Origin of the sequence: Mycobacterium sp. 1274761.0, from assembly GCF_001668615.1 — a bacterium.
GTDB lineage: Bacteria > Actinomycetota > Actinomycetes > Mycobacteriales > Mycobacteriaceae > Mycobacterium.
In genome coordinates this window covers 1-87,656 of the sequence record NZ_LZMC01000076.1, presented here as the reverse complement: position 1 = coordinate 87,656, position 87,656 = coordinate 1, and the positions used below count along the sequence as shown (strand labels likewise).

At 66.4% G+C, this 87,656-nt stretch carries 80 protein-coding genes and 1 riboswitch; of the genes, 31 read left to right on the top strand and 49 right to left on the bottom strand.

Annotated features, from left to right (window positions below; translation table 11 throughout):
* Window positions 1–118: 118 nt before the first annotated feature.
* Complete coding sequence (locus tag A5651_RS16610) at window positions 119–2,371, bottom strand: NADP-dependent isocitrate dehydrogenase (RefSeq protein WP_066983036.1); 2,253 nt, start codon at window positions 2,369–2,371, stop codon at window positions 119–121.
* Window positions 2,372–2,543: 172 nt separating this feature from the next.
* Window positions 2,544–2,661, top strand: a riboswitch (SAM riboswitch).
* A 42-nt stretch (window positions 2,662–2,703) separates the two neighbouring features.
* Between A5651_RS16610 and A5651_RS16605 the strand changes: the two genes are divergently transcribed.
* From A5651_RS16605 to A5651_RS16595, 3 genes are read left to right on the top strand one after another with little or no spacing between them, the layout of a single operon-like run.
* The gene (locus tag A5651_RS16605) at window positions 2,704–4,080 is read left to right on the top strand and encodes a bifunctional o-acetylhomoserine/o-acetylserine sulfhydrylase (RefSeq protein ID WP_066983002.1); all 1,377 of its coding nucleotides are present in this window, start codon (window positions 2,704–2,706) and stop codon (window positions 4,078–4,080) included.
* Window positions 4,081–4,090: 10 nt separating this feature from the next.
* Complete coding sequence (locus A5651_RS16600) at window positions 4,091–5,212, top strand: homoserine O-acetyltransferase (protein ID WP_066982999.1); 1,122 nt, start codon at window positions 4,091–4,093, stop codon at window positions 5,210–5,212.
* Window positions 5,209–5,943 (top strand): class I SAM-dependent methyltransferase, encoded by a 735-nt coding sequence (locus A5651_RS16595; RefSeq protein ID WP_066982996.1) that lies wholly within the window; start codon window positions 5,209–5,211, stop codon window positions 5,941–5,943. Before A5651_RS16600 ends, A5651_RS16595 begins: the two co-directional genes overlap by 4 nt.
* A 6-nt stretch (window positions 5,944–5,949) precedes the next feature.
* On the opposite strand, the gene A5651_RS16590 is transcribed toward A5651_RS16595, so the two are convergent.
* Together A5651_RS16590 and A5651_RS16585 are read right to left on the bottom strand one after the other, a co-directional pair.
* The gene (locus tag A5651_RS16590; protein ID WP_082943811.1) at window positions 5,950–7,476 is read right to left on the bottom strand and encodes an FAD-dependent monooxygenase; all 1,527 of its coding nucleotides are present in this window, start codon (window positions 7,474–7,476) and stop codon (window positions 5,950–5,952) included.
* Window positions 7,457–8,104, bottom strand: a complete 648-nt coding sequence (locus A5651_RS16585; RefSeq protein WP_066982993.1) for a TetR family transcriptional regulator — start codon at window positions 8,102–8,104, stop codon at window positions 7,457–7,459. The genes A5651_RS16590 and A5651_RS16585 overlap by 20 nt, the downstream gene beginning before the upstream one ends.
* Before the next feature lie 112 nt (window positions 8,105–8,216).
* Between A5651_RS16585 and A5651_RS16580 the strand changes: the two genes are divergently transcribed.
* Together A5651_RS16580 and A5651_RS16575 are read left to right on the top strand one after the other, a co-directional pair.
* On the top strand, window positions 8,217–8,570 hold the full coding sequence (locus tag A5651_RS16580; protein WP_066982992.1) for a type II toxin-antitoxin system prevent-host-death family antitoxin: 354 nt from the start codon (window positions 8,217–8,219) through the stop codon (window positions 8,568–8,570).
* Window positions 8,571–8,578: 8 nt separating this feature from the next.
* Entirely contained in the window at window positions 8,579–9,214 is a 636-nt protein-coding gene (locus tag A5651_RS16575; protein WP_066982989.1) for a zeta toxin family protein, read from the top strand.
* 52 nt (window positions 9,215–9,266) lie between these two features.
* On the opposite strand, the gene A5651_RS16570 is transcribed toward A5651_RS16575, so the two are convergent.
* Entirely contained in the window at window positions 9,267–9,560 is a 294-nt protein-coding gene (locus A5651_RS16570) for a DUF3017 domain-containing protein (protein ID WP_066982986.1), read from the bottom strand.
* Window positions 9,557–10,408 carry a bifunctional methylenetetrahydrofolate dehydrogenase/methenyltetrahydrofolate cyclohydrolase gene (locus A5651_RS16565; RefSeq protein ID WP_197496643.1) on the bottom strand — a complete coding sequence of 284 codons (852 nt, stop codon included), beginning with the start codon at window positions 10,406–10,408 and terminating at the stop codon, window positions 9,557–9,559. The genes A5651_RS16570 and A5651_RS16565 overlap by 4 nt, the downstream gene beginning before the upstream one ends.
* Window positions 10,409–10,490: 82 nt before the next feature.
* On the opposite strand from A5651_RS16565, the gene A5651_RS16560 reads away from it, so the two are divergent.
* From A5651_RS16560 to A5651_RS16550, 3 genes are all read left to right on the top strand, one after another.
* On the top strand, window positions 10,491–11,708 hold the full coding sequence (locus A5651_RS16560) for an NADH:flavin oxidoreductase (RefSeq protein ID WP_156662995.1): 1,218 nt from the start codon (window positions 10,491–10,493) through the stop codon (window positions 11,706–11,708).
* 59 nt (window positions 11,709–11,767) lie between these two features.
* Window positions 11,768–14,404: an FHA domain-containing protein gene (locus A5651_RS16555; protein WP_066982978.1), complete on the top strand. Its 2,637-nt coding sequence runs from the start codon at window positions 11,768–11,770 to the stop codon at window positions 14,402–14,404.
* Window positions 14,405–14,505: 101 nt separating this feature from the next.
* Window positions 14,506–14,808: a DUF732 domain-containing protein gene (locus tag A5651_RS16550; RefSeq protein ID WP_066982974.1), complete on the top strand. Its 303-nt coding sequence runs from the start codon at window positions 14,506–14,508 to the stop codon at window positions 14,806–14,808.
* A gap of 13 nt (window positions 14,809–14,821) precedes the next feature.
* On the opposite strand, the gene A5651_RS16545 is transcribed toward A5651_RS16550, so the two are convergent.
* The 6 genes from A5651_RS16545 to A5651_RS16520 all read right to left on the bottom strand — a co-directional run bounded on the left by A5651_RS16545 (window position 14,822) and on the right by A5651_RS16520 (window position 20,409).
* A complete protein-coding gene (locus A5651_RS16545) occupies window positions 14,822–15,385 on the bottom strand; it encodes a pentapeptide repeat-containing protein (RefSeq protein WP_066982971.1) in 564 nt (187 codons plus the stop codon).
* A gap of 4 nt (window positions 15,386–15,389) precedes the next feature.
* Window positions 15,390–15,983: an ATP/GTP-binding protein gene (locus tag A5651_RS16540; RefSeq protein ID WP_066982968.1), complete on the bottom strand. Its 594-nt coding sequence runs from the start codon at window positions 15,981–15,983 to the stop codon at window positions 15,390–15,392.
* On the bottom strand, window positions 15,964–16,338 hold the full coding sequence (locus A5651_RS16535) for a DUF742 domain-containing protein (RefSeq protein WP_066982965.1): 375 nt from the start codon (window positions 16,336–16,338) through the stop codon (window positions 15,964–15,966). Before A5651_RS16535 ends, A5651_RS16540 begins: the two co-directional genes overlap by 20 nt.
* Before the next feature lie 7 nt (window positions 16,339–16,345).
* The gene (locus A5651_RS16530) at window positions 16,346–16,756 is read right to left on the bottom strand and encodes a roadblock/LC7 domain-containing protein (protein ID WP_066983030.1); all 411 of its coding nucleotides are present in this window, start codon (window positions 16,754–16,756) and stop codon (window positions 16,346–16,348) included.
* A gap of 38 nt (window positions 16,757–16,794) precedes the next feature.
* Window positions 16,795–19,578, bottom strand: coding sequence for a sensor histidine kinase (locus A5651_RS16525; RefSeq protein WP_066982963.1), 2,784 nt, complete (start codon window positions 19,576–19,578; stop codon window positions 16,795–16,797).
* A gap of 225 nt (window positions 19,579–19,803) precedes the next feature.
* Complete coding sequence (locus A5651_RS16520) at window positions 19,804–20,409, bottom strand: trans-aconitate 2-methyltransferase (RefSeq protein ID WP_066982960.1); 606 nt, start codon at window positions 20,407–20,409, stop codon at window positions 19,804–19,806.
* A gap of 230 nt (window positions 20,410–20,639) precedes the next feature.
* Here A5651_RS16520 and A5651_RS25485 point away from each other — a divergent pair, with 230 nt between their 5' ends.
* Together A5651_RS25485 and A5651_RS16510 are read left to right on the top strand one after the other, a co-directional pair.
* Window positions 20,640–21,017, top strand: a complete 378-nt coding sequence (locus A5651_RS25485; RefSeq protein ID WP_156662990.1) for a hypothetical protein — start codon at window positions 20,640–20,642, stop codon at window positions 21,015–21,017.
* A 282-nt stretch (window positions 21,018–21,299) separates the two neighbouring features.
* Window positions 21,300–21,542 carry a general stress protein CsbD gene (locus A5651_RS16510; RefSeq protein ID WP_066982954.1) on the top strand — a complete coding sequence of 81 codons (243 nt, stop codon included), beginning with the start codon at window positions 21,300–21,302 and terminating at the stop codon, window positions 21,540–21,542.
* A 458-nt stretch (window positions 21,543–22,000) separates the two neighbouring features.
* Here A5651_RS16510 and A5651_RS25480 read toward each other — a convergent pair whose 3' ends face one another.
* Together A5651_RS25480 and A5651_RS16505 are read right to left on the bottom strand one after the other, a co-directional pair.
* Window positions 22,001–22,261: a hypothetical protein gene (locus A5651_RS25480; protein ID WP_156662988.1), complete on the bottom strand. Its 261-nt coding sequence runs from the start codon at window positions 22,259–22,261 to the stop codon at window positions 22,001–22,003.
* A gap of 28 nt (window positions 22,262–22,289) precedes the next feature.
* Window positions 22,290–22,532 (bottom strand): hypothetical protein, encoded by a 243-nt coding sequence (locus A5651_RS16505; RefSeq protein ID WP_066982951.1) that lies wholly within the window; start codon window positions 22,530–22,532, stop codon window positions 22,290–22,292.
* A gap of 472 nt (window positions 22,533–23,004) precedes the next feature.
* Between A5651_RS16505 and A5651_RS16500 the strand changes: the two genes are divergently transcribed.
* Complete coding sequence (locus A5651_RS16500; protein ID WP_369803962.1) at window positions 23,005–23,457, top strand: tRNA (cytidine(34)-2'-O)-methyltransferase; 453 nt, start codon at window positions 23,005–23,007, stop codon at window positions 23,455–23,457.
* On the opposite strand, the gene A5651_RS16495 is transcribed toward A5651_RS16500, so the two are convergent.
* Window positions 23,458–24,096, bottom strand: coding sequence for a nitroreductase family protein (locus A5651_RS16495; protein WP_066982945.1), 639 nt, complete (start codon window positions 24,094–24,096; stop codon window positions 23,458–23,460). It abuts the gene before it with no gap.
* 24 nt (window positions 24,097–24,120) lie between these two features.
* Here A5651_RS16495 and A5651_RS16490 point away from each other — a divergent pair, with 24 nt between their 5' ends.
* Both A5651_RS16490 and A5651_RS16485 read left to right on the top strand, forming a co-directional pair.
* The gene (locus A5651_RS16490) at window positions 24,121–24,534 is read left to right on the top strand and encodes a TIGR03667 family PPOX class F420-dependent oxidoreductase (protein WP_066982942.1); all 414 of its coding nucleotides are present in this window, start codon (window positions 24,121–24,123) and stop codon (window positions 24,532–24,534) included.
* 1 nt (window position 24,535) lies between these two features.
* Complete coding sequence (locus tag A5651_RS16485; protein ID WP_066982940.1) at window positions 24,536–25,144, top strand: class I SAM-dependent methyltransferase; 609 nt, start codon at window positions 24,536–24,538, stop codon at window positions 25,142–25,144.
* A gap of 12 nt (window positions 25,145–25,156) precedes the next feature.
* Here the strand turns inward: A5651_RS16485 and A5651_RS16480 are convergent, their stop codons facing one another.
* The 4 genes from A5651_RS16480 to A5651_RS16465 all read right to left on the bottom strand — a co-directional run bounded on the left by A5651_RS16480 (window position 25,157) and on the right by A5651_RS16465 (window position 33,707).
* The gene (locus A5651_RS16480) at window positions 25,157–28,177 is read right to left on the bottom strand and encodes an AAA family ATPase (RefSeq protein WP_231988719.1); all 3,021 of its coding nucleotides are present in this window, start codon (window positions 28,175–28,177) and stop codon (window positions 25,157–25,159) included.
* Between the two features lie 229 nt (window positions 28,178–28,406).
* Complete coding sequence (locus A5651_RS16475) at window positions 28,407–29,339, bottom strand: zinc-binding dehydrogenase (RefSeq protein ID WP_066982937.1); 933 nt, start codon at window positions 29,337–29,339, stop codon at window positions 28,407–28,409.
* Between the two features lie 101 nt (window positions 29,340–29,440).
* Window positions 29,441–32,734, bottom strand: coding sequence for an error-prone DNA polymerase (locus tag A5651_RS16470; protein ID WP_066982934.1), 3,294 nt, complete (start codon window positions 32,732–32,734; stop codon window positions 29,441–29,443).
* Window positions 32,735–32,837: 103 nt separating this feature from the next.
* Window positions 32,838–33,707, bottom strand: a complete 870-nt coding sequence (locus tag A5651_RS16465) for a MaoC family dehydratase (protein ID WP_066982931.1) — start codon at window positions 33,705–33,707, stop codon at window positions 32,838–32,840.
* A gap of 110 nt (window positions 33,708–33,817) precedes the next feature.
* Between A5651_RS16465 and A5651_RS16460 the strand changes: the two genes are divergently transcribed.
* Together A5651_RS16460 and A5651_RS16455 are read left to right on the top strand one after the other, a co-directional pair.
* Complete coding sequence (locus tag A5651_RS16460) at window positions 33,818–35,827, top strand: SDR family oxidoreductase (RefSeq protein ID WP_066982928.1); 2,010 nt, start codon at window positions 33,818–33,820, stop codon at window positions 35,825–35,827.
* A gap of 25 nt (window positions 35,828–35,852) precedes the next feature.
* Window positions 35,853–36,890, top strand: coding sequence for a nucleoside hydrolase (locus tag A5651_RS16455; protein WP_156662986.1), 1,038 nt, complete (start codon window positions 35,853–35,855; stop codon window positions 36,888–36,890).
* A gap of 43 nt (window positions 36,891–36,933) precedes the next feature.
* Here the strand turns inward: A5651_RS16455 and A5651_RS16450 are convergent, their stop codons facing one another.
* The 3 genes from A5651_RS16450 to A5651_RS16440 are packed head-to-tail and all read right to left on the bottom strand — an operon-like array spanning window position 36,934 to window position 39,885.
* Complete coding sequence (locus A5651_RS16450) at window positions 36,934–37,599, bottom strand: alpha/beta fold hydrolase (RefSeq protein ID WP_066983021.1); 666 nt, start codon at window positions 37,597–37,599, stop codon at window positions 36,934–36,936.
* A 22-nt stretch (window positions 37,600–37,621) separates the two neighbouring features.
* Entirely contained in the window at window positions 37,622–39,190 is a 1,569-nt protein-coding gene (locus tag A5651_RS16445) for a DNA polymerase Y family protein (protein WP_066982925.1), read from the bottom strand.
* On the bottom strand, window positions 39,187–39,885 hold the full coding sequence (locus A5651_RS16440) for a hypothetical protein (RefSeq protein WP_066983017.1): 699 nt from the start codon (window positions 39,883–39,885) through the stop codon (window positions 39,187–39,189). Before A5651_RS16440 ends, A5651_RS16445 begins: the two co-directional genes overlap by 4 nt.
* A gap of 235 nt (window positions 39,886–40,120) precedes the next feature.
* Here A5651_RS16440 and A5651_RS16435 point away from each other — a divergent pair, with 235 nt between their 5' ends.
* From A5651_RS16435 to A5651_RS16400, 8 genes are read left to right on the top strand one after another with little or no spacing between them, the layout of a single operon-like run.
* A complete protein-coding gene (locus A5651_RS16435) occupies window positions 40,121–40,399 on the top strand; it encodes a hypothetical protein (protein WP_066982922.1) in 279 nt (92 codons plus the stop codon).
* A gap of 9 nt (window positions 40,400–40,408) precedes the next feature.
* The gene (locus A5651_RS16430; protein WP_066982919.1) at window positions 40,409–42,013 is read left to right on the top strand and encodes a protease pro-enzyme activation domain-containing protein; all 1,605 of its coding nucleotides are present in this window, start codon (window positions 40,409–40,411) and stop codon (window positions 42,011–42,013) included.
* Window positions 42,010–43,929, top strand: coding sequence for a zinc ribbon domain-containing protein (locus A5651_RS16425; protein ID WP_369803961.1), 1,920 nt, complete (start codon window positions 42,010–42,012; stop codon window positions 43,927–43,929). The genes A5651_RS16430 and A5651_RS16425 overlap by 4 nt, the downstream gene beginning before the upstream one ends.
* Window positions 43,930–43,982: 53 nt before the next feature.
* On the top strand, window positions 43,983–44,966 hold the full coding sequence (locus A5651_RS16420) for an alpha/beta hydrolase (protein ID WP_082943808.1): 984 nt from the start codon (window positions 43,983–43,985) through the stop codon (window positions 44,964–44,966).
* Window positions 44,967–44,971: 5 nt separating this feature from the next.
* On the top strand, window positions 44,972–45,802 hold the full coding sequence (locus A5651_RS16415; RefSeq protein ID WP_066982916.1) for an SDR family oxidoreductase: 831 nt from the start codon (window positions 44,972–44,974) through the stop codon (window positions 45,800–45,802).
* 10 nt (window positions 45,803–45,812) lie between these two features.
* The gene (locus A5651_RS16410; RefSeq protein ID WP_066982914.1) at window positions 45,813–46,733 is read left to right on the top strand and encodes a reductase; all 921 of its coding nucleotides are present in this window, start codon (window positions 45,813–45,815) and stop codon (window positions 46,731–46,733) included.
* Window positions 46,717–48,204, top strand: a complete 1,488-nt coding sequence (locus tag A5651_RS16405; protein WP_066982911.1) for an NAD(P)/FAD-dependent oxidoreductase — start codon at window positions 46,717–46,719, stop codon at window positions 48,202–48,204. Before A5651_RS16410 ends, A5651_RS16405 begins: the two co-directional genes overlap by 17 nt.
* 1 nt (window position 48,205) lies before the next feature.
* On the top strand, window positions 48,206–49,126 hold the full coding sequence (locus A5651_RS16400) for a MerR family transcriptional regulator (protein ID WP_066982908.1): 921 nt from the start codon (window positions 48,206–48,208) through the stop codon (window positions 49,124–49,126).
* Here the strand turns inward: A5651_RS16400 and guaA are convergent, their stop codons facing one another.
* Complete coding sequence (gene guaA / locus A5651_RS16395) at window positions 49,127–50,686, bottom strand: glutamine-hydrolyzing GMP synthase (protein WP_066982905.1); 1,560 nt, start codon at window positions 50,684–50,686, stop codon at window positions 49,127–49,129. It lies immediately after the preceding gene.
* 135 nt (window positions 50,687–50,821) lie between these two features.
* On the opposite strand from guaA, the gene A5651_RS16390 reads away from it, so the two are divergent.
* The gene (locus A5651_RS16390; protein ID WP_066982868.1) at window positions 50,822–51,739 is read left to right on the top strand and encodes a DMT family transporter; all 918 of its coding nucleotides are present in this window, start codon (window positions 50,822–50,824) and stop codon (window positions 51,737–51,739) included.
* On the opposite strand, the gene phoU is transcribed toward A5651_RS16390, so the two are convergent.
* The 4 genes from phoU to guaB all read right to left on the bottom strand — a co-directional run bounded on the left by phoU (window position 51,736) and on the right by guaB (window position 57,035).
* Complete coding sequence (gene phoU, locus A5651_RS16385) at window positions 51,736–52,395, bottom strand: phosphate signaling complex protein PhoU (protein WP_066982865.1); 660 nt, start codon at window positions 52,393–52,395, stop codon at window positions 51,736–51,738. The genes A5651_RS16390 and phoU overlap by 4 nt on opposite strands.
* Window positions 52,396–52,466: 71 nt before the next feature.
* On the bottom strand, window positions 52,467–54,212 hold the full coding sequence (locus A5651_RS16380; RefSeq protein ID WP_066982862.1) for a GMC oxidoreductase: 1,746 nt from the start codon (window positions 54,210–54,212) through the stop codon (window positions 52,467–52,469).
* 129 nt (window positions 54,213–54,341) lie between these two features.
* On the bottom strand, window positions 54,342–55,469 hold the full coding sequence (locus A5651_RS16375) for a GuaB3 family IMP dehydrogenase-related protein (RefSeq protein ID WP_197496644.1): 1,128 nt from the start codon (window positions 55,467–55,469) through the stop codon (window positions 54,342–54,344).
* 18 nt (window positions 55,470–55,487) lie between these two features.
* Window positions 55,488–57,035, bottom strand: coding sequence for an IMP dehydrogenase (gene guaB / locus A5651_RS16370; RefSeq protein ID WP_066982855.1), 1,548 nt, complete (start codon window positions 57,033–57,035; stop codon window positions 55,488–55,490).
* Window positions 57,036–57,181: 146 nt separating this feature from the next.
* On the opposite strand from guaB, the gene A5651_RS16365 reads away from it, so the two are divergent.
* Window positions 57,182–57,586, top strand: a complete 405-nt coding sequence (locus A5651_RS16365) for a DUF5319 domain-containing protein (RefSeq protein ID WP_066982852.1) — start codon at window positions 57,182–57,184, stop codon at window positions 57,584–57,586.
* A 29-nt stretch (window positions 57,587–57,615) separates the two neighbouring features.
* On the opposite strand, the gene A5651_RS16360 is transcribed toward A5651_RS16365, so the two are convergent.
* From A5651_RS16360 to A5651_RS16350, 3 genes are all read right to left on the bottom strand, one after another.
* A complete protein-coding gene (locus tag A5651_RS16360) occupies window positions 57,616–58,821 on the bottom strand; it encodes an anti-sigma-D factor RsdA (RefSeq protein ID WP_066982850.1) in 1,206 nt (401 codons plus the stop codon).
* Window positions 58,814–59,392 carry a sigma-70 family RNA polymerase sigma factor gene (locus tag A5651_RS16355; RefSeq protein WP_066982847.1) on the bottom strand — a complete coding sequence of 193 codons (579 nt, stop codon included), beginning with the start codon at window positions 59,390–59,392 and terminating at the stop codon, window positions 58,814–58,816. Before A5651_RS16355 ends, A5651_RS16360 begins: the two co-directional genes overlap by 8 nt.
* 89 nt (window positions 59,393–59,481) lie before the next feature.
* On the bottom strand, window positions 59,482–60,252 hold the full coding sequence (locus A5651_RS16350) for a hypothetical protein (protein ID WP_066982844.1): 771 nt from the start codon (window positions 60,250–60,252) through the stop codon (window positions 59,482–59,484).
* A gap of 429 nt (window positions 60,253–60,681) precedes the next feature.
* Here A5651_RS16350 and A5651_RS16345 point away from each other — a divergent pair, with 429 nt between their 5' ends.
* Complete coding sequence (locus A5651_RS16345) at window positions 60,682–60,972, top strand: WhiB family transcriptional regulator (protein WP_066982840.1); 291 nt, start codon at window positions 60,682–60,684, stop codon at window positions 60,970–60,972.
* Here the strand turns inward: A5651_RS16345 and A5651_RS16340 are convergent.
* Window positions 60,969–62,024, bottom strand: a complete 1,056-nt coding sequence (locus A5651_RS16340) for a 3-deoxy-7-phosphoheptulonate synthase (RefSeq protein WP_066982837.1) — start codon at window positions 62,022–62,024, stop codon at window positions 60,969–60,971. The two genes, A5651_RS16345 and A5651_RS16340, sit on opposite strands and share 4 nt — an antisense overlap.
* A gap of 234 nt (window positions 62,025–62,258) precedes the next feature.
* A complete protein-coding gene (locus tag A5651_RS16335) occupies window positions 62,259–62,696 on the bottom strand; it encodes a hypothetical protein (RefSeq protein WP_066982834.1) in 438 nt (145 codons plus the stop codon).
* A 121-nt stretch (window positions 62,697–62,817) separates the two neighbouring features.
* On the opposite strand from A5651_RS16335, the gene A5651_RS16330 reads away from it, so the two are divergent.
* Entirely contained in the window at window positions 62,818–63,030 is a 213-nt protein-coding gene (locus A5651_RS16330) for a hypothetical protein (protein ID WP_066982831.1), read from the top strand.
* Between the two features lie 9 nt (window positions 63,031–63,039).
* Here A5651_RS16330 and A5651_RS16325 read toward each other — a convergent pair whose 3' ends face one another.
* The 4 genes from A5651_RS16325 to A5651_RS16310 form a co-directional block, all read right to left on the bottom strand.
* Window positions 63,040–64,551, bottom strand: coding sequence for an adenylate/guanylate cyclase domain-containing protein (locus A5651_RS16325; protein ID WP_066982829.1), 1,512 nt, complete (start codon window positions 64,549–64,551; stop codon window positions 63,040–63,042).
* A gap of 268 nt (window positions 64,552–64,819) precedes the next feature.
* Entirely contained in the window at window positions 64,820–66,373 is a 1,554-nt protein-coding gene (locus A5651_RS16320) for an adenylate/guanylate cyclase domain-containing protein (protein ID WP_066982826.1), read from the bottom strand.
* A gap of 57 nt (window positions 66,374–66,430) precedes the next feature.
* Window positions 66,431–67,354 (bottom strand): LLM class F420-dependent oxidoreductase, encoded by a 924-nt coding sequence (locus A5651_RS16315; RefSeq protein ID WP_066982823.1) that lies wholly within the window; start codon window positions 67,352–67,354, stop codon window positions 66,431–66,433.
* 367 nt (window positions 67,355–67,721) lie between these two features.
* Complete coding sequence (locus A5651_RS16310) at window positions 67,722–68,267, bottom strand: TetR/AcrR family transcriptional regulator (RefSeq protein ID WP_066982820.1); 546 nt, start codon at window positions 68,265–68,267, stop codon at window positions 67,722–67,724.
* A gap of 112 nt (window positions 68,268–68,379) precedes the next feature.
* Between A5651_RS16310 and A5651_RS16305 the strand changes: the two genes are divergently transcribed.
* Window positions 68,380–68,787: a hypothetical protein gene (locus A5651_RS16305; RefSeq protein WP_066982817.1), complete on the top strand. Its 408-nt coding sequence runs from the start codon at window positions 68,380–68,382 to the stop codon at window positions 68,785–68,787.
* An 18-nt stretch (window positions 68,788–68,805) separates the two neighbouring features.
* On the opposite strand, the gene A5651_RS16300 is transcribed toward A5651_RS16305, so the two are convergent.
* The 11 genes from A5651_RS16300 to A5651_RS16250 form a co-directional block, all read right to left on the bottom strand.
* Window positions 68,806–70,380, bottom strand: coding sequence for an adenylate/guanylate cyclase domain-containing protein (locus tag A5651_RS16300; RefSeq protein ID WP_082943807.1), 1,575 nt, complete (start codon window positions 70,378–70,380; stop codon window positions 68,806–68,808).
* A 49-nt stretch (window positions 70,381–70,429) separates the two neighbouring features.
* Window positions 70,430–72,058 (bottom strand): chaperonin GroEL, encoded by a 1,629-nt coding sequence (groL, locus tag A5651_RS16295; protein WP_066982814.1) that lies wholly within the window; start codon window positions 72,056–72,058, stop codon window positions 70,430–70,432.
* 81 nt (window positions 72,059–72,139) lie between these two features.
* Window positions 72,140–72,442, bottom strand: coding sequence for a co-chaperone GroES (gene groES / locus A5651_RS16290; protein WP_066982812.1), 303 nt, complete (start codon window positions 72,440–72,442; stop codon window positions 72,140–72,142).
* 236 nt (window positions 72,443–72,678) lie between these two features.
* Window positions 72,679–73,701, bottom strand: a complete 1,023-nt coding sequence (tsaD, locus tag A5651_RS16285) for a tRNA (adenosine(37)-N6)-threonylcarbamoyltransferase complex transferase subunit TsaD (RefSeq protein WP_066982809.1) — start codon at window positions 73,699–73,701, stop codon at window positions 72,679–72,681.
* A complete protein-coding gene (gene rimI / locus A5651_RS16280) occupies window positions 73,702–74,163 on the bottom strand; it encodes a ribosomal protein S18-alanine N-acetyltransferase (protein WP_066982806.1) in 462 nt (153 codons plus the stop codon).
* Window positions 74,160–74,795: a tRNA (adenosine(37)-N6)-threonylcarbamoyltransferase complex dimerization subunit type 1 TsaB gene (gene tsaB / locus A5651_RS16275; protein ID WP_066982803.1), complete on the bottom strand. Its 636-nt coding sequence runs from the start codon at window positions 74,793–74,795 to the stop codon at window positions 74,160–74,162. Before tsaB ends, rimI begins: the two co-directional genes overlap by 4 nt.
* Window positions 74,792–75,256 carry a tRNA (adenosine(37)-N6)-threonylcarbamoyltransferase complex ATPase subunit type 1 TsaE gene (gene tsaE / locus A5651_RS16270; protein WP_066982800.1) on the bottom strand — a complete coding sequence of 155 codons (465 nt, stop codon included), beginning with the start codon at window positions 75,254–75,256 and terminating at the stop codon, window positions 74,792–74,794. The genes tsaB and tsaE overlap by 4 nt, the downstream gene beginning before the upstream one ends.
* Window positions 75,249–76,433, bottom strand: a complete 1,185-nt coding sequence (gene alr / locus A5651_RS16265) for an alanine racemase (protein WP_066982797.1) — start codon at window positions 76,431–76,433, stop codon at window positions 75,249–75,251. The genes tsaE and alr overlap by 8 nt, the downstream gene beginning before the upstream one ends.
* A gap of 110 nt (window positions 76,434–76,543) precedes the next feature.
* On the bottom strand, window positions 76,544–78,052 hold the full coding sequence (locus A5651_RS16260; RefSeq protein WP_082943806.1) for an NAD(P)/FAD-dependent oxidoreductase: 1,509 nt from the start codon (window positions 78,050–78,052) through the stop codon (window positions 76,544–76,546).
* Window positions 78,049–79,431: a glutamate decarboxylase gene (locus A5651_RS16255; RefSeq protein ID WP_066982794.1), complete on the bottom strand. Its 1,383-nt coding sequence runs from the start codon at window positions 79,429–79,431 to the stop codon at window positions 78,049–78,051. Before A5651_RS16255 ends, A5651_RS16260 begins: the two co-directional genes overlap by 4 nt.
* Before the next feature lie 18 nt (window positions 79,432–79,449).
* Window positions 79,450–80,871, bottom strand: a complete 1,422-nt coding sequence (locus A5651_RS16250) for a bifunctional ADP-dependent NAD(P)H-hydrate dehydratase/NAD(P)H-hydrate epimerase (RefSeq protein WP_066982791.1) — start codon at window positions 80,869–80,871, stop codon at window positions 79,450–79,452.
* A gap of 136 nt (window positions 80,872–81,007) precedes the next feature.
* Here A5651_RS16250 and A5651_RS16245 point away from each other — a divergent pair, with 136 nt between their 5' ends.
* Entirely contained in the window at window positions 81,008–82,570 is a 1,563-nt protein-coding gene (locus tag A5651_RS16245; protein ID WP_231988717.1) for a Na+/H+ antiporter, read from the top strand.
* A 6-nt stretch (window positions 82,571–82,576) separates the two neighbouring features.
* Here A5651_RS16245 and A5651_RS25475 read toward each other — a convergent pair whose 3' ends face one another.
* Together A5651_RS25475 and glmS are read right to left on the bottom strand one after the other, a co-directional pair.
* The gene (locus tag A5651_RS25475) at window positions 82,577–82,723 is read right to left on the bottom strand and encodes a hypothetical protein (protein WP_156662984.1); all 147 of its coding nucleotides are present in this window, start codon (window positions 82,721–82,723) and stop codon (window positions 82,577–82,579) included.
* An 18-nt stretch (window positions 82,724–82,741) separates the two neighbouring features.
* Window positions 82,742–84,610, bottom strand: a complete 1,869-nt coding sequence (gene glmS, locus A5651_RS16240) for a glutamine--fructose-6-phosphate transaminase (isomerizing) (protein ID WP_066982788.1) — start codon at window positions 84,608–84,610, stop codon at window positions 82,742–82,744.
* Between the two features lie 357 nt (window positions 84,611–84,967).
* Here glmS and A5651_RS16235 point away from each other — a divergent pair, with 357 nt between their 5' ends.
* Both A5651_RS16235 and A5651_RS16230 read left to right on the top strand, forming a co-directional pair.
* Window positions 84,968–85,813, top strand: a complete 846-nt coding sequence (locus A5651_RS16235) for a hypothetical protein (protein WP_066982785.1) — start codon at window positions 84,968–84,970, stop codon at window positions 85,811–85,813.
* Between the two features lie 54 nt (window positions 85,814–85,867).
* Window positions 85,868–86,908, top strand: coding sequence for an LLM class F420-dependent oxidoreductase (locus A5651_RS16230; protein WP_066982782.1), 1,041 nt, complete (start codon window positions 85,868–85,870; stop codon window positions 86,906–86,908).
* Window positions 86,909–86,932: 24 nt separating this feature from the next.
* On the opposite strand, the gene A5651_RS16225 is transcribed toward A5651_RS16230, so the two are convergent.
* The gene (locus A5651_RS16225) at window positions 86,933–87,370 is read right to left on the bottom strand and encodes a hypothetical protein (RefSeq protein WP_066982779.1); all 438 of its coding nucleotides are present in this window, start codon (window positions 87,368–87,370) and stop codon (window positions 86,933–86,935) included.
* Window positions 87,371–87,656: the final 286 nt, after the last annotated feature.

Below are 87,656 nucleotides of genomic sequence, written 5' to 3'. Positions count from 1 at the left end.
AGGTGACCAAGCTCGACGGCGTCGGGCATGTGCCGATGTACGAAGCGCCCCAACGCATCGCCGACGTAATCACCGACTTCGTCGATCAGTACGCCCACCCGCAGGCCGGGTAGATGGGCTAGCTCGTGACGGGCTGACTCGTCACACTCTCCAGCGTCTCGTTGAGGGTCTTGCTCGGCCGCATCACCGCGGTGGTCTTCTCGGGGTCCGGGTAGTAATAACCGCCGATGTCGACCGAATCACCCTGTACCTCAGCGAGTTCCGACACGATCGTCTCTTCGTTGTCAGCAAGCTTCTTGGCCAGATCGGCGAAGTGGTCGGCCAGTTCGGAGTCCTCGCTCTGCTCGGCGAGCTCCTGCGCCCAGTACATCGCGAGATAGAACTGGCTGCCGCGGTTGTCCAGCTCGCCGGTCTTGCGCGACGGGCTCTTGTCGTTCTCCAGCAGCCGTCCGATCGCGGAGTCGAGCGTCTTGCCCAGCAGGGCTGCCCGCTTGTTGTCGGTCTTGCGGCCCACATCCTCGAAACACGCACCGAGAGCAAGGAATTCGCCGAGCGAATCCCAGCGCAGGTGGTTCTCCTCGACCAACTGGTTGACGTGCTTGGGCGCTGATCCGCCCGCACCCGTCTCATACATGCCGCCGCCGGCCATCAAAGGCACGATCGAGAGCATCTTCGCGCTGGTGCCCAACTCCAGGATCGGGAACAGGTCGGTCAGGTAGTCGCGCAGGATGTTGCCCGTGACGGCGATGGTGTCCTGGCCGCGGATCAGCCGTTCGAGCGTGTACCGCATCGCCCACACCTGCGGCATGATCTGAATCTGAAGGCCCTCGGTGTCGTGGTCCTTCAGATACTCCTTGACCTTCTTGCGCAGCTCGACCTCGTGCGGTCGTTCGGTGTCGAGCCAGAACAGCGCCGTCATGCCCGAGGCGCGCGCCCGCGTGACGGCCAGCTTCACCCAGTCGCGGATCGCGGCGTCCTTGACCACGGGCATCCGCCAGATGTCGCCGGTCTCGACGTTCTGAGTCAGCAGCACCTCGCCGGTGTCGACGTCGACGATGTTGGCGGTCCCGTCTTCGGGAATCTCGAACGTCTTGTCGTGGGACCCGTACTCCTCTGCCTTCTGCGCCATCAGGCCGACGTTCGGAACGGTGCCCATCGTCGTCGGATCGAACTGCCCGTGGGTCTTACAGAAGTTGACCATCTCCTGATAGATCCGGGAGAACGTCGACTCCGGGTTCACCGCCTTGGTGTCCTTCGTGCGGCCGTCGGCGCCGTACATCTTGCCGCCGAGACGGATCATCGCCGGCATCGATGCGTCGACGATCACGTCGCTGGGCGAGTGAAAGTTGGTGATGCCGCGCGCCGAGTCGACCATTGCCAGCTCGGGCCGATTCTCGTGAACGGCGTGGATGTCCTGGATGATCTCCTCGCGCTGCGAGGCGGGCAGCGACTCGATCTTGTCGTAGAGGTCGCTCATGCCGTTGTTGACGTTGACGCCTAGCTCGTCCAGCACCTTCTGGTGCTTGGCGAAGGCATCTTTGTAGAACACCTTCACCGCGTGGCCGAAGACAATCGGATGGCTCACCTTCATCATCGTGGCCTTCACGTGCAGCGAGAACATCACGCCGGTCTTGTAGGCGTCCTCGATCTGCTCTTCGAAGAATTCACACAAAGCCTTCTTGCTCATGAACATCGAGTCGATGATGTCGCCCTCGTCGAGCGCGACTTCGGGCTTGAGCACCCGGTTTTCACCGCTCTTCGTCTCGAGCACCATCTTGACCTTGCGCGCCTTGTCGAGCGTCATCGACTTCTCGCCGTGGTAGAAGTCGCCTTTCTTCATGGTGGCCACGTGGGTGCGCGACGCCTGGCTCCACTCACCCATGCTGTGTGGATGCTTGCGTGCGTACTCCTTCACGGCCCTGGGCGCGCGACGGTCCGAATTGCCCTCGCGCAGAACGGGGTTCACCGCGCTACCGAGAACCTTCGCGTAGCGCTCCTTGATTTCGGCTTCTTCGTCGTTCTTCGGCTCACCCGGGTAGTCCGGCAGGTCGTAGCCCTTGGATTTGAGCTCCTTGATGGCCGCCAGCAACTGCGGCACCGAGGCGCTGATGTTGGGCAGCTTGATGATGTTGGTCGCGGGATCCTGCGTCAGCTCACCCAGGCGGCCGAGATTGTTCGGCACCCGCTGCTCTTCACTCAGCCGGTCGGAGAACTCCGCCAGGATGCGCGCCGCCACTGAGATGTCGCTGGTCTCGATGTTGATTCCGGCGGGCTCGGTAAAGGTCCTGATGATCGGCAGAAAGGCGTATGTCGCCAGCAGCGGCGCCTCATCGGTCAGCGTGTAGATGATCGTGGGCTTCTCGTCGCTCATGTCGTCTCTCCCGGCGTCGGTGTCGGCTATCAGTATCGCGTCGGTAATGAACCTACGCGTGCCCAACATGGGGACAGTTGCCCCATGCCCTACCCGGCCAAACGCCAGCGGAATCTCCCGTCGTGATCAACCTGGTGGCAGCCATGACCTGCCGTGCGATACCATTTCGGTCGGTCATGAGCGCCAGCGTCAAGCCCCGGCTTGCTGGCCGGCAACCCTCCAACCGCGGTGGGGTGCCCCGGGTGATGACCAGGTTGAGTAGCCACGCGGCTACACGGCAAGCGCGGGTCCGCCGGCACGGACCCCCAGAGACAGATGGAGGTCCGTTTCGTATGAGCACGCCAGAAGATCCCACGGCTAATTGGTCGTTCGAGACCAAACAGGTCCACGCCGGGCAGACACCCGACTCCGCCACCAACGCGCGGGCGCTGCCGATCTACCAGACGACGTCGTACACGTTCAACAGCACCGAGCACGCGGCCGCGCTGTTCGGTCTGGCCGAGCCCGGCAACATCTACACCCGGATCATGAACCCGACCCAAGACGTCGTCGAGCAGCGTATCGCCGCACTCGAGGGCGGTGTCGCGGCACTCTTCGTCGCGTCGGGTCAGGCCGCCGAGACGTTCGCGATCCTCAACCTCGCCAACACCGGCGACCACATCGTGTCCAGCCCGCGGCTCTACGGCGGCACCTACAACCTGTTCCACTACACGCTGCCCAAGCTGGGCATCGATGTCAGCTTCGTAGAGAATCCCGACGACCTGGACTCGTGGCGTGCGACCGTGCAGCCGAACACCAAGGCGTTCTTCGGCGAGACGATCTCCAACCCCCAGAACGACATCCTCGACATCCCCAACGTCGCCGCGGTTGCGCACGAGGCTGGGGTGCCGCTGATCGTCGACAACACCGTCGCGACCCCGTATCTGATCCAGCCGATCAGCCACGGCGCCGACATCGTCGTGCATTCGGCCACCAAGTACCTCGGCGGGCACGGCGCCGCGATCGCCGGCGTGATCGTCGACGCAGGCACCTTCGACTGGACCGTGGGAGCCGAAGGGTCGGCGCCATCGGGCGGAGCCAAGTTCCCCGGCTTCACCACCCCAGACCCCAGCTACCACGGCGTGGTCTTCGCCGAGCTGGGGCCACCGGCGTACGCCCTCAAGGCGCGCGTGCAGTTGTTGCGCGACATGGGCTCTGCTGCGTCGCCGTTCAACGCCTTCCTCGTCGCGCAGGGTCTGGAGACACTCAGCCTGCGCGTCGAGCGCCATGTCGCCAACGCGCAGCGGGTCGCCGAGTTCCTCGACGGCCACCCCGACGTGATCTCGGTGAACTATGCGGGCCTGCCTACTTCGCCGTGGTACGAGCTGGGCAAAAAGCTCGCCCCCAAGGGCACCGGCGCGGTGCTGGCCTTCGAGCTGGCCGGCGGCATCGATGCGGGCAAGGCGTTCGTCAACGCGCTGCGGCTGCACAGCCATGTGGCCAACATCGGCGACGTACGGTCGCTGGTCATCCACCCGGCGTCGACCACCCACTCGCAGCTCACCCCCGAGGAGCAGCTGGCGACGGGCGTGACGCCGGGCCTGGTGCGGCTGGCAGTCGGCATCGAGGGGATCGACGACATCATCGCCGACCTCGAGCGGGGGTTCGCCGCGGCCAAACCGTTCCATGCGGCCGCTGATACCGATCCGGCGACAGTCTCGGCGTTCTAGAAAGCGACCAGTGACAATCTTTGACGTGCACACTGACACGCTGCCTGCCGAGGGCGAGGTCGCGATCGTCGACATCGGGTCGCTGACGCTGGAGAGCGGCGCCGTCATCGACGATGTGTCGATCGCCGTGCAGCGGTGGGGGGAGCTGTCGCCCAACCGCGACAACGTCGTGGTCGTGCTGCATGCGCTGACCGGCGACTCGCACATCACCGGCCCCGCAGGACCGCGGCATCCGACCCCGGGTTGGTGGGACGGCGTCGCGGGGCCCGGCGCGCCGATCGACACCGACCGGTGGTGCGCGGTGGCCACCAACGTGCTGGGCGGCTGCCGCGGGTCGACCGGGCCCAGTTCGCTTGCCCGCGACGGAAAGCCGTGGGGCTCACGGTTTCCGCGGGTGACCATCCGCGATCAGGTGGAGGCCGACGTCGCCGCGCTCGCGGCGCTGGGCATCACCGAGGTCGCCGCCGTCGTCGGCGGGTCGATGGGCGGCGCGCGGGCGCTGGAGTGGATGATCGCCTACCCAGACAACGTGCGCGCGGCGTTGGTGCTCGCGGTGGGCGCGCGTGCGACCGCTGACCAGATCGGTACTCAATGCAGCCAGGTCGCCGCGATCAAATCGGACCCGAACTGGCAGGGCGGCGACTACTACGACACGGGCCGCGCACCCGATGTCGGAATGGAGATCGCGCGCAGGTTCGCCCACCTGACCTACCGCAGCGAGGTCGAACTCGACGAGCGCTTCGGCAATGCCGGCCAGGGCGATGAGGATCCGGTGACCGGGGGCCGCTACGCGGTGCAGAGCTACCTGGAGTATCAGGGCCACAAGCTGGTGAACCGGTTCGACGCGGGCACCTATGTCGCGCTCACCGAGTCGCTGTCCAGCCATGACGTCGGACGCGGACGCGGCGGCATCCAGGCGGCGCTGAGCAGCTGTCCCGTGCCGGTCATCGTCGGCGGTATCACCTCCGACCGGCTTTACCCGCTTCGGCTGCAGGAGGAATTAGCCGAGCTGCTTCCGGGTTGTGCGGAGTTGAAGGTTGTCGACTCGATCTACGGCCACGACGGGTTCCTCGTCGAGACCGAGGCGGTCGGTGTTCTGATCCGCGAGACATTGGAGCTGGCTTCGAAGTGACCCAACAGGCACACCAGCGGTCGCTCTCCTTCGGTGCGGAGGCCGCGGCATATGAACGTGGCCGACCCTCGTATCCGCCGGAGGCCATCGATTGGCTGTTACCACCGGCCGCCAAGGATGTGCTCGACCTCGGGGCGGGCACGGGAAAGCTGACGACGCGGCTGGTGGAGCGGGGGCTCGATGTCGTCGCAGTGGATCCGATCCCGGAAATGCTTGAGCTGCTGAGCAATTCACTGCCCGACACGCCAGCGCTGCTCGGCACGGCAGAAGAGATCCCGCTGCCCGACGACAGCGTCGACGCGGTGCTCGTCGCGCAGGCATGGCACTGGTTCGATCCGGAGCGCGCGGTCAAAGAAGTCGCACGGGTGCTGCGGCCGGGCGGACGGCTAGGGCTGGTGTGGAACACCCGGGACGAGCGGATGGGCTGGGTCAAGGACCTGGGCCGGATCATCGGCCACGAAGACGACCCGTTCAGCCAGAAGGTGACGCTTCCCGAGCCGTTCACCGATGTGCACCGTCATCAGTTCGAGTGGACGTGCTACCTAACCCCGCAGGCGCTCATCGACCTCGTCGCCTCACGGAGTTACTGCATCACCTCGCCGGCAGACGTCCGCAAGCAGACGCTCGAGCGGGTGCGCGAGCTGTTGGCCACCCACCCCGCACTGGCCAACACCACCGGCCTGGCGCTGCCGTATGTCACGGTCAGCATCCGCGCCACACTTTCCACCTGACGCGCGCTAGGTCGACTGAGCACCGAACCATCGCGCCAACGCGGTACGCAACCGTGCGGCGTCGTCGGCGTCGAATTGCTCTGCGGCCCAGGCGACATAGCCATCGGGCCGAATCAATATCGCCGCGGGAGCGTCGCTGCTGGTGCCCGTCACCGACTCCACGGTGTCGGCCCAGGCCGCGGCGGCTGCCCTGGCCCCACCGCCGCAGAGGTCAAGCAACACGGGCCGCGCGTCGTGGAGCAGGTCGACGACGCGACGGCCGTCGTCGAGGCTGATGTCGGGCACCATCAGCCCGGACCACGGATGGTCGTCCCCTACGTCGTAGCGAACGTCCGAACCGGCCAGCAGGCCCGCAAGGTGATTCGTCACTGCGGGCTGCCGCGTCAACTCCTCGAACAGTTCGCGCAGTGCCTCCACCTCAGGCCCGGGGGCGGCGAGCGCGAGCTGCGCCTGTGAGTGCATCATGACTCGCTTACCGACCGGAAAGCGCTCGGACTCATACGTATCGAGCAGATCGTCGCAAGCCCGGCCAGTCACCACCGCCGCGAGCTTCCAGCCGAGGTTCACCGCGTCCTGCATGCCGAGATTCAACCCTGGCCCGCCCATCGGCGAATGCACATGTGCGGCATCGCCGAGCAGTAATACGCGCCCGACGCGGTACCGTTCGGCCTGCCGAGAGTTGATGCCCTCGAGACGACGCAGGGCGTGCGGACCCTGCTTCTTGGGCGCCTCGAGCGGTACGTCCACTCCGATGATGCGGCGGAGACTCTCACGCAGCTCATCGAGGGTCACCGGCCCTTGGGCGCTGCCGAGGGTCCAGCCGTATTCGATCGTGCCCAGCATCGGCCGGTCCGGCTCGAGCGGGAAGACGACGATGGCGCCGCTGCCAAACCTACTGTGGCCGAACGGCAATAGCCCGAACCCGGGAATGTCGTAACCACGGCCGGGCACCAGAAGGTCGTCGGGCAGATACACGTGCGCGATCCGGCTGACGACCGGCGACGTGTACCCCGGGAAGCCGATGCCGACGCCCTTGCGTACGTGACTGCGGCCGCCGTCGGCCCCGACGAGGTAGCCAGCGTCCAAGCGATAGGACCCATCGGCGGTCGTGACGCTCAACGCCACGCCATCGTCGGACGCGCGTAAGTCCGTCAATTCGTGGCCCCACCGGATGTCCACACCGAGATCGCGGGCCCGCTTTTCCAGCAGCCGGACCAGCCGCGGCTGCGGCAACAAGAGCGCATACATCGGGTTGTCGTCAAGATCGAGAAAACTCAGTCCGATACCGGCGAACATCCAGCCATGGGCAGGCTGGGGCGGGCCCTCGTCCCCGCCGAACGCGTGGTAGAGGCCGCGCATGTCGAGCTGCCGAATCACCTGTCCGACAAGTCCATTGGCCTTGGGTTCGTCGCTGGGAGCGGGCAGCTTATCCACGACGACGGGCCGCACCCCCGCCAGTGCCAGCTCACACGCCAGCATCAGACCGTTGGGGCCTGCTCCGGAGATGACGACGTCAGCGGTTTCGCCGGTCACGGGTTATCCCTCTCGATGTCTCCGGCTCGGGGAGCCCGGCCGCCACCTGGGCGAAACCCGACCGGATCAGCGTCGTGATCGGCACCGGCGGATCCGCCCTGACGTAGGTCTCGGTGGCAGCGTCGCCGACGGCACGCACGACGGCGGTCACCAGTCGCGGATAGAGGTCGTGCTCCGGGTCGGTACCCGTGCGTACAGCGATCACCTCGAGCCATTCGTCGAACAGCTCCTTATTCGCGGCGTCACGGATTTCCGGGCGCATCAAGAGCTTTCGGATCTCACCCAGCTCTGCGCGGCTGGGGATCTTGTTCTCCTCGCTGTCGGCTTCGCTGAAGTCCTCCTCGAGCGGCGCGAGAACCGCGGCGGCGATTGACGTCCACAGCGGTTCGTCGGCCGGGCGCTTCCGCAGCACGTCGATGCTGCGGCGCAACCGTTCGGTCTGGCGGTAGGCCAGGGCTTCGTACTTCCCGGAGAAGTAGTTGTTGAACGTGCGCAGCGAAACGCCCGCGAGCTCGGCGATCGACTCCCGCGTCACGCGTTCGAGCCCGCCCTCGAACGCCAGCTTCAGTGCGGCGTCGCTGAGCGCCCGTCGGGTGTCGAGCTTTTTGCGTTCCCGCAGTCCGGTCATCGAACCACCGTATCAAAACATGCATGGTAGGCAAGTTTGCCTAGCATGCAAGAATATATCGGCCATTATGGCTATATCGTCGAGTTCAGCCGAAACGCCTAGACTGGCTCGTATGGCATCACTGACGTTCCGCAACCGCGACGGCGAACTGGTCGACGTGCCGACCGTGGCTGCCACCAGATTCAAGAACGAGTTCGGCGCGATCTTCGAGCAGGCCGCACTCGGCGGCGCGGTGGCGATCACCAAGCACAACACGCCAAAGGCGGTGCTGTTGTCGTATGCCGAGTTCGAGGCGCTGACCAAGTCCGCCGCGCCGGCGCTCGACGAGCTGACCGACGAGTTCGACCAGCTTCTGGTGGGCATGCAGACCCCCGCCTCGAAGTCGGCGATGGCCTCCGCCTTCGACGCCACGCCGAAGGAGCTGGGCCGCGCCGCGGTTGAGGCCGCGCGCGCCACGCGTCGCTGACCGCCCGGATGGCCCGTAAACCGCCGCGGATCTACGTGCTCGCAGGCGTCAACGGTGCAGGCAAGAGCAGCGTCGGCGGTGCGATGTTACGTGCGGCAGGTGCCACCTACTTCGACCCCGACGAAGCCGCGAAGGCGGTGATCGCCGCCAATCCCGGCCTCGACCAGATCAAGGCCAACGCCGCGGCATGGCGACAGGGAAAGCGGTTGTTGGACAAGGCGATTCGCGAACGCCTCGACTTCGCTTTCGAGACGACGCTGGGCGGGTCAACGATGGCGCGGCTGCTCGGGGACGCGGCCGCCCAGGGCACCGAGGTGCGCATCTGGTACGTCGGGCTGGCCAGCCCCGAGGACCACATCGCTCGCGTCGCGCAGCGGGTAAGGCAAGGTGGACACGACATTCCGGAGGGCACCATCCGCCGTCGCTGGCGGCACAGCAGGCAGAACCTCATCCAGCTGCTGCCGGCGCTGACCGAGTTGCGCGTCTATGACAACTCCGGCCACGCCGATCCCGCCGCGGGCGAAACCCCGGAGCCGACGCTGGTGCTGCACTTCGCCCGCGGCGACATCCTCGGGCCGTCTGACCTGTCTGTGACACCGCAGTGGGCCAAGCCGATCGTCGCCGCCGCCCTGAAAATGAGCTGACTCGCACATTTCCGCCCGTACGTGAGTTTCGGCGCAAAAGAAAGGGCACGGGCTAGCTGGTGCCCAACGGGTCGATGGTCCAGGCGATGTAGAGCACGGTGGCGCTGACCGTGGCCGTGGTGACGAAGTCAATGCCCTTGCTGCGCACCGCAAGTAGACCCGCCCGTTCGTCGGTCAACGCGATCCGCAGCGCCGCCGCGGCCGCGACACCGATGCCGATCACCAGCGCGCCGCGGCGCCAGTAACCGGCGATCACCAGAATGAACGCGGCCACGAAGAAGACACCCACCAGCAGGATGGGCCACTGGCCGCCGAACACCTTGCGGGCCAACTCGCGAGGGGTCATGGGGCGCGTTCGGCCAACTCGACGACGTTGGTCAGTAGAAATGCCCGCGTCAACGGTCCGACACCGCCGGGGTTGGGCGAGACGTGGCCTGCCACCTCCCAGACGTCGGGCGCCACGTCACCGACCAGCTTGCCGTTCTCGTCGCGGCTGACACCGACATCGACGACGGCCGCGCCGGGACGCACCATCTCGGCGGTCACCATGTGCGACACACCAGCGGCGGCGATAATGATGTCGGCCTCGCGGGTCAGCTGCGGAAGGTGCCGAGTGGCGGTGTGGCACAACGTCACCGTGGCGTTCTCCGAGCGACGGGTGAGCAGCAGCCCGAGCGGCCTGCCGACCGTCACTCCCCTGCCGATCACCACGACCTGAACGCCCGCGATCTCCACCTCGTAGCGGCGCAGCAGGTGCACGATGCCGCGCGGGGTGCACGGCAGTGGCGCCGGCTCGTTGAGCACCAACCGTCCCAGGTTCATCGGGTGCAGGCCGTCAGCGTCCTTGCCCGGATCCAGGCGCTCCAGCGCGGCGTTCTCGTTGAGATGTTTGGGCAGCGGCAGCTGCACGATGTAGCCGGTGCACTCCGGGTTGGCGTTCAGCTCATCGATGGTCTCGTCGAGAGTGGCTTGGCTGATGTCAGCGGGTAGGTCACGCCGGATCGAGTTGATGCCGACCTTGGCGCAGTCGGAATGCTTGCCGCGAACGTAGGCCTGCGATCCGGGATCGTCGCCGACCAGCACCGTGCCGAGACCCGGTGTGCGCCCGGCGGCGGTCAACTTGGCTACCCGCTCCTTGAGGTCGACGAAAATCTCGTCGCGCGTGGCCTTGCCGTCCAAAGTGATCGCACCCACGCAAGACTCTCCCGTCGCTTCGCTCGCCCTGTCATCCCAGTCTGGCATGCGCTGTGGCAGGCTCAGGTGTATGGACTCGGCGATGAGCCTCTCGGGTGAAGAGCGACAAGCTCAGCCCAATGTGTTCGCCCCCGCCAAGCTCGGCCCGGTGACGCTGCGCAACCGCATCATCAAGGCAGCCACCTTCGAGGCGTCCACTCCCAACGCCCTCGTCACCGACGATCTGATCACCTACCACCGCCTGCCCGCCGCCGGCGGCGTCGGCATGACCACGGTCGCCTACTGCGCCGTCTCGCCGGGCGGACGCACCGACGGCTGGCAGATCTGGATGCGCCCCGATGCGGTGCCCGGGCTGAAGCGGCTGACCGAAACGATCCACGCCGAGGGCGCGGCGATCAGCGCCCAGATCGGGCACGCCGGACCCGTCGCCAATGCGCGCACCAACAAGGCCAAGGCGCTGGCACCGGTGCGGTTCTTCAACCCGCTGTCCATGCGGTTCGCCAAGAAGGCCACCATCGACGACATCCGAGACGTCACCGCGGCACACGCCGATGCCGCGCGCTACGCCATCGAATCCGGCTTCGACGCCGTCGAAATCCACTTGGGTCACAACTATCTCGCGAGTTCGTTCCTCAGCCCGCTGCTCAACCGGCGCACCGACGAGTTCGGCGGCTCGCTGGAGAACCGCGCCAAAGTCGCGCGGGGTGTAGTGCGGGCGGTGCGCCAGGCGGTGGAAAAAGAAGGCAACCCCATCGCGGTGACCGCGAAGCTCAACATGAGCGACGGTGTGCGCGGCGGCATCTCGCTCGAGGAGTCGCTGCAGACCGCGAAGTGGCTCGAGGAGGACGGCTGCCTGGACGCGATCGAGCTCACCGCGGGCAGCTCGCTGGTCAACCCGATGTACTTGTTCCGCGGCGACGCGCCGGTCAAGGAGTTCGCGGGCGCGTTCAAACCGCCAATCCGGTGGGGTATCCGGATGACCGGCAAGAAGTTCCTGCGTGAATACCCTTACCGCGAGGCGTTCTTGCTGCGCGAGGCCAAGCAGTTCCGTGCCGAGCTCAAGCTGCCGCTGATCTTGCTCGGCGGCATCACCAATCGCGAGACGATGGACCTGGCGATGGCCGAGGGTTTCGACTTCGTCGCCATGGGCCGCGCGCTGCTGGCTGAACCCGATCTGATCAACCGCATCAAGGACGAAGAGAGTCCGGGCTCTGTCCGGTCGGTGTGCACTCATTGCAACCAGTGCATGCCCACGATCTACAGCCACACCCACTGCGTGGTGACCGGATCGCCGGGATGACCGGCAAGCACCCCTAACAGTCGCCGCAGAACAATCCAATACCTATAGAGTTGGTCGCGATGAGCCGACCCGCCACGCCTGCGCTGACCGTTCGGTACGACGGGTCAGCGCGGACCTTCGCCGCCGGAAGCGATGTCGTCATTGGCCGCGATCTGCGTGCCGACGTCCGCATCGCCCACCCCTTGATCTCCCGCGCACATCTGGTGCTGCGTTTTGACCAGGGCCGGTGGATCGCGATCGACAACGGCAGCCTCAACGGCATGTTCGTCAACGGACGCCGGGTGCCGACCGTCGACGTCCGCGACGGCCAGCACGTCAACATCGGCAACCCGGATGGCCCCGAGCTGACGTTCGAGGTGGGCAGGCAGCAAGCCACGGGCCGACCGCCGACGTCGGCGATTCCGATCGCCCGTCCGGGCGGAACACGGTCCGCCCCGCAGGGACCGCCGACGCAGCAGCCGCCGATCTCCCGGCCGCCGGCCTACCCGTCCGGTCCCCAGCAGGGCTACCCCTCGACCCAGCAGCCGCGCTACCCCAGTGCCCCGCAGCCCAACTACGCCGGGCCGCCGTCGCAGCCGACCCGCCCGCCTGCGGCTACCTATGCGTCGCAACAAGCGGCCCAGCCCGCGCTGTCCCAGCCGGCGCTGGAGTCGGTGACGGCCATCGGACCCGCCGCCGCGCCGCGCTCGACCGAGGGCAACCTCGCGACGAGCATGCTGAAGATCCTCCGGCCGAGCCGCCCGGCCGAGGCGCCCCCCGGGTCGATCAAGATCGGCCGCAACACCGACAACGACATCGTCATCCCCGACGTGCTGGCGTCGCGTCACCACGCCACCCTGGTGCCCAACCCCGACGGCAGCGCAGAGATCCGCGACAACCGCAGCATCAACGGCACGTTCGTCAACGGCGCCCGCGTCGACAGCGCCGTCCTGCACGAGGGTGACACCGTCACCATCGGCAACATTGACCTGGTGTTCAGCGGCGGCACTCTGTCCCGTCGCACCGAGACCAGCGCCGCCACCGGCACCGGCGGTCTCGAGGTGCACGGCGTCACCTGGACCATCGAGGGCAACAAGACGCTCCTGAACAACATCTCGATTTCGGCGCGGCCCGGCACCCTGACCGCGGTCATTGGGCCGTCGGGCGCGGGCAAGTCGACCTTCGCGCGGTTGGTCGCGGGCTACACCCATCCCACCAGCGGCACGGTGTCGTTCGAAGGCCACGACATCCATGCCGAGTACGCATCGCTGCGTTCCCGGATCGGCATGGTGCCGCAGGACGACGTCGTGCACGGCCAGCTGACCGTGAACCAGGCACTGATGTACGCCGCCGAACTGCGGCTGCCCCCCGACACCACGAAGGAAGACCGCGCCCGCGTCGTCGCCAACGTGCTCGAGGAACTCGAGATGACGCAGCACCGCGAGACCCGCGTCGACAAGCTGTCCGGCGGCCAGCGCAAGCGCGCGTCGGTCGCCATGGAGCTGTTGACCGGCCCGTCGCTGCTACTGCTCGACGAGCCGACGTCGGGTCTGGATCCCGCGCTGGACCGCCAGGTCATGACGATGTTGCGCCAGCTCGCCGACGCGGGCCGCGTGGTGCTGGTGGTCACCCACTCGCTGTCCTACCTCGACGTGTGCGATCAGGTGCTCCTGCTGGCGCCCGGCGGCAAGACCGCGTTCTACGGTCCACCGAGCCAGATCGGCGCCTCGATGGGGACCACGAACTGGGCCGACATCTTCAGCACCGTCGCCCGCGACCCCGATGCGGCACACCAGCGATACCTCGCCCAGCACGGGCCGCCGCCCCCACCGCCCGCGGCGCAGTCACCCGCCGATCTGGGCAACCCGACCCGCACCAGCTTGCGAAGACAGTTCTCGACGATCGCGCGACGGCAGATGAGGCTGATCGTCTCCGACCGCGGCTACTTCGTCTTCCTGGCATTCCTGCCGTTCATCATGGGCGTGCTGTCGCTGTCGGTGCCCGGTGACGTCGGGTTCGGCGTGCCGGTGCCCGCCATCAAGGGCGGTGAGGCGCCCAACGAGCCGGGCCAGATCCTGGTGCTGCTCAATGTCGGCGCCATCTTCATGGGCACCGCCCTGACGATCCGCGCGCTGATCGGCGAACGCGCCATCTTCCTGCGCGAGCAGGCCGTGGGCCTCTCGACGACGGCGTACCTGCTCGCCAAGGTGATCGTCTTCGCCATCTTCGCCATCATCCAGTCGGCGATCGTCGTCGCCATCAACGTGTGGGGTAAGAAATGGGGCCCGGGCGCGGTGACCAGCGGCGCGGTGATCCCCAACCGGACCCTCGAGCTGTTTGTCGACGTCGCGGCCTGTTGCGTGGCCGCCGCGATGGTCGGTTTGGCGCTGTCGGCACTGGCCAAGTCGAATGAGCAGATCATGCCGCTGCTGGTGGTGGCGATCATGTCGCAGCTGGTGTTCCAGGGCGGCATGATTCCGGTGACCGGCCGCATCGTGCTCGACCAGCTCTCCTGGTTCACGCCGGCGCGGTGGGGATTCGCGCTCACCGCGTCGACGATCGACCTCATCAGGCTGGTACCGGGACCGCTGACACCGCAGGACTCGCACTGGAGACACGAACCCGGCACCTGGTGGTTCAACATGGCCATGCTCGGGTGCATCTGCATCGGCTACCTGACCTTGGTGCGCTGGAAGATCCGCCTCAAAGCCGGCTAGATGTGCTGCGCCGTGCTGTCGGCAAACATCTGACCGCCCCGTGCGGGGTGTACGCCACAGGAAGATGGACAGCTACGTCAACTCGCAGACAAAGTGTTCGCTTGATCGCCGGTGCAGCTGCGGCCACAGCATTGCTGGCATCCGCTGCGGCCCCCGCATCGGCATGGGCGATCCCCCTCAACTCCGAGGACCACAACTACCTGGGAGCCGTCCGCGGCGCCTGGTCCGCCGACGATGACACGCTGCTGATGGCGGGACGCGGAGCGTGCCGGTTGCTCTATACCGGCTCGGGCACCCAGGGCACCATCGACGGGACCGCGACCCAGTACGGCGCGAGCCCCGATCAGGCGGCGGTGGTGGTGCGTGCCGCCCGCGCCAACTTCTGCACGCAGGCGCCGGGCTGACCGGCTGAGCCCGTCACTCGCCGTGCACGTCGAGCCCCTGCGCGGCGGCGAAGGCCAGCGCCTGCCCGATATCGATGCGCGCACCGCGCAGGGACGCGGTGGTCCACAGCGTCGGGTCGACGCGGGCGCCGCGTAGGTCGGCCTCGTCCATTCGGGTGTCCTGTGTGCGCGCACCCCGCAGGTCGGCACCGCGTAACACCGCCTTACGCAAATCGGCCTTCACCAGCCCGGTTTCGCTGAGCCTGCAGTCCGATAGGTCCACGCCGCGCAGGTCGCAATCGCCGAGGACCGCCAGCGTGAAGTCGACCTCGACGAACGCCATCGGCCGCAGACGGCATTCGATGAACACCGAGCCCAGCAAACTGCAATGACGAAACGTGCTGTGCCACAGCGTCGTCCGACGGAAGATGCAGTTCCGGAAGGCCGATCCGATATGGACGGACTCACCCATGTCGACACCGCTGAAGTCGCACTCGGTGAACACAACTCGCTCGGTGCGCAGCCGGCTCAGATCATCGTCGCGGAAGTCGTGATCGACGAATTCCTTTTCTGTCCAGACTGTTTCGGCTTGTGCCACGCGATCAACCGGACACCGACGGCAGCACGTTCAGTGCGTACTCGGCGACGGCGATGAGCGCGTCCGTCGAAGACTGTCGGTCCCGAGCATCGACCGTGATGATCGGAATGCCGTCGGGCAGGGTCAGCGCCTTGCGCACCTCGTGCGGCGGATGTCGTGGAGCACCGTCGAATTCGTTGATCGCGATCAGGAATGGCATCTTGCGGGCCTCGAAGAAGTCCACCGCTGCGAAGCTGTCCTGGAGACGGCGGACGTCGACGAGGATGATGGCACCGATCGCGCCGCGGACCAGGTCGTCCCACATGAACCAGAAGCGCCGCTGCCCCGGCGTGCCGAAGAGATAGAGCACGAGGTCCTCATCGAGGGTGATGCGGCCGAAGTCCATCGCCACCGTGGTGGTCCGCTTGTCGGGCGTGGCCTCCAACCCGTCGAGGCCGGCCGAGGCGTTCGTCACCAGCGCCTCGGTGCGCAGCGGCATGATCTCGGAGACCGAGCCGACGAAGGTGGTCTTGCCGGCACCGAAACCGCCCGAGATGACGATCTTGGTCGACGCCTTATGACCCTCGAACTGATGACCCTCATAGTGCGCGTAAGCCACGGAGGGTCCTTCCTATCAGTTCACGTCGTTCGTCGACGCTCGACTGGTCACTCAAGGTGGTACGCACCCGCAGATGACCCGCCGACACCAAGTCGCCGATCAACACTCGCGCGACGCCGACTGGTAATGATAGTCGCGCGGAGATCTCGGCGACCGACGGGCTTTCGGCGCACATCGCGCAAATCTGTGCTCTCACATCGGTTCCCGGCCACCGGTGCGGCTTGTCGGACAGCACGGCCTCGATCGGCGCCTCGAGCGGCAGGCTGATGCGCGAGTTCGTCCGCCCCGCGGTCAGCGTGTACGGCCGTACCAGGCTCGGCAGGTCGTCGGAGGCGGAAGGCTCGAGTTCGTCCATGTCCCACTCACGAGTGCGAAGCGGCTCGTCGTGACGACTGGATGACAGCGCCGACGCGTTCGACGAGCATCGTCATCTCGTAGCCGATCTGACCGATGTCGCACCCTGTCGTCGCCAGCGTGGCGAGGTTGGAGCCGTCGCCGACCCGCATCAGCAGCAGGTAACCGTTTTCCATCTCGACGACGGACTGCAGCACGTAGCCGCCGTTGAAGAGCTGCGAGGCACCCGTCGACAGGCTGGCAAGTCCAGACGCCACTGCCGCGAGTTGGTCGGCACGCTCGATCGGCATGTGTTCACTGGCGGCCATCAAAAGACCGTCGGCAGACACCAGAACCGCATGCGTGACCCCGGCTACTTCACGGGCGAACTTCGAGACCAGCCAGTCGAGCGACTCGCGCTGCGTCGAACGTGGCTTCATCGAATCCCGGGTCGCATCGCTGCTGCCCTCCGGAAAGGTCATGCGTTATCTGTTCCTCTGGTCTCCTTGGCGTGCGACCTGGCGGCGCGCACGCCGCTGAAATGGCTGCTCATGCTTGCGCGGACAGCCTCAGGGTCGCGGACCGGTGTCGCCTGCGAGCCGGTACCGAATTCGGCCGACGACTCTACCGCGTCATCGTCGTCGTCGTTGCGGTGTGCCCCGCCGTTGGTGTAGCCGCCGTTGGCGCCGTGACGCGACGCGGAGGCCGCTGCGCCGGGCACCAGGCGGGCGCCGGGTTCACGCACGGGCAGACCGTCCTCGGTATGCGCCACCACGGGCGTCTCCTCGGCGGCCTCAGCGGCCGACCAGCCGTGGTCCCACACCGACTCCCAATTCAGGTCCCTGCTGTTGGTCAGCTCCGTCGGATCGATCAGCCATTCCGACACCATCTTCTGGTAGATCGCATCCTCGGCTCCCGCCGTCGGTGATGACAACCGCTCCAGCGGCGACGGCTCGGGTTCGGGTCGGGCCTGGCTTCGGGAGGCGAAGAACGACGAGGTGTCGACGGGCGCCTGCCGCGGCTGTTCTGCGACAGGTTCTGGCCGCGCCTCCGGCTCCGGCTCGGGCTCGGGTCGCTCGTCGACCCGCCCGCCGGAGATGCCGCTCGCACCGGGACTGCGTTGCGGCAGCAGCGACACCGGCAGCTCCGAATGACCGTTGACCCGATCGGCAACGACATCATCGACCTCATCGCCGACATCGCTGTCGTCGCTGTAGTCCTCGTAGGTGCCGTAATCCTCGTCGTCGCCGTAGTCGTCGGTCTCGGCGAGAGCCACGGGCTCGGCGAATTCGGCGACGTCAGCCTCGTCGGCGACAGCGGCCAGCGCGCCGGTGTCGAAGCGCTCGCGCATGCCGCCGCGCACGATCAAGTCGGCCGGCACGTACACCCCGGCGGTAGTGCCCGAATCCTGTTCTCCCGCAATGGTGCTGCGTAGCCGGACCACCAACCCATGCTGTTGCGCCAGCCGGCCCACCACGAAAAGACCCATGTGCCGGGCGGTGTACGGCGTCACCTCGCCGCCGGACTGCAGGCGGGTGTTGGCGACTCGCAAATCGGATTCGGTCATTCCGAGTCCGATGTCGCTGACCTCGATGACCAATCCGCCGTTGCCGGTATGCACGCCGGACACCCGCACCTGCGAGATCGGCGGTGAATACCGCAGCGCATTGTCGAGCAGCTCGGCGAGCAGGTGCACGAGGTCGCCCGCGACCGATCCGACGATCTCGCTGTCGGGCACGGTGGCGGTCACCACGCGGGTGTAGTCCTCGACCTCGGACGCCGCGGCGTGGATGAGGTCCGAAACGGGCACCGGCTCGGCCTGCTCGCGTGGCACCTTCGCGCCGGCGAGCACCAACAGGTTGGCACCGTTGCGGCGCATGCGCGCGGCCAGATGGTCGAGCCGGAACAGGCTCTCCAGCCGGTCGGGGTCCTCTTCGTTGCGTTCGAGCCGGTCGATGAGCGTGAGCTGCTGGTCGACCAGCGAGCGGCTGCGCCGGGACAGCGTCTCGAACATGTCGCCGATCTGGAGCTGGAGCCGGCTCTGCTCACCAGCCAGAAGAACGGCCTGCTCGTGCAGCTCGTCGACGGCGTGGGCGACCTGGCCGACTTCCTCGCTGGTGTGCACCGGGATCCGGTCGACGGGGCCGGGCTCGCGGCCGGCGCGCACCTGTTCGACTTCGCGGGCCAGATCCTCGTGGGCCACCCGCAGTGCGCTGTCGCGCAGCGTGCGCAGCGGCCGGACGAGTGAGCGCGCCACCAGGATGACCAGTACCAGCGCCAGTGCGATGGCACCGAGCACGATCGCAGAGTCGCGGATCGTCTCGGTGCGTGCGGCCGCGGCGTCGGCCTTGACCGCCCCGGTGACCGCGGGCACGGTGCGGTCGATCATGCGGGCAGCGATCTGATCGGTCGCCTTCAGCGACGCCGTCATATCCGGGTTGTTGACCAGAGGAATGGTCGGATCCGAGATGAGCGCCGTGCGGCGGACGTACTCGCTCTGCAGCTGCTTGGCTTCCTCGGAGCCGATGCCGAGCACCTGGCTCATCCCGAACAGGGTCGACGGTTCGGTGCCTGCAAGGGTGATCATGCGCGTGCGCTGCTCCGGCTCGGGCAGCTCGGCACCCGAGTTGACCAGCAGCTGCTCCATCATCATCTGCCCCCGGGCGCCGACGGCGCGGGTGAGGCCCTGAGCCTGGGTGCGGATGCGTTCGTCGTCGACGCGAACCGAGCCGGTGATCGCGTCCTCGGAGGTCAGCAGGATCGGTGCGTACAGGGTGACCCGGTCGACGAGGCCGATGCTGTTGGAGGTGACCTTGTCCATGAGCGCCTGGCCACCCTGAAGCATGCTGGTGACGCCGGCTTCGACGTCGGGTGGCACGTCGGTCGCGCCGTTGAGCCGACGCTGCAGCTCGGCGCGGCTGGCGTCGAAGGTGCTGACCGCCGCCTGGGCGTCGCCGGCGGGCACGGCCAGCATCGCGGCGTTGAGAGCGTTCATGTAGCTAACGATCGCGGGCACCATTTCGGCGCGATCGGCGGCGCGTTGCAGATCACGCGCCTCAAGCGCGTTCGAGTACACGCGCAACCCGCCGAAGACGCCGGCCAGAATCAGCGGCACCAACACGATGGCGAACACCTTCGCGCGGACCGGCCAATTCTTCAGCGACCACCGCGGCGGACGCTTGGGCCGCCGCTCGTGCACGTGGTCATCGAAGTCATCGGTGACCAGCCCATCGACCAGCTCTTGCTGTGTGAACGTGGTCATCGTGGCCCTATCGCGCGCCCGGCCGTGCGCCGGTCTTTTCCAATGTGAGCGAAGTTCATGACGCTTCCTGCTGATTTTGCCCCGAACAAGGTCGGCGTTCGTCGCCTGGCAATTGATCGAGTATGCCAGCAGCACGCGGCCGGCTCCACAATTCTTACTGAACAGCCAAGGTCTACGCGGGCTGCCAGAATGCCCTTAGGCGGCGCCACAGCAAACTTCCAGTGCCTACGCTGGAGCAAGCACAGCGACCAGGAAGTCGCTCTCCTCGGTGAACGGCCGAAGGTCCCACGTGGACAGCAGGAGCTCCGGCGCGAAGCCAGCGGCCACGGCGTCATCGAGGAACTCGTCGAAGTCGTACTCGCGACCGGCGCCGAACCCGATCGCGGCGCGACCGTCGACCCGCAGATGGGCACGCAGCCGGCGCAGCACTTGTACTCGGGTACTGGGTGCGAGGAAGGTCATGACGTTGCCCGCGGACACGACGACGTCGAAGGGCTCGGCGATGCCACGAGCGGGCAAGTCGAGTTCGGCTAGGTCACCGACCAGCCAGAGCGGACCAGGATGATCGTGGTTGGCCGCCTCGATGAGCACCGGATCGACGTCCACGCCCACCACGTCGTGGGCTGCTGCGGCCAAATACCCGCCCAACCGGCCAGGACCACAGCCTGCGTCGAGAATGCGGGCGCGGCGCGGCGCCATCGCGTCGACGAATCGCGCCTCGCCCGCAAGATCGTCACCAGCGCGGGACATGGCTCGAAAGCGCTCGACATACCAGTGAGAGTGCCCGGGATCGGCAGCCACCTTCTGCATCCAGATGCTGGGCTCAACCATGCGGACATTGTCGCAACCGACCACCGCGCCTTGGGGCGGGCCTAACCCCGGGGTGCGGCCTGGCGGCACTGATGGGGGGTCGCGCCTTTCGCTACTCGGCGTTGCTGCGGCTGCGGTCCGCCCACGGCTACTTACCTGGCGGATAGGAAATAATCTCCATTGAGCATCGGAGTCTGGCTCCCCGGGGATTCTCGACATCATTTGCCGGCCACGAGAATTCCGTCATGACTATGAACAACACCAACAATTCGAGTTCCGACACCAAGCGCCGCGCCGGACTCGCCGCCGCCGTGTTGGCGGCCACAACCATGTTCGGCGCACTGGGAAATGCCGCCATCGCATCCGCCGAACCCAGGCCGTTGAATATCGACCAACTCGCTAACTGTGAGAACGACGTCGATTCGAGGGCCATCCAAAACAATTGGAGCTGGGCGCAGTGGAATCGGGAACTCAGGAAGTGCTGTCTTAACGCGGGCGGCGAGTACACAGCTGATGACCACTGCATCGCCCAGGACGAGGAGCGCAGCCCCGACACTGGGCCGCCGACGAAGCCGGGAGTCCCCAGCATCCCTTCGGGGGGACCACCGCCGCCGAAATCAGCCTCTTGAGTCGTCGGCAGTGCCGCTTCTGCTGGCCGAGCGGATAGGCATCAAGCCCGACACGCTCGGTCGTTACAACTCCCGAACTGACGCCGTTCCGGTGCGCGGTGGCGGGACCACTGTTGAATGATGTCTCGGCCCGCCTGTAGTGCGACGCCGGTACCCATCGACCTTTTCGCCTAAACCCGTTGCCGCCTTTTGTGAAGGTGCTAACACCTGCTTGCAATAGCTAGCATCCTGTCGAAGTATCGGAAGTTGAACGGCAAGCAATTGCGATAGGGAGGGAATCTAATGCCGGAAAACAACAGCGGTCCCATCGAAGCCGTGAGGGGCATCGTTTCGGGCGCGATCGGGTTCACTAAGCAGGTGGTCGGCCTCATCCTGGGCCGAAACGATCTTCAGGAAGAAGGTCGCGCCCAGGTGGACAAGGCCTCAAATCAACTTGATGCAGCCCGCGCAGAGGCGGAAGCCGAGAAGGCGAGGGCCAAGGCCAACGCACAGGAAAAGCGGCAGAAGAGTGCTAGCAGGTCCTAGCTAGTCCCGGTCGATAATTCAGCACCCCCGACGTCTTGGCGTCGGGGGTGCTCTCATCTTTCTTGAGCGGTATTTCAGGCATCGACACGGGCTGGTCTTGCGAGCCACGACACGGGTGTCCCAACCGGCAGCGTGTATCAAACGGTCCGTACGGCCCAATCCAAGGCGCTCGTATGCGACTGCGGCACCGGAACGTACGGGTACAAGGGCCTTCGCCTCAGAGACAACTCCCGGATTGACGTTCCAGGTGCATATGCGACCGTGCACGGTTTTGGAGCGGTCAATAACGACGGCACTCGATACGAAGTCTCCGCTGACGCATTGACGATTTATACGGGAGGCGAAACCTACAACGAACCTGTACTTGCCTCGGGACCGTGAAATCAAGCGATCTTGACCGTCCGCTAGCTACCCCGTACACGCGCAAAGTCGTCAGGATGCCCTATCCCGTGGCAAGCTTATGGATTGGTGCCGAAGGGCGTGTCGGGATTCGCTCCACCAGTGGTCTGCGGCTGCGGGTAGCTGCCGCCTGCCCCCCCGGGCGGTAGGGCAACGGCGCCGCCACCGCTTTGCCTGCTAGGCGCGCCCGTTCCTGCGGAAGACTGCGCGGTGATCGCTATCGACGATGCGTCGTCGGCTGCGAGGGCAGGAGTGGCCAGTCCGATGGCGAGTGTTGCCAATCCGCAGACACCGATGGTGGCAAGTGTCAGCTTGTTCATTTCGATGCCTCCTTTGCGGTGGGTGTTATCAGCGGATGCCGCCGGGCCGCGAGACATCGTGTTGGTGAATCCCTTGGTGCCAGTGGGAGCCGGGCATCACTTCGGGCGCCGGGTGCGCTTTAACGTCGGGCGTCGCGACGACGTCTGGCGGACGCACATCGGTGTTGTTCGCTGCGTTGGCCGCGCCGGTCAGGCCGAGGGCGGCGCCCCCGATGAGTCCGGCCGCGACGATAAGCAGCGCGCTGTAGCGGGCGAGCGGTCTTGTTTTCATTTGATGAATCCTTCTGTGTCAGTTGACTGTCGGTGTCTCGCCGGTGTGTGCCGGCAACTCCTCAACAGTGCCGCCCGGGCAATGGCGTGTATGTCCGGTGATCGGAGCATCGACAGGATGAACCGGCTGTCCACCGATCGGGGGAAGGCGCGACCGGCCCGGTGTCAGACGTCGAAGCGTGACAGCGATAACGAGGGATCGACCGTCAGAACGAGACACTCGTCCGGGTCACGGAGTCGGAGGCGGCAGACAGTCGCGATCACGACCGCAAACCCGGGGTCTCAAACGGGTCTACCGACCCGGAGACGTCTATGTCGCAAGCCCAGCCCACTACCGTGTGATTGTTCGCGTCGGACCACTGCTGGATGATCTCTCGCTGACGTTCTATCGAGGTCGAATCCTCAGTCGACCTCGACAGACGAAGCCGCCCAATCACGCGCATATAGAGAGGTGGCCTGTTGTGTTCAAAGTGATGTTCTATTCCCCCCGCATCGCGCCGAACACCGGTAACGCGATCCGCATGGTCGCCGCGACGGGGTGCGAGCTGCACCTCGTCGAGCCGCTGGGGTTCGAGCTCTCCGAACCGAAACTTCGTCGGGCGGGGCTGGACTACCACGATCTCGCGTCGGTGACCGTGCATCCGGATCTCGCCGCCGCGTGGGAGGCGATCGGACCGACACGCGTGCACGCGTTCACCGCGCACGCGACGGCGTCGTTCTCCGACATCGCCTACCAACCCGGCGATGTGTTGATGTTCGGTCCGGAGCCGACGGGCCTCGATGAGGCGACGATCGCCGACCCTCACATCACGTCGCGGGTGCGCATCCCGATGCTCGCCGGCAGGCGCTCACTCAACCTCTCTAACGCCGCGGCCGTCGCCGTCTATGAGGCGTGGCGCCAACACGGCTTCAGCGGCGCGGTGTGATCACCACGAATTCCAGTGCGTGAACTGCTCGGCTGGTAGGCGATTGGCGCGCTTGAAATCGGTCCCCTTGGTGTAGGCGATCGGGAACAGCCCGCCTTGTCGGTATTGGTCGAACGGGATGCCCAGCACGTCGGCGGCCAGCTTCTCGCCCTTGCCGACCAGGTGCAGCGTCGTCCACGCCGAACCGAGCCCTCGCGACCGCAGCGCCAGCATGAAGCTCCACACCGCCGGTAGCAGCGAGCCCCAGAACCCTGCACTGCCGGCTATCGCTGCCTCGGGGCTGCCCTGAAGGCAGGGCACCAGCATGACCGGAACCTCGTGGAAGTGATCGTTGAGGTACTTGGCGGAATCGCCGACGCGCGGCCGCTGCTCGTCGCGCACGTCGCCGTAGGTGGGTTTGGGCGCATCGAGGTAGGGCGCCGCGTTGTGGCGGTAGATGTCGGCCAGCGCCTTCTTCTTCTCCGGGTCGTCGACAAACACCCACCGCCAGCCCTGGGCGTTGCTGCCCGTCGGGGCCTGCAGCGCCAGATCGAGACATTCCATCAGCACCTCGCGGGGCACCGGCTTTTCGAGATCGAGCCGTTTGCGCACCGAACGGGTGGTCGTCAGTACGTCATCGACGGACAGGTTGAGGGTCATGCTCGCGAGACTACATTCGCTTTCATGACAATCGAATTGACGCATGAGGTGACAAGCAGGCTCGAACGCGACCATCACGGCTGGCTGACCACGGTGGCCAAGTCCGGACAGCCCGTACCGCGGCTGGTGTGGTTCTACTTCGACGGTGCAGACGTGATCGTCTACTCGGAGCCGAACGCCGCCAAGGTCCGGCACATCAGGAACCACTCACGGGTCAGCCTCAATCTGGACTCCGACGGCAACGGGGGCGGCATCATCTTCGTCGGCGGCGATGCGACGGTCGACGCCGAGGGCATCGACCCGTTGGCCGACGAGCGGTACCAGGCGAAGTACCGTGAGCTGGCCGCCAACTTGGGTTTCACTGCGGAGTTCCTCGCTGCATACAACACGCGACTGAAGATCAGCATCGACAAGGTGTGGACCACCCCGGGCAGCTGAAGTGCACACCAGCTCTGACTTCGAGCGCCCGGTGCGGCGGTGGCAGGACATTCCGGGCTGGTTCCAGTGGCGCAGCGCCCAGGAGGAAGCGGTCGCCCATTTCGGCGACGGGAGCCGGTTCGTCGAAGTGGGGTGCTATCTGGGGAAGAGCCTGTGCTCACTGGCCGAAGTCGTCCGTGACAGTGGCTGCGACATTGCGCTCATCGGGGTCGACACTGCGCGCGGCAGCGGACCGGAAGGCCGGCGTGACACCAATGCGCACGGCCCAGCTGTCGAATTCGGTGGCGGATCCTTCGCCGGACTCTTGCACCGCAACGTGATTGCTTGCGGTGCAGCCGATCTGGTGCAGCTGCTGATCAGCGATTCGGTGGCGGCGGCGCGGTTGTTCCCCGATGGATCGCTGGACTGGGTGCACATCGACGCGCGGCACGACTACGCCAGCGTGTCCGCCGACATCGCGGCTTGGGCTCCGAAAGTACGTGTGGGCGGTTGGCTGTCGGGAGACGATTTCCATGCCCAACAGTGGCCGGGCGTTGTCGCCGCCGTGCGCGATTCCCTGCCCGATGCTGGTGTCTGGTGGTCCACGCAGTGGCGATGGATCAAGGGCTGACGACGGCTGTCGTCATCCCATCTCCGCGGCCCGCTTCATATGTCCATCGAAGCCAAGGGATGTCGCCAGCGATCGATAACGGTCCCTGAAATGGCAGTACATCTCCTCTTCGTGTCGCGCATGGGCGAGCAGCGCGTGCAAGCGCAAAAGGTGTACTTCGTAAAGAACAAAGCCGGGCTCGACTGGCGTGGCGGCCAAGCGGTCGACCACAGTCGACGCCTCGCACACATCTTCGTCCGACCCGCGGCCCAGCAATGCCTCCACCAGAGTTGCGACGGCGGGTCCAACCGCGAGCGATTCACCGCAGTCGAACAGACGCGCGACTGTCTGCCGCGCCGTATCGACGGCAGTGTCGAAGTTGCCGGCGGCGATATGGAGGTGCGCGAACCCGATATCGGCAACAGCCGCGCCAAGCGCATTGTGCTGCCGGTGGTGAGCGTCGCGGCCCTGACGGATCAACTCGAGGCTCTCTCCTCGGTCGGTATCGGTTGAACCGATCAAGGCGAGTCCACGAGTGACTCTGGCCAGGGCAAGTCCCACATCGTTGCCACAATGCTCAGCGAGGCGCAGCGCCTCTGCGGTGTCCCGCAGCGTTGTTTCATCACATGCGACGTTGCCGTTCAGGATGCGAAATGCGTAGGCGTGGCTAATCGGCACAACCAACGCGGCAGGATTCGGGTCAACCTGCCGCTGCATCGCTATCGCCCGTTCGAAATCGTTGCGCGACAACGGCCGTCCGAAACAGCTTCCCGCCAGGCCGCGATGAAGATGAGCCATCGCCAGCGGCGACCCGAGCCCTCGGAGAGTGCCCTTTACTGGATCGCCGTCCAAGAGGTCGATGACCCGCTGCGCTAACCGTTCAGCCTCTCCGCAGCGCCCGCAATGCATCTTTGCGAACATCGCCGCGGACAGAACGCCTGTCATCGACACCGGATCCGCCGCAGCGGCGAACAGCTCGGCCTGCTCGGCGGCCAGCGTGCAGGCCTCGTCAAGACGGAGCTGCACCGTCATCGGCACGAGGACCCCGTACATGCCCACCGCCATGGACAGTTGGTCACCGACACCGGTGCAAAGTTCGCGCAATGCGTCGAATCCTGCGTCGTCTACGCCCCCGCCCACCAACCAGGTGGTGATGCACACCATCGTCTTGGCGGCTATCCGCAAGCCGGTACTCTGCGGCGCGTCGGCGGGTAGGTGGTCGGCAACCCGGGCCGCACGCCGCCAACTGAGATGAGCCGCGGCGAAATCCCGTTTCGTCAGCCACGCGCCAGCGCGCATATGCCAGGCGTATGCGGCAGGCAAGTCGCCCCCCCGCTCCAGATGTTCGGCGATGACGGCAGCGCTTTCATCCAGAGAGCTTCGGCCACAGGCTTGGAGGGCGGCGGCCACGCGGCGATGCAATTCAGCGCGGGCGCTCTTCAAGAGTGACTCGTAGGCGACTACGGGAATAAGCGGGTGGTGAAACACGTAATCCGGGCGCGACATCGGTCCGGTCGAGTCGATCAGCTCTGCGCGCAGCAGCTCGTCGGTGACCGGTTTGATCCCGGCAGCTTCCAATAGCTCGGCCGTAAAGTGCGACCCGATGACTGCTGCCAGGTTCAATGTCCGCTTGGCGGTCGGCCCAAGGCGATCGATTCGCGCGGCGATGGCCGCCTGCAAGGTGGGAGGCACGCTTACCGCAGCGTCCACTGTCATCAACTCGTACGCGCCACGCTGCCCGCGTAGTACTCCACGTTCGGCAAGGTCGCGGACAATCTCCTCAGCGAAAAAGGGATTACCAGCGGCCCTGCGGGCGATCGTGCGGCCGAGATCCCCAAGCGAGGGGCTGGCGCCGAGCAACTCTGAAATCAGTGCCCCGACTGCCGAATCATCAAGCGGCTCAAGGGCGATTGTCCGTGCCCCAGGTATTCGTGCCAGCGGGCCCTCATACTCGGGTCGGTAAGTGGTGAGCACTAGCGACGGGGTCTTCGGGATCACGTCGAGGAACTCGCTCAACAGCGACTCGCTGGCTTCATCGATCCAATGGGCGTCTTCGAGTACATAGACTGCTGGCGTATCCCTAGTCAAAGAGACGGTATTGAGCAGCGCTGTGAGCCGGCGTCTGCGAGCATCGGGATCGATGGCCGGCGGCGGAGCATCGGGGTCGGCGATGCCCAGCAGCTCGTCAAGCAGCAGTAAATCCTCGGGGTCCGCGCCGGTGATCTGGATGCGTACTCGATCGCGGGCACACTGTCGGTCAACGCCTTCGACGTCATAGACCGCGCGCAGCAACCGAGCGACGGCATGAAAGGGAACACCTCTGGTGTGTGACTGGCAGAAGGAGGTGAACACCTCCACGCCGGAACTCTCTGCGATTGCTGCTATTTCGCGCACCAGACGCGTCTTACCAATACCAGGCGTTCCCACCAGGCCGACGACCGCACCATGACCTTCGATGGCACGCTGCAATAAGGTCTCTATGGCCGACAGCTCCAATCGCCGACCGACCAGATTGGGCTGCTTACGAACAGCGCGCTGTCTGTCGCCCATACCCAGCAACCGAAGGGCAGGCACCGGAGCATCAGCACCCTTTAGCTGAACCAGCTCAGGTTCCCCGAGATGGGCTACACCCTCCACCAGCTTGGCGGTGGACACGCTGAGCATCACCCCGCCAGGTGGCGCGACGGATTCCATCCGCTGCGCCATCCCTACCTGCTCACCGACGGCGGTGTACCCGAACCGTCCGGTCCCGATCTCGCCAGTGATCACCTGGCCCGAATTCAACCCGACCCGCAGCCTCAGCTCTGCGCCATCACGCTTCCGAACATCTTCGGCGAGTGCTTCGACGGCCGATTGAATCGCCAGACCTGCCAGGCAGGCCCGCACCGCGTGATCCTCCAATGCCGCCGGCGCTCCGAACACGGCCATGATCCCGTCGCCGGTGAAACTGCCCACCGTTCCCCCGAAACGCTGCACGACGGAGGCACATTCGCCGGCAACATCGGCCATGATCTCGCGCAGGCGCTCCGCCCCCACCGACGCTGCGATGTCCATCGAGTGCACCACGTCGGCGAACAGCACCGTGACCTGTTTGTACTCGGCTGCCTGGGCCGCGCCTGTCAGCCGTGCACCGCATTGTGCGCAGAAATTCGCCGTCGGGCCTGACTGTGCGCCACAGGTACCACAGAGGAGCTCCGTCGCGCTCACCTGCCCATCCCCGTCGGGATCCACGTCAGTATCGTGTCACCGCGGTTAAGCGATGGTCGTGATATCGACACCCTGCCTATGGCTCAACCACCACGCGGAACACGCCCTTGGACTTGTCCTGCGCCAGGCGGAACGCCTCAACCGCGTCCTCGATCGGAAATCGATGGGTGATCAGGGTTTCCGCGAGTTCTGGGCGGCCAGCCAAGAGATGAGCGGCCTCGGCGAAGTCTTTTCGTCGCCCGCGGCTGCAGTAACCGAGCGAGGGACGCAACGTCACTTCCTTCGCGAAGGCGGCGTCCATCGGCCACACTGTCCCAGGGGCATACACACCAAGGTGCACCACCGTTGCACCCACCTTCGCCAATTCGACGGCGCGCTGCAGCGCACTCTCGCTGCCACCCGTTTCGATCACCACGTCGTAGCCGCCCGTAGGTTCGACCGCTCCGATGCGCTCACGAGCTTCGTGTTGGTGCGGGTGTCGAGCGACGACGGCGACTTCGGGCGCACCCATCTGTTGAGCCGACGCGGCGGCGAGGATGCCGATGGCACCCGCTCCCACAATTGCCACCCGCGTTTGCGGGCCTATCTCGCCCTGATGGCAGCTGTGCCACGCGACGCTTGCCGGTTCTACGAGCGGGGCGTCGGCGACGTCGAGTGCGGGCGGCAGCGGCACGAGGACATGATTGGGCGCGCGGAACCACTCGGCCATGCCCCCAGGGCTGAGCATCCCCGGTGCGGTAGGTAGTCCTGCCGTGCACATGTTGTAACTGCCTTGCTGGCACTGTTCACACTCGCCGCAGCCAAAGAAACCCTCTACTGCAACGGCGGTGCCATCTTCGGTCCGTCCGGCGAACTCATGCCCGGCGATCTGAGTGCTGCCGTATTGCAGGTACTTCAGATCCGAGGCGCAGATCCCGGCCCCCGCCACCCGGACGAGATTCCCTTCCCCCTGGGGCTCGTCGACATCGACGACCTCGACCGTAGGCGGCGCATTACGAACTGCCTTCATCGGATCTCCCCTGGCGTCGTCGCTGACTGCGTAGCTGTCGCAAGTTGCTCATTCTGCTCGCGTCGGGCGGTGCAGCGCACCGATTTCCGGCATCAACGCAGCTACCTGAAATCCCGGCTGCGGGAGGCGATGCGGATGTCGAGCTTGCTCAACCGATCGGCGACAACTGTGACCGCTCCGGTGGCGTTTTGCACCTGCCCCCGGACCATCAGCGCCGTCGCCGTCTGCGCCAGCTTGCGATGCCGGTTCCACACTCCCGGTGAGCACAGGACGTTGACCATGCCGGTCTCGTCTTCGAGGTTGAGGAACGTCACGCCTTGCGCCGTCGCGGGACGCTGCCGGTGGGTCACCGCACCCGCCACCAGGATCCGCGTTCCATCGGGGATCGACAGCAGCCGGTCGGCCGTCACCACGCCCATCGCGTCAAGGTCTGCCCGCAGGAACTGGGTGGGATAGCTGTCCGGGGAAATACCGGTCGCCCAGACATCGGAGGCCGCCAGTTCCAGCTCGGTCATGCCGGGCAACGTGGGGACATGCGACGACGCCCCCACTCCCGGCAACCGGTCCGGCCGCTGGGAGGCGGCCGCACCCGCGGCCCACAGCGCTTCGCGGCGGGTGATCCCGAAGCAGCCCAACGCGCCCGCCGTCGCCAACGCTTCGGTCTGCGGGACCGACAACTGCACCCGACCGGTCAAATCCAGCAGAGAATCAAACGGCCCGCCTGCGTTTCGTTCCTCGACAATCTGGTCGGCCAGCTCCTCGCCGATGTGGCGGACGCTGCCGATACCCAGCCGCACCTCGGTGCCGCCGTTCTCCAGCGTCGCGTGCGACAGGCTGGCGTTGACGTCAGGTCCGTGCACGATGACGCCATGCCGACGGGCATCGGCCACCAGCGTCTGCGGCGAGTAGAAGCCCATCGGCTGGGCCCGCAGCAGCGCAGCGCAGAACGCCGCGGGATGGTGCAGCTTGAACCACGACGAGTAGAACACCAGCGAGGCGAAGGACAGCGAATGGCTTTCCGGGAAACCAAAATTGGCGAACGCCTCCAGCTTTTCGTAGATCCGGTCGGCCACGTCGCCGGTGATGCCGTGCCGTTCGCGCATACCGTCGTAGAACCGGCCACGCAGCCGTCGCATCCGCTCGGTCGAGCGCTTGGATCCCATCGCGCGGCGCAGCTGGTCGGCTTCGGCGGCGGTAAAGCCCGCGCAGTCCACCGCCAACTGCATCAGCTGCTCCTGAAACAACGGAACACCCAACGTCTTTCGCAACGCAGGCTCCATGGACGGATGCTCGTAGACTACCGGCTCCACCCCGTTGCGTCTGCTGATGTAGGGGTGCACGGAGTTGCCCTGAATGGGCCCCGGGCGGATCAGCGCCACCTCGACGACAAGGTCGTAGAACACCCGCGGCTTCAGCCGGGGCAGCGTGGCCATCTGCGCGCGGGACTCCACCTGGAACACCCCGACAGAGTCGGCGCGCTGCAACATCTCGTACACGGCCTGCTCGGAGAGGTCGAGCTTGGCCAGATCGACATGGATGCCCTTGTGTTCGGCCACCAGGTCGAGGCAGTAATGCAGCGCCGACAGCATGCCAAGACCGAGCATGTCGAACTTCACCAATCCGATTGCCGCACAGTCGTCTTTGTCCCACTGCAGCACGCTGCGATTCTCCATGCGCGCCCACTCCACCGGGCACACATCGGCGATGGGCCGGTCGCAGATCACCATGCCGCCGGAATGGATGCCCATGTGCCGCGGCAGGTTGGAGATCTGCTTGGCCAGATCGATCACCGCCTCCGGCACATCCTCGACATGAGTCGACTCGCTGAGCTTGCCCCACTGGCCGATCTGCTTGCTCCACGCGTCCTGCTGCCCCTGCGAGAAGCCCAGCGCACGGGCCATGTCACGGACCGCACTACGGCCGCGGTAGGTGATGACGTTGGCGACCTGGGCGGCGTAATCGCGGCCGTAGCGGTCGTAGACGTACTGAATGGCCTTCTCCCGCAGGTCCGACTCGATGTCGATGTCGATGTCGGGCGGGCCGTCCCGCGCCGGGGACAGGAATCGCTCGAACAGCAGCTCGTTGGCGACCGGGTCGACGTTGGTGACGCCGAGGGCGTAACAGACCGCCGAGTTGGCCGCCGATCCCCTGCCCTGGGCCAGGATCCCGTTCTCCTTGCAGAACCGGGTGATGTCGTGGACCACCAGGAAATATCCCGGGAACTGAAGCTGGGCAATAATTTTCAGCTCATACTCGATCTGCTCGTACGCGCGCGGCGCCCGCTCGGGTGGACCGTAGCGGTTCCTGGCGCCCATCATGACCAGGTGCCGAAGCCAGCTGTCTTCGGTGTGCCCGTCCGGAACGTCGAACGGCGGCAACTGCGGCGCGATCAGCGCCAGCTCGAAGGCGCACTGCTCACCGAGATCGGCGGCGGCGGTCACCACCTCCGGGCAGTGTGCGAACATCCGCGCCATCTCCTCACCCGACCGCAGGTGCGAACCGCCGAGCGGAGCAAGGTAGCCCGCCGCTTCGTCGATCGAGTTGCGCGCGCGGATCGCCCCCATGGCCATCGCCAGCCGCCCGCGGGACGGCTCGGCGAAGTGAGCGGCGGTGGTGGCCACGATGCCGACACCGAACCGGGGGGCCACCTGGGCCAGCGCGGTGTTGCGCTCATCGTCGAGCGGATGGCCGTGATGGGTGAGCTCGATACTGACCCGGTCACGGCCGAACCGGTCCACCAGATCGGCGAGCGCCTTCTCCGCCGCCTCAGGGCCGCCGTCGGTAAGCGCTTGGCGGACATGGCCTTTGCGGCAGCCGGTCAGGATGTGCCAGTGCCCGCCCGCCGCCTCGGTCAGCGCGTCGTAGTCGTAACGCAGAACGCCTTTTTCCCCGCCGGCCAGATGCGCCTTGGCTAGTTGGCGCGACAGCCGTCGATACCCTTCCGGGCCCCGGGACAGCACCAGCAGATGCGGCCCTCGTGGATCGGCCTCCTCGGTGCGGTCGCCGCCGCCGAGGGACAACTCGGCGCCGAACACCGTTCGCACGTCGAGTTCCTTGGCGGCTTCGGCGAAGCGCACCACCCCGTACAGCCCGTCGTGATCGGTGAGCGCGAGGGCGCGCAAGCCGAGCCGCGCCGCCTCTTCGACAAGTTCCTCCGGCGTGCTGGCGCCGTCGAGGAAGCTGTACGCCGAATGCGCGTGCAGCTCGGCGTACGGGACATCCGAGCGCGGCCGGTCGATGTCGAGTGGCTGATAATCCCCGCGCTTTCGCGACCAGGCCGGGCTGTCGCCCCCGTCGCCGATCTGCTCATCAATGGGCCACCCGGCGCGGCGCGGCTTGCCATGAAGCACGCGCTCCATCTCGGTCCAGCTCGGCGGTCCGGTATGCCACCCCACCCGACCAATATATCGAACATTAGTTCGATAAAGTCGTCTGGTTTGTGAATCCTCCGACGCGAATCAGCCGAAACCCGTCAGACGATTCACAATCGGCGCGGCGCTAGCTGGTGTATTCAGCCGCGCCGTCTTCGAGCACCAGCCGGGAGTTCGAACCATCGGGGTTGGCGGCCTCGGTGCGGAACACCGCCCGCCCGGTCTCGGTGCGCCAGATCGAGGTCGTCAGCGTCTCGCCGGGAAAGACGGGCGAGGTGAAGCGCGATGCGATCGCGGTCACCTTGGTCGCATCGCCGCCGCCGAGCTCGCTGACCAGCGCGCGGCCCGCCACACCGTAGGTGCACAGGCCATGCAAAATCGGCTTCGGGAAGCCGGCCATCTCGCGCGCGAACCACGGGTCGCTGTGCAGCGGATTGCGGTCGCCGGACAGCCGGTAGATCAACGCCTGGTCCTCGCGGGTCGGCAGCGATATCCGCGCGTCGGGCTCGCGGTCGGGAATCTCGGGGGCCGCCGGACGCTGACCCGGCTGCCCGCCGAAGCCGCCCTCGCCGCGGATGACCGCGGTTGCTTTCGTCTCCGCGACGACCTTGCCGGTGTCGGGATTGGTGCCCGTGGCCCTGAGCATGACGATGGCGTTCTTGCCCTCGCCCTTGTCCTGGATGTCGGCGACCTCGCCGACGACGCTCAGCTTTCCGGCCGGTGGCAGTGGTTCGAACAGCCGGATCTCCTGGGAACCGTGCAACAGCATCGCGAAGTTGAAGGTGCCGATCTTGCCCGCAGCCGCAAACCCCGTGCAGGCGATGACGGCGTACGTCGGCAGCACCTGCTGCGGTGTGTCGTGGCTGTTCTCGGTGGTGAACGCGAGGTCGTCGACGCCCGCGCCGACACCGAGCGCATACAGCAGGGTGTCTCGGTCGGTCCATTCGAAGACGTACGGATCGGTTTTCGCGCCTATGGCGCCCGCGTCGATCGGCATTGACACTCCCTTCGGACTGTCTCGGACGATAGCTGCCTTCGCCTCGACGACAACGACCGACCGCGTCACACAACGTTGACGTGCGTCGGGCATCGGACGAGCATGACCGCATGCGCTATGTCGTTACCGGCGGTACCGGGTTTATCGGGCGGCGGGTGGTCTCGCGAATCCTGGACCGGTTCGCCGACGCCGAGGTGTGGGTACTGGCCCGCCGGACCTCCTTGCCGAGGTTCGAGCGGCTGGCCAACACTGGCGAGAGCCCATGGGGTGACAGGGCAAAGCCGCTAGTCGGCGACCTGACCGCCGACGACCTCGGGCTTTCCGATGACACCATCGCCGAGTTGGGCCACGTCGACCACGTGGTGCACTGCGCCGCGATCTACGACATCACCGTCGTCGAAAACGCTCAGCGGGCCGCGAACGTCGACGGAACACGAGCAGTGATCGCGCTCGCGCGCCGACTCGACGCCACCCTGCAACATATGTCTTCGATCGCCGTTGCGGGCACCTACCGCGGCACATACACCGAAGACGATTTCGACGTCGGGCAGGATCTCCCCACGCCGTACCACCAGACCAAGTTCGAAGCCGAAATGCTGGTGCGGAGGGAGCCCCGTCTGCGCTACCGCGTGTATCGGCCCGCTGTGGTGGTCGGCGACTCACGCACGGGCGAGATGGACAAGATCGACGGTCCGTATTACTTCTTCGGCATCCTGGCGAAACTGGCTGCGCTGCCGTCGGTTACACCGGTCCTTCTTCCGAATACAGGACGCACCAACATGGTCCCCGTCGACTACGTCGTCGACGCCCTGACCGAATTGATGCATCTTCCCGGCCGTGACGGCCAGACGTTCCACCTCACCGCACCCGACAGCATCGGTCTACGCGGCATCTATCGAGGCATCTCCCGTTCGGCGGGCCTGCCGCGGCTGCGCGGCACGCTGCCGCGGGCGACGGCGACACCATTCCTTCGGGTGACTGGTCGCGCCAAGGCGCTGCGCAATATGGCGGCAACGCAGCTCGGCGTCCCGGCCGAGATACTCGATGTCGTCGACCTGATGCCGACTTTCACTGCCGATAACACTCGAGAAGCACTGCAGCACACCAACATTACGGTGCCTGAGTTCGCGTCGTATGCACCGAAGCTGTGGCAGTACTGGGCCGAGCATCTGGATCCGGACCGGGCTCGACGCGACCATCCCGCAGGCCCCCTGGTTGGCAAGCACGTCATCATCACCGGAGCGTCGAGCGGCATCGGCCGGGCCTCGGCGATAGCCGTGGCCGACCGCGGCGCGACGGTGTTCGCGCTCGCCCGCAATGCCGACGCACTCGACGAGCTGGTCGCCCGAATCCGCGCCGCAGGCGGCGACGCGCATGCCTTCACCTGCGACGTCACCGACGACACTTCCGTGGAGCACACCATCAAGGACATCCTCGGCCGGTTCGATCATGTCGACTACCTCGTCAACAATGCAGGCCGCTCGATCCGGCGATCCGTGATGGCCTCAACCGATCGCCTGCACGACTACGAACGGGTGATGGCGGTCAATTACTTCGGCGCGGTGCGAATGGTGCTGGCCCTCTTGCCCCATTGGCGCGAACGGCGGTTCGGTCACGTCGTCAACGTGTCGAGTGCCGGTGTGCAGGCTCGCAATCCGAAATACAGCTCGTATCTGCCGTCAAAAGCCGCGCTGGACGCATTCTCAGAGGTGGTGTCGACCGAAACGCTGTCGGATCACATCACGTTCACGAACATCCACATGCCGCTGGTGCGAACGCCGATGATCGCTCCGTCGCGGCATCTCAATCCGGTGCCGCCGATCAGCGCCGAACATGCCGCCGCGATGGTGGTGCGCGGCCTGATCGAGAAGCCGGCGCGCATCGATACCCCACTGGGCACCCTGGCCGACGTCGGGCATTACTTCACGCCCAGGCTGTCGCGGCGTGTACTGCACCAGCTTTACCTCGGCTATCCCGACTCCGCGGCGGCCAAGGGCCTTGAACCCCGTCCGAGGCCGTCGTCGCGAAAGCCTCACCGCCCGGCCAGAGCAGTGACGACGGTGCGCGTGCCGCGTCCGGTCAAGCGGGCCGTTCGGCTGGTGCCCGGCGTGCACTGGTAGATGCTGGCAGAAGTATCGTTAGCTCGTGCCGCAGCCCGTCTTCGTTGACGTCGACACGGGCGTGGATGACGCGATGGCGTTGGTCTATTTGTTCGGCAGCGCCGACGCCGATGTCGTCGGCATCGCCTCCACCGCGGGCAACGTTGCGGTGCAACAAGTCTGCATCAACAACTTGGGTCTGCTCGAGTTGTGCCGCGTCGAGGGGATCCCGGTCTCCAAAGGTGCCGAGCAGCCCCTACGCACGCCGCTACGCACGGCCGAGGACACCCACGGCCCGCAGGGTTTGGGCTATGCCACGCTGCCGTCGACCGATCGGCAACTCACCGCCCACGACGCGGCGCAGGCGTGGGTCAGCGCCGCACGCGCCCATCCCGGTGAGCTGATCGCGGTGGCGACCGGCCCACTGACGAACTTGGCGTTGGCGTTGCGGCAGGAACCCGCACTGCCCACGATGCTGCGCCGGCTGGTCATCATGGGCGGCGCCTTCGAATACCGCGGGAACACGACACCGGTCGCGGAGTGGAACGTCAGCGTCGATCCCGAGGCGGCCCACGAGGTCTTCTCCGTATGGTCGGCCGCGTGGGGACTCAACCCGCCGCGACATCTTCCGATCGTGTTGGGGCTGAACCTGACCGAGAACATCGCGATGACGCCTGCGCTGCTCGGCCGGCTCGCGACCGAGGCCGGTTCGGCGTCTGAGGCGATGAGCGTGCTCGACAAGCGCGGCACCCGGTCGGTGGCGGCCAACCCGCTGATCCGGGTGCTCGAGGACGCGATGCGGTTCTACTTCGAATTCCACTACGACCACGACGACGGCTATCTCGCGCATCTGCACGACCCGCTGGCCGCTGCGGTGGCGCTGGATCCCGGGCTGGTGTCGACGCGGCCGGCCACCGTCGACGTCGAGTTGACCGGGACGTTGACGCGCGGCATGACCATCGCCGACTGGTCGGGACGCTGGGGTCGAGAGCCCAACGCGCTCATCGGTATTGATGTCGATCCGGCGGCCTTCTTCGACCGGTTCATCGCCCGTGTCGGCCAATTCGCCCGCCAGCTGACCTGACGGTTGCGCGTAAAAGTTGCCGCAACGTCGAACTCGGCGAGAATCAGCCGACCGCCTGCCGAATAAGCGCGGCGACGGCACGTGGCTGCGTCATGTAGACGGCATGGCTGGCGGCCACCTCGACGGTGGTGGCGCCGGCCCGATTCGCCATGGCGCGCTGGTCAGATGGCGTGATCATGCGGTCTTCGGTGGCAATCAGATACCAGCTTGGCTTGCTGCGCCAGGCCGGTTCGGTTACCGCTCCCGCCATGGCATCAGCCCCCCAGGGGACCTGCGAATCGGCCAAGAACGCCGCGTCGGCGGCCGACAGGTCGGCGCCGAACGCGTCGTGGAACGTATCCCGGTTCTGAAAGAAGAATCCGCCAGGACCCTCGACGATCGGCAAGTCCGGCGAATCAGGATCACCGCCCAGCGCTTTCACCGTCTCGCCAGCGTCCGGCGCAAACGCCGCGATGTACACCAAGGCGGCAGCCTTGTCGTGAGTGCCGGCTTCGGTGATGACCGCGCCGCCGTAGGAGTGCCCGGCCAGCACGAGCGGCCCCTCCAGCGCGTCGATGGTCCGTCGCGTCACTGCCGCATCGTCGTGCAGCGACAGGGTGGGGTTCTGCACGACAGCGATGCGGTAGCCGTCGGCGGTCAGCAGGTCGTACACGGGCCGCCAGCTGGAGCCGTCCACGAAAGCGCCATGCACCAGAACGACGGTCCCCATCATGATTCCCTCCGGACAACACCTACTCGTAGATGCCTTCCAGATACCACCTCCGCTGGCGGTAGCACAGCAGCAACGCCTGCCCGGGTTTTCCGTCAAGCAGCACCTGGGCCCGGGCGGTACGCCCGGCCTTGCGGTCGGGATCCCACCACCGCTCGTCGACGGGCCATGGCCCGGCCCACCAGGACAATGCGCCCTCCCGGCCGGGGGCGGTCAACCGTGCAGGGTCTGCGGAGAACAACCCCCGACTGGTCACCCGCACCGGATTGCCTTCGGCGTCAAGCACTTCGACCGGATCGTCGAGCAGCACGGTCGGGGATGGCTCGGGCAGTTGTCCCGGCCACGGCTGACCGGGGTCGGCAAGCGGAACCGGTTCGTCACCCAACGGCGTCAAGGTGATGCGTTCGGCGGGGCCACGGCCGCCGCTGAGCACCGGGACCATCACCGCGTCGGGCCCGAGCAGACCTTGCACCCGAACCAGCGCGCGGCGGGCGCGTAACCGGTCCTCTTCGCCGAGGCCGCCCCACAGCGGCAGTTGCAACGCCTCGGCCGAGACCACTTCCACCGGCTGCAGCCGCAACACGGTGATCGGCGCGGTCGGCCGGTCGTTGGGATTGCGGCGATTCAACCAACCGTCGAGCTGCCAGCGCACACGGTCGGCCGTCGCGTCCTCGGTCAGCGGTTCCGCGCATCGCCAAACCCGGCTCAGCTCTTCACCATTGGCGGTCACGGCATGGATGGCCAGCCGGGTGCAGCCGACACCTGCCGCCTCCAGACTGCGATGCAGATCGCCTGCCAGCGATCGGCCCGCGAACGCGGCAGCGTCGACCCGGTCGATCGGCGGGTCACAGTCCATCATGGCGTCGAGGTCCGGCGGCGGTTCGCGTCCCGACGGGCCGCGGGTCGGTTCGGCCCGCGCGAAGCGATGTGCGGCCACCGCGTCAGTCCCGAATCGAGAGGCCACATCGGCGCGAGAGAGGGCAGCGAACTGTCCGATGTTTCGGATCCCCATGCGCCACAACAGGTCTGCCAAATCTTCCCGCCCGGGTGCGGCGAGGCTCGGTTCGGTGGCCAGCTGCCGGATGGACAGCGCGGACAAGAACACCGCGTCCTTGCCCGGCTCGATGATCCGTCCGGCTCGTGCGGCGAAGACCGCGGTGGGCAGCCGGTCGGCGACTCCCACCTGACATTCGGCTCCGGCTGATGCCACCGCATCGATCAACCGCTCGGCGGCGGCCTGCTCGGATCCGAAATAGCGGGCCGCGCCGCGCACCGGCACTGCCAGCAGTCCCGGCCGCAGCACCTCGGCGCGCGGCACCAGATCGTCCACCGCGGCCGTCACGTTCTCGAAATGACGGGCATCGCGCGCCGGGTCGGCGGTGACGACGTGCAGCTGCGGACACCTGGCCTGAGCCTCCCTGCGGCGCAGGCCGCGGCGCACCCCCGCCGCACGGGCCGACGCCGAACAGGCGATGACCCTATTGGCCAGGGTGACCGCCACAGGAGTTGTCGCAGCCAGGTCGGCCGCGGCCGCTGCGGCCACCGCGGGCCAATCCATACACCAGAGGGCCAGGACCCGCGACGCGCTCATTCGCCTACCGCATGCACCGACCCAACGGCCCGCCCCCTCGCCCGCATGGCCAACCGCACCCGGCTGATCCGTCCGCATCCCGATACGGGCCGGCCACCGCTGCCACCGGTCACTTCGTAACCGCAGACCCTCGCCTCCAGGCGAGCCGTTGCGCCCTGCCAGTCGCCACCGGTGACCAACAGCGTGCACCCCTTCTGCCGCGCACGGGCCACTACGGCGCGCGCCCGGGTCGCGGGCACGCAGCGCCCGCCGAGGCCGAGCAGCACCAGATCCATGCCGTCCATCAGCACCGCCGCCACCTCAATGGGGTCTGCACCCGGTTCGGGGATGACGGCAAGTCGGCTGAGATCGGCTCCCATCTCCACGGCCGCAAGCAGACCGATGTCGGGCTGTCCGACGATGGCCGCATGCCCGCCCGCCGCCGTTACCGACGCCACCATGCCCAGCGCCAGCGATCGGGCACCCGCCAGCACCGCCACCGTCCCCCTCGGCAACGCGGTCGGTAATGCCTCGGCGTCGGAGGATCCGGGCAGCGGCAGCAAACTCTCCGACTGCGGAAGGACATCGTTCGACGCCATCTGTCCGCGTCGACCCTGACCGACCTTCCCGGATATCGCCGCCATCTTTCGGCGCAGGCGTTCTACCTGCTCAGCACGGTCAAGCCCGCGCCGATCCAGGTCCATCGCAGCGGTCACAACAGCACCTTCCGCCCCATCAGAATCATCCGTCATTCGAAACTTTGTTCGATACGACGAGTAAACACCCGCCCACCGACACCGTCAAGCGCCGGTGGCTCCGCCTGGGCCTACCGTTCGCCTACCGCGGAATCGCCTGCACATCGGTGGGCGGTAATTCGTTATTCGGATATTGTTTCTTCGGAAAGAACTCAGGAGCGGTCAATTCGCAAGTCGGGGGACAGATAGGAAAATCATGACGACACGTCGTTCGGCTCGTCGCATTCCGGCCATCGCCGGCGCCGCGGCAATCATCGCCCTGGTCGGGCTGTCCGCCGCCTGCGCGAAGGAGGAGGAGAAGGCTCCCGAGACGTCGACCACGACCACGACGACCACCACGACGACCACCACGACGGCACCGCCACCCGCTTCGCCGACGGAGAAGGCGCCGCGCCTCGATCCCACTGGCCCGAACCCGTTCTCGCCCAACATCAAGGCGCCTCCGGCTCCGACCGCCGAACCCGGCGACAACTAGTCCACGCCGGTGCCCGGTTGGCGGACAAGCGCCGGGCACCGACTGCTGGCGCTGATTGCGGCGGCGGGGGTGCTGGTGCTTGCGTCGGATCTGCGGGTCACGCGGGTGCCCAACACGCCGGCGTCGATCGGCGGCCCGTTCGCGTTGTTGCTCAGTGCCTCAACGGATCTCGGGCCCTCCCACCGCGATGACACTCAGCTGACCGTAGCCCTGCAAAACTCGTCCCATCCGGACCGGCTGATGGGTTGGGCACGACACCGGGGCCTGTCGGTGCGATGGCGGCCCGGCCAGAATTGGGCCATTGTCGAAGGCGATGCCAACAGCGTGGGCACCGCATTCGGCGTCGAGGTGCACGACTACCGCGGGCGGCGCGGCCAGCTGTTCTATGCATCCCCGCAGCAGCCGTCGGTGCCTCATGAACTGCGGCCGGAGGTCGTCGAACTCGGCAGGATCCTCAGCTACACGCCGCATCACATGTCGAAGCCACCGATGATTCCCACCGACGTGCCCGATCAGGGACTGCAGCCCAGCGCACTGCGCAACACCTACAACGTCACCAAGCTCACCTCGCAGGGTTTCACCGGCAAGGGCCAGACCATCGTGATCTTCGCCTTCGACGGGTTCGACCAAGCCGACCTCGACAGCTTCGCGGCGCTGTACGGCCTGCCGAAGTTCACGCCCACCGTTGTCGGCGGGCAGCCTGCCGAACCCCGCGGCGAAACCACGATGGACCTCGAGGTCGCTCACGCGATCGCGCCCGATGCGAAGAAGGTCGTCATCAACGCGCGGCCCACAGTGGATGGTGGTGGCGCCTACGAGAAGATCGCGGCAATGCTCGAATCCGCCGACCGGCAGTTCCCCGACGCGGTGTGGAGCTTCTCGATCGGATGGGGTTGCGACAAGCTCATCACCGCAGCCGACATGGCGCCGGTGCGCTCTGCGCTCGCTACCGCACACTCAAGGGGCACAACGGCTTTCAATGCCAGCGGTGATCTCGCCGGACTCGAATGCAAGGGCGGTCAGGACTGGTCGTCCCCACCGAGCGATGCCGACATCGGTCTCGATTCCGTTGCTTCCGTGCCGGAAATGACCAACGTCGGCGGCACCACCCTGTCTACCGACGCCACCGGCGTGTGGCAGTCCGAACAGGCCTGGTTCGACGTCCCCCTGTCGCTGGGAAGTGGCGGCGGGGTGTCCAACCTGTTCGATCGTCCCGGCTGGCAGCGCTCGGTGCTGCCGGACCGCGATCAGGGCCGCAGGCTCACTCCCGACGTGTCCGCGGTCGCCGACCAGTTCACCGGCGTGAAGATCGTGTTCAACGGCAAGCAACTGGTCGGCGGCGGCACGTCTCAAGCGGCACCGCTGTGGGCCGGGCTGGCGGCGGTGATGAACCAGTGGCTGATCGCCAACGGCGGACGCGCCCTCGGTGAGCTGAACCCGTTGCTGTACAAGGTCGCCGAGGGCTCACGACTGCCCGGCTTCCGCGACGTGACCCTCGGCGGCAATGCGGTCGCGATCGCCGCACCCGGGTACGACCTGGCCACCGGCCTGGGCACACCCGACGTCGACAACCTCGTGCGCAACATTCTGATCCTGCAGAAGATGACAGCGTGAGCACGCCCACCGACGATGCGCCGGCCATGATGCAGTGCCAGGTCTGCCAAACCGACGTCCCCGCAGGCCAATTCTGCGGGTTGTGCGGCGACTTCCTCACCGCCCGTAAGGGAAACGGCCCGCCGTGGTTGCGGCTCCGCGCCTACGGCGCCGCGCCGGGCGAGCATCTGCTGCGGCCGTCGTTGGCCAGCTCGCTGTTCCCACACCTACCGCACCGCTCCCGCAGGCCGTTCCGCGTCGTGCTGATCGTCGTATTGGTCGGCCTGGTCACGTTTGCCTCGCTTCGGATGCCCGCGGCGTTGATCACCGTCGCCGCGCTCGGCCTGCCGTTCTTGTTCGTTCTGTACATGCGCGAAACCGATGCCCGACGCGATTTGCCCACCAGCACATTATTTCTCGCCACCGCACTCGGCATCGGCCTCGGCGTCGGCTGGGTACTCTTGACCGGCGCGGTGGTCGCCCGCTCGTACGGTGTGCCGCTGGGTGCCGGCATCGCAGCGGGGCGGATGCTTCGCGAAGGTCTCGGCATCCCGGTCGGCGGCATGATCGTCATGCTCGTGCCCGCTGTGGTGGTGCGCCTGATGCGGCCGTCGGACCGGGAATCGTTGGACGGCTTCAGGATCGGTGCACTCGGGGCGCTGGCGTTCACCGCAGCGGCGACGATCACCCGGTTGGCGCCACAATTCGCGACCGGAATGGTCTCCCGCAGCCGCCCCGTCCAGTCCCTCATTGTCGAGGCGGGCATTCGCGGGCTGGCGGTGCCGTTGACGGCAGCGGCCGTCGGCGGCCTCATCGGCGCGGCGCTGTGGTTCACTCGACCGCCCAGCAAAACGCATCAGCATCCCGGACGTGTCCGTGCCGCGCTCGCCCTATTCGCCGCGGCCGTGGTCGGTGTCTACGCCGCGCTGGGACTGGTTGATATAACCCACATTCCGCAGTGGTTGCAGCTGGCCGTCCACCTGGCGGTCGCAATGGTCGCGCTCTTGTTACTACGAATCGGACTGCATCTCGCACTGCTGCACGAGGAGCACGACGAAATCCATTCCGATGACCCCATTCTGTGCCCGCACTGCCACCACGTCGTCCCCGACATGGCGTTCTGCCCTGCATGCGGGGCGGCGACCAGGGCCGCCTCCCGCTCGTCACGACGACACCGGCGCGAATCGCGACCGACGATCCCGGATGCCGACGAACCGGGTGACGCCACACATCCGGGCTACTCCACCACCGCCGGTGCCTACAGCAGCGCGCCGATACAGCAGACCTCGCATGGCAGGCTGCTGCGGACCTGGGGCAGCGGCATCGTCGCCGTGGCGCTCGCGCTGGTCGCGTTGTCGGTGATCATCCACAAGCCACCGGCACGCTACGTCTGCCCGCCCGAATGCGGGCACCCCCCAACCGGCGAGCCCGTCGCGGTCAATCCCCGTTTCACCGCGCCAGATGGAAGCTTTTCCGTGTCCTACCCCGCCGAGAGCCAGGCGTACCGGATCACCACCAGCCCCACCGGCGTACGTGCCGATTTCCTTGGTGGTGACGGCGGCACCATGCAGTTGATGAGCAGGCCGGCGAACGGGCGCTCCCCTGAACAGATCGCGAAAAGCCTTGTGCGGGACACCTTTCCCGATAGCAAGCTGGCGTATGAGATCCCCAACGCGATGGTGGGCTACCAACCCGGCTACGGGCTGGTAGCCGACTGCTGGCCCCAAGGTGCCAACAGCAACTACATGCGAATGCGGGTGATCGCGATGGTGGCGGTGAAACGCGACCTCGCCCTTGTCGCCGCGGCCGTAGGCCCGTTCCGGCAGTTCGGCCCCGATTCCGGAATCGGTAAACCGTCAGGCGCGAACCTGCAACTTGCCCTCGACATGGGCAAATACGTCAACAGCTTCACCTGGCGAGGCGACCCACCGCGCTGACAATTTCAAATGTTGACATTGACAAATGTCGACATTGACTGTTGTACTCAGGCATGGCCGAAAGCGACCGTGTGATGCACGGCTCTGTCCGATCCCGTGCCGCCGCGGCGCTCAGCACCAGAACGATTCGGCCCCTCACCGGTTTGCTGCCGTTTGATCGGGCCTGGGGACTGTGGCTGTCGCGCCGAATCCTCGCCGCCCTCATGGACGTCGCCGGCCCAGCACTGGGCGGCGGCACTCGTGTGGAAAGCGTCGACACCGTACTGGCCGACGGCCGGAGGCTCGTCGGCGAATGGGTGCGCGCGAACGGCGTCAACTCCACTTCGTCGGCCATCTACTACATCCACGGCAGCGGCTATGCCCTGTGTTCACCCCGCACCCACCGCCGGTTGACCTCATGGCTGTCGCGGTTGACGGGCCTGCCGGTGTTCGTGGTGGCTTACCGGCTTGCACCACGCCACCGATTCCCCACTGCCGCAGACGACGTGCGGACCGGCTGGGATTGGTTGACCTCGGTACACGGCCTTGCCCCCGATCGGATGGTCATCGCCGGCGACTCCGCCGGCGGCCATCTGGCTGTCGACCTCACACTGGATGACGATGTCGCGCATCCGGCGAGCCTTGTGCTGCTATCACCGCTGTTCGACATGACCTTCGGGCTTGCGCGCGTTCGGGAGGAACTGCGGCCCGACCCGGTGATCCGGGTTCGCGACGCCGAACGGCTCGTCAAGTTGTATTGCGGCCAAAGCGATCTCGCTCATCCGCGGCTGACGCTCGACGTTGCCGGGGGGAGGACGCTACCGCGGACGCTCATCCACGCCGGAGGTGCCGAATTCCTGGTCGCCGACGCCAGGGCCCTCGCCTCGGACATCCGCGGCGCCGGTGGTGATTGCCACCTGCAGATCTGGCCGGACCAGATGCATGTATTCCACGCGCTGCCCCGCGTCTCGCCCGAGGCCCGTCCCGCCATGCACGCGGTGGCTCGATTCATCACCGAGTCGCTGACCCGTACCGTCGCCGATCGTCGGGCGGGTTAAGGCACATGGCTTTTCCCTTCTCAGGAAACAAACGCAGTCGCGACGCCGCCGCCGTCATCACCGGCGCGGGTAGCGGCATCGGAGCGGCCTTCGCAGTCGAACTCGCCCGCCGGGGTGGCCGGGTGGTGTGCAGCGATATTGACGAAACAGCCGCGCGCGCAACAGCTGACGACATCACCGGCGCCGGCGGGGAGGCGTTGGCAGTACGTTGCGATGTGACACGTCTCGACGACGTCTTCGCCCTCGCCGACGCGGCGCAGAACTGGTTTGCAGCGCCGCCGTCGTTGGTGATCAACAATGCCGGCGTCGGTGCCGGCGGTGCCCCGATCGGTGCGATCGATATCGACGACTGGAACTGGGTGCTCGGTGTCAACCTGTGGGGCCCGATCCACGGCTGCCAGGTCTTTGCACCCATACTGCGCGACGCCGGATACGGCGGCATCATCAACGTGGCCTCGGCCGCGGCGTTTGGCGCGGCCCCGGGGATGGCGGCCTACAACGTGAGCAAGGCCGGCGTGCTGTCGCTGTCGGAGACGTTGGCGGCCGAACTGTCCGGCACCGGTGTGCATGTCACGGCGCTCTGCCCCACGTTCGTGAAGACGAACATCGTCGGCTCCGGCCGGATCAGCGACAAGTCGACGCAGATGGCCGACCGGCTCATGCGCTGGACCGGCTTCTCCCCCCAACGGGTGGCCCGCACCTGCCTGGACACCCTTGATCGTGGCGGCCTCTACTGCATGCCGCAACCCGATGCCCGAATCGGCTGGGCGATCAAACGTTTCACCCCGACGGTATATACCCGCGCCGCCGGTCTCAGCACACGGATCATCACCTAGGAGGGCATCGATGGCGATCGATATGGACGTCATGCTGAGCAAGATCAAGGACCGGCAATGGGCACTGGCCGATATCGACTGGGAGGCACCCGGTGCGGAGCTGATCACGGACGAGCAACGGCCGCAGCTGAAAGCATTCATGGCCGACCTGTGCTGGATCGAGAACATCGGCGCCAGAGGTTTCGCCGCGCTGGCGAAGAAGGCGCCTACTCCCACGATCGCCGAGATCTACCGGTATTTCCACGCCGAGGAACAGCGCCACGCCAACGCGGAACTGGCGCTGATGAAACGTTGGGGGATGCTCGACGACGGTGAAGTGCCCGAACCAAACGTGAACATCCGGTTGTCCATCGACTGGCTGGATCGGTGGGCCGACGAGATGCCGCTGTCGTTGCTGGGCACGGTGATTCCCATGCTGGAAGTCGCCCTCGACGGCGCGCTGTTGAAGTTTCTGCTCGACGAGGTGCACGACCCGGTTTGCCACCAGGTCTTCGAAAAGATCAACAACGACGAATCACGGCACCTCGTGGTCGATTTCGAGGTTCTCGACATGATCGGGCACGCCAAGGTCCGACGCATGCTGATCGACTTCATCGGCCACAATGCGACGCCGGGCCTGATCATCGGCCTGATCACAGGTGCTCCCCTGATAAACCGGATCCGAAACGAGATCACCGCGATGGGGATGGAGCCCGAGCGCCTGTACCGCGCCGTCAAACGGTTCAAAGAGCTCGGCGACCGCGGACAACACACCAAGCGCGTTCCGACGTACCGGTTCCTCAGCCGCTATGCCGGCGTCGTCACCAACCCGCGTCATCCGTACCATCTGCTCGCCAATTCGATGGTGTGGCTTTCCGACCGCTACCCGCGGCCGCTGCTGCCGTCGGTGCCGACCTGGGTCAAGGAGGTCACCCATGAGCCGGCAGCCTGAGTCGACCGACGTGCTGATCGTCGGCACCGGTTTCACCGGGATCGGCACCGCGATCAAACTCGCCCAGGCCGGTGTCGATGACTTCGTCATCGTCGAACGCGAGGACCGCGTCGGCGGGACCTGGCGCGACAACACCTATCCCGGTGCGGCGTGCGATATTCCGTCGGTGCTGTACTCGTTCTCGTTCGCGCAGAACCCGCACTGGTCGCGGGCGTACTCCCCCGCCGCCGAGATCTGCCGTCACATCGAGCACCTGGTCGATGCATACGACCTGCGTCGTCGCATCCAATTCGGCGTGGAGGTCAATGGGCTGCGATTCGACGAGGCCGGGGGCAGCTGGACTGTCTCGACGTCGAGCGGCAAGGTGTTCCGCGCCCGCACCGTGGTGCTGGCTTCGGGACCGCTGCCCGATCACAAGCTTCCCGACATTCGCGGCGTGGACACCTACGAAGGCAAGGTCATTCACAGCGCCCGCTGGGACCATGACTTTGACTTCACCGGTAAGCGCGTCGCCGTCGTCGGAACCGGAGCGAGCGCTGTGCAGATCGTCCCGGAACTGGTCAAGCAGGCCGACTTCGTCAAAGTCTTCCAGCGCACGCCCGGCTGGGTCCTACCACGCATGGATATCGCGATGCCCGGTGTGGCGAAAGAGTTGTTCGCGAAAGTGCCCGGCACACAACGGTTTGCACGCGAGGCCCTGTACTGGGGACATGAGGTGAGTGCCACCGCACTGGTGTGGGACAGCCCATTGACCGGCCTGGTCGCCCGGCTGGGGCGCGCGCACCTGCGCCGTCAGGTCAAGGATCCGTGGCTGCGCCGACAATTGACCCCGGACTTCACGCCCGGGTGCAAACGGATGCTGGTCTCCAGCGATTACTATCCCGCGCTGCAACGCGACAACTGCAAGCTGATCGACTGGCCGATCGCGACAATCAGCCCTGTTGGGATCCGCACCAGCGACGGCATCGAGCATCATCTGGACGCCATCGTGTTCGCGACGGGTTACGACGTGCACCTGACCGGCCCACCCTACCCGGTGACCGGCCTCGACGGGCGCTCGCTGAGCAGCGAATGGGCCAGTGGCGCACAGGCATACAAGAGCATCAACGCCCACGGCTATCCGAACCTGTTCTTCATGACGGGGCCGAATTCCGGCCCCGGGCACAACTCGTTGCTGGTGTACGTGGAAGGCCAGATCGACTATGCGGTGGCCGGCATCACGGGGATCCTGGGTGAGAACCTGCGCTATCTCGACGTCCGTGAAGACGTGCAGCGGCGCTACAACAGAGCGATCCAGAAGCGGCTGACCAAGACCACCTGGATGTCGGGCTGCAGCAGCTGGTATCTGACCAAGGACGGCTTCAACGCCTCGATGTATCCGGGTTTCGCCACCCAGTATCTTCGTCAGATGCGGGATTTCCGGTTCAGCGACTACACCTCCGCGAGGGGCTGCGAAAGTACGACGGCTTGACATGTCCGCGGCAAGGCAGCCTCGACAGCCCGCGGGGGCCATCTCGACGATCCTGACCGGTCTGCGACGTGCAGAGCGGCAGATCCGCCGGGGCTCCCGCGACGTCATCGAGAACGCCGTGTCGCAACTATTCGACGCGGCTGTGCAGCCGCACGGCATCGAAGCATCCGGCGAATACCGGATCGAAGAGTTGGCGCGGATGGCCGGTACCACCACGCGCAACATCCGCGTCTACCGCGACCGGGGGCTGTTGCATCCCCCACTGCGGGTGGGGCGCATCGCGCTGTTCAACGACACTCATCTGACTCGCCTGCGGCTGATCACCTCGCTGCTCGACCGCGGATACAACATCTCCCACGTGCACGAGATGTTGTCGGCGTGGGAGCAGGGTAAGAACGTCGGTGACATGCTGGGCCTGGAATCGGCCATCGCAGGCAGCTGGGCGACCGAAAAGCCCGAGCGAATGAGCATCGCCGACGCCAAACGGTTGGTCGACGACGATGCGGGCTTCGAGCGGATGGTCGGAGTCGGCGTCATTCGGCTCGAAGACGGTGAAGCTGTCGTGGTGCGGCCCAAGCTGATCGAGGCGTTCAATGACATCCGCCAGTACGGCGTCGCCACCGACAAGCTCATCGACCTGCACGAGCAGATCGCACCGATCATCGATCAGATCAGCGGCATCCTGGTACAGGCGGGCATCGAAGAGGTGCTCGGCCGGATCAAGCCAGGGGAAGCCCTTCCGCCGGACACCGAAATCGCCGAACTGCTCACGATGCTGGTGCGGTTCCGCACCCAGGCGGTGTCGGCGGTGTCGTCGACGCTGGCCTTCTCGATCGAGTCGACGATCGAGTCTGCGGTCGGTCAGATTCTCGGTGACCTGATCGCCAAAGAAGCGCACCCCGAAGCACCGTCGGAGAACTGATCACTCCCATTCGATGGTGCCGGGCGGCTTGCTGGTGACATCCAGCGTCACGCGGTTGACCTCCGGCACCTCGTTGGTGATGCGGGTGGAAATGCGTTCGAGCACCTCGTAGGGCACCCGCGTCCAGTCCGCGGTCATGGCGTCCTCGCTGGACACCGGGCGCAGCACGATCGGGTGGCCATACGTGCGGCCGTCGCCCTGCACACCGACCGAGCGGATGTCGGCGAGCAGCACTACCGGGCACTGCCAGATCTGGTTGTCCAAGCCGGCCGCGGTCAGTTCCTCGCGGGCGATCGCGTCGGCGCGGCGCAGCGTATCGAGCCGGTCAGCAGTCACCTCACCGATGATGCGGATACCCAACCCGGGACCCGGGAACGGTTGGCGTGCAACGATTTCCTCCGGAAGCCCGAGTTCGCGACCGACAGCGCGGACCTCGTCTTTGAACAACAGCCGAAGCGGCTCAACGAGTTTGAACTTGAGGTCGATTGGCAGACCGCCGACGTTGTGGTGGCTCTTGATGTTGGCCGCGCCTGAACCGCCGCCGGACTCCACCACGTCGGGGTACAGCGTGCCCTGCACCAGGAACTCGACGTCGGGGCCGCCGTCTTCCACAAGCCCGCGCACCGCGCCCTCGAACGCTCTGATGAACTCGCGGCCGATGACCTTGCGCTTGCCCTCCGGGTTGGTGACGCCCGCCAACGCCTGCAGAAAACGATCCGCGACGTCGACGGTGACGAGGTTGGCGCCCGTGGCCGCGACGAAGTCCCGCTGCACCTGCGCGCGTTCGCCGGCCCGCAGCAGACCGTGGTCGACGAACACACATGTCAGCCGGTCACCGATGGCGCGCTGCACGAGCGCGGCCGCGACGGCCGAGTCCACTCCGCCCGACAGGCCGCAGATCGCCCTGCCGTCACCGATCTGTGCACGCACCTGTTCGACAAGGGAATCGGCGATGTTGGCGGGCGTCCACGCCGAATCGATGCCCGCGAATTCGTGCAGGAACCGGCTGAGCACCTGCTGGCCGTGCGGGGTATGCATGACCTCGGGGTGGTACTGCACGCCGGCCAGCCCGCGGGCCCGGTTTTCGAACCCCGCGACGGGTGCGCCCGCGCTGCTTGCGACAACCTCGAAGCCCTTGGGCGCGGCCGTGACGGCGTCGCCGTGACTCATCCACACCGGCTGGGTCTCCGGCAGATCCGAATGGAGTTGTCCGCCAGCCACTTTCAGCTCGGTGCGGCCGTACTCGCTGGTGCCGGTACGGGCGACGGTGCCCCCGAGCGTCTGCGCCATGGCCTGGAAGCCGTAGCAGATGCCGAACACCGGGACACCCAGATCGAAGACGGCGGGATCCAGCTGCGGCGCACCCTCTTCGTACACGCTCGACGGGCCGCCGGACAGCACTATCGCCTGCGGATCCTTGGCCTTGATCTCCTCAACCGTGGCGGTGTGCGGGACGACCTCCGAATAGACCCGCGCCTCGCGCACCCGGCGGGCGATGAGCTGCGCGTATTGCGCTCCGAAGTCGACCACCAACACGGGGCGAGGGGATGCCGGTTGCACCCGCCCAGTCTACGGGCGGGCCCGTCTCACAGCCTGACCCGCCGTCCCCCGCTGTTCACTGCCACGGCACGGACGAGCAGTCGCCGTGTGGTTGGGTATCCGGGAACAATCGCGTCGTCAGCCGATAGGAGATTCATGCCGGAGTGGGTGGTCGTGGCGCTGGCGCTTGCCGCCGCAGTGACCTCGGCCCTCGGAATTGTGATCCGGCAGCGCGCAACGCTGGAGATCCCTCAGGACGAGGGCGTCAGCACGACGATGTTCAAGAAGCTGTTGCGCAACCGGCTGTGGTGGGCCGGCACCGCGGTGGCGGGGTCCGGCTACGGCCTGCAGGCGCTCGCGCTGACCTGGGGTTCACTGATCCTGGTCCAGCCGCTGCTGGTATCGGCGTTGTTGTTCGCGCTGCCGATGAGCGCTCGGCTGGCCCACCGCCGGGTCACCACCCACGACTGGGTGTGGGCGCTGGTACTGACGGTCGGATTGGCGACATTCGTGTCGATGGCGCGCGTCCACCCTGGGAACTACCGGCCACTGCCCGCGGTGTGGATTTTGGCGGGGATGCTGTGCGTGACCGTGGTGCTGGGGTCTGTCATCGGTGGTGCGCGCACGGAGGGCCGCAATCGGGCGCTGCTCATCGCCACCGCGGTCGGCGTGCTGTTCGGTGTGGTCTCCGTGCTCACCAAGGTCACCGTGCAACGCCTGGACGAGGAAGGCCCGTTGGGCACGCTCATGGTGCCCGCGCCGTATCTCGTCGTCATCCTCGGCGTCGCGGCAACGCTGTTGCAGCAGTCGGCTTTTCACGCGGGTGCGCTGCAGACATCGGTGCCGACCATGCTGGTGCTAGAACCGTTGATCGCGGTGTCGCTGGGCGTCGTCGTGCTTGGCGAGGCGCTCGCCGTCACCGACCCGGTCAAGATCGCGGTGATCGCCGTCGCGGTGGTGGCAATGGCCGCGGCGACCATCGCGCTCGGTCGCGACGAAGGCGCGTTCGAAGAGCAACTCGAAAAACAGATGGCTCAACGACAGGGGTCTCCCGGCGGGCAGACGCCGAACTAGGCGAGCTGTTTGTGTGTCGGCAGACCGCCGGTCTCCTCGAACACCACGCGCTTGCCGATCTCGACGGCATGGTCGGCGAACCGTTCGTAGTAGCGGCCGAGCAGCGCCACATCGACCGCCGAACACACGCCGCCCTGCCATTTGTGGTCGATCAGCAAGGTGAACAGGTGCTGGTGCTCGGCGTCAACGGCGTCGTCCTCTTCCCGCAGCCGGGCGGCCTTGCCCGAGTCACTGGTGAGCAACACCTCCTGCGCCGTGCGTGCCAGCTGCACCGACTTGGCTCCCATCTCGGCGAAGCTCGACCGCACCTCATCGGGCAACGCGCAGTCCGGGTGCCGCAACCTCGAGATGCTCGCGACGTGGACGGCCAGGGCGCCCATGCGTTCGACGTCGGCGCTGATGTGGATCGCCGAAACGATTCTGCGCAGATCCCCGGCCACCGGAGCCTGCAACGCGAGCAGTCGCAGCGCGGTGGCCTCTGCGCGCTGGCTCGACACCACGAGGTGGGCGTGGTCACCGATCACTTGCTCAGCGAGGGTCAGATCGGCGTTCAACAACGCCGACGTCGCATGCTCCATCGCGTCGGCGGCCAGGCCGCACATCTCACCCAGCTGCTCACACAGCGTGGATATCTGCTGGTAATACGCGGTCCGCATGGGGCCAACACCTCTCCGCGCCGGTGCCCTCCCGGCCCGGCGTGCACTGTCAGTACCCCGATTCGGCGGGTTTAACCGGCCGAGCTCACCGCCTGGTCCGGCGCGAACGGGATACGACGAAGCGCGCCGAAGGCATCGGCGGGCACCACGGGGTGGGCGGGCTCGATGGGATCGAGCCGCCGGTAGGGCTCGCCCTGCTTCGGTCGCAGATCCTGCTCACCCTTGTTCGGCCACAGCGACGCGGCACGCTCAGCCTGTGCGGTAATGGTCAGCGACGGATTCACGCCGAGGTTGGCCGACACCGACGCGCCGTCCACCACGTACAACGTCGGATAGTCGTACACGCGGTGGTAAGGGTCGATCACGCCGTTCTCCGGGCTGTCGCCGATGGCTGCGCCGCCGAGGAAGTGCGCTGTGAGCGGGATGTTGAACAGCTCGCCCCAGGTGCCGCCCGCGACGCCGTCGATCTTTTCGGCGATCCGTCGGGTGACGCGGTTGCCCACCGGGATCCAAGTCGGGTTGGGTTCGCCGTGGCCCTGCTTGCTGACCATCCGGCGGAAGCCGAGCCGGGTGCGTTTGGTGTAGGTCGTGATCGAGTTGTCCAGGTGCTGCATAACCAGCGCGATCATCGTGCGCTCGCTCCACCGCGACGGGTTGAGCAGGCGCAGCGTTTTCTTCGGGTCCTCCCGTGCCTGATCGATCAGTTGTCGCCAGCGCGGGATGTCGGTGCCTTCGGGCCCCTCGCCGTCGGTCATCAGCGTCTGCAGCAGCCCCATGGCGTTGGAGCCCTTGCCGTAGCGCACGGGCTCGACGTGGGTGTCGGCCGTGGGGTGGATCGACGACGTGATCGCCACGCCGTGGGTCAGGTCGAGGTCGTCACCCACCGACAGGCGTCCCGCGCCGACGATCGACTCGGAGTTGGTGCGGGTGAGCACGCCCAACCTGTCCGACATCTTCGGCAGGTTGCCTCGGTCGCGCATCTTGAACAGCAGCTTCTGCGTGCCGAACGTGCCCGCCGCGAGGACGAGGTGCGTGGCGGTGAAGGTGCGCCGGCCTCTGCGCAGCAGCCGCCCGGTGTGTGCAGTTTTGACTTCCCAAAGCCCGTCGTGCCGTTGCTTGAACCCCGTCACCGTCGTCATCGGGTGTACTTGTGCCCCAGCACGTTCCGCGAGACCAAGGTAATTTTTGACCAGAGTGTTCTTGGCGCCGTAGCGGCAGCCCGTCATGCATGAGCCGCATTCAATGCAGCCGGTGCGGTCCGGGCCGACGCCACCGAAATACGGGTCGGGCACCGTCTTGCCCGGCGTCTTTTTGCCGTCGGGTCCGAAGAACACACCGACCGGGGTCGCCACGAACGTGTCGCCGACGCCCATCTCGTCGGCGACCTCTTTCATCACCTTGTCGGCGTCGGTGAAGGTCGGGTTCTGCACCACGCCGAGCATCCGCTTGGCCTGCTCGTAGTGCGGCATCAGCTCGGCTCGCCAGTCGGTGATGTTCTTCCACTGCGGATCGTCGAAGAACGGCTCCGGCGGCACATACAGCGTGTTGGCGTAGTTCAGCGATCCTCCCCCGACGCCGGCCCCAGCCAGGATCATCACGTTGCGCAGCAGGTGGATCCGCTGAATGCCGTACATGCCGAGCTTCGGCATCCACAAGAACTTGCGGAGGTTCCACGACGTCTTCGCGAACTCGTGGTCAGCGAATCGACGACCGGCCTCCAGCACGCCGACGCGGTAACCCTTCTCCGTCAGGCGCAACGCCGAAACACTTCCCCCGAACCCCGAACCAATGATCAAAACGTCATAGTCAGGCTGCATGAAACCAGTATGAACTTACCCGTCAGTAGGCAGAACCCCGGGTCCGCGACACCGCCGAGTGTCGGGTGTGCAGTATCGGAGCGACGGACCGAAACCCTCGGAATCCGCACAGTCGCGGGCCCGACGCGGTCAGCTCCCGACCGTCAGTCCGACCTTCTGGAACTCCTTGAGGTCGCAGTAACCGGCCTTGGCCATCGACCGGCGCAGGCCACCGACCAGGTTCAGCGAGCCGAAGGGGTCATCGGACGGCCCGTTGAGCACCTGCTCCAGCGGCGGCCGTTCGCCGATGGCCACCTGCAGCAGAGCGCCGCGCGGCAGCGACGGGTGCGCCGCAGCGGCCGGCCAGAACCAGCCGTCGCCGAGTGCCTCCGCGGCCAGCGACAGCGGGGTGCCCAGCACGACGGCGTCGGCCCCGCACGCGATCGCCTTGGCCAGGTCGCCGGAGGAATGAATGTCGCCGTCGGCCAGCACATGCACGTAGCGGCCGCCGGTCTCGTCGAGGTACTCGCGGCGTGCCGCGGCGGCGTCGGCTATCGCGGTCGCCATCGGCACGCTGATTCCGAGCACCTCGTCACTGGTGGTGACTCCGCTGGTCGAGCCATAGCCGACGATCACGCCCGCCGCACCAGTGCGCATAAGGTGCAGAGCCGTGCGATGGTCGAGCACGCCGCCGGCCACCACAGGGACGTCCAGCTCCGAAATGAAGGTCTTGAGGTTCAGCGGCTCGCCGTCCTGTGCGACGCGTTCGGCCGAGACGATGGTGCCCTGGATGACCAGTAGATCGATGCCCGCCGCAACCAGCGACGGCGTCAATGCCTGCGCGTTCTGCGGGCTGACCCGAACCGCGGTCGTCACCCCGGCGTCGCGGATACGCGCGACGGCGGCGCCCAGCAGATCAGGGTCGAGCGGTGCCGAATGCAGTTGCTGCAGAAGGCGAATAGCCGCGGCAGGTTCGGGTTCCTTTTCAGCGGCCTCGATGACCTGGGCGACCTTGGCGGCCACGTCGGCGTGCCTGCCGATCAGACCCTCGCCGTTGAGCACGCCGAGGCCACCGAGCCGCCCGAGTTCGATGGCGAACTCGACCGACACCAGTGCGTCGGTGGGATGACTCAGAACCGGGATCTCGAACCGGTACGCGTCGAGCTGCCAGGCCGTCGACACATCCTTCGACGATCGGGTCCGACGGGACGGAACGATGTTGATGTCGCCGAGTTCGTAAGTGCGACGGGCAGTCCGGCCCATCCCTATCTCGACCATGTCGCGCATGCGGACTCGCTAGCGGGTGTAGTAGTTGGGCGCTTCGACGGTCATCGTGATGTCGTGCGGGTGGCTCTCCTTCAGTCCCGCGGGGGTGATCCGGACGAACTGCGCCTGCTGCAGCTGCTCGATGGTGGCTGCCCCGGTGTAGCCCATCGCGGCCTGCAGGCCGCCAGTGAGCTGGCGGATCACGCTGGACAGCGGCCCGCGGAACGGAACACGGCCCTCGATACCCTCGGGCACCAGCTTGTCCTCGCTGAGCGCATCGTCTTGGAAGTAGCGGTCCTTCGAATACGACTTCGCGCTGCCGCGGCTCTGCATCGCCCCGAGCGAGCCCATGCCGCGGTAGCTCTTGAACTGCTTGCCGTTGACGAAGATCAGGTCGCCGGGCGCCTCGGCCGTGCCGGCGAGAAGCGAGCCCAGCATCGCCGTCGACGCGCCGGCCGCCAGCGCCTTGGCGATGTCACCCGAGTACTGCAACCCGCCGTCGGCGATCACCGGAACCCCGGACGGTGCACAGGCGGCGACCGCTTCCAGAATCGCCGTGATTTGAGGCGCACCAACGCCGGCCACGACACGGGTGGTGCAGATTGAACCGGGACCCACGCCCACTTTCACCGCGTCGGCGCCGGCCTCGACCAGCGCGGCCGCGGCGGCCCGCGTCGCGACGTTTCCGCCGATCACGTCGACGCGGTGGCCGACCTCCCGTTTGAGATTGTTGACCATGTCGAGGACCAGGCGGTTGTGGGCGTGCGCGGTGTCGACGATCAGCACGTCGGCGCCGGCGTCGGCCAGCGTCATCGCCCGCGTCCAGGAGTCGGGCCCGATGCCGACGGCCGCCCCGACCAACAGCCTGCCGTCGCTGTCCTTGGTCGCAAACGGGTGCTGTTCGGTCTTGACGAAGTCCTTGACGGTGATCAGCCCGGTCAACCGGCCGTGTCCGTCGACGATCGGCAGCTTCTCGATCTTGTTGCGGCGCAACAGACCAAGGGCGGCGTCGGCAGTGACGCCCTCGCGCGCGGTGATCAAGGGTGCCTTCGTCATCACCTCCGACACCGGCTTGTTCATGTCGACTTCGAAGCGCATGTCGCGGTTGGTGATGATGCCAACGAGGGCGCCGGTGTCGTCGACGACGGGAAGTCCCGAGATCCGGAACCGGGCGCACATCGCGTCGACCTCGGCCAGCGTGTTGTCCGGTGAGCAGGTGACGGGGTCGGTGACCATGCCCGCCTCGGACCGCTTGACGGTTTCCACCTGGCCCGCCTGCTCGGCCACCGGCAGGTTGCGGTGCAGCACACCCATGCCGCCGGCACGGGCCATCGCAATCGCCATCCGTGACTCGGTGACGGTGTCCATCGCCGAGCTGACCAGCGGCACTTTCAGCCGGATGCGGCGGGTGAGCTGACTGGACGTGTCGGCCGTGGCGGGCACCACATCCGAGGCGGCAGGCAACAACAGCACGTCGTCGAAGGTCAACCCGAGCATGGCGATCTTCGTCGGATCGTCGCCGCCGGTCGGCACCGGTACGGCGATGGGGATGGGGATGTCGCTTTCAGCGATCGACATGGGTTTCGAGCCTCCATCGGCGGGGAGCTAGATAACTATCTTATCGGCTTCGGCCTCGGGAACTGGCCCCACACGGGTGCCGCGCCACACCGAGTCAGCTGGGCAACCGCTGGCGCGATACCTGTAGCGCTGCGTAGTGTGGAACCGTGCGAGACCACCTGCCGCCTGGTTTGCCGCCGGATCCGTTCGCCGATGACCCGTGCGACCCCTCGGGAGCCCTCGACGCCCTCGAGCCGGGCCAACCGTTGGACGCGCAGGAACGCACCGCTGTCGAGGCCGATCTCGCCGACCTGGCGGTGTATGAAGCACTTCTGGCGCACAAGGGAATTCGCGGCCTCGTGGTGTGCTGTGACGAATGCCAGCAGGACCACTACCACGACTGGGACATGCTGCGGGCCAACCTTCTGCAACTACTGGTCGACGGCACGGTGCGCCCGCACGAGCCGGCCTACGATCCCGAGCCGGACGCGTACGTGACCTGGGATTATTGCCGCGGCTATGCCGATGCGTCGCTCAACGAAGCGACGTCGGAGTCCGACGGCTACCGCTGAGCGCTCAAGTTCGCTCAGTCGCCGTGGTTTCAGCTTCCGCGCTTCGGCTTCTCCGCCGGAACCTGCAGGATCGTCGTCGCCGCATCTGACGGCGCCTCCTCCTGCGCAGGCGCCGGCGGCGCCTTGGGTGCGGGAACCACAGGTAGTACCGGTGCTGGAGGTTCTTGCGCCGGCGGTGGCTCGGCGGGCTTGGGGATCGCGATCTCCGGCAGCACCGGCTTCGGTTGCTCGACAGGCTTGGGCTGCTCAATGACCTTCGGTGGATCGACGACCTTCGGTGGTTCGACCACTTTGGGCGGTTCGGCGGCCTTCGGCGGTTCGACCGGCTTGGGCTCCTGGCCATCCTGACCCGGCTTGGACACAGGCGGTTTCGGTTCCACCGGGATCGGCTTGGGCAACGAAATCGGCGGCAGCGACGGCAGTGAGATATCCGGCGGCACACCGGAACCCGGCAAGGACGGCAGCGACGGCAACTTCGGCAACGGAATCTCCGACGGCACAATCGGTCCCGGCATTTGCGGCAGCGACACATCGGGCGGCACCGGCAGACCCGGCGGCAGCGAGATCTCCGGGGGAAGCGTGATAGCCGGCGGCAGTTGAATGGCCGGCTGGTCGACGTGCGGCGCGTCAGGGACCGTCGCGTTCGGATCGCGGGTCTCCACCTTGACCGCCAGATCCTTCAACTGCTCCTGAAGTTCCTGCTGCCGCTGTGGATCCTCGACCGTCTGGACCGTCGAGGTGACGGTCTGCAGCTTGTCCTGCGCAGCGTCCCAGTTGCCCTGCTCGATCAGATGTTGAACCTCTTGCATCTCGGTCTGAGCGGCCAGCGCGACCTTGTCGTCGCGGGTGACCTGCTGCTCGCCGAACACCGCGACGCGCAGCCCGTACAGCGCGTCGCCAGGCCCAGCACCGTAGACGACGGCGCCGAACCCGCCCAGGCACAGCATCGCAGCGGCAACAGAGCCCAGGACCGCCATCGACATACGTGTCCGCTGCCGCGAGGCCAGTGAGCGCTGCAGCACGATCTCGGCGTCCCGCAGCCCGGCGATCCGCGCCGGTGGCCTGCGCACCTCGTCCCGCCAACCCGCTAGCAAGTTGGCCAGCTCAGCGTCGGCCGAGTCGGTCGCATACACCGGCTGCTCGGCGGCGAGCGCGTCAAGGTAGCGGTCGGTCCGCCCGACCGCGTTGAGCGACGGGTCGCCACCGTTTCCGCCCCAGCGACTGAAGTCAGGCATGGTCGTGCCCCGTCGCCATGATTTCGCTTTTGAGTCGCGCGAGCGCCCGATGCTGCGCCACCCGCACCGCGCCGGCCGTGCTGCCGACCGCCTCGGCCGTCTCTTCGGCACTCATGCCGACGACCACGCGCAGGATCAGAATCTCGCGCTGCTTTTCCGGCAGAACCGCAAGCAGCCTGTTCATTCGCTCGGCGGACTCGCCTTCGATCGCGAGTTGTTCGGGCCCGGCCTCCACGGAAAGGCGCTCGGGGACGACATCCGTCGGCTCAGAGCGGTTCCTGGCAGCCGCGCGATGCGCGTCGGCAACCTTATGGGCGGCGATGCCATACACAAAGGCCAGGAACGGTCGTCCCTGATCTTTGTAGCGCGGCAGCGCCGTGATGGCAGCCAAGCACACCTCCTGAGCAACATCGTCAGCTGAGAGACCGCTCCGCTCGGCCGTCCCGACCCTGGCCCGGCAGTAGCGGACAACGATCGGACGAATGGTCTCCAGCACCTCCCGGAGCGCGTCCCGGTTGCCCGCCACGGCTTCAGCAACGACAGCATCGAGACGTTCTCCCGAAATTGTCATCGGTGAAGCTCTCTCCAGCGTTACTAATGGGACAGGTGGCCTTTAGCTATTTGCGCTAAACGATATCTATCGGGTCGATGCGGACTGGCTCAGCGATCAAACAACACGCCGCCACGGCGCCGCACCGTATCAGCGGACCGGTCCCGAATTCCAACGACTTCAGCAGCCGAGTGGTTCCCGCTGCCGATGTCGCCGAGAAGGCTGGCCAAAGCCCAGCTCAGCGGCACCAAGCCGAGCCGCTGCGTGGTGATGAGGGCCGAGTCGGCCGCCGCGCGCGCGGCCTCCAGCCGACCGGCGCTGCACAGTGCGGCGGCCCCCACGACCTCGGATTTCACGCTGTGGCGCACAGAGCCGAAAGAGGCGGCCGCCTCAATGGCGCGCTCGGCATGAGCGACGGCCGTTATGCCGTCGCCGGTTGCCATCGCCAGTTCAGCCGACACCCATGCCAGCCGTATCGCCAGCCGCGGCGGCGAGTCGTCGAGCAAACCCTCGGCACGCTGGAGGGCGGCGGCGGATACCGAGAACCGCCCGATTCCGAGCGCATCGGCGGCCAAGCCGATCAGCGCGTCGCCGCGGGCTTCGCGATCGCCGCCCGCCACCGCGAGCGCGCGGCCGTCCCACCCGCGGGCGGGGGTGTGCCAGCCGAGCTGACGCAAGAAGGAGGCGTGGGTGCTGTGCGCCAGGGATGCCAACCGACCGGTGCGACAGGCACGCCGCAGCATCGCGAGCTCGCCGTAGGCATTCGCGTAGCGTCCCTGCCCGCCCGCTGCGACGGCACGCAGCCACAGGTCCTCGGCACTGTGCGCCGCCGGCAGCGGCCAGCACCCCGGATCATCACCGAACGCGGAATCGACGAGCATCAGCCGATGACGTTATCAATCAACCTGACGGGATCCCGGTACCGGTGGTTTCGGGTAACCCGTTGGCGCCGAATCTCTTTGGTTAACAGTTGATGCGCCCCGTGTTACAGCCATGTCAACTGATTGGAAAAGGGTGCGACATTGCTCCGCCACGCCGAATTGAGCGAACTGCGGAAATACGAATCAGAGTGGCGTATTGGGCCATTAGTTATCACCCGCGTCAGCGCCGGCGGGTCGAACCGATGAACGTGATGTAAATTCTCGGCCTGCGGTTATGTAGTTGAGCACATGTGCGCCCTATTGACTCGTTTTGTTAAGCACCCCTACCTTGTTCCCACGAGTAGTCACCGGCGACTTGTGCTCAAATCGGTTCCACAACTCACGCATCGGTGCGTTGCCGAAATCGGTGCGTAGAGAGGGGTTTTCCACATGCCACAGCCGCAACAGCTACCCGGGCCCAACGCTGATATCTGGGATTGGCAGATGCACGGGCTATGCCGAGGAGTCGACTCGTCGGTGTTCTTTCACCCCGATGGCGAACGTGGCCGGGCCCGCGCACAACGCGAACTGCGCGCCAAGGAGATGTGCCGCCGTTGCCCGGTGATTGCCCAGTGCCGCTCGCATGCCCTCGCCGTCGGTGAGCCCTACGGAATCTGGGGCGGCCTGTCGGAGTCCGAGCGGGAGTTGCTACTCAAACGCGGCATCCGCCGCGCCTCCTAGCCGCTACTTGCCAGCTCCCGCAGCGCCAGTTCGGTGCTCGGCCAATCCATGCACTTGTCGGTCACCGATTGACCGTAGGTAAGCGGGCGCGCTTCGGCGGCTTGGGCGCCTCCGACCAGGAAGCTCTCCAGCATCACCCCGCTCACCGGAAGCCCGTCGCGAACCAACCGCGCGACTTCGGCGGCGACGACCGCCTGACGGATGTGATCCTTGCCGGAATTGGCGTGGCTGCAATCGATCACGACCCGTGCGGGCAGCCCCGCCGCCGCCAACTTGGCGGCGGCGCCGCGCACGGAATCCGCATCGTAGTTCGGCCCATCAGTACCGCCGCGCAGGATCACGTGGCAGTCGCCATTGCCCTCGGTCCTGACCAGCGCACCGCGGCCGCGATCGTCCATGCCGAAGAAGACATGCTGGGCAGCAGCGGCTCTCACCCCGTCGACCGCGACCTGGATGCTGCCGTCGGTGCCGTTCTTGAAGCCGACCGGCATCGACAGCCCCGACGCGAGCTGGCGGTGCACCTGCGATTCGGTGGTGCGAGCACCGATTGCTCCCCACGCCACGGCGTCGGCGATGTACTGCGGGCTGGTCGGCTCCAGGAATTCACATCCCACCGGCAGGCCGATGTCGATTATGTCGAGCAGCAATTGCCGAGCGGTACGCAAGCCGCGCGTCACATCGAAGGTGCCGTCCATACCCGGGTCGTTGATCAAGCCCTTCCAACCGGTCGTGGTGCGCGGCTTCTCGAAGTACACGCGCATGACGATCTTGAGCCGGTCGCTGAGCTCGTCGGCGACTTTGACCAGGCGGCTGGCGTAATCCAGGGCGGCGGTCGGGTCGTGCACCGAACAGGGGCCCACCACAACCAGCAGGCGCTCGTCGCGGCCGGCGAGGATCGCCGCGATCTCGTCGCGGTCGCGGGCCACCCGCTCGGCGCGCCGGGCACCCAGCGGGAACTCTGTGAGCACGTCGTGCGGGCTCGGGATCTCGCTGAAGCTGCGAATCCGCCGGTCCGACGTGGCCGGTGCAGTCGCGATCTGCGAGAGGTTCATGGTTGCTGGTGCCTTTCTGGTGTGGGCACTGGGGTGAATGACCGGCGCCCTTGAATGACGAAAGGCAGCGACCTGCTGGTCACTGCCTTGGCTCCGGGTGGATGCGTGCTTAGCGCTGCGCTTTATCGGCTCCGCCCGGAGCCTGCATAAAGCGCCAATAGCCGACGCGTCCACTGATGTTCACGGTGACCAGGTTATACGGCCATCCGACGGCGGCAAAATCGCGGTCGCCGCTCAGCTCTCGGCGATATCGGAGCACAGACCGATGAAGTCGGATGCCAGCACCAGATAGGCGAACCGGTTGCGGTGCCGCGCCGGTGCCACGTAGACGCCGTCGAAAAGGTCAGCCGTCTCACCGCACGAGAACGTGAAGACGACGCTGTGCAGGATGGCGTGGCATAGCTCCCGTACGGAAAGCGTCGCCCGGCGGCCGCCGTCGAACTCGTCGGGCCCTGTCGCGCCGCAGCGGCGGACCGGGAAGCTACGGCCGCTGATGTCGTCTGGCACGTGGCGCGACTCGACCAGTTTCCGTATCGCGTATGCGCCCAACGCGAAGTCCCGCTCGATGAGGTGGTCGGTTCGCGCGGTCCACCGGCTCTGCCGGGTTTTGGCTTCCAGCCTCACGGCGATTTCGACGAGCGCGTCCTGCCACAGGCCTGGGTCCTCGGTCACGCACTGACGATAAGGTCCGCTTTCGCCGCCTACCCGTCGAGCGAGTTGGCCCTGATTCGTGCGGCACCATTCACGGCAATCGAGACAGCCGCTGCGCCGTCCGGCTTGCGGCGAGCTTGGTATGGTCGTGGTCGCAAACGTCACCTTCACACCCCGGCCGCCGGGACCTGATCGATCTGGATCCGTCGGCACACTCGATCAAGTAGTCGACGACATCCGAGCAGCCGCAGAGTCCGGCGCACACGAGCTGATCGTGGACCTCAATCTGCAGGACCGGCTCGCGAGCACCGAGCAGATGCTCGAGGCAGCTGTCGAGATACGGGACCGGGGGTAAGCGCCGGGCTCATCGCCGCGCTGGTTCGAGCCCGAAAACCCTTGCCGCGGCGGACTTTCCCTTCAGCGGATGGGTTCCCCTGTCGTGGAGGCCCTGCGGTCGTGAGGCCAGCGTGTCGACGGTCTGCTGAGTCAGCAGGATCGTATCGCCGGTGACCTTGGTGAGCCGCTCGACACGTGCCGCCACGTTCACCGCATCCCCGATCAAGGTGAACTCGAGTTTGCCTGCGCCGCCGATGGTTCCGGCGATCACCACACCGGTGTTGATCCCCATGCCGATGCGGAGCTCACCACCGAATCGCTCGGCGACCCGCTGATGAATCGTCATCGCGGCGGACACCGCGGCGTCGCCATGGTCGGCGAGGTCGTTCGGTGCACCAAAGACCGCGAGCGCACCGTCACCGAGGTACTTGTTGACGTGTCCGCCGGCGTCCACCACCGCCGGCACCACGATCTCGAACAACGCGTTCAACCGCGCGACGGTGTCCTCGGCGCTGTTGGCTTCGGCGTACGGTGTGAAGTCGCGAATGTCGACGAACATCACCGTCACCTTACGGCGCTCACCGGTGAACACGTCGTCACCCTGTTCGAGCAGCCGCTTGGCGAGTGCGGGGTCGACATAGGAGCCGAACGCCGCCTGAAGACGTTGCCGCTCAGCTAAACCCGCCTGCATCCGATTGAAAGATGCCGCCAACGCCCCCAGGTCATCGTCTTGAACCACGGGCAGACGCTGCGAGTAGTCGCCGGCCGCAACACGTTTGGTACCGTCGGCCAGATCCCGGATGGGCCGCTGGGACGGCGAGACCATGGCACCGATGGTGATGGGCGCGCCGAGGCCGAGCGTGACGATGAACCCGATCAGAGCCGGAAGAGCTGGGAACTGACCAGCTGGGTCCAGGACGACCACCATCATCGCGCCCATGACGGTGAAGGCGTACATGGAACCGAGCATCGCTAGGTTCGACCACGCAGCAAAAGTCGGGCGAGGACGGGGAAGCGCGTCGCCGATCTCTGTGGTTCCGGAGAGCGCGATCCTCGCCGGCCGAATTGCTCCTTGTACTGAATTGTGCACGCCGATCAGCGCCATGGCGATTCCCATCGCGACGCCTAGGAAGCCGTATTGAGTCAGCCGAGTCCCCGTCGCGCCGGCAATCGCTCCGACAATGCCGGTGAGGAACACTGTCCAAACGGGCAGGAAAATCAAGGCTCGAACGCCCGCCGCCCGAGTCCACGCATACGTGTCTGCCAATGCTGCCGCACGATCGACTCCACGGCCGGCCGCCCACCATTGGACGCGTTGAAACCGTCGGCTGCCGGGAAGAATGGACACCGATGCGTTCACAAGAACCGCGACGACCGTAAAGGCGGCTGCCTCGAGGTACTGATTCGACTTCTCGAACGCGACAACAACAAATGACCAGATGACATACGTTGGCATCATCCCGGCGAGCACAAATGCCCAGATCACCCACGAGTATCTAGGTCCGAACCGCTCCCACCCCCACTGCCAAATGCGTTCCATGCCGCGAGGCTAAGCGTCAGCAGCCGTTGGCCTTCGGCTATTGAGCAGTTCGTGTCGGCTTATGCCCCGGCCGCCGGAAGGTTGTAGGTGCTTGCGCGCGTGATAGGCCAACAGAAAATAAGTCAGCCGGTCATTCTCGAGGCAGCGTCTGCGGGCATGAGACGCCAACGAAAAAGGTCAGCCGGTGGGCAAACTCCGGCGGAGGGTCGAGATCACCCGGAGTCGCGGCTCCATCAGCCACCCGCGTCGGCCGCGTGGCGCCATCCGTTCACCTGATGAGGGGGTCGGGAGGATCCAGTGCACGCTCGCGGGGAGTCGCCGCGAGGTCAAGGCTGAAAATCCTTGTCGGGGCCGCCTTTCCCTTCAGTGCGTGCGGTCCCCGATCCGCGATTGCGGCGGGCCGAGAACTAAGGGCGTCGACCGTCTGTTGAGTGAGCAGGATCGAGTCGCCGGTGGTCTTGGTGAGCTGCTCGACGCGTGCGGCGACGTTGACGGTGTCACCGATCAAGGTGAACTCGAGTTTGCCTGCGCCGCCGATAGTTCCGGCGATCACGACACCGGTGTTGATCCCGATGCCGATCCGCAACCCACCACCGAACCGCTCACCCACTCGACGATGAATCACTATGGCAGCCGACACCGCAGCATCGGCGTGCGCGCCAAGGTCATTCGGTGCACCGAACACGGCCAGAGCACCGTCGCCGAGGAACTTGTTGACGTGCCCACCGGCCTCCACCACCGCTGGCACCACAATGTCGAACAACGCATTCAGGCGCGCAACCGTGTCCTCGGCGGAATTCGCTTCGGCGAACGGCGTGAAGTCGCGAATGTCAACGAACATCACCGTCACCTCGCGGCGCTCGCCGGTGAAGACGTCATCGCCCTGTTCGAGCAGCCGCGCCGCCAACGCCGGATCGACGTAGGTGCCAAACGCTGCCTGAAGTCGTTGCCGCTCGGCCAAACCCGCCTGCATGCGGTTGAACGAAGCCGAAAGCGCTCCGAGATCATCGTCCTGCACCACCGGCACACGGTGCCCGTAATCGCCGGCCGCGACGCGGTCGGTTCCTGCCGCAAGATCTCGAATCGGCCGCAACGCCGGTGCAAATGTGAGGCCGACAGAGAGCGGGATTCCCACCACGACCATCAGCGCGGATCCGATCACAAGAAAGAGCAGAGGTTTCGCATCGAACCGATCAAGTGCGGTTGCCAGCATCGCGCCCTCAATGGCGAATATGAAGATGTTCGCAAGAACGAATACGGTCGATCGGGCGGCGAAGGTCGGACGGGAGCGTGGTAGAGAGTCGCCGACGGCCGTATGACCGGCGATTGCGAGCCTGGCCGGCCGCGCGGTCGCTTCTGCAAGGCTGTGCATCGCGATGAGCCCACTGGCCGCTCCTACGCCTACGCCGAGGATCCCGTACTGAACGATCCTCGACTCTGTCGCCCCGGCGATCGCCGCGATCACGGCCGACACCAGTCCGCCCCAAACAGCGTTGAGGACGGCCGCGCGAGCGATCGCCGCGCGGGTCCAGGCGTACGTCGCCTCCATCGCCCCCGCCCGATCAAGCCACCGACCAGCCGCCCATTCCTGCACAAGTCGACCACGCCCCAGCCCCGGAAGTTGGACCGCATACCCCATCGCCACCACGGCGGGAACTGTGATGGCTGCCGCCTCGACGTAATGATCCGAGCCCTCGACGGCAAGGATGAGGAACGACCAGAAAACGTAAGCCGGCAGAGAGACCGGGATGCTGACCACGTAAACCGCCCACGAGTATTTGGCGGCATACCGGTCCCAGGCCCACTGGTAGATGCGTTCCATACCGAAAACAAAACACCCCCGACCGTGAGACCGGGGGCCGTTTCGCGTCCTACGTCGCTACGCGCTGACCAACGGCTTGAGCGCGTCGCCCACCGCGGTGATGACGCCGGATGTGTGCTTGTGGGTCGGCAGGTTGACGATCACGCCGTCGACGCCGGCGTCCAGCACGCGGCATTTGATCTCCTCGGCAACCTGATCGGGTGTCCCGGCGACCGCCCGCCCGCCACGTGCCTCGCCGATATCCCGGGGCGCATCGTAGCCGTCAACCACGACGGTCAGTAGGCAGCTGGTCTCCAAAGTTGCTGGATCACGCTCGATTTCGGCGCAGCGTTGCCGCAGGACGTCTACTTTGCCGGGCAACTCGTCCATATCGGCGATGATGTTGAGGTGGTCGGCATAGCGGGCGGCCAATCGGAATGTCTTCTTCTCGCCGCTGCCGCCGAGCATGATCGGAATATGGTCCCGGTACCGGGGTTCGTTGATCGCGTTCTCGGTGTGATACCACTTGCCGGAGAAACTCGGTCGTTCGCCGTGCAGCATCGGGACAACGATCTGCAGTGCCTCTTCGAGCTTCTCGAACCGCTCGCTGAACGTGCCGAACTCGAAGCCCAGCTGTCGATGTTCCAGCTCGAACCAGCCCGCCCCGATGCCAAGGATTGCGCGGCCCGCGCTGACGACGTCCAACGTCGTCACGGCCTTGGCGAGCAGCGTTGGATTCCGATAAGTGTTGCCGGTAACCAACGTTGACAGCTGCACCCGCTCGGTGGCCGTGGCCAGAGCGCCCAGGGCGGTGTAGGCCTCTAGCATCGGCTCGTCGGGTTCACCCAGCGTGGGCAGTTGGTAGAAGTGGTCCATCACCAGCACGGTGTCGAATCCGGCTGCCTCGGCCTCCTGGGCCTGGGCGATGACGGCCGGAAACAGCTCCGCGACCGGCGTGCCGTAGGAGAAGTTGGGAATCTGCAATCCGAGTCGAATGGTCACGTCTTTCGTAACGGCGCCAGACCGGCATCACATTCCGACTCTCAGAGCTTCGGTGGCGATGCAGTTTTCCGTCAGCCTCCGTAGGGCGCTTCCGCGCCGTGCTGAGCCTGACTCGCAGTGAAGCCGTCGAACTCCGGTTGGTCAATCAACTTCTGTCTGGAAACTGCGGCGTATCCAGATAGGTCTTGGCCTTGGCGATTGCGTTCTCCTGGGCGGCAGTGAAGCTGGCTTCAGCGGCGCGTGGGGGTTCGACCGACGTCGACATCGGGGTGGCGTCGGCTGCTTCGGTCGTGGTGCCACCTCCAGAGGACGAAGATGGTTTTTCGTCGCCGTTGCCGATGGACCCGATTGATGAGAAAGGGCGAGCTCATAACCGTATTGCGGGCCAGAACAATTCGAAAAGCCGCTCGCGCCACCCCTCCGCAACCCTCCCAGTACGCGATTGCTCGGCGATATATGCGCCAACGATCGCGTCGATGAGGGTCGCGGTGTCGATGTCGGCACGCATGGCGCCCACGGCCTTGGCGGTCTCGATGACGGACGTCAGTTCGGCCCGTTGCGCGGCGAGTATCTGCCGGAACGCCTCCGAGAACTCCGGGTCATCCTCTGTCAGCAACGCCGCAAAGCCGCCGAGCCCAATGCCGTTCTCGACGGCCTCGACAGCGTGATCGATCAGCCAGCGGAGCTGCTCGGCCGCATCTGTCTGACGATCCGGCGGCGCGGGCGACGCAAGCTTCGATAAGGCGCTTGACAGCATGTCCCGACGGTTGAGGTGTCGCCGGTAGATCGTCGTCTTTGCAATTCCCGACTGCGCAGCAACGGCTTCGACGGTGACGGCGCGGGGCCCGGCGGAACGCAATATTTGCAGCGCGGAGTCCGCGATGCCGTCCTCGACGCGACGCTGTCGAGCCATGCGGCCTCCTTCCGACGGAATAAGTCTCCGCCATTCCACGCTACGCTATCCGTAGCGATTGCTACGCTACGCGTAGCGTAGTGGTGCTCTGGAAGTGGAAAGGAAGATATCAATGAAGAACTTGTCGCGGATTTCCGCTGAAGTCGCCTCTGCCGTGGGCTATCTGCTGCTGCTCGCAGCATTTACCTCGCTTGGGCTGTTCATCGCTGCCTTGGCCGCCGGCAGCGCCCTGGCCGCGATCCTCGGCATCGGTCTAATCGCCTGCCTGGCGGGTTCCGTAATCGGGTTCCGTTCGGCAGCTCAGGCGCTGAAGCAGTCGGGAGTCTTCGCCGAGGCCACCAGCCCGGTGAGCATCTTCTCATCCCCGCTTCGCCGGCAGGAGGTCGATCGGTATCTCGAGAGCTACCGCGGCGAACAGGGCCCACCCGGTCCATCACGGACGATGACCGTGATTGCCGGCGCCAGTTCGCCCCGCCGAACCGACACCGAACATGTGGAGCCCTCGCTGCTATCGGCGTGACCGATGGCCCTGGCTTGCTCAGTGATGACGACGGTCATGGCCGTCGTCCGCCGGCTTGTCCACAGCCGCGGTCTCGGCCGTGCCGAATTGCATCGCCGCTGGGTCGAGCCCGAAGATCTGTACCGAGGCTGACTTTCCTTTCAATGCGTGTGAGCCCCGGTTGACGAGCTTCGGCGGCCGGGTAGCTAAGGCGTCGACGCACTGCTGGGTGAGAAGAATCGGGTCACCGGTGGTCTTGGTGAACTGCTCGACGCGGGCAGCGACGTTCACTGTGTCACCGATCAGCGTGAACTCCAGCTTGCTCCCGCCGCCGATGGTGCCCGCGATCACCGGCCCGGTGTTGATGCCGATTCCGACCCGCAGCGCGCCACCGAAGCGCTCGCCGACAAGTCCCTGAATCACCACCGCGGCGCGCACGGCGGCATCAGCATGGCCGACAAGATCATTGGGCGCACCGAACACCGCTAACGCACCATCGCCGAGGAACTTGTTGACATGGCCACCGGCATCCACGACAGCAGGCACCACGATGTCGAACAACGCGTTGAGCCGCGAGACGGTGTCCTCAGCTGTATTCGCCTCCGCGAACGGCGTGAAGTCGCGGACATCGACGAACATCACCGTCACGTCACGACGCTCCCCGCTGAACACATCGTCACCCTGCTCAAGGAGCCGAGCCGCGAGAACGGGATCGACGTAGGTTCCGAACGCCGCCTGAAGCCGTTGCCGCTCAGCCAAACCCGCCTGCATCCGGTTGAACGACGCCACCAGCGCGCCGAGATCGTCATCTTGGACAACCGGCAGGCGTTGGCTGAAATCACCGGCCGCGACACGCTCAGTTCCTGCGGCGAGATCGCGAATTGGTTGCAGGAGTGGCGAGTACGCAGCCCAGAGCGACGGCCCAATGACCAGAACCAGTACACCACCGATCACCATGGCGAGGACAGGGCCGTGCCGCGCCACATTTAAAACCGCTCCCAGCATCGCGCCCGCCACGGCGAACGCGAACCCCACCCCGAGCAGGGCAACGTTGGTCCACGTGCCGAACGCCGGGCGAGATCGGGGCAGGGAATCGCCCATCCAGGCTCCGGACGTGATCGCAGCCCTCGCGGGCCGTAACGTTGATTCGGCGTAGCTATGCGCAGTAATCAACTGGCCGGCAGTCCCGGCGACGGCACCCAGAATCGCGTACTGGATGAGCCGCGACCCGCTCGCGCCGGCAATCATCGCGACACCGACGAACAGCGCCGCGATCCAGAAGAAAGTGACGAGCACCCCTCGCGCAATTACTTTGCGGCCATAGCTATAGGTGGCGCGAAGTGCGCTCAACCGGTCAACGTCGTCTCCGGCGGCCCACCGCTCAATGAGGCGGGGATCCTGTCCACTGGGAAACACCACCACGTACAGGTACGCGAGCACGGCGACGACGGTCACTGCGGCCGCCTCGGTGTAGTGATCAGACCTCTCGAAAGCGACAATCCCGAAGGACCAGGCTAGATAAACCGGGAGTGCCAGCGGCAGCGTGAGCGCCCAGCACACCCACGAATACCTGGATTTATAGCGATCCCACGCCGATTGCCAGATGCGATCCATGGCGAAACAAAACACCCCCGACCTCACGGCCGGGGGCGTTTTGAACTACTCAGTGATGGTGGTGATGACCGTGGCCGTGGCCATGGCCGTCATCCGCCGGCTCTTCCGGCTTGTCGACGACCGCGGTCTCGGTGGTGAGCACCATCCGCGCCACTGATGCGGCGTTGAGCACCGCCGAGCGGGTCACCTTCGCAGGGTCGACGACACCGCCGGCGACCAGGTTCCCGTACTCCAGGGTGGCGGCGTTGAAGCCCTCCCCGGCTGGCATCTCGCTGACCCTGTTGACCACCACGTGCCCGTCGAGACCTGCGTTGGCGGCGATCCAGTACAGCGGTGCTGACAGCGCCTGCGAGAACACGTCGACGCCCAGCGCCTCGTCGCCGGACAGCGCCTCCTTGAGCGTCTTCAGCGCGGACCGGGCCTGCACTAACGCAGCGCCACCGCCGGTGACAATGCCCTCCTCGACGGCCGCCTTGGCTGCAGCGACCGCATCCTCGACGCTCTCCTTGCGTTCCTTGAGCGCCGTCTCGGTGGCCGCGCCGACCTTGATGACGGCGACCCCGCCGGCCAGCTTGGCCAGCCGCTCCTCGAGCTTTTCGCGGTCCCAGTCGGAATCGGTGGTTTCGATCTCGGAGCGCAGCTGGGCCTTGCGGCCCTCGATCGCGTCCTTCGTCCCGCCGCCGTCGACGATCACCGTCTGGTCCTTGCTGACCACGACGCGCCGCGCCGAGCCGAGCACCTCGAGGCCGACCTCGCGCAGCAACAAGCCGACGTCGGGGTTGACCACCTGGCCGCCGGTGACGATCGCGAGATCCTCGAGGAAGGCCTTGCGACGGTCACCGAAGAACGGTGCCTTGACCGCGACGGCCTTCAGGGTCTTGCGAATGGCGTTCACCACCAACGTCGAAAGTGCCTCGCCCTCAACGTCTTCGGCGACGATCAGCAACGGTTTACCCGCCTCCGCGACCTTCTCGAGCAGCGGCAGCAGATCGGGCAACGAGCTGATTTTCTCGCGGTGCAGCAGAACCAGCGCGTCCTCGAGCACCGCCTCCTGCGTGTCGAAGTCGGTTATGAAGTACGCCGAGATGAAGCCTTTGTCAAAGCCGACACCGTCGGTGATCTCCAACTCGGTGTTCAGTGTCGATGACTCCTCGACGGAGACGACGCCGTCGGCGCCGACCTTGGTCATCGCCTCGCCGACCAGCTCGCCGATCTGCTCGTCGCGCGAGGACACGGTGGCGACCTGCGCGATGCCGTTCTTGTCGGACACCGGGGTGGCCGCGGCTAGCAGGGCTTCCGACACCGCGTCGGCGGCCTTGCCGATGCCCGAGCCCAGGGCGATCGGGTTGGCGCCGGCGGCGACGTTGCGCAGACCCGCCTTGACCAGGGCCTGAGCCAGCACGGTCGCGGTCGTCGTACCGTCACCGGCCACGTCGTTGGTCTTGGTGGCCACCGACTTCACCAGCTGAGCGCCCAGGTTCTCGAACGGATCCTCGAGGTCGATCTCACGGGCGATGGTGACGCCGTCGTTGGTAACCGTCGGTCCGCCGAACGACTTGGCCAGCACGACGTGCCGACCGCGCGGACCCAGGGTCACACGCACCGCGTCGGCGAGCTTGTTGACGCCGGATTCCATTGCACGGCGCGCGGTTTCGTTGTATTCGATTTCTTTAGCCATATGCGTGTCCGTCCTCGCTGTGCATGACGCCCCGGGGACCCGCCGCTTGCGCGGGGATCGCCGGGGCGGTCATGTTCGTCGTTACTTGTTGACGATCGCCAGCACGTCGCGCGCGGACAGGATCAAGTACTCCTCGCCGTTGTACTTGATCTCGGTGCCGCCGTACTTGCTGTAGATGACGGTGTCGCCCTCGGACACGTCCAGGGGGATCCGCTTCTCGCCGTCCTCATCCCACCGGCCGGGGCCGACTGCGACGACGGTGCCTTCTTGCGGCTTCTCCTTGGCGGTGTCGGGGATGACCAGACCGGACGCGGTCGTGGTCTCGGCCTCGTTGGCCTGAACGAGGATCTTGTCCTCGAGTGGCTTGATGTTCACGCTCGCCACGATTGGAGCCCTTCCAGTAGTTCGGGTTTCACAGCTCTAGTGGTATTGGCATGCGTCCGTGCCCTCGCGCCGTCGTCGCGGGTGCCGGTCGAGGGCGTGGCCGCCTGCCACCTAGCACTCTATACATGAGAGTGCTAGCACTCAAGGGCGCCCCATGCCTATCTCCTGTAGCGAACACGGACATCGCAGAAATAGGCGTTGACCAGCGGGTTGTGGACCCGCGCCAGGTTAGGCGGCTACAGCTGCCCTTTCACCACCGGCAGACCGGGGTCGCTGGCGACATCGAGCGGCGACGGGGCAGCGCCCGCGGCGACCAGATGTGCGGCGAACGAGGCGATCATCGCGCCGTTGTCGGTACACAGCCGTGGCCGCGGGATCCGCAACGTCAACCGATTTGCCGCGCACCGCTCTTCGGCCAGTTCCCGCAGCCGGGAGTTCGCGGCCACACCGCCCGCGATCAGCAGCGTCGACACCCCGAGCTCGGTGGCGGCCCGCACCGCCTTCTTGGTGAGCACATCGGCGACGGCCTCCTGGAAGCCCGCCGCCACATCGGCCTGCGAAGCGCCGGGGTTTTTTTCGACGTAGCGGGCGACCGCGGTCTTGAGCCCGGAGAAGCTGAAGGCGTACGGATCATCGCGCGGCCCGGTCATCCCGCGGGGAAAGACGATCGCGTCACGGTCGCCCTCACGCGCCAGCTCGTCGAGCACCTTGCCGCCGGGGTAGCCCAGCCCGAGCAGTCGGGCCACCTTGTCATACGCCTCGCCCGCCGCGTCGTCGACGGTGCTGCCGAGCTCTTCGATCGGCTCGGCCAGCGACCGCACATGCAGCAGGTGAGTATGGCCGCCGGAGACCAGTAGGCCGACACATTCGGGCAGCGGGCCATGATCGTAGACGTCGGCGGCGAGGTGACCGCCGAGATGGTTGACGGCGTAGAACGGTATCTGCCAGGCGACGGCGTATGCCTTGGCCGCCGCCACACCCACCAGCAGGGCGCCCGCCAACCCCGGGCCGATGGTGGCCGCCACGACGTCCGGCCTGGTGATGCCGGCCGCGTCGAGCGCGCGACGCATGGTGGGTCCCAGCGCCTCTAGATGGGCACGCGACGCGATCTCGGGCACGACTCCGCCGAACCTCACGTGTTCGTCGACACTGGAGGCGACCTCGTCGGCCAGCAACCTCACGCTTCCGTCATCGGCCAGCTCGGCGATGCCGATTCCTGTTTCGTCACAGGAACTTTCGATGGCCAGGATGGTCGTCATCTAAGAGTCCCCTCGTGTGCGACGTTGCATGGTGTAAGCGTCGGCACCGCTGACCCGGTAGTAGCGCTTGCGCAGGCCGACGTTGACGAAGCCGGCGCTGGAATACATCGCGATCGCCGCGGTGTTGTCGGTGCGCACTTCGAGGTAGACGGTGTCGTCTCCGGCGAACTCCAGCAGACGGTTCAGCATCTGCCTGCCGATACCATGACCTTGGAACGCGGGGTCGACGCCGATGGTGTGAATCTCGTACTCGTAGGGCTGCTTTCGGCCCAGGCGCGCGATACCGGCGTAGCCGACGAGCTTGTCGCCGGCGCGCGCCGCAACATAGTGGATGTGCGGCGCGGCGAGCTCACGCAGGAACGCCGCCGCGGACCAGGGGTCGTCACCCTCGAACAGCTGCGCCTCCAGCTCGGCGCAGCGCGGCGCATCGGCGGGCACCAGCTCGTCATGGCGGACGATCATGACGTCACCGGCGCGACCGGCTGCGGCTTGGCATCCGGCCTGCGCAGGTAGAGCGGAACAAGTGGCTGCGGAGGCGCAGCCCAGTCGACGGCACGCACGAGCCCGGACGCTGTCGGGTAGACTGCGGGTTGTCTCGGCAGTGCGAAAAGCGCTGCGAGTTCAGGGGATCCGGCCACGGCGGCGACATCGGTCGGCACATCGGCGGGCGCGTTGACTGCAGGTCCGTCGATGCGCAGGCCGTCGCGGTAGTGCGCCCAGTACACCTCGCGCCGACGAGCGTCGGTTACGACCAGCACCTCTCCCGCGGTATCGACGCCGATGGCGTCGAGGCTGCACACGCCGTACACCGGGATGTCGAGGGCGTGGCTGTAGGCGGCGGCGGTCGCCATCCCGACGCGCAGACCGGTGAACGGGCCTGGGCCGCAACCGACGACGACGGCGCTGAGGTCGGTCACCGCAATCTCCGCGTCGCCGAGCGCCGCCAGCACGTTGGGGGTCAGCTGTTCGGCGTGCGCACGTGCATCCACCGTCACGCGCTCAGCGAGCACGTCGATGCTGTCCTCGTCACAGCGCACGATACCCGCGGCGACTGCGGGCGTGGCGGTGTCGATGGCGAGCACGATGTTGGTCATGAACCGGTCCAACGCCAAATCGCGGTTCGCACATCGGTATCCGGCGAGCGCTCGAGGCGGATGTCGAGGTGTCGTTCGGAGAGCCGTTCGACGATGCCTTCGCCCCATTCGACGACGACGACGGCGTCGTCCAGATCGGTATCGAGGTCCAGCGAGTCGAGTTCCCCGAGCAGGTCGGCGCCTTCGTGGTCGAGCAGCCGATACATGTCGACGTGCACCATGGCCGGTGCTCCGTCCTGTCGCGCCCGATGCACCCTGGCCAACACGAACGTCGGCGAGGTGACGGGACCGTCGACGTCCATGGCTTCGGCGATTCCCTTGGCCAGCACGGTCTTTCCCGCACCGAGCGGGCCCGAGAGCACAACAACGTCGCCCGCGCGCAACTGGCCGCCGAGCTTGGCGCCGAGCGCCTTGGTGTCCTCTGCGCTGGGCAGTTCGGCGGTACCCGCCTGGTCAGCCATCGCGGCTGACCCGGTCTTCGGTCGTACCCCGGTACGTCCTGATGACCCTCCCCCGCGGGCTGGTGACCACCTCGTAGTGGATGGTATCGAGCATGTCGGCCCAATCCTGTGCCGTGGGTTCCCCATTGGTGCCCGGCCCGAACAGGATCGCCTCGTCGCCCTCACGGACGTCGCCGGCGTCGGGGCCCAGGTCGACGACGAACTGGTCCATGCAGATGCGCCCGACGTTGGGGCGGAGCCTGCCGTCGATCATCACGCTCATCCGACCGCTCAGGGTGCGGAAAACACCGTCGGCGTAACCGACGGGCAGCAGCGCCAGCGTGGTATCGCGGTCGGCTATCCAGGTGTGCCCGTAGGAGACGCCCTCGCCAGCGCGGATCGATCTGATCAGCGCCACAGGACATTTCAGTGTCATGGCGGGCCGCAACCCGGGATCGCCGAACTCCGGCACGGGATTCAGCCCGTAGATGGCGATGCCGGGCCGGATCATGTCGTAGTTCAGGTCCGGACGTGTCAGCGCGGCAGGCGAATTGGAGAGGTGCGCGATCTCGAAGTGCACTCCCTGGGCGCGTGCTTGATCCCGCATGTCGGTCAGCCGCTGCGCCTGCAACGCGTTGACGGGGTTCTCGGGGTCGTCGCCGTAGGCCAGGTGAGACATGATGCCCCGCAGCCGGATGGCCTCGTCGGCGACCGCGCGGCGCAGCGCGGTGAGCACCGTGGGATATTCGGCGGCGCTGACGCCGTTTCGGTTGAGCCCGGTGTCGACCTTGAGGGTGACGTCTGCGGTGACACCGGTGAGCTTGGCGGCGGCCAGCAGCTCATTCAACTGGCGCGGCGAGGAGACCGCGATCTGAATGTTGGACTGCAGCGCGGGAGCGAAATCGGTGCCGGGCGGGTGCAGCCATGCGAGCACTGGCGCGGTGATGCCGTCGCGGCGCAGCGCCAGCGCCTCGTCGATGGTGGCGACGCCGATCTGAGCCGCCCCCGCCGCGATCGCCGCCCGGGCCACCGGGGTGGCGCCGTGGCCGTAGCCGTCGGCCTTTACGACGGCCATCACCTGCGCCGAGCCGGCGCGCTCTCGCAGGACCGTGACGTTGTGTGCGATCGCCGCAAGGTCCACCACCGCCTCCGCGTTGGCGCTGGGCGTCAGCGAGGTTGTCAGTTCGGTCGTCGGCATTGTCATGTCACCACCGACGATTGTCCCAGACCGCCGCTGCGGCCACCGAAACTGCAGACAGATCGCGAATAAGGGACTAATTGCGATCTGTCTGCAGACTCGGCGACGGCCTACCCGCCGCGGGCGCCGTGCACCCAGTCGCCGGGCCGCAGCCGCCACGTCGCCCTGGCGTAATCGAGTTCCGAGCGGGGCCACTGGGTGACGATGCGACCGGTGGGCGACCGGTAGTAGCTGTCGCATTGTGTCCAGATAGTTTGCTCCAGTTCCTCGACGATCCTGTCGTTGAACCGGCGTTCGGCGGTGGGGTCGACCTCGAGGAAGCCGCCGCGACGCGCGAGCCGGCCGACCGCGCTGGCGACCAGACGGGCGCCCGCCTCGAGGACGTAGATGATCGAGTTGGCGCCCTGGTTGGTGTTCGGCCCGTAGAGCATGAAGAAGTTCGGAAACCCGCTGACCGCCACGCCGAGAAAGGCCTGGGGGTCGCCGCCCCAGCGCTCGTGGAGGCTCAAGCCATCGGCACCGATCACGTCGAGCCCCGACAGGTAGCTGCTGGTTTCGAAACCCGTCGCGAGCACGATCGCGTCGACCTCGACCATCGATCCGGCGGCGGTGACGATCGCCGAGTTCGTGACCCCACAGATCGGATCGGTGACGAGGTCGACGTGGTCGCGTTGCAGTGCGGTGTAGAAGGTTTCGCCGAGCAGCACCCGCTTGCAGCGGAACGGGTAGCGCGGGGTCAGCGCGTCGCGCAGGCGGTCGTCGGCGACGTGCTTGTGCAGGAACCCCTCCGAAAGCCCCTGTGCGGCGGTCAGCCGCGGATGGTCAGGCGTCAGCCCGGTGTTGTCGTGGTGAAACTTCCACAGCCGCCACCGTTCGCGCCATGACGCCCACGGCAGCCGTCGGTATCGCGCCAGTTCCTCTGCGGTGTAGGCGCGGTCGTCCTTGGGCACCATCCATGGCGGCGTGCGCTGGAACACGGTCAAATGTCCTGCCACGTCGGCAAGTTCGGGGATGACTTGTACACCGCTGGCGCCGGTACCGATCACCGCAACCCGCTTACCGGTCAAGTCGACGGCGGCGTCCCATTGCGCGGTGTGCATCAGCGCGCCGCCGAAATCGGCGAGGCCGTCGATGGCGGGAATCCGTGCCGGGCCGAACAATCCGACCGCGCTGACGACGACGTCGGCGCTGACCGTATCGCCGTCGGCGAGCTCCACGGTCCAGCGGAACGCGTCGGACTGCCACACCACGCGCCGGACTTCGGTGTTGAGCACGAGGTGCCGGCGGAGGTCAAAGTCGTCGGCGACCGCCTCCAGGTAAGCCAGAATCTCCGGTTGGCGGGGGTAGGTGCGGCTCCACGTCCGATTCGGCGCGAATGAGAACGAGTACAGATGGCTGCCGATGTCACACGCAGCACCGGGGTAGACGTTGCGCCGCCAGGTGCCCCCGACTCCGTCGCTGCGCTCGACGATCCGTAGATCGTCAATACCTCTGCGCCGCAACGCCACCGCGGCGGCCAGGCCGCCGAAGCCGGCGCCAATGATCACCACCCGCGGTGCAGGCCTGCGACGCGTGAGCGCCACCGCCCGACCGGCCAGATAACGGCGAGTCACGGTCAGTGCGCGAACGGCTGCAGCTCGTCGAAGTGACCGCCGGGCTTCAGCTCGTCGAGATGGCGCAGAGCGGTGATGGTGTCATCCCGCAAGGCGCGCGCCAGGTCCATCGAGAAGCCCTCGCGAACGACGATGCGCAGCACGGTGATATCGGTGGCGTTCTCCGGCATGGTGTAGGCGGGTACTTGCCAACCGAATGACCGCAGCGCATGCGAGACGTCGAATTCGGTGTAGCCAGGGTCGCCCTTCAGCCGGAAGCTGACGACCGGGATGGCCGACCCGTCGGAGATCAGCTCGAAATGCTCGCTGTCGCGCAATTGATCGCCGAGCCACCGCGCGGTCTGCGACAGGCAGCCCATCACCTGCCCGTAGCCCTCGCGTCCCAGCCGTAGGAAGTTGTAGTACTGGCCCACAACCTGATTGCCGGGCCTGGAGAAATTCAACGTGAAGGTCGGCATGTCGCCGCCGAGGTAGTTCACCCGGAAGACGAGCTCTTCGGGGAGATGGTCGGCGTTGCGCCACACCACGAATCCGATACCGGGATAGGTCAGCCCGTACTTGTGTCCGCTCACGTTGATCGACACCACCCGCGGCAGCCGGAAGTCCCACACGAGGTCGGGGTGCAGGAACGGAACGACGAAACCGCCGCTGGCCGCGTCGACGTGCACAGGAATGTCGAGTCCGCCGTCGGCGGCCAACTTGTCCAGCGCAGCGCAGACCTCAGCGATCGGCTCGAGCTCGCCCGTGAAGGTGGTGCCGAGGATCGCGACCACGCCGATGGTGTCCTCGTCGATATTCTCGAGCACCTGCTCGGGGGTGATGACGTAGCGCCCCTTTTCCATTGGCAGGTACCGCGGCTCGACGTCGAAGTAACGGCAGAACTTCTCCCACACCACTTGGACGTTGGAGCCCATCACCAGGTTGGGCCGACGCGAGCGCCAGTTCTCGCCGATGCGTTGGCGCCACCTCCAGCTCAGCGCGAGTCCCGCCAGCATCACCGCTTCGCTGGATCCGATCGTGGAAACCCCTGTCGCGCTTGAGGGATCGTCGTCGCGCAACCCCTCGGCGTGGAACAGGTCGGCGACCATCGACACACAGCGGGCCTCAATGGCTGCGGTGGCCGGGTATTCGTCCTTGTCGATCATGTTCTTGTCGAAGGTCTCGGCCATCAGCTTCTCGGCCTGCGGGTCCATCCATGTGGTGACGAACGTCGCCAGGTTCAGCCGCGAGCTGCCGTCGAGCATCAGCTCGTCGTGGATGAACCGGTAGGCGGCGTCAGGGTCCATGGCATCATCGGGCATCCGCAGCGATGGAACGGGCGCCATCGCCAACCGCCCGGTGTATGCCGGTGCGACCTGCGGGCCGTGGGAACGCTTGGGCGGCATGGAAAGTCCTTTCGACTGTTACAGGCGGGCGATTGCGGTGCGGACGTGGTGCAGGATGCGCGACGCGGAGGTGGGGGCAGGGCGCGGGCCCGGGTCGGCCGCCGACAGGTTGGCTGCCCGCGCGTGCACGAAGGCTGCGGCGGCCGCGGCTTCACCGGCGGGCAGGCCGGCAGCGAGCAGCGCGCCGATGATGCCGGCCAACACATCGCCCGACCCCGCCGTGGCCGCCCACGACTGACCCGCCGGGCTGAGGTAAACCGGCCCACCGGGTTCGGCGATGACCGTGACGTTGCCTTTGAGGAGAACCGTCGCGCCAAACCGGTCGGCCAGCCTGCGAGTGGCGGCGATGCGGTCGTCGCCCGGCGGTGAGCCGGCCAGTCGCGCGAACTCCCCCGCATGCGGGGTGAGCACCGTCGGCGCCGCACGGTTGGCGAGTAGGTCGGGATGGGCGGCAAGGATCGTCAGCCCGTCGGCGTCGACGATCACCGGAAGGCCGCTGTCGAGTGCGAACCACAGCGCCGACGCCCCGACGTCGTCGGTGCCCAGGCCCGGGCCGACGGCCCACGCCTGCACCCGGCCCGCCGAGGCCGGGCTAGGCGACGCGATGACCTCGGGCCAGTGCGAAAGTACTTGCTGCGCAGCGCTTCCCGCGTAGCGGACCATGCCGGAGGTGGCCGCCACCGCTGCACCGGTGCACAGCACGGCCGCACCAGGATACGTCGCTGAGCCCGCCAGAATGCCGGTGACGCCCTGGGTGTATTTGTCGTCTTTCGGCCCGGGCATCGGCCAGCGGGCGGCGACGTCGGCCGCGTCGAAACTCACGACGTCGGACAGCGGCAGGTCCAGGCCGATGTCCACCAGCTCGACGCGGCCGCAGTCACCCAGTGCGTGAACGGGTTTCAGGCCTCCGAATGTCACGGTCAGCGCCGCATGCACGGCCGGCCCGTCGACCGCACCGGTGTCCACGCCAACCCCGCTGGGGATGTCCACGGCCACCACCGGGATGTCGGCGTCGTCGACGGCGGCGAACACCTCCGCTGCGGCCGGTCGCAGCGGTCCCGAGCCCGAGATGCCGACGACCCCGTCGATGACCAGATCGGCCCTCGCGGGCACGGCGTGCACGATTCGGCCCCCCGCCTTGCGGAACGCCGCGAGCCCTTTCGCGTGTGCGCGTTCCGGATCGAGCAGGACGGCCGTCGCCGATACGCCACGGCGGCGCAGCAGTGTCGCGGCCCACAGCGCGTCGCCGCCGTTGTCGCCGGATCCGACGACCGCACAGACCGACCGGCCGGAGATGCCGCCGGTGCGCACCACCAACTCCCCCGCGATCGCGGTGGCCAGTCCGTTGGCCGCCCGCCGCATGAGCGCACCGTCTGGCAACGAAGCCAGCAGCGGGGCTTCGGCCGCACGGATCGCGTCTGCGGAGTAGTAGTACCGCATCAGCCCCCGTTCCGCTCAAGCTTCCCCGCTGCGACGCGGATCACCCTCACGTTATATGCCGCCCGGATTCAGACCGGGGATAACGGGAATCCACCCAGGCGGTTCACATTCATGGCAGGACGGGAGATATTGCCGCTTGGCTGCGTTGACGCTGCTTCTGGTGCTGATGGTGGCGACGGTCGTACTTGCCCCGGTCGCCGGTCGTCTCGCCGTGCCGTATCCGGTCCTGCTGCTTGTGTTTGGCCTGGCGCTCGCGTTCATTCCCCGAGCGGCGTTGCCGCCGTTCAATCCGGAATTGCTGCTGCCGCTGGTTCTGCCGCCGCTGTTGTTCGCCGCCGCGCGCCGCACATCGTGGCGGGAGTTTCTGGACAACCGCAGACCGATCGCCCTCCTCGCGGTCGCCTTGGTCGCGGTGACCGCGTTTGCGGTCGGGTCGACTCTGCAGGCGCTGGTTCCGGGGTTGCCGCTGATCGCCGCGCTGGCGCTCGGCGCGGCGGTGGCGCCGCCTGACCCCGTCGCCGCGACCGCCGTCGCGCAGAAATTGGGGCTGCCGCGTCGGTTGCGGACCATCCTCGAGGGTGAAGGGCTCTCGAACGACGCCACCGCCCTAGTGCTGTACGAAGTCGCGGTCACAGGCGCCCTGACGGGGCAGTTCTCGCCGTGGCGCGGCGGCGGCACTCTCGCGGTGGCCGTGGTGGTCGGGGTTGCGGTCGGCTTCGTCATGGCCGGCATCGCCCGGCTGCTCATCAAGAAGCTACCCGCGCATCCGGCAGGCAGCGCGCTGGTGCTGTTGATCCCGTTCGCCGCCTACAGCGCCGCCGACGCCGCGCACGGCAGCGGGGTGCTGGCGGTCGTCACCGTCGCGCTGGCCCTCAGCCGGTACGGCGACGCCGAATCTTCGCAGACCCGGCTGGTATCAAACACCACGTGGGAAATCGTCGAACTCCTGGTCACCGGGGCGGCGTTCGCCTTCGTCGGCCTGGAGTTGCGGGCGGTAGCCGGGCAAGTGGAAGGTCAGTTGCACACGTTGATCGGGCAAGCGGCGATCGTGACCGCCGTGGTGATCGTCGTCCGTTTCGTGTGGATCTTCGCCGTGGCCACCATTGATGAGAAGGCGCGCCGCAGACGCAACCCGAACCTCGCTGAACCCGCCGGATGGCGCGAGATGACCGTTGCGTCGTGGGCGGGCATGCGCGGCGTAGTGACGCTGGTGGCCGCGCTGGCGCTACCGCCGAACTTTCCCGAACGCGATCGGCTGATCTTCGTCGCGTTCGTCGTCATCGCGGTCACGCTGCTGCTGCAGGGGCTGACGCTGCCGTGGTTGGTCAAACGTCTCGGCGTGAGCGCGTCGGCCGACGAACGTCGGGAGGCTGAACAGGAGCTGATCCGACGCGCGAGAACCGCGGGTTTTCAACGTCTCGACGAGATGCACGAGCAAGGTTGTGTCGACGGCGAGGTCCTCGAGCAAGCGCGGGAAAACGCCGACCGGATGTGGCATTCCCTGGGGTTCACGCCCGATGACCAAGACGCCGAAACCGGCCGCGCCGGCGACGCGTACACCGTCAACGCTGTCAAAGACGAACTGTTGACCGCCGCCAGGGATGCCGTCGTCGAGAGTCGCGCCGAATCGGGAACCGATCCGACGATCGCCGACAGGGTGCTGCGCCAACTCGACGCGCGCGGCAGCCAGCCGCAGTAGCTGCTGTTACTTCGGGTCGAAAGACGTCGTGCGTCGAGCGTTGACGTCCTCGCCGAACTCCTGCTCCCATTCGCCGTAGCGCTCCTCGATGAAGTTCTGGAACGCGTCGGTCGGTTCATGGCGCGCGCGGGCGTCAGGACCATCAGAGCTCACCGTATGAACCTCCATTCGCTACTCGACGGTGACCGACTTGGCCAGGTTACGCGGCTTGTCCACGTCGTAGCCGCGGGCTTGGGCCACTCCGGCGGCGAACACCTGCAGCGGGATCGTCGACAACAGTGGCTGGAAAAGCGTTGACACCGCGGGGATCTCGATCAGATGGTCAGCATACGGCCGCACTGTGTCGTCGCCCTCCTCAGCGATCACGATGGTCAGCGCGCCGCGGGCCTGGATCTCGCGGATGTTTGACAGCAATTTGGCGTGCAGCGTCGCCGAGCCCTTCGGCGACGGCATCACCACGATCACCGGAAGACCGTCCTCGATCAACGCGATCGGGCCGTGCTTCAGCTCGCCCGCGGCAAACCCCTCGGCGTGCATGTACGCCAGCTCCTTGAGCTTCAGCGCGCCTTCGAGGGCGACCGGGTAGCCGACGTGTCGGCCGAGGAACAACACCGTCTGCGATTGCGCGAATCGGTGCGCCAGTGCGGACACCGGGTCGACGGTGGCCAGCACGCGTTTGACGAGTTCGGGCATCGCTTCCAGCTCGCGGTACTCGCGCTCCACCTCGTCGGGGTATTTGGTGCCGCGGGCCTGCGCGAGCGCCAGGCCGACGAGATAGTTGGCTGCGATCTGCGCCAGGAACGTCTTGGTGGACGCGACGCCGATCTCGGGCCCGGCGCGGGTGTAGAGCACCGCGTCGCATTCGCGCGGGATCTGGCTGCCGTTGGTGTTGCAGATGGCCAGCACCTTGGCCTTCTGCTCCTTAGCGTGCCGGACCGCCTCGAGCGTGTCGGCGGTTTCGCCCGACTGCGAGATGGCGATCACCAGCGTGCTGCGGTCCAGCACGGGGTCGCGGTAGCGGAACTCGCTGGCGAGTTCGGCCTCGACGGGCAGCCTCGTCCAGTGCTCGATCGCGTACTTGGCCAGCAGCCCGGAGTGATACGCCGTGCCGCAGGCGACGATGAAGACCTTGTCGATCTCGCGCAGTTCCTGATCGGAGAGGCGCTGCTCGTCGAGCACGATGCGGCCGTCGACGAAGTGCCCGAGCAGGGTGTCGGCGACGGCGGCGGGCTGCTCGGCGATCTCCTTGAGCATGAAGTACTCATAGCCGCCCTTCTCGGCGGCCGAGAGATCCCAGTCGATGTGAAACGGCCGGGCACTCGCGTCGTCTGGATGGCCGTGGAAATCGGTGATCTGATAGCCGTCGGCGGTGACCACCACGGCCTGATCCTGGCCGAGCTCGACGGCGTCGCGGGTGTGCTCGATGAACGCCGCGACATCGGAGCCGACGAACATCTCGCCGTCGCCGACGCCGACCACCAATGGCGTGGAGCGACGGGCGGCGACGATGGTGCCGGCCTCATCGGCGTTGGCGAACACCAGCGTGAAGTGGCCCTCCAGCCGCGGCAGCACCGCAAAGACGGACTTTGTGAAATCGCCTGCGGTATCACCGGTTCGGTACGCGCGGGAGACGAGGTGCACGGCGACCTCGGTGTCGGTGTCGCTGGCGAATTCGACCCCGTCGGCTTCGAGCTCGCGGCGCAGCCCGGCGTAGTTCTCGATGATGCCGTTATGTACGACGGCGATCTTGCCCGTCGTGTCGCGGTGCGGGTGGGCGTTGCGGTCGGTCGGCCGCCCGTGGGTGGCCCACCGCGTGTGGCCGAGGCCGGTGCTGCCGGCGAGGCTGGCGGTATCCGTTTCGGCCAGTGCGGCCTCGAGGTTGGCCAGTCGGCCGGCGCGGCGCTCGACGGTCAGACCGCCAGCACCGTCGAGCAGCGCCACACCAGAGGAGTCGTAGCCGCGGTATTCCATCCGGCGTAACGCGTCGACGACGACGGCGCATGCGTCCCGCGTACCGACGTAGCCGACGATCCCACACATAGGTATCCAGCGTAGACGACTATCCAGCTAACATCATCTTCATCGACACCCTTCGCTTAGCCTGCAACTAATGCATCGTCATCCAGATATGGCGAATATCGTCCATCGTTTTGGGTTGCCGCTCGACCCCCCGGAGAAACGTGGGGCGCAGAGAGCAGACTTCGGCGAGCAGCGCGACCGCGACACCGAACGCGAAGTACTAGGGCGGGAAGCCAGGGCGCGACACCGAACAACGCGTCGGAGTCCTCGGCGTAGCGAGCCACACGGCGCGCCCCAACGATCGCCCAGCGCACACCACGTGATCACCGCCAGCGCATAGCTGACCGTGTTGACCGGGCGGTGGGCTACGGTCGACGGGTGGCCGGCACCAAGAAGCTCTTCGCCGCCTTGAAACGGCGTGGTCCGCACCGAGTCTTGCGTGGCGATCTGTCCTTCGCCGGGTTGCGCGGCGTTGTCTACACCCCCGAGTCGGGATTCAACATGCCCGGCGTGGCCTTCGGCCACGAGTGGGTCACCGGAGTCGAGCGCTATACGGGCACGCTCGAGCACCTCGCATCGTGGGGAATCGTCGCAGCGGCGCCCGACACCGAGAAGGGCATCGCGCCGTCGGTGTTGAACCTGGCGTTCGATCTCGGCACGACGCTCGACATCATCGCCGGGGTTCGACTGGGTGACGGGAAAATCAGCGTGCATCCGGCCAAGCTCGGGTTGGCCGGCCACGGCTTCGGCGCCTCGGCGGCGGTGTTCGCCGCCGCGGGAATGCCCGCGAAGCCGAAGGCCGTACTGGCGGCTTTCCCGAGCGTGACCCAGCCGCGGGCCGAGGAGGCGGTGGCGACGCTCGGTGTACCGGGGCTGATCCTCACCGATCCCGGCGACCCGATGACATTGCGATCGAATGCCGTGGAGCTGGCACGGGCGTGGAAACCGGCGACGCTGCGCTCGATGCCGAAGGTGAAGGCCGGCGGGGTGGTCGAAGGGCGCGGCCTGGCACGATTGGTCGGCCTGCCGGGTGCCGACCGCGGCACGCAGCGCACGGTCCGCGCGCTGATGACGGGCTACCTGCTGCACACGTTGGCCGGCGACAAGACCTACCGTGACTTCGCCGACCCCGAGGTCGCACTACCCAAGGCGGCGACCATGGATCCGTTCGCCGACGATCCGGTCGACCTCGAGAACAAGGTTGTCGCCCTGCTGAAGCCCTGACACGGTGGCGGCCCCGGTTCTGGCCAACCAACCGGTTGGGTGTATAACGTGTGGATGCGCACGGGAATCTTCCTGAACTACGCCGGCGGCTTTCTCGAGGCGGTCGACGAGGTAGCCGAGCTCGAGAAGGTCGGCGTCGACATCGCGTTGGTGGCGGAGGCCTATTCGTTCGACGCGATCAGCCAGCTGGGGTTCCTTGCCGCGAAGACGTCGCGCATCGAGTTGGGCTCCGGCGTCGTGCCCATCTACGTTCGCACGCCGTCGCTGCTGGCGATGACGGCCGCGGGGCTCGATTACGTGTCCGACGGTCGGTTCCGGCTGGGCATCGGCACCTCCGGGCCGCAGGTAATCGAGGGCTATCACGGCGTTCCGTTCGACGCGCCGCTGGGCCGCACGCGCGAAGTCGTCGAGATCTGCAGACAGGTGTGGCGCCGCGAGAACGTCCAATTCGACGGCAAGCACTACCAGATACCCCTACCCCACGACCGCGGTACCGGCCTTGGCAAGCCGCTGCATCTCATCAATCACCCTGTCCGCGACCGCATTCCGATCACCATTGCGGCACTCGGCCCGAAGAACGTCGAGCTGACCGCCGAGATCGCCGAGGGTTGGCAGCCGGTGTTCTTCTATCCGGAAAAGGCCGACGAGGCGTGGGGTCCCGCGCTGCGCTCGGGCATGGCCAAGCGCGACCCTGCACTTGGTCCACTCGACGTCATGGTGAGCGCCACCTTGGCCATCGGCGATGACGTCGAGGATCGGCTGGCATGGGCCAAACCGCAACTGGCGCTGTACATCGGCGGGATGGGTGCCCGCGGCAAGAATTTCTATCACAACCTGGCGACCCGCTACGGGTTCGGCGAAGTGGCCGATCGGATTCAGGATCTCTACTTGTCCGGCCAGAAGACGGAAGCCATCGACGCAGTGCCCGACGAATTGGTGCGCCACGTATCCCTCATCGGGCCAAAGGGTTTCGTCAAGGAGCGCGTCGCCGCCTACGCGGAGGCCGGGGTGACGACCCTGCTGGTGCACCCGTTGAGTGGAGACCGCCGCGAGTCCGTCCGGTTTGTCGAGGAGCTGCAGGGGCTGCTGCCATGACGGCGTGAGCTGTTAGCTGAGGCTTCACGGTTCATTCTCATAGGTGATCGCTTCGACGCTGATGCCAATCATGCTGGGACTCTCGGCCCAACCGCGGTACGTGTTGCACAGAAGATAGACCCAATCGTCATAGTCGTGGCCTTCGAACGACATGTTGCTGTAAACGGTTTGCAAATGGAGGCATTCGGTGGCGTACTTGTCGATGAACAATCGCAGCTTGTCAATCTCGACCGGAATCTGATTGCCGTCCTCGTCAGGTCGCGTATACGCGAGCTTCGCTTCGGCGACTTGCGGAGAATCGTCGTTGTTTTTGATGAGGACCCGCGCTGTGATGACCCAGTCGCCCCCGGCACGTCTTGCGATCTGGTTGTCGAGCTTCAGCTTCAGTACCACCTCGTCTCGGAAATGCTCCAAGACAGTCGCACCGGTCTGCTCGTAATTGATCCGAGCTGCTGTCACCATCGCGCCATCCCCGTCCTCGAGTATTACGAGCGCAGCATAATGGAAATCGCTTCGCGATTGACCTCGTGACGCGATTGACGTATTCCTCTTTAGCTCACAGGCTTTCGCAGGTAGGCGATTACGGGCCTGCTTGAGGAAGCTCGTCGGCGGCAATCTCGCACGGAGTCCTGGCGCCCAACGCCTCGACGTCTGGCGGGGGCTCAACGACGGGTTGTTGCGGGGCCGCCCGCCACTATGCCGGCCGGAATGGCTCCCGCGACCACCACCCCGGCGATGCCCTCGCTTG

Bases quoted from the DNA above. Each gene is read 5' to 3' on its own strand.
- tsaB (WP_066982803.1), bottom strand. From the start codon at position 74,795: ATGACCAACATCGTGCTCGCCATCGACACCGCCACGCCCGCAGTCGCC.
- A5651_RS16390 (WP_066982868.1), top strand. From the start codon at position 50,822: ATGCCGGAGTGGGTGGTCGTGGCGCTGGCGCTTGCCGCCGCAGTGACC.
- A5651_RS16525 (WP_066982963.1), bottom strand. From the start codon at position 19,578: ATGACCACGTTCACACAGCAAGAGCTGGTCGATGGGCTGGTCACCGAT.
- A5651_RS16555 (WP_066982978.1), top strand. From the start codon at position 11,768: ATGAGCCGACCCGCCACGCCTGCGCTGACCGTTCGGTACGACGGGTCA.
- A5651_RS16340 (WP_066982837.1), bottom strand. From the start codon at position 62,024: ATGAACCTCTCGCAGATCGCGACTGCACCGGCCACGTCGGACCGGCGG.
- A5651_RS16420 (WP_082943808.1), top strand. From the start codon at position 43,983: ATGGCCGAAAGCGACCGTGTGATGCACGGCTCTGTCCGATCCCGTGCC.
- A5651_RS16330 (WP_066982831.1), top strand. From the start codon at position 62,818: ATGGTCGTGGTCGCAAACGTCACCTTCACACCCCGGCCGCCGGGACCT.
- A5651_RS25480 (WP_156662988.1), bottom strand. From the start codon at position 22,261: ATGAACAAGCTGACACTTGCCACCATCGGTGTCTGCGGATTGGCAACA.
- A5651_RS16495 (WP_066982945.1), bottom strand. From the start codon at position 24,096: ATGACCCTCAACCTGTCCGTCGATGACGTACTGACGACCACCCGTTCG.
- A5651_RS16410 (WP_066982914.1), top strand. From the start codon at position 45,813: ATGGCGATCGATATGGACGTCATGCTGAGCAAGATCAAGGACCGGCAA.
- A5651_RS16560 (WP_156662995.1), top strand. From the start codon at position 10,491: ATGAGCCTCTCGGGTGAAGAGCGACAAGCTCAGCCCAATGTGTTCGCC.
- A5651_RS16255 (WP_066982794.1), bottom strand. From the start codon at position 79,431: ATGCCGCCCAAGCGTTCCCACGGCCCGCAGGTCGCACCGGCATACACC.
- tsaE (WP_066982800.1), bottom strand. From the start codon at position 75,256: ATGGCTGACCAGGCGGGTACCGCCGAACTGCCCAGCGCAGAGGACACC.
- A5651_RS16250 (WP_066982791.1), bottom strand. From the start codon at position 80,871: ATGCGGTACTACTACTCCGCAGACGCGATCCGTGCGGCCGAAGCCCCG.
- tsaD (WP_066982809.1), bottom strand. From the start codon at position 73,701: ATGACGACCATCCTGGCCATCGAAAGTTCCTGTGACGAAACAGGAATC.
- A5651_RS16475 (WP_066982937.1), bottom strand. From the start codon at position 29,339: ATGAAGGCAGTTCGTAATGCGCCGCCTACGGTCGAGGTCGTCGATGTC.
- A5651_RS16305 (WP_066982817.1), top strand. From the start codon at position 68,380: ATGAAGAACTTGTCGCGGATTTCCGCTGAAGTCGCCTCTGCCGTGGGC.
- A5651_RS16310 (WP_066982820.1), bottom strand. From the start codon at position 68,267: ATGGCTCGACAGCGTCGCGTCGAGGACGGCATCGCGGACTCCGCGCTG.
- A5651_RS16585 (WP_066982993.1), bottom strand. From the start codon at position 8,104: ATGACCGGACTGCGGGAACGCAAAAAGCTCGACACCCGACGGGCGCTC.
- A5651_RS16575 (WP_066982989.1), top strand. From the start codon at position 8,579: ATGGCCCGTAAACCGCCGCGGATCTACGTGCTCGCAGGCGTCAACGGT.
- A5651_RS16500 (WP_369803962.1), top strand. From the start codon at position 23,005: ATGTTCTATTCCCCCCGCATCGCGCCGAACACCGGTAACGCGATCCGC.
- A5651_RS16405 (WP_066982911.1), top strand. From the start codon at position 46,717: ATGAGCCGGCAGCCTGAGTCGACCGACGTGCTGATCGTCGGCACCGGT.
- A5651_RS16350 (WP_066982844.1), bottom strand. From the start codon at position 60,252: ATGCTCGTCGATTCCGCGTTCGGTGATGATCCGGGGTGCTGGCCGCTG.
- A5651_RS16325 (WP_066982829.1), bottom strand. From the start codon at position 64,551: ATGGAACGCATTTGGCAGTGGGGGTGGGAGCGGTTCGGACCTAGATAC.
- A5651_RS16435 (WP_066982922.1), top strand. From the start codon at position 40,121: ATGACGACACGTCGTTCGGCTCGTCGCATTCCGGCCATCGCCGGCGCC.
- A5651_RS16380 (WP_066982862.1), bottom strand. From the start codon at position 54,212: ATGCAGCCTGACTATGACGTTTTGATCATTGGTTCGGGGTTCGGGGGA.
- A5651_RS16530 (WP_066983030.1), bottom strand. From the start codon at position 16,756: ATGAAGCCACGTTCGACGCAGCGCGAGTCGCTCGACTGGCTGGTCTCG.
- A5651_RS16610 (WP_066983036.1), bottom strand. From the start codon at position 2,371: ATGAGCGACGAGAAGCCCACGATCATCTACACGCTGACCGATGAGGCG.
- A5651_RS16520 (WP_066982960.1), bottom strand. From the start codon at position 20,409: ATGGTTGAGCCCAGCATCTGGATGCAGAAGGTGGCTGCCGATCCCGGG.
- A5651_RS16535 (WP_066982965.1), bottom strand. From the start codon at position 16,338: ATGGACGAACTCGAGCCTTCCGCCTCCGACGACCTGCCGAGCCTGGTA.
- A5651_RS16445 (WP_066982925.1), bottom strand. From the start codon at position 39,190: ATGAGCGCGTCGCGGGTCCTGGCCCTCTGGTGTATGGATTGGCCCGCG.
- A5651_RS25485 (WP_156662990.1), top strand. From the start codon at position 20,640: ATGAACAACACCAACAATTCGAGTTCCGACACCAAGCGCCGCGCCGGA.
- A5651_RS16400 (WP_066982908.1), top strand. From the start codon at position 48,206: ATGTCCGCGGCAAGGCAGCCTCGACAGCCCGCGGGGGCCATCTCGACG.
- A5651_RS16480 (WP_231988719.1), bottom strand. From the start codon at position 28,177: ATGGACATCGCAGCGTCGGTGGGGGCGGAGCGCCTGCGCGAGATCATG.
- guaB (WP_066982855.1), bottom strand. From the start codon at position 57,035: ATGTCGATCGCTGAAAGCGACATCCCCATCCCCATCGCCGTACCGGTG.
- A5651_RS16605 (WP_066983002.1), top strand. From the start codon at position 2,704: ATGAGCACGCCAGAAGATCCCACGGCTAATTGGTCGTTCGAGACCAAA.
- phoU (WP_066982865.1), bottom strand. From the start codon at position 52,395: ATGCGGACCGCGTATTACCAGCAGATATCCACGCTGTGTGAGCAGCTG.
- A5651_RS16570 (WP_066982986.1), bottom strand. From the start codon at position 9,560: ATGACCCCTCGCGAGTTGGCCCGCAAGGTGTTCGGCGGCCAGTGGCCC.
- alr (WP_066982797.1), bottom strand. From the start codon at position 76,433: ATGCCGACGACCGAACTGACAACCTCGCTGACGCCCAGCGCCAACGCG.
- A5651_RS16580 (WP_066982992.1), top strand. From the start codon at position 8,217: ATGGCATCACTGACGTTCCGCAACCGCGACGGCGAACTGGTCGACGTG.
- glmS (WP_066982788.1), bottom strand. From the start codon at position 84,610: ATGTGTGGGATCGTCGGCTACGTCGGTACGCGGGACGCATGCGCCGTC.
- A5651_RS16510 (WP_066982954.1), top strand. From the start codon at position 21,300: ATGCCGGAAAACAACAGCGGTCCCATCGAAGCCGTGAGGGGCATCGTT.
- groL (WP_066982814.1), bottom strand. From the start codon at position 72,058: ATGGCTAAAGAAATCGAATACAACGAAACCGCGCGCCGTGCAATGGAA.
- A5651_RS16375 (WP_197496644.1), bottom strand. From the start codon at position 55,469: ATGGTCGAGATAGGGATGGGCCGGACTGCCCGTCGCACTTACGAACTC.
- A5651_RS16460 (WP_066982928.1), top strand. From the start codon at position 33,818: ATGCGCTATGTCGTTACCGGCGGTACCGGGTTTATCGGGCGGCGGGTG.
- A5651_RS16230 (WP_066982782.1), top strand. From the start codon at position 85,868: ATGCGCACGGGAATCTTCCTGAACTACGCCGGCGGCTTTCTCGAGGCG.
- rimI (WP_066982806.1), bottom strand. From the start codon at position 74,163: ATGATCGTCCGCCATGACGAGCTGGTGCCCGCCGATGCGCCGCGCTGC.
- A5651_RS16415 (WP_066982916.1), top strand. From the start codon at position 44,972: ATGGCTTTTCCCTTCTCAGGAAACAAACGCAGTCGCGACGCCGCCGCC.
- A5651_RS16450 (WP_066983021.1), bottom strand. From the start codon at position 37,599: ATGGGGACCGTCGTTCTGGTGCATGGCGCTTTCGTGGACGGCTCCAGC.
- A5651_RS16360 (WP_066982850.1), bottom strand. From the start codon at position 58,821: ATGCCTGACTTCAGTCGCTGGGGCGGAAACGGTGGCGACCCGTCGCTC.
- A5651_RS16320 (WP_066982826.1), bottom strand. From the start codon at position 66,373: ATGGAACGCATCTACCAGTGGGCCTGGGACCGGTATGCCGCCAAATAC.
- A5651_RS16465 (WP_066982931.1), bottom strand. From the start codon at position 33,707: ATGCCGATCGACGCGGGCGCCATAGGCGCGAAAACCGATCCGTACGTC.
- A5651_RS16300 (WP_082943807.1), bottom strand. From the start codon at position 70,380: ATGGATCGCATCTGGCAATCGGCGTGGGATCGCTATAAATCCAGGTAT.
- A5651_RS16225 (WP_066982779.1), bottom strand. From the start codon at position 87,370: ATGGTGACAGCAGCTCGGATCAATTACGAGCAGACCGGTGCGACTGTC.
- A5651_RS16505 (WP_066982951.1), bottom strand. From the start codon at position 22,532: ATGAAAACAAGACCGCTCGCCCGCTACAGCGCGCTGCTTATCGTCGCG.
- A5651_RS16355 (WP_066982847.1), bottom strand. From the start codon at position 59,392: ATGACAATTTCGGGAGAACGTCTCGATGCTGTCGTTGCTGAAGCCGTG.
- A5651_RS16345 (WP_066982840.1), top strand. From the start codon at position 60,682: ATGCCACAGCCGCAACAGCTACCCGGGCCCAACGCTGATATCTGGGAT.
- A5651_RS16490 (WP_066982942.1), top strand. From the start codon at position 24,121: ATGACAATCGAATTGACGCATGAGGTGACAAGCAGGCTCGAACGCGAC.